We start from the raw sequence: 115,343 nt of genomic DNA on the forward strand, positions 1-115,343 counted from the left end.
GCGCAGAGCACCGGCTTGATGAGCTATCTCACCTGACTTAGAACTTCCAGTTCACCGACAGCTTGGCGTTACGGGGTTCACCGTAGTAGCCCTGGGGAGAAGTCCAATAGAAGCTGGTCAGATACTTCTCGTCGGTCAGGTTGTCGATATTGAGGGTGGCGTCAAGCCGAGGGGTAAACTCGTACTTGGCCATCAGCCCGAGCAGGGCGTAGGCATCCTGGCGGGCTACCAGACCGCTGCCGTAATCCCGGTAGCTGTCGTCCTGCCATTTGACATTGGCACCCAGTTTCAGCTGTTCCATCATGGGCAATTGATAGGTGGTGGCCAGCTTGGCGCTCTGACGCGGGGTATAGGTTTTGGTGGTGTTGCCTTCGCTGTCTTCGATATCCACGTAGCTGTAGCCGGCGCTGGCTTCCCAGCCCGGCAGCAGCTCGCCGGCCAGCTCCAGCTCCACCCCCTGGCTGGAGACACCGTCCATGGCACGGTAGGCGGTCGGGGTGGTGCCTGCGATTGGCTCGGCCAGGTTGCTCTGCTCGATCCGGAACAGGGCCAGGTTGGCGTAGAGCTTGCCATCGAGCCATTCGCCCTTGACGCCGGTCTCCATGCTGCTGCCCTCGATGGGATCCAGGCGGTTGCCGTCGATATCCGTGGCTACCTGGGGGGTGAAAATTTCGGTGTAGCTGGCATAGAGCGAGTAGTTCGGGGTCAGGTCGTACACCAGGCCGGCATAGGGCACCAGCACATTGTCGTGACGGGTGGCCTTGTCTTTGCCATAGCTGGTGCCGTGGCTGTCCCAGTTGGACAGGCGGGCGCCGGCCAGCAGGCTCAGATCGTCGGTCAGGCTAAAGCGGGTGGCAACGTAAGCGCTTTGCTGTTTGTCGGTCCAGTCGCTGCCGCCGCCGTCGCTGGTGAAGTTGGGTCTGGGATAGCTACCGTCCCAGCCATGCAGATCCGGTACCGGGCTGCCCAGGGTATCACCGTACCAGGAGTGATCCCGAGTTTTGGCCATGGACCAACTGGTGCCGGCCACCAGCTCGTGTTCCCGGCCGGCCAGCTGGAAGGGGCCGCTGGCATAGAGGTCGACCAGATCCTGGCGGGTGCTGAAGTCGTACTGGCTGGGCCAGCTGAACACACCGGTGTTGGTCCCGCGTTCCGGAGTACCATAGACGTAGAACAGCTCGGAGTCGGACTCGATTTCCAGATGGGAGTAGGCCGCCTTGGCGGTCCAGCCATTGCCCAGCTCCTGGGTCAGTTCCACAAAGCTGCGGTTGTCCTCGTTATTCCAGTAGGCCCAATCGGCGGCACTGCTGTCGGAGCGGCTGTAGTCGGTGCGGCTGCCGTCGGTATAAAACAGCGGCAGTGAGCCCCACAGTGGGCTGTCGGCGTTGTTTTGCTGATAGCTGTGGCCCAGGGTGAGCAGAGTGCTGTCGGTCAGATCCACTTCCAGTACCCCGTAGGCCAGGCCCCGTTGCTGCTCGTAGCGATCCAGATAGGAATGCTTGTCCTGGCCGGCCACCACCAGACGGGCGCGTACCCGCTCATTGAGCGCGCCGGAAATGTCGCCATCCAGCCGGCGATACTCCCAGGAGCCGATACCGGCCTTGGCCGAGGCCTGGAATTCCTCGGTGGGGCGCTTGCGCACGAAGTTGACGGTAGCCGCGGGGCTGCCGGCGCCACTCATCAGGCCGTTGGCCCCCTTGAGTACTTCCACCTTGTCGAACAAGGCGGTATCCAGGTCGCCCATGACATTGCCATAGGTGAGTGGCACGCCGATGCCGTCCACCTGGAAGTTGGTAATGTCAAAGCCACGAGCGGTGAAGTAGGTACGATCGGTTTCCACCCGCTCAACATTGACGCCGTTGGTATTTTCCAGCACGTCATTGATATCGTTGAGGGCGAAGTCATCCATTTTGGTACGGGTGGTCACCGAGACCGTCTGCGGAGTTTCCCGTGGTGACAGATTCAGTTTGGTGGCGGTGCGACTGTTCCGGGTGGTGTAACTGTCGCTGCCTTCGGTGACATCACTTTCTCGCTCAGCGGTAACGCTGACGGCATCCAGTACCAGGGGATCCTGTTGGGCGAAGGCAGGAGCCAGGGTGCCGGTGGCGAGCAGGGCGGCTATCATTCGGGATAATTGTTTCTTTTGAAACGGCATTTCTTTTTTCTCCTGATTAATATAAAGGCAAAAGCAAATGATTGTTATTTGTTATTTTTCTGGCGGCAGTGTGGAAATATCCCGAGAAGCGGGGCCGACACTGTGCGTTTTATCCCGTTGTTAACCGCCCTGTTCGGACGGGCATTCAGATGGCTTCAATCGGTCAGTCTCTGTTACACCGTCCGTTTGCGTGCCAGTAAAAAGATGAAGTAGCTGCCGCCCATGATGGAGGCAAGGGTGCCGGCGGGCAGTTGCAGGGGGTAGAGCAGCACCCGTCCCAGCCAGTCCGACAGCAGCATCAGCGCCATGCCCAGCAGCGAGGCCAGGGCCAGTTGGGCACCGGTTTGGCGCGCACCCAACAGGCTCGCCATGTGGGGAGCCAGCAGCCCGACAAAGGCCACCGGGCCCATGACTGCCGTGACCAGGGCACAGATCACCGACACCAGCACCAGCAACAGTACCCGGGTGCGTTCCAGCGCCAGCCCTCGTCCCAGTGCAATGCCGTCACCGATGGACACCAGGGTCAGGCTGCGCCGGCTGGCCAATGCCAGCAGCCATGCCAGGCCGATGCCGGCGCTCAGCCAGCCGGCCTGACCGGCATCGGCCCGGTAGGTGGAGCCGGCCAGCCAGCCCAGAATGGCGAACACATCGTCATTGCCTTTTGCCAGGGTGAACTGCAACAGGGCATCGAGAAAGGCGGCCAGGGAGATGCCTACCAGGGCCATCAGTGCCGGCGCGTAGTGATGACGACGGCCCAGCAGCAGCAAGATGAGCAACACCGTCATGCTGCCGCCAAAGGCAAGCAGGGAGCCGCCGTCGTGAATGGAGCGGCCACCAAGCAGCACGCCCAGCACCAGTGCCAGGGTGGCACCTGCCGACATGCCCATGATGTCGGGGCTGGCGAGGGGGTTGCGGATCAGTCGCTGCAGGATGACGCCGGCCACCGCCAGGCCGGCACCGGCGCAGGCGGCGGTGACCAGCCGAGGCCAGCGCAACGACCACAGCAGCTCGTTGGGCCAGGCCCAGCGCCAGCCGGTGTTGGTGGGTGCCAGGGTCAGGCTCAGCCCGACCAGCAGCAGGGTCAGCAGCCCCACGCCGAGCCAGCCGGCGCGGGACACGGCATGGCGTTCGCCGGGCAGGGTGATGGCACTCTGATCCTGGGCCTGCAGACGTTTGCGCACCAGCCACAGCAGGGCCGGCGCGCCGATCAGGGCGGCCGCGGCCCCGCTGGGCACCAGGTCGGCGGCGTAGCGGCTGAACCCCAGGGCGATGGCGTCGGTGGCCAGCAGCAGCAGGCCCCCCAGCAGGAATGACAACAGCAGTTCGCCGCGGGCGCTGCGGGCACCGAAAAAGCGGGCCAGGTTGGGGGTGAGCAGGCCGATAAAGCCGATCAGTCCCACCGCGGTAATGGCCACCGAGCCGAGCCAGAGCGCGGCCAGCAACAAGGCCAACACAACCGGCCACAGGCCGAGTCCGCGGCCACGGGCGGCATCCTCACCCAGGCGCAGCAGGGTGAGCGGGCGGGGAGCCAGCACGATCAGCAGCAGTGCCAGCGGCAGCAGCCGGGGCAACAGCCAGAGCACCCAGTGCCAGTCGGTTTGGGTTAGATCGCCGGCGCCCCAGATAAAGAGATTGCGGGTGTACTGATCGTTGAGCAATACCAGTCCCGAGGCCAGGGCGCCGAGCAGCAGGTTGACCGCCATGCCCGCCAGCACCACCGGCAGTCCGCGAATACCGTGGCGGCCGGCAATCAGCAGTACCAGGGAAGAAGACAGGGCCGCGCCCAACAGGGCTAGCCAGTGGCCATGAGTGGCCGACAGCGCCGGTGCCCAGATGGCGGCGCACACCAGCGCCAGCCAGGCGCCGGACGAGGCTCCCAGGGTCATGGGCGATACCAGGTGGTTTTGGGTGACTTGCTGCAGCAGGCTGCCCGCCAGCCCCAGGGCGCCGCCCACCAGCAGCGCCATCACCACCCGGGGTAGGGCGGTATACAGAAACAGAAAGCGCTCAAAGCTGTCGGGCGCATTTCCCCACAGCAGAGCCCACTGGGCGGAAAGTGTCAGGGTGGGCTCGATCTGCAGGTGGGCCAGGGCCAGCAAGGGCGCCAGCAGGAGCAGGGGCAGGGGCAGGAGACGGCTCATTCGGGGTCGATGCTCAGCAGGGCGTCGGTCAGGTTCTCGGCCAGGTAGCCAAGCGACATGATGCCGCCATAGGTCCAGGTGGGGCGTACCGCCGCCACTTGGCCGGCTCGCACCACGGGCAGGGCCCGCCACAGCGGCGTACCGAACAACTGGTCGGCGCCGGGAAAGGGCTCGATATAGAGCAGTGCCCCCTGGCGCAAGGCACCGAGATCGGTCAGCTTTTTCTGTACCTGACCCCACTGGCTGGCCGGCTGAGGCAGGGCAGGCGCAATGCCCAGGCGCTCCAGGGCGTATTGCGGCATGCTGTTGTCGCCGTAAACGCGGACATGGCTGCTGTCCATCAACCGCGTCACCGCCACCGGGGGCAGGTGGTCACCAAAATGCCGGTGCAGGCGCTGGCGAAGCTGCGCGAAAGTGGCATCCAGCTCGGCCAGGCGCTGCACGGCTTCGGCTTCACGGTGCAGTGCCCTGGCCAGTTGCAGAAAGCCGGCCCGGGCGGCCTCGGCGTTGTTGTGATCGCGGCTGAAGTTTTCAAAATGCAGCACGGGAGCAATCTGTTGCAGGCGGGCTACCAGATCCCCCTGCTGATCGCCGGTGATGATGAGATCGGGGTTGAGCTCGGCGATGTTTTCCAGGTTGGGCTCCTGGCGCAGGCCCACATCCCTGACCTGGTCGGGCAGGGCCGGCTGAGCCACCCACTGGCGGTAGCCGGCGGCATCGGCCACCGCCAGCGGGGTGACCCCCAGCTCTACCACCTGCTCGGTGGCGGCCCAGTTGAGGGTGATAATGCGTTGCGGCGGCCGGTCGAACTGGTGGCGGCCCAGGCTGTCGGTTACATCAACGGCGTGGGCGTGGGCGACGCCGAGCAGGAGCAGCATTAATAGCAGGTTCTTGATCATGGCTCAGGCAACAATGGCAATTTTTTCATTCTGCTCGGGGTGGTCAAGCAGGCGAATGGGAATGTCGTACAGCTCGGACAGCAACTGCTCCGACATCAGCTCGGCGGGCGCCTTGTCGAACAACAGCCGGCCCTGCTTGAGGGCGATGATGCGATCGGCAAAACGCAATGCCAGGTTGAGATCGTGCAGGATCACGATGACCCCTCGTTGCTGCTCCCGGTTGAGCCGTTTCAGCAGCAGCAGCAGATCGTGCTGATGGCTCAGATCCAGGGCCGAGGTCGGTTCGTCCAGCAACAGCAGGGGAGATTGCTGGGCCAGCAGCATGGCGACCCAGGCCCGCTGGCGTTCGCCCCCCGACAGCAGGTCGGCCTGATGATCGGCATAGTGGCCGACCCGCGTGTGGGCCATGGCTTCCTCCACCAGGGCGTGGTCCTGCGCTTGCCAGCGTCCCAGCATGCCACGCCAGGGGAACCGGCCCAGCCGCACCAGTTCGCGCACGTTGAGTCCGGCCACCTCGGGCAGGCGCTGGGGCAAGAAGGCGATGCGACGGGCAAACTCCCGCTGTGAGTAATGACCCAGTGGCTGACCGTCTAGGCGCAGTGTTCCCTCATCGGGCGGCATCTGCCGGGCCAGCAGTTTCATCAGGGTAGACTTGCCCGAGCCGTTGTGGCCGAGAATAACGGTGAAGTCATGCTGCGCCAGGGACAGCCGGTCCAGGCTCAGTATGGTTCTGTGGTCACGATGTACGCGGATCTGACGCAGTTCCAGCATGATGGCGTGCAGAGATAGTGAAGTGGGATGCACATGATAGTGAGAGTGATTGTTATTTTGCAAGAGATTGTTACCGCCAAGGTACCGGACTCCTTCGGCTTTCCGCCTTGGGTGACTTGTGCCAAAATGCGCTTTTACCGCAAGCAAGAGGCCATTCCATGTATCAGAGTCTGATCCGCAGCGAGCTGAACGAAGCCGCCGAGGTGCTGAGCCGCTTTCTGGCCGATGACGCCAACATTGCCGCCATTGAACGGGCCGCCAAGCTGCTGGCCGACCGCTTCAAGGCCGGCGGCAAGGTGCTGTCTTGCGGCAACGGCGGATCTCACTGTGACGCCATGCACTTTGCCGAGGAGCTGACCGGCCGCTACCGGGAAAACCGTCCGGGTTACCCGGCCATCGCCATTTCCGATCCCAGCCACCTTTCCTGCGTCTCCAACGATTTTGGCTACGAGTTCGTGTTTTCCCGCTACCTGGAAGCGGTGGGCCGGGAAGGGGACGTGCTGCTGGGGCTGTCCACCAGCGGCAACTCGGCCAATATTCTCAAGGCCATTGAGGTGGCCAAGGCCCGCGGCATCAGCACCATTGCGCTCACCGGCAAGGACGGCGGCAAAATGGCGGGGCTGGCGGACGTGGAAATTCGCGTGCCGCACTTTGGCTACGCCGATCGCATTCAGGAAGTGCACATCAAGATCATTCACATTCTGATCCAGCTGGTCGAAAAGGAAATGGAGCAAGAGTAACCCCCATGTGTGAATTGCTAGGGATGAGCGCCAATGTCCCCACCGATATTTGTTTCAGCTTTACCGGCCTGATGCAGCGGGGCGGCCGCACCGGTCCGCACAAGGATGGCTGGGGTATCGTGTTCTACGAGGGCAAGGGGCTGCGCACCTTCAAGGATCCCCAGCCCTCCAGCCAGTCGCGCATTGCCCAGCTGGTGCAGGAATACCCCATCAAGAGCTGCGCCGTGGTCAGCCATATTCGCCAGGCCAACCGGGGGGGCATTGCCCTGGAAAACACCCATCCCTTTACCCGGGAGCTGTGGGGCCGCTACTGGACCTTTGCCCATAACGGTCAGCTCAGCGGCTACAAAAAACTCAAGACCGGCCGCCACAAACCGGTGGGCGACACCGACAGCGAGCTGGCCTTTTGCTGGTTGCTGCATGAGCTGGAGCAAAAATACCCGCGCAAGCCCGGCAACATGGTGGCCATGTTCCGTTACGTGGCCCGGCTGTGCGATCAGCTGCGCGCCCTGGGGGTGTTCAACATGCTGCTCTCCGACGGCGAATACCTGATGACCTACTGCACCAACAACCTGCACTGGATCACCCGCCGTGCGCCCTTTGGCCCGGCCCGGCTGATCGATGAAGACGTGGAGATCGACTTTCAGCAGGAAACCACCCCCAACGACATCGTCACCGTGATCGCCACCCAGCCGCTCACCAATAACGAGCAGTGGCATAAAATGCAGCCCGGCGAATACAGTTTGTTCTGGCTGGGCGAGCAGGTCGCCGGCAACGGCACCACAGCGTAATACTTATTTGGCTAAGCTTTGTGCAGAGATTCTGCACGAGGCTGGCCATGACTGTATCTCCCCTTGAACCCCAGCGGCTTTATCGCGCCTGCGATGAGGCCCTGTTTACCTTCAGCACCACCGACGAACTCACCGACAGCGGCGCCCTGGTAGGCCAGGAGCAGTTGCTGGAGGCGCTGTCGTTCGGCACCGGCATTCGCCGCCAGGGCTTCAATATCTACATGATGGCGCCGGAAAACTGCAACCGGCACACGCTGATCCGGCGTTTTCTCGGTGGTCGCGCCGAAACCGAGCCGGTACCGGCGGACTTGTGCTACGTCCACGGCTTTGAGGAAGCGAGACAGCCTGAGCTGCTGGTGCTGCCGGCGGGCGTGGGCCGGCGCTTTCGGGCCAGCCTGGAAAAACTGGTGGAAGAGCTGCTGTTGTCGATTCCGGCGATTTTTGAAACCGAGGAATACCACAACCGGCTGGACGAGCTGAACCAGCAACTGGCCGAGCGCCAGACCGCGGCCATGAGCGAAGTCAAGGCCCTGGCGGAGGCCGAGGGCGTGGTGCTGATCAGTACCCCCACCGGCTTTACCCTGGCGCCGAAGAAGGACGGCGAGGTAATCGACGCCAAGCGCTTTCGCCAGTTGCCCGAGGCGGAGCGCGCGGCCATGGAGCAGGCCATCGAGCGGGTGGAAGTGCGGCTGCAGGAGGTGTTGCAGCAGTTTCCCCAGTGGAAGCGGGACACTCAGCTGCATATTCAGTGGCTGAACGAAGAGATGGTGATGTTTGCCGGCGGCAATCTGATCGACGAGCTGCGCAAGGAATACGCCGGTTGCGAGCCGGCGGTTCGTCATCTGGAAGCCATTCAGCAGGACTTGTCCGGCAACGTCAACCTGCTGCTGGCCCATATGCGGGAAGGGGAGCTGCCGGCCCAGCTGCTTACCCGCTACCGGCTCAACCTGCTGGTGGACAATGCCGACACGAAAGGAGCGCCGGTGATCTACGAAGACTGGCCCAACCTGGCCCGTTTGCTGGGCCGGGTAGAGCACCATGTGGAGCAGGGGGCACTGATTACCGACTTTACCCTGATCCGGCCCGGGGCCCTGCACAAGGCCAACGGCGGCTACCTGATCCTCGACGTGCAGCGGCTGCTGCAGCAGCCCATGGTGTGGGAAGTGCTCAAGCGGGCGCTCTATGCCCAGGAGATCCGCATCGAATCCCTGGAGCGTTTCTACAGCCTGGCCAGCACCGTCAGCCTGGAGCCGGAGCCGGTGCCCCTGGAGCTGAAGGTGATCCTGATCGGCGACCGAAGGCTGTATTACCTGCTGGCCGCCTACGATCCGGACTTCGGCAAGCTGTTCAAGGTGCAGGCCGACTACAACGACGATATTGAAGTGAACAAGGAAAACCTGCAGCGCTACGCCCGCTTTATCGGCTGGCTGGCGCGCCAGCAGGATCTGCGTCCACTCACCCGGTGCGGCGTGGCCCGCATGATCGAATACGCCGGCCGGCTGGCGGACGATCAGCAGCGGTTGTCGGCGCTGACCGAGGAGCTGACCGACGTGCTGCAGGAGGCCAACTACCTGACCGAGAGCGACAGCCAGGCCCACATCGATGGTCATGCCGTGGAGCGGGCGCTGAGTGCCGGACGGCGGCGGGCCGCCCGCATTCACCGGCAGATGGAAGAATCGATACTGCGGGGCAGCAAGCTCATCGACACCGAGGGCAGCGTGGTGGGCCAGGTCAATGGCCTGACGGTGCTGGATCTGGGCAACTACCGCTTTGGCCAGCCGGCGCGCATTACCGCCACCGCCCGGCTGGGCAGCGGCTCGGTACTCGATATCGAGCGCGAGGTGAAATTAAGCGGTGCCGTGCATGCCAAGGCCATGCTGATTTTATCCCGGTTTCTCAGCCATCGTTACGCCGCCGAAGGGCCCATGCCGGTGTCCGCCAGCCTGGCCTTTGAGCAGTCTTACGGCATGATCGAGGGCGACAGCGCCTCCATCGCCGAATGCTGCGCCCTGATCTCCGCCATGGGCGAAGTGCCGCTCAATCAGGCGCTGGCAGTGACTGGCTCCATCAACCAGTTTGGCCGGGTGCAGCCCATTGGCGGCGTTAACGAAAAAATCGAAGGCTTTTTCGAGGTATGCCAGGCCCGGGGTCTGGTGCCCGGCCAGGGAGTAATCATTCCCGCCGCCAATACCGATAACCTGATGCTGGGCCGGGAAGTGCGCCAGGCAGTGGCCGAAGGAGCGTTTCGAGTGTATGCGGTATCCAAGCTGGACGAGGCGCTGGCGCTGCTCACCGGCATGGCGGTGGGCGAGGCCGACGAGCAGGGCGATTACCCCCTGAACTCGGTCAACGGCCGGGTACAGCAGCGCCTTAAACGGCTGGCTGAGGTCCAGCGCAAGCTGCATCAGCACGATGACGACAACGGCGCCGAGGAGAAAACACCATGATGCAACGCCTGGTCTGGTACCTGGAGCTCAGCGCACCGGAGCTGGAGCAACTGGAAGCGATGGTGGACTTTGCCGCCGGCCAGGGCGCGAGTCTGCGTATCGTGTTTGTGGAAGATGAAGTGCTGTTGCGCTGTGGCGAACTGCCCTGCAGCCGGGAGGTGAGCCTGCTCACCGGGCGGGTCCGGCCGCTCAGCACCGAGCAGCTGGCCCGGCAACTGCGCCGGCGGCGGGAGCGGGCCGAGCAGCAACTGGCGGCGCTGGCGCGGCAACGGGCGTTGGAGTGGAGCCGGGAAGTGGCCCGGGGCCGGCGTGAGCAGCTGTTGAGCACCTCGGCGGGCGATGACATGGCGGTGCTGATGCTGGCCGAAGGCGAGCCGTTGCCGGCCTGGCTCGGCGGATTAACAAGGCCCATCCTGCTACTGGGAGCACGTTTTCACCCGCTGAACCAGGTGCTGGTGGCGCTGGATAACGTGAACGACAGCGAGTTGCTGGCTCAGGGACAGGCTCTGGCGGAGCGGGGCGGCTGGCCGCTGTGGATACTGGTGCCGGCGGCGCACAGGGAGGTGCTGGCTCCCGTGCTGGTGCAACAGGGACTGAGCGAGGCGGTGCTGCCGCTGCGCCAGTGGTCGCTGGCAGCCTGGTTGACCGCCGGCACCGACAGGGCCAGCCTGCTGCTGGCGCGGGCCAACAGTCCGGCACTGGCGGGCGCCACCAGCACTGGCATCAACGCCATGCTGGTGTTACCGGCCAGTCAGTCATCGCCATAAACCATAAAAAAGGATGCTTGCGCATCCTTTTATCCGAGTAACGAGCGACTCAGTCGCCGGCGTGGCCTTCGGGAGGCAGGAGCTGGCCGTCGAGCCAGGCCCGACCGTCTTTCATGGTCAGCCGGCCGGCGCAGAACCAGCGCACCGCCAGCGGGTAGATGGCGTGCTCCTGTACCTGCACTCGGGCCGCCACGGCGGCGGCGTCGTCTTCCGCGAATACCGGCACCCGGGCCTGCAAAATCACCGGGCCGCCATCCAGCTCCTCGGTCACGAAGTGCACACTACAGCCGTGCTCGTCGTCGCCGGCGTCAATGGCCCGCTGGTGGGTGTTCAGGCCCTGGTATTTCGGCAGCAGGGAAGGGTGAATGTTGAGCATTCGCCCTGCATAGTGACGCACGAAGTCTGGCGTCAGAATGCGCATAAAACCGGCCAGTACCACCAGATCCGGCTGGTAGCCTTCCATCAGTGTCAACAGGGCGGCGTCGTAGCTTTCCCGGTCGGCAAAGTCCCTGCCCGGCAGTACCTCGGTGGCGACATTGGCCCGCCGTGCCCGCTCCAGGCCGTAGGCATCGGCCTTGTTGCTGATCACCGCCACCACCTCGCCGCCGAGGCGGCCTTCGGCCGCCTGATCCAGCAGGGTCTGCAGGTTGCTACCGTTGCCGGAGATCAGCACCAAGATGCGTTTCATTTTATCTCGACCTGCTCGGCGCCCTCGGCGGCCTGCTCGATGTGACCGATGACCCAGGCGTTTTCGCCGGCGTCCTGCAGGAATTTAACGGCGGCGTCGGCCTGGTCGGCGGGCAGGGCGATAACCATGCCCACGCCACAGTTGAAGGTGCGGTACATTTCGCGGGTTTCCACGTTGCCGGCCTGCTGCAACCAGGTGAAGACTTCCGGCCACTGCCAGCTGGCGCCGTCGATCACCGCCTTGGCACCCTGGGGCAGCACGCGGGGAATGTTTTCCCAGAAACCGCCGCCGGTGATGTGGCTCAGGGCGTGAATGTCGAACTGCTTGATCAGGGCAAGGGCCGGCTTCACGTAGATGCGGGTGGGCGCCATCAGGGCGTCGGCCAGAGTGGCGTTGCCCAGAGGCTGGTTCAGGTCGGCCTGGCTCACTTCCAGGATCTTGCGGATCAGCGAGTAGCCGTTGGAGTGGGGGCCGCTGGACCCCAAGGCGATCAGGGCGTCGCCGGCAGCCACTTTGGAACCGTCGATAATGCCGCTTTTCTCAACCACACCCACACAAAAGCCTGCCAGATCGTAGTCGCCGGCTTCGTACATGCCGGGCATTTCCGCGGTTTCACCGCCGATCAGGGCGCAGCCGCTCAGCTCACAGCCTTCACCAATGCCGGTCACCACGTCGGCGGCGGTGTCTACGTCGAGCTTGCCGGTGGCGTAGTAGTCAAGAAAGAACAGCGGCTCGGCACCCTGCACGATCAGGTCGTTGACGCACATGGCCACCAGATCGATGCCCACGCCCTGATGACGCTGAAGGTCGATGGCCAGGCGCAGCTTGGTGCCCACGCCGTCGGTACCGGCCACCAGTACCGGCTCCTTGTAGCCGGTGGGCAGCTGGCACAGGGCGCCAAAGCCCCCGAGGCCGCCCATGACTTCCGGGCGCTGAGTGCGGCGGCTGACGCCCTTAATGCGTTCAACCAGGGCGTTGCCGGCGTCGATGTCGACACCGGCGTCTTTGTAGCTCAGGGGTTTGTTCTGCGTCACGTGTTATTACCTTGTCATTGGTGTTAAGCCCGCCCGGCGCTCTTTGGCTCCGTTGCCGGCCTGAGGGTAAGCGTTTCGCCGGCTATTCTAATTTAATGCGTGGATCAGTGCCACTGGCAGCGGTAGTCAGAAAGGGGAGTTTGCCGGCGTGAAACGGACCCGAGTCATGAGTCGCTCCGGCACCGGCGAGCTTTTGCTAAAATTAGTGCTGAAACGCTGCCGCCGTACGCTATTTTATGCTAGAGTTCCGCGGTTTTTTGTGTCCGTTATTCAGTGCGTCGGGAGAAGTGTCGATGAAAGTCGTTGAGGTCAAGCACCCTTTGGTAAAACACAAGCTGGGTCTGATGCGGGAAGCCGACATCAGCACCAAACGCTTTCGTGAACTGGCGAAGGAAGTCGGCAGCCTGCTGACCTACGAAGCCACTGCCGATTTTGAAACCGAAAAAACCACCATCGACGGTTGGACCGGCCCCACCGAAGTCGACAAGCTCAAGGGCAAGAAGGTCACCGTGGTGCCCATTCTGCGTGCCGGCCTGGGCATGATGGACGGCGTGCTGGAGCACATGCCCAGCGCCCGGGTGAGCGTGGTGGGTGTGTACCGGGACGAGGAAACCCTGCAGCCGGTGTGCTACTTCAGCAAGCTGGTCAGTCATATCGACGAGCGCCTGGCGCTGATCGTCGATCCCATGCTGGCCACCGGCGGCTCCATGATCGCCACCATCGATCTGCTCAAGCAGCACGGCTGCACCAATTTCAAGGTGATTGTGCTGGTGGCGGCCCCCGAGGGCATCAAGGCGCTGGAAGCGGCCCACCCGGATGTGGAGCTGTACTGCGCCTCGGTGGATGAGCGGCTCGACGAGCACGGCTATATCATTCCCGGGCTGGGCGATGCCGGCGACAAGATTTTTGGTACCAAGTAAGGAATGTCAAAACCGGCGCAGGCCGGTTTTTTTCTGTTTTGTTGAGGTGTTAGTCGATGAATTCCGCTGAACGCACCCAGGAGCTGGCCCCCGGCCAGCCGGCGGTGAACACTCCCCTGCGCCAGGCCCTGGCCGGCTCCCAGATGCTGTTTGTGGCCTTTGGCGCCCTGGTGCTGATGCCGCTGATCACCGGCCTGGATCCGAATGTGGCGCTGTTCACCGCCGGTCTCGGCACCCTGGTGTTCCAGCTGTGTACCAGGCGTCAGATCCCCATCTTTCTGGCATCGTCCTTTGCCTTTATTGCGCCCATTCTGTACGGCGTGCAGACCTGGGGCATTCCCGCCACCATGAGCGGCCTGATGGCGGCGGGCCTGATGTATGTGCTGCTCAGCCAGCTGGTGCGCTGGCGCGGTACCGCCCTGCTGACCCGGCTGTTGCCGCCGGTGGTGGTGGGCCCGGTGATCATGGTCATTGGCCTTGGCCTGGCGCCCATGGCGGTGAACATGGCCATCGGCAAAAGCGGCGACGGCGGTACCGTGCTGGTCGCGCATAATACCGCCCTGTGGCTGTCGCTGGCGTCGCTCATTACCACCCTGCTGGTGTCCACCCTGGCCAGGGGCGTGTTCCGGCTGGTGCCCATTACCGCCGGCATTGCCGTGGGCTACGGCATGGCCCTGGCCATGGGGGTGGTGGACTTCACTCCGGTGCGGGAAGCGCCCTGGTTCTCCCAGCCCAACTTTGTGGCGCCGGAATGGCACTGGCAGGCGGTGCTGTTCATGATACCGGTGGCCATCGCCCCGGCCATTGAACACATCGGCGACGTGCTGGCCATTGGCTCGGTGACCGGCAAGGATTACCTGAAAAAACCCGGCCTGCACCGCACCCTGCTGGGGGATGGCCTGGCCACCGGCGCCGCGTCGCTGTTTGGGGGGCCGCCCAACACCACCTATTCCGAGGTGACCGGCGCCGTGATGCTGACCAAGAACTTCAATCCGGTGATCATGACCTGGGCCGCCGGCTTTGCCATCGCCCTGGCCTTTGTAGGCAAGTTCGGCGCCCTGATGCTGAGCATTCCGGTGCCGGTGATGGGCGGCATCATGATTTTGCTGTTCGGCTCCATCGCGACCGTGGGGCTCAACAGCCTGATCAAGCATCAGGTGGACTTGTCCCAGGCCCGCAACCTGTGCATCGTGGCGGTGATCCTGGTGTTCGGCATCGGCGGCATGGCCTTTGGCATCGGCGATTTCAGCCTGCAGGGCATCAGCCTGTGCGGCATTGTCGGCATTCTGCTGAACCTGGTGTTGCCCAAAGAGCGACCCCATTGATTCTGGCATGAGTCCCGGTCAGTGGTTATCATGAGCGTCCGATGTTCGACAATGGCCCTGTGATGCTGAAACAATTGCTGCTGTCGCTGATGCTGCTGGGTTTTGCCGGCGTTTCGGCCGCCTCGGTGTTTGAGGTACAGCTCGACACCGCTCCCTACAGCCGGACCCAGGCCCGGGCGCAGGCGGTGGATCTGCTGCTGGCCCGCCTTACCGGCGAGCCGGGGGAAGGATCCTGGGTGCGCGACGAAATTCTGAACAACTGGTCCCGCTACCGCAAGGCCGAACCCGCCGGCGGTGGCTACCGGGTTGAATTTGAGCCGGCCGAGTTGTTGCCCCTGCTGGAAAGCGCCGGCCTGACTGCCTGGACCGCTCAGCGCCCCACGCTGCTGGTATGGCAAGTGAACGGCGAACGTGCCCGTGACGGAGCCGACCGCGGCTGGCGTCAGGCGTCGGCCCGTTATGGCATTCCCCTGCTGTGGCCGCTGTGGGATCTGCAGGAGCATATGCAGGTAGACAAGGGCAGTGTGCTGGCTGGTGAGGGGCTGGCGGAGGCCAGCCGTCGCTACGGCGCCGGCACCTGGCTGGCGGTGCAGCAGCAGGGGGGCCGGCTGGCCTGGCGGCTGTTCAGCAAAGGCCATGAGCAAGCCCTCACTCAGGGCGAGGCCGATACCCCGGCCGACCTGCTGGCGGCGGTGAATGCCTATTGGGTGAACCAGCCTCGGCAGGGGGCCGCGTCGCTGCCGGCCAATACGGCTCCGGCCGAGGCGCTGAGTGCGGGGGCCGATGCCCCGGGCGAGCTGAGCATAGTGGTCAGCGGCCTGACACGCTTCGCCGACATGGTCCGGCTGGAGCAACGGCTGGGCCGGCTGGACGGGGTCAAGGGGGTGCAGTTGCTCGACAGTGCCGGTGATCAGGCCCGTTTTCGGCTGATGCTGTCGTCACCGGCCGCGGCGGTGACCGCCGCGCTGCCCGCCGCCGGACTGACACGTCAGGGTGAGCGTCGTTACCGGTTAACGGAGGCTGGCCGGTGAGCCGGGATGGCGATGACGAGCAGCAACCGGCCCAGCTGGCGCTGGCGGTGCAGTTGCCCGATGATGAAACCTTTGCCAGTTTTTATCCGGGAGACAACGCCCAGCTGATCACCGCGCTCAAAAATGCCTCCCTGGGGCAGGGCGACGATGTCATCTACCTCTGGGGCCAGCCCGGCTCGGGCCGCTCCCACCTGCTGCATGCCACCTGTGCCGAGGTCAATGCCAGCGGCGAGGCGGCCACCTGCCTGCCCCTGCACGCTTACCGGCGCATGTCCCCCCGGCTGCTGGACGGCATGGAATTATTGCCCCTGGTCTGCCTCGACAACCTGGACGCCATTGCCGGGGTGGAGGAATGGGAGCGGGCGGTGTTCAACTTCTTTAATCGCCGGCGGGAGCGGGCGGCGGGAACCCTGGTGATCAGTGCCTCGGCGCCGTCCCGCAACCTGGGGCTGGGGCTGCCGGATCTGGCCTCACGGCTGGACTGGGGGGTGGCCTACCAGCTGAAAACCCTGGATGACGAAGGCAAGCTCAGCGCCCTGCAGCTCAGGGCCGAGCTGCGCGGCTTCAAGCTGCCTACCGACGTGGGCCGGTTGTTGCTGAGCCGTCTGTCCCGGGACATGAGCACCCTGCTGGCGGCGCTGGATCTGCTCGACAATGCCTCTTTCCAGGCACGGCGCAAACTGAGCCTGCCCTTTACCCGGGAAATACTGGGGCTGTAAAACCAGCCCCAGTATCCATTAATCCTTTTTCTTCTTGCGAATGCTCAGGCCCAGCTCGCGGCCGCGCAGCTTGGCGTAGTAGCTGTTGCCGATAAACATGGTGGTGGCCAGCAGCAGCTCCACCAGTGCCAGCCAGCGCTCGCCCTCATCCACCCACAGCAGGGTGAGGGAATGCAGAAAGTAGGGCATGATCAAAAACACCGCCCAGGCGTGGGTGTAGGGATTGCCCCTGAGCATGCCGGGCATGGGAATAAACAGCCAGGGCAGCCACATCGTCAGCATAAAGCCGGCGCCCAGCTCGGGATGGGGGGACAGCACACCGTGCCAGAGCGCCACCCAGGCAATCAATCCCAGGTAGCCGGTTAGCGCCAGTTTGCGGGCGAGGGCGGTGGTCATGCCAGAATATCCAGTACCTGCTCGGGCGGGCGGCCCAGGGCGGCCTTGCCGTTGCACACCACTATGGGACGCTCGATCAGTTTGGGATGCGCCACCATGGCGGCGATCAGCGCTTCCTCGTCGGTGACCTTCGCCAGCTCAAGGGCCTTGTACTCGTCTTCCTTGGTCCGCATCAGCTGCCGGGCCGAGGCCATGCCCAGCTGGGCCAGCAGGGTTTTTATTTGCGCTGCATCAGGGGGGGTGTCCAGATATTTGATAATCTCGGGCTCAAGACCCCGTTGTTCGAGCAGGGCCAGGGTTTCCCGGCTTTTGGAGCAGCGGGGATTATGGTAGATAAACAGATTCATGATTCACTCCTGTGGCGTGGCTGCGGGCATTGTATAGAAGGGGAGCCGGAATGGGCAAACTTCAGGTCTGGTTTTTGACCGCGCTGCTGTTGCTGGCGGGGTGCCGTGAGGCGGCCACCCTGTCCCTGGCCGACGGTAGCCAGCAACGGCTGCAGGATTACCGGGGCGAGTGGCTGGTGGTGAACTATTTTGCCGAGTGGTGCGCGCCCTGCCTGCGCGAGCTGCCGCTACTGAACGAGCTGGGTGAGGCCGCCGGGCCGGCGGTGCTGGCGGTGAGTTTTGATGCCATGCCGGCCCAGGCGTTACAGGCGCTGCAACAACGACTGGCGATCACGGTGCCGGTGGTGGCCAGCCTGGAGGGGCCCTGGCCCTTTGAGCTGCCCCGCGTGTTGCCCACGACGTTTGTGCTCGATCCCGACGGCAAGCTGGCCGAGCGTCATCAGGGCGAGCTCAAGGCCGAGGATATTGCGCGCTGGCAGGATACTTACTGGAAGGATTAGAGGGCTCGTAGCTACTCCCTCTTCCCTGAAGTTAGTTCCTCAGCGCGTCCCATTCCTGCTGCTGCTGGCGCAGCTGCTCCAGCCGGGCGCCGAGGCGGGCCCGTTGCATGGCATCCTGTGACAGGGTGGCAGCCAGTTCCATTTGCTGCACGGCCACGTCAAAGCGGCCTTCCAGGGCGGCCAGCTCGGCCTGGGCCCGGCGAAAGGCGGACTCGTCCCCCAGTGGGCGCAGGGCCTGGGCCAGCAGCTCCCACACCAGGGCATTGTCGCCGTAGCGGCGGGCGTGGTCGTCGAGCAGGGTGGCGGCGTCCTGGTGGCGTCCGGCCTGCAGCAGGGTATCGGCCAGGTTGATCATCACCACCCGGTTGTCGGGCAGGCGCCGGTGAGCCCCTTCCAGCCGGGAGATGGCGGCATCATGACGGCCTTCGGCATTGTCGAGATCGGTCAGGGCGTCAAGCACGAACAGGTTGTTGCCATGCCCCCTGGCCACCTGTTCCAGCAGCGGCCGGGCGGCCTCGGGCTGGTTGATGGCCATCAGCGCCAGTGCCTGACCATAGCGGGCGGCGTCCGGCAGCCAGCCGTCGTTGCCGGCGGCGGCCTGCTCAAAGTATTTGTGCAGCTCCTGGGTGCCCGCCTGCTGCAGCCGCACCATGATGCGGGCCTTGGCCAGCTGAAAGTTCAGGGATGGCGCCAGCGGACGCACCGCATATTCCGCTGCCCGGGTGCGGGCCTCGGCGATGCGGCTGGCGGGCAGGGGATGAGTCAGCAGCATCTGGGGCGGAGTGCTGGCAAACTGGTACTTGTCGGACAGCTTCTGAAAGAAACTGGCCATGGCGTTGGGATCGAAACCGGCGTTGTGCAGCAGGCGCAGGCCCAACCGGTCGGCCTCGAATTCGTTGTCCCGGGTATAGTTGATGGCCGATTGCATGCGCAGCCCCAGGGTGGTCTGCAGTGCCGCCATGCCCGCCTGGGGATTGACCACCGCCAGGGCCACCGAGCCCACCAGGCCGGCAATGGTCAGGGGGGTGCTGCGCGACTGGGACTCCAGATAACGGGCAATATGACGCTGGGTGACGTGGGTGATTTCGTGGGCCATGACCGAGGCCAGCTCGCTTTCGTTGTCTGCGTACAGGAACAGGCCGGTATGCAACTGCACCACGCCGCCGAGAAAGGCGCTGGCGTTGATGCTGTCGTCCCTGATCAACAGAAAGCGAAACGGAAAGCGCACCGAGTCGGCCTGGGACAACAGTTGCAGCCCCAGATCGCTGATGTACTCGTTGAGCACGGGATCGTCCACCACCGGCTGGTTGGCCCGGGCAAAGCGGCTGAAGGCCTCGCCAAAGCGCACTTCGCGCTCCACCGACATGGCACTGACCCCGGCGGTGCCGATATCGGGCAGGCTGTTGTCGGCCAGTGCGGGCAGGGCCAGGGTAAGGGCCAGGATCAGGGGCGCGGTGCTTAACTTCATGGATAAACCTTTTGCCGGTGCATAACGGGCAGAATAACCGTCCGTATCGGGTGGAACAAGCATTGTTTGCGGACCGCAGGCGGGGGATAATGCTTTCTTTTTTCAGGAACTGAGCCATGGATCTGCTGGATGCCAGTGCCCTGCGCTGCCCCCTGCCGCTGCTGGAGCTCAAGCTCTGGCTGAAGTCGGCCGACAGCGGGCGGCGGCTCAGGCTGGTGCTGGCCGACCCGGGTTCGCGCCAGGACATTCCCGCCTATCTCGAGCGCATCGGGCAAGGGGTTGAGGTGGTGAAGGAAGACACACACCGGCTCGAACTCATCGTAACCAAACACCCATAAGGACCCTTCGCATGTTGGATATTCTCAGGCACTGGTATCGGCAGCGCTTCTCCGACCCGGGCGCGGTCGTGCTGTTTTTGCTGCTGCTGTTCGGCTTTGTGGTGGTGTATTTCATGGGGCGCATTCTGGCGCCGTTTTTTGCCGCCGTGGTGATTGCCTACCTGCTGGAATGGCCGGTGGGCCGGCTGCGCCGGCTGGGGCTGGGCCGGGGGCCGGCGGCGGGGCTGGTGCTGCTGGTATTTGCGGTGCTGCTGGTGCTGTCACTGGTGAGTCTGGTGCCCTCCATCCTGACCCAGACTGCCAACCTGGCCCGGGAAATTCCTACCATGATCAACCGCGCTCAGGAAGTGTTGCTGACCCTGCCCGAGCAGTACCCGGAGCTGGTGGACGTGACCCTGGTACAGAACCTGCTCGACGACGTGCGCGGCCGGCTGCTGGGCTCGGCGGATGCCATACTGAGCGTGTCCATCAGCTCGCTGACCAATGTGGCGGTACTGCTGGTGTATCTGATCCTGGTGTCGGTGCTGGTGTTTTTTATGCTGAAAGACAAGCCGGCGCTGCTTAACAGCATGAGCCGCTTTTTGCCGCAGAACCGGGAGCTGATCTCCCGGGTCTGGCACGAGATGAACCTGCAAATCGCCAATTATGTACGCGGCAAGGTCATTGAAATCCTGATCGTGGGTGGCGTCAGCTACGTTACCTTTGCCCTGCTGGGGCTCAACTATGCCCTGCTGCTGGCGGTGCTGGTGGGCTTTTCGGTGCTTATTCCCTATATCGGCGCCGCCGCCGCCACCGTGCCGGTGGCCATGGTGGGGTTGTTCCAGTGGGGTTTTACCCCGCCGTTTTTCTACCTGATGGTGGCCTACGCCATTATTCAGGCGCTGGACGGCAACGTGCTGGTGCCGGTGCTGTTCTCCGAAGCGGTCAACCTGCATCCCATCGCCATTATTGTGGCGGTGCTGGTGTTTGGCGGTTTCTGGGGCTTCTGGGGGGTGTTTTTCGCCATTCCCCTGGCCACCCTGGTCAAGGCGGTGATCAACGCCTGGCCTCACCATGACACGGCACCGGCCGGGCCGGCCTGATCTTCAATCGAGCTATTGCAAGGAATACAGAGTGAGAGAACATTTCGCTTCCCGCTTCGGGTTTATCATGGCGGCCGCGGGCGCGGCAGTGGGGCTGGGCAATATCTGGGGCTTTCCCACCCAGGCCGCCAGCAACGGCGGCGGCGCCTTTCTGGTGGCCTACCTGGTGCTGGTGCTGCTGCTGGCGTTTCCCATGCTGGTGATGGAAGTGGCCATCGGCCGCCATGGTCAGGCCAACCCGGTGGACTCGGTGCGCAAGCTGGGTCACAGCCCGTGGCAAAAGCGGCTGGCGTCGCTGGTGGGCTACGCCGGCATGCTGGTGCCGAGCCTGGTGCTGTCGTTTTATGCCATCGTGGCCGGCTGGCTGCTGGCCTTTCTCGCCGCCAGCATCACCCGCATGCTGGGCTGGCAGGCGGCCACCGACTGGCTGGAGGCCTTTGGCCTGGGCCGCAACATCGTCTGGACCCTGGTGTTTTACCTGCTCACCATACTGGTGGTGCAGGCCGGGGTACGACGGGGTATTGAGCGCTGGTCGGCGCGGCTGATGCCGGCGCTGTTTGTGCTGTTTATTTTGCTGTTTGGCTACATCCTCACCCAGAGCGGCGCCATCGACGGGCTGCGTCATTACCTGATCCCCGACTTCAGCAAGGTGATGGACGGCCAGCTGCTGATCAGCGCCATGGGCCAGGCCTTTTTCTCGCTGACCATCGGCGGCTGCTCCATGCTGATGTACGGCTCCTACCTGAGCCGGCAGGAAAGCATTCCCGCCACCGCCTTTCAGGTGACCCTGATCGACACCGGCGTGGCCTTTCTGGCGGGCCTGGTGATTTTGCCGGCCATGTTTGTGGCCATGCACAACGGCGTGACCATTTACGCCGAAGACGGCAGCCTGCTGAGCAGCGATACCCTGGTCTTCCAGGTACTGCCGGCCTTGTTCGACACCATGGGGCCGGTGGGCCTGGTGATGGCGCTGGTGTTTTTCGTGCTGATGGGCATCGCCGCCCTGACTTCGTCCATCTCCATGCTGGAGGTGCCGGTGTCCTACGCCACCGAGCGTTTTCAGGCCCCCCGGCCATTGATGACCTGGCTGTTGGGCGGCGCCCTGGCGCTATTTAGTGTGGTGATCTGCCTGAACTTCGGCGCCCTGTTTGGCCTGGTGATCAGGCTCTCCACCCAGAACATTCAGCCGCTGGTGGGGCTCGGGTTCTGCGTGCTGGGCGGCTGGATGTGGGGCCGGGCCAAGTTGTTTGAAGAGCTGGTTAAAGGCACGCCGGCGCTGGCCGACAGCCTGTTCTGGCGCATCTGGCCCTGGTATGTGCGGCTGGTCTGCCCGCTGCTGGTGGTGCTGGTGATCGGCGCCAGCTGGTGAGTTAAAGCGGGGGAATGGGGATTAGGGACTGGTGAGCCGTTTTTAACTGCCCGGATTAATCCGGGCACACCAGTTGCCTGTTATATCATTTGCCAGGCTGCACCCACGGCCTCCGATATCCCTAGTCCCTAGTCCCTAGTCCCTAGTCCCTAGTCCCTGATCAATACAGCATGCTATACAGCTTGCGGCGATAGCGGGACGCCACCGGATCGGCGCCCATGCTGGTGAGCATGTCGAGCAGGTGTTTTCTGGCGTCGCCAAACGACAGATCCTTTTGCAGTATTTCGGTCAGTAACTGCAGCGCTTCCTCCTGACGGCCGGCCTGAAAATACTGCACCGCCAGCTCTTCCTTCAGACCCAGATCTTCCGGTGCGGCGGCCAGCCGTTGCTCCAGCTCGCGCAGCTCGGGGCTATCGGCGGCTTCCTGGGCCAGCTCCAGCCGGGCCAGCACATGCTGGTACTGGGCGTCCTGATCCGCCATGCCAATGGTGTCCAGTAACTGCCGGGTCTCTTCCAGCTTGTTCAGGGCCAACGCCGTTTCGGCCAGGGTCAGGCGAATGGCCGGGGTGTCATCCAGCGCCCTGGCCTGTTGCAGTAGGTCGTAGGCGGCTTGTGGGTCCAGGCCCAGCATCTGTTTGGCCTGATCCAGCAGCAGCTCGGCCTGGTTGGGCTGATAGGGCTGGAGAAACCCCTTGAGGGCGGCTTCGTCCTGGGGGCCTTCCAGTATGTCAACCGGCTGGCCGCCCTTGAATGCCACCAGGGCCGGCAGCGCCTGCAGGCCCAGCTGCACGGCCAGGCTCTGCAGTTGCGGATCCGCCACGTCCACCCGGGCCAGGTCCACATGGCCGTTGTCGGCACCAATCAGCCGCTCAAGCTGTGCGCTCATGGGCTGGCACTCGGGCACCTGATCGGCGTGGAAAAAAATCACCACCGTCTTGTCCATGGATGCCTGGATCAGCGCCTGCTGAAAATTCTCTACCGTGATATCAACGATCATTGAAAAGCCTCTTTAGGGGTTTATGGCTAAATTGGGTTGCAGACCGGTAATTTCAAGCGCCGGGGCGCAATCGCCGAGGGAGAGTCGGCGCAGCCGGCCGGCCTCGCCCGCCACCGCCAGGGTGAGGCTGGTATGGCCAAGGCCTCCCTGAAACAGTCGGTAGGGCTGGCCATTGAAGCGGGCGAGGGGCTGGCCGGGTTGCCACTCTACCCCGGCGAGGTTGTTGGCGATGCCCCCGCCATCGGCCTTGAGCACCGCCTCCTTGACGGTCCACAGCCGCTGAAAGTCATGGGCCGGCTGGCGGCTTTCGGCCAGCCATGCCTGTTCTGCATCGGCGAGGTAGCGCCGGGCCAGGCGGGTGATGCGGGGGCCGTCCAGCTGCCGGCTTTCCAGATCCACCCCCACCGGGGCGCAGGGACTGAACGCCAGCGCCAGCAGTGAGCCGCTGTGGCTCAGGTTGAACTGCCAGCCGCGGTCGGCCAGCTCCGGCTTGCCCCGGTTGTTGAGGCCAATGTCGAGGGCGGCGGGGGGCTCGCCCAGCAGTTGGCCCAGGCGCTGGCGCAACAGGTAGCGCCCCAGCAGAAACAGCCGGGCCTGAACCGCACCGGGAAGGCCCTGCAGGCGCTGGCGTTCGGCCCGGGAGAGCGATTTACAGGCATTTTGTGGCGGTTTTATCGCCATGACGTCACAAACCAGCAGTTCGACGGCAATATCGTTGTTTTCACTCATTTTTCGCTTTGCAAAACACGCAGAAATTGGACTATGCTGAGGCCCATTCTTCGGTTGCCATTGTTCCTATGATCAAACATATCATTGTTATCGGCAGTCTGCTGGTGATGGCCGGGTGCAGCAGCACACCGACACCGGAGTCAGGCAAAAGGATGACTGGCAAAAAGCCGTCCTCTTCCCTGACTTACAGCATCAGCACCGAGCCCATGAAGCCCAAGCGCAGCCAGGCCATGGTCAGTGATCTGCACCAGGTTTACCAGCGCTGGCGGGGCGTTCCCTACCGTTTTGGCGGCGCCAGCGAGCAGGGCATCGACTGCTCCGCCTTTACCCAGACCCTGTATCAGGAAGCCTTTGGCCTGGAGCTGCCGCGCAGCACCAATGAGCAGGTATTACTGGGGCGGGAAGTGGAGCGGAGCGAGCTGCGCCCCGGTGATCTGGTGTTTTTCCGCACCGGCCGCAGCACCCGCCACAACGGGGTTTACATCGGCAACGGCAAGTTTGCCCATGCTTCCTCCAGTGTGGGGGTAACCATCTCCAGCCTGGACAATGTCTACTGGCGCAGCCGCTACTGGCAGGCCCGCCGGGTACTGGACGAGATGTAAAGCCGGGATGGGGACGGGTGACCTGAGAGCAACATTCTCGGCATCCTTCCCTAATCCCTAATCCCTAATCCCTAATCCCTAATCCCTAATCCCGGTTCTTACTCATTTCCCCTGAAACCGGTTCAGCTCGTTCATCACCTGCATCAGCAGGGTCAGCTCCGGATTGCTGCCTTCCCGCTCGCGGTAATCGGCGGCATTCAGCAACTGCAAGTCACCACGGCGGTTGAACAGGGTGATGTCGTCATGCTGGTAAATGGCGTATTCCTCTTCGTCCGACGCCAGCCGCCAGCGGCCATGGCGGGCGGTAAACAGCGACTGGCCACTGGCATAGCTGCGCAGCGGGTTGCTGACGCCCAGTGCCTGCTGCAGCAGGGTGGGGGCCACGTCCAGATGGCTGGTGGGATGCTCAACGCGCTGGGGGCCCGTGCGGCCGGGCCAGGCCACCACCAGGGGCACGCGCAGCTGGGCCGGTGAATAGGCGTTGCCAAAGCCCCAGGTATTGTTACCGTTGTCGTTGAATTCCATGCCGTGACCGGAGGTCACTATGACCAGGGTGTTCCGCTCCAGGCCGCGCACCAGGCCCAGCAGGCCGCCCAGCAGCTGATCGGTGTAAAACACCGCGTTGCGATAGCGGTTGAGCAGGGCGTCGTGCTGTTCTGCCTGGTAGCTATCGGCCGGATTCAGTTGCTGCAGCGACGGCTGAAAGGGGCCGTCCATGCCCTCGGGCAAGGACAGTGAGTTGAGCGCATCAAGGTACACATAGGAGAACCAGGGCCGCTCGTCCTGCTGCTGGCTCAGCCAGCCGGCAAAGCGACCCAGCATCAGACGATCCCCCTCGGCGCCACCGGGGGCGGGCTGCAGGGCGGGGCTGCGCAGGGTGGTGAATATGGCATCCCGGTACAGGGCGGCATCGGTACCGCCGCTGGCAAAGAGGCCGATGCGATAGTCCTGGCGCTGCAATTCGTCCACCAGTACGGGGGCGGTGCCTTCCAGTTCTGCTTCCCGCCGGTAGTGGGCAGGCAGGCTGTAGAACAGGCTGAACAGCGCCGGCTCCGGGCGGTTGCCGGCACTGAGGTGGTTGTCAAAGCGCAGGTGCTGGGCGGCAAAGCGGCTCAGGTTGGGCATGGTGATGGGGTCGAGCTGATCGGCCCGCAGGCCGTCAGCCACCACCAGCAGAATATTGGGCGCCTGCTCCGGCGGTTGCACCGACAGCGGGCGCAGTGGATAGTTGAGTCGCTGCTGCGGACTGTCGGACACCTGCTCCGAGCGTTGGCGGTAGCTTTCCTCGTCGAGCCAGCCCTGGCGGATCAAAAAGCCCTTGGCGGTCATGGGGTAGGACAGGGGAAAATTGGCCTTTTGCAGGGTAATGGGGGTATAGAGGGTGGCGTCGGCCCAGATATGCACACTGTGGGTGAGGAAAAAACACACCAGCAGCGGCAGGGTCAGCGGGCGCGACAGGCTGCGCGAGCGGCGCGGGCTCCAGCGCCACAGCCAGGCCCCCAGCCACAGTTCCAGCACAAACAGCACCGGCACCAGGGCAAACAGCCAGCCCCAGCCCGGCGCTCCTTCCGCCTGGGCCTGATCCAGCAGCAGCCGCCATACCGAGGGATTGAGGTGAAAGCCGAACAGGCTGAACACCTGAGTATCCACCAGCAGCAGGGTCAGGGCACTGGTGGCAATACCGGCCCCCATAAACTGCACGGCCCTGAGCTTGGGAAACAAAAAGGTCAGGGGAAACAGGGTCAGCAGATAGGTGCCGAAGGTGAGAAAGGCAAAGTGTCCGACCCAGCTCACCAGCATATAGCCAATGCCCAGGGCGCTGTCGGGCAGACCGGCGGCAAACAGGTAACGGCTGGAGACTGCCATGGCCAGCAGGATGTTGAAGAACACAAACCAGTGGCCCCAGCCGATCAGGCGGGAGACGTTATCGCGGTAGTGGGGGCCGGTTTCAACCATGGGCGTGGTGGATCTCGGTGAATGAAAGGGCGCTTAGTGCGCCCCTTTTTGTGTATCGACGGAGGAGGTCAGCACACTGGCAAACTTGTCGGCAATGGCCTTGCGCTGACCGGGAGCCACCTGATGATTGATGATGTGCGTGGCCAGGTTGCCCAGTACCATCAGCCGCAAATCCGCCGGGGCCTGATGCTTGTCCATCACTGCCTCCAGCTCGCTCAGCAGCTGGTCGAATTGTTTGTCGTACTTGGAAATAATGGGCATGGGCGTTCAATCATTTAACTTGGTAACAGGGCGACTATAATACCCCACCCCATTCGGCAACTCTATGGCAATCTGACATGAGCCTGGACATCGAACACATCATAGTGCATTCCCTGTTTTTAAATGAGCAGGGGCAGACCGAGCTTGCCAAGCGCGACGACGAGCTGGCCACGGGCCCGGCGGTTACCCAGCTGATGAGCGAGCTGCACCATATCTATAACACCAAGGCCGGCAAGGTGTTTGGCTATTTCAGTGACGAGGACACCGGTTTTCGCGATCTGGTGCGACGCATGGAGGATCAAAGCCTGGGTTTTGCGCCGTTTTCACACCTGGCCGCCGAGCGGCTGCTGGGCGAGCTGAACCGGCTGGACATGCAGGAAGAGGGCGTGCTGCTGTGTGTACGCTATCAGTGGCTGGGCGCCCACTACCTGCTGATTGCCCTGCTCGACAACAAGGACAGCGTCACCGTCACCGACCAGCTCGACGTGAGCCGGGCCAGCTACCTGGATCTGGGGCGCATGCAACTGGCGGCGCGGCTGGATCTGACCGAGCTGCGCACCCGCCCCGAGTCAAAGCGTTACTTTTCCTTTATCAAGGGCCGGGCCGGACGCAAGGTATCGGACTTCTTTCTCAACTTCCTGTCCTGTGTCGAGGGCATGGATCCCAAGGCGCAGAGCCAGGGGCTGATGAAGGCGGTGGAGGAATACTGTGATGCCCGCCAGCTGAGCAAGGAGGAAAAGCAGGAAAGCAAGACGCTGGTCAGCAAATATTGCCGGGAACAATTAAAAGAGGGGGAAGAGCTGGAACTGCGGGAGCTGTCGGCGGAGCTGGGCACCGACGACGATCTCGATTTTTACCAGTTTGTGAGTGAAGAGTATGAACTGGAAGAGCGTTTTCCGGTGGACCGCTCCTCCCTGAAAGGGCTGACCAAGTACGTCGGCTCCGGCGGCGGCCTGACCATCAGCTTTGATCAAAAACTGCTGGGCGAGCGTATTCAATACGATGCCGCCACCGATACCCTGGTCATCCGCGGCACGCCGCCCAATCTCAAGGCGCAATTGCAAGGGAATAGGGAATAGGGAGCAGGGATTGGGGTTTTACTATTCCCCAGTCCCCAGTCCCCAGTCCCCAGTCCCCAGTCCCCAGTCCCCAGTCCCCAGTCCCGGTTTACGACCGGATCAGGTGGTCAAAGGCGCCCAGGGCGGCGGTGGCGCCGGCCCCCATAGAAATGATGATCTGCTTGTAGGGCACGGTAGTGGCATCCCCGGCGGCAAACACGCCGGCCATGGAGGTGGCGCCACGGGGGTCTATCATCACTTCGCCAAAGCGGGTCAACTCCACTTCCGAGCCCTTGAGGAACTCGGTGTTGGGCACCAGGCCAATCTGTACAAAGATGCCGGCCACGTCCAGGCGCCTGGTTTCACCGCTGACACGATCGGTGTACTGCAGGCCGTTCACCCGGCTGCCGTCGCCCAGCACTTGGGTGGTCTGGGCATTCATGATGATGTCGATGTTGCCCATGGAGCGCGCCTTGCGCTGCAGCACCTCGTCGGCGCGCAGGCTGTCGGCGAATTCCACCACGGTGACATGCTCGACGATGCCCGCCAGATCGATGGCCGCCTCAATGCCGGAGTTGCCGCCGCCGACCACTGCCACCTTCTTGCCCTTGAAGAAGGGACCGTCGCAATGGGGGCAGTAGGCCACGCCCTTGTTGCGGTATTCGGCTTCGCCGGGCACATTCAGCTCGCGCCAGCGGGCACCGGTGGCAAGGATCACCGATTTGCTTTTAAGCACGGCACCACTTTCGAGCGGCACTTCAATCAGCTCATTCTGCCGAATGCCGGCGGCACGCTGGTTGGTAACCAGTTCCACCTCATATTCCTTGACGTGCTGCTCCAGGCTGGCCGCCAGTTTGGGGCCTTCGGTGTAGGGCACGGAAATGAAGTTTTCAATGCCCACCGTGTCCATCACCTGGCCGCCAAAGCGCTCCGCTACCAGGCCGGTGCGCACCCCCTTGCGGGCGGCGTAAATGGCCGCCGCGGCCCCTGCCGGGCCGCCGCCCACCACCAGCACGTCAAAGGGTGCCTGTTCGTTCAGGGCTTCGGCCTGGCGCTCGGCGGCACCGGTGTCAAGTTTGCCGACGATCTCTTCCAGGCTCATGCGGCCCTGACCAAAGTGCTCGCCATTCAGGTACACGGCGGGCACCGCCATGACCTGGCGCTCGTTGACCTCGTCTTGGAACAGGGCACCGTCAATCATCACATGAGTAATGTTGGGGTTCAGGGTGGCCATCAGGTTCAGTGCCTGCACCACGTCCGGGCAGTTCTGGCACGACAGGGACACATAGGTTTCGAAATGAAACTCGCCCTTGAGGTTGCGAATTTGCTCCAGCAGTTCGGGCGCGGCCTTGGAGGGATGGCCGCCGGTCTGCAGCAGGGCCAGCACCAGCGAGGTGAATTCGTGGCCCATCGGAATGCCGGCAAAGGTTACCCGCGGCGCCTGGCCGGCGGCGGCAATGCTCATGCTGGGGGTGCGGGCGGCGGAGGCCTGCGCCAGGCTGATGTGGTCTGACAGCCCGCTGATCTCTTCAGCCAGCGTCAGTAATTCGTTGGATTTGGGAGAGTCGTCACCGGACACGCTGACTGCTATCGGCGAGACGATGTTCTGCAGATAGGTGTCCAATTGTTTTTTGAGATTCGCATCTAACATGGTCGTGTCCTGTGCTGAAGGTTGGGTATAAAAAACCCGGCCCGCCGCCAGGCAAGGGGCGGGCCGGGGTCACTGGCGGTAACTTAAATCTTGCCAACCAGATCCAGGGACGGGGCCAGGGTGGCGTCACCTTCCTGCCATTTGGCGGGGCACACTTCACCCGGGTGGGCGGCTACGTACTGGGCGGCCTTGATCTTGCGCACCAGGTCGGCGGCGTCGCGGCCAATGCCTTCGGCGGTGATTTCCATGGCCTGGATCACGCCCTGGGGATCGATGATAAAGGTGGCGCGGTCGGCCAGGCCCTGACCTTCACGCATCACGCCAAAGTTGTTGGTGATGGTGCCGGTCTGATCACCCAGCATGTAGTACTGGATCTTGCCGATGGTCTCGGAGCTGTCGTGCCAGGCCTTGTGGGTGAAGTGGGTGTCGGTGGACACGGAGTACACTTCCACGCCCATTTTCTGCAGCTCGGCGTAGTGGTCGGCCAGGTCGCCCAGCTCGGTGGGGCAGACGAAAGTAAAGTCGGCCGGGTAGAAGAACACCACGGACCACTTGCCCTTGAGATCGGCCTCGGTCACTTGCACGAAGTCACCCTTGTAATAAGCCTGGGCGGTAAAGGGTTTGATTTCAGTGTTGATGGAAACAGCCATTGTATAACTCCTGTTTTCGTTTCTCTGAGTGAAGGTGTGTCTCGAACGCTGCCCATACTAGAGGGAAACTTTTCTTAGTTGAAATCATTCGTTTCTATTAGATTGATTGCTTAAATCAATTGGTTGAACCAAAAAGCGGCACTGACCGATCAGGGGGGCGCCATTTTTTTCTGTCGTGTTTGCGGGAATCAAAGCGGCATTTTCTCATGCGGCGCGAATGCCGGGCCCGAAGGGGAGGTGCCGGCCGAAACTGATAAAACAACAACACGCCGTTGCCAGCATGACGGCCATCCTCTTGGAAATGAGGATTTTGCGATCGCAAAAAAAATCTTGCGCGCTTTCTTTATGGCCCCTGTCCCGCGGCTTTGGGAGCGGGACAAGCGGGTTGTTCACATGGAGGGTTGATTGTGAAACATTGGATGTTAATCCACATTTATTGATTTTTATGTTTTTAAATTACGTTATTTATTTTCTTTTTGGCTGAATCCAGCCACTGTTGCTGTATGGCTGATGTGGTTTATTTCAATGGGTTAGAGCCAGTTATGCTTTAGTCGTAGGCCAGTTGGGTTATGTGATACATGTTGTGTTTTAGTTAAATTGGATCTTGATCGAAGCCATTTTTTTGCGCAACGTAATAGCCACACCGCAACGCAGAACCAAAGCGGCAGCTGTTCGGCAAGAAGCGTTGCCGAAACAGGCCAGACAAACGGAAACGGGCTGCAAAGCTCCAATAAAAAAAACCGAAGAAGAAGTACTGCCAAGCCAGCCGAACGGCGGTGTTGCACGCTGGTTTGACAGGGATGTATCACTGTTTGAGACCCGATTGCTCAACGACAACAAGACAGGACTGGAACCATGCCATACGCCAACGAGATCGATACCCTGACCACACTGCTCAAGCAGAACCCGACCTGGGGCGCCATCAAACCCGAGCATGCCGCCCGCATGCGGGTGCAGAACCAATTCAAGACCGGCCTCGACATTGCCAAATACACCGCCAAAATCATGCGGGCAGACATGGCCGCCTATGATGCGGATCCGTCCCAGTACACTCAGTCTCTGGGCTGCTGGCATGGCTTTATCGGTCAGCAGAAGCTGATCTCCATCAAGAAGCACTTTGGCAGCACCAAGGGTCGTTACCTGTATCTGTCCGGCTGGATGGTGGCCGCGCTGCGCTCCGAGTTCGGCCCCCTGCCGGATCAGTCCATGCACGAGAAAACCTCGGTGCCGGCCCTGATTGAAGAGCTGTACACCTTCCTGCGCCAGGCCGACTCCTGGGAGCTGAATCACCTGTTCCGTGCCCTGGAAGACGCCCAGAAGGCCGGTGATGCTGCCAAAGTGAAGAACATTGAAGCCCAGATCGACAACCACCAGACTCATATCGTGCCCATTGTGGCGGACATCGACGCCGGTTTTGGTAACGCCGAGGCCACCTACCTGCTGGCCAGAAAGATGATTGAAGCCGGTGCCTGCTGTATTCAGCTGGAAAACCAGGTGTCCGACGAGAAGCAGTGCGGCCACCAGGACGGCAAGGTCACCGTGCCCCACGCCGACTTCCTGGCCAAGATCAATGCCGTGCGCCTGGCCTTCCTCGAGCTGGGCGTGGACGACGGTGTCATTGTGGCCCGTACCGACTCTTTGGGTGCCGGTCTGACCAAACAGATTGCCGTGACCAACGAGCCGGGCGATCTGGGAGATCAGTACAACAGCTTCCTGGACGGCGACTACATCAACAGCGCCGACGAAATCGCCAACGGCGACGTGGTCATCAAGGCCAACGGCAAACTGAAAAAGGTCAAGCGCCTGGCTTCCGGTCTGTTCCAGTTCAAGGCCGGCTCCGGTGAAGACCGGGTGGTACTGGACTGCATCACCAGCCTGCAGCACGGCGCCGACCTGCTGTGGATTGAAACTGAGAAGCCCCACATCGGCCAGATCAAGGGCATGGTGGACCGCATTCGCGCCGTGGTGCCTGATGCCAAGCTGGTGTACAACAACAGCCCGTCCTTTAACTGGACCCTGAACTTCCGTCAGCAGGTGTTCGATGCCTGGGCCGCCGAAGGCAAGGACGTGTCCGGCTACGATCGGGATCGCCTGATGAGCGCCGATTACGACAGCACCGAGCTGGCCCTGCTGGCCGACGAGAAGGTGCGGACCTTCCAGGCCGACGCCGCCCGGGAAGCCGGCATCTTCCACCACCTGATCACCCTGCCGACCTACCACACCGCGGCGCTGTCTACCGACAACCTGGCCAAGGGCTACTTCGGGGACGAAGGCATGCTGGCCTACGTGGCGGGCGTGCAGCGTCAGGAAATTCGTCAGGGCATTGCCACCGTCAAGCACCAGGACATGGCCGGCTCCAACATCGGTGACGATCACAAGGAGTTCTTCGCCGGTGACGCCGCCCTCAAGGCCGGCGGTAAAGACAACACCATGGGTCAGTTCGAAAACATCTGAGCCGGGTAAACCCATAACAATAATCGTTCAAGGTCCATCTCGTTTTTGGCAGCCCCATGGGCTGCCTTTTTTTCGTTTGGGCTCAAGCCGGGCTCCCTGGCAAAAGCGACTAGAATTAGCCTCGAGGTTCCAGTCTGGACTGTGAGGGCGGCATGACCAATCCCAATAACGCCACCATGACCATGGTGCACCGGGTCCGGTTTGTGGACGGCCACGGCCTGACCATTCCCACCTTTCGGCTGTTGAAGGATGACGGCCATCTCTATGCCGACGCCACCGCGCCGGATCTCGACCAGGCGCAGGCGCTGGCCATGTATCACAGCATGGTGACCACCCGGCTGCTGGATGAGCGCATGCTGGCGGCCCAGCGTCAGGGGCGGATCAGTTTTTATCTGCAAAGTCTGGGAGAAGAGGCCCAGGCGGTGGCCAGTGCCGCGGCACTGGCACCCCAGGACATGATCCTGGCCCAGTACCGGGAGCAGGGCGCCCTGCTGCACCGGGGCTTTACTCTGGAGCAGTTCATGAACCAGCTGTTTTCCAATGCCGAAGATCTGGGCAAGGGCCGGCAGATGCCGGTGCATTACGGCTGCCGCGCGCTCAATTTCATGACCATTTCCTCCCCCCTGGCCACCCAGATTCCCCAGGCCACCGGCGTGGCTTATGGGCAGCGGCTGGCGGGGGAGGACGCCATTACCCTGTGCTATTTCGGCGAAGGGGCGGCCTCGGAAGGGGACTTTCATGCCGGGCTCAACATGGCGGCGGTGCTGAAGACGCCGGTGATCTTTTTTTGCCGCAATAATGGCTATGCCATTTCCACCCCGGCCAGCGAACAGTTTGTGGGAGACGGCATTGCCAGCCGCGCCGTGGGCTACGGCATTCGCACCCTGCGGGTGGACGGCGCCGACACCCTGGCGGTGTTTGAGGCCACCCGCCAGGCCCGGAACCTGATTCTGGCTGAGCCTCAGCCCGTATTGATCGAATCCATGTCCTACCGGTTGGGCGCCCACTCCTCGTCGGACGATCCCAGCGGTTACCGTTCCCGGGCCGAGGAAGAGCGCTGGCGCAAGCGGGATCCCATCGGCCGTTACCGGCTGTGGCTGCTGCATCAGGGCTGGCTTGACGAAGACGATGACCGGCGCCGCAGCGATACCCTGCGCCGGCAGATACTGGAGGTCATGAAACAGGCCGAACAGCGCTCCCGACCGCCGTTGAACAGCCTTATTGAAGACGTCTATGCCAGCCCGCCGGCACGGCTGAAGCAACAACTGGAACAGCTGAAGCGGCAGCTGGCCGCCTACCCCGAGCACTACCCCGCCAGCCAGGGGAGGGAGCGCGAATGAAACAGATGAACCTGTTGCAGGCGGTGAACCAGGCGCTGGATGTGGCCATGGAAAGGGAAAAAGCGGTACTTTGCTTTGGCGAGGATGTGGGCCATTTTGGCGGCGTGTTTCGGGCCACCAGCGGCCTGCAGGAGAAGTACGGCGAGGCGCGCTGTTTCAATACGCCGCTCACCGAGCAGGGCATTATCGGCTTTGCCAATGGCCTGGCGGCCAAGGGGCTGAAGCCGGTGGCGGAAATTCAGTTTGCCGATTACATCTTTCCCGCCTTTGACCAGCTGGTGAACGAAACCGCCAAGTTCCGCTACCGCTCCGGCAACCAGTTCGATGTGGGCGGGCTGGTGGTGCGTACGCCCTATGGGGGCGGCATTGCCGGCGGCCACTACCACAGCCAGTCGCCGGAAGCCTATTTTGTGCATACCGCCGGGCTGCGGGTGCTGGTGCCCCGGGGGCCGGTGCAGGCCAAGGGGTTGCTGCTGGCGGCCATCGACTGCCCGGATCCGGTGATCTTTTTCGAGCCCAAGCGGCTGTACCGGGCGGCGGTGGCCGAGGTGGACGAAGGGTACTACCAATTGCCGCTGGACCAGGCCGAGGTGGTGCAGGAAGGTACCGACATCACCCTGCTGGCCTGGGGCGCCCAGATGGACTACCTGCTGAAGGCGGCTGCGCTTGCCGATAAAGAAGGCATTTCCTGCGAGGTGATCGATCTGCAGAGCCTGCTGCCCTGGGACGAAGACACCGTCGTGGCCTCGGTGCTCAAGACCGGGCGACTGCTGGTGAGCCACGAGGCGCCCCTCACCGGTGGCCTGGGCGCCGAGATCGCCGCCACCGTGCAGGAGCGCTGCTTTCTGTATCTGGAAAGCCCCGTCGCCCGGGTGTGCGGGCTCGATACCCCCTTTCCGCTGGCGCTGGAAAAGGAATACCTGCCCGATCAGTACAAGATTTTCGAGGCGATCAAGGCCACGGTGAATTTTTAGGAGCGCGCCATGAAACAGGACTTCTTTCTGCCGGATATCGGCGAGGGCATAGTGGAATGCGAGCTGGTAGACTGGCTGGTGGCCGAGGGCGACCGGGTGGAGGAAGATCAGGCCATCTGCGATGTGATGACCGACAAGGCCCTGGTGCAGATCCCGGCGGTGCACGCCGGCACCATTACTCGCCTGTATGTGAACAAGGGCGACATGGCCCGGGTGCATGCACCCCTGTTTGAAATGACGCTGGCGGGCGAAGAGACGGATGCAGCGCCGGCCGAAGCCCTCCCTGAAACGCCAACCTCATTGCCCCCTGAACCTGAGCCCAAGCCGGCGCCCGCCGCCACCCCCGCCGCCACCCACACCGAGCCGCCCGCCTCCTCCGGCAACCGGGCCGTGGCCAGCCCGGCGGTACGCCGGCTGGCCCGTGAGCACAATGTGGATCTGACCGAAGTGCCCGGCTCCGGCGACAAGGGGCGGGTTTACAAGGAAGACGTGGAGGCCTGGCTCAAGCACCAGCATGCCCCGGCGGCAACAGAGATGTCGGCCTGGCGCGAGCCGGTGACCGGGGTGCGCGCCGCCATGGCCCGGGCGATGACCGCCAGTCTCGCCATTCCCCGCTTCACCTACTGCGAGGAGTTTTGCCTCGATGAACTGCTCACGCTGAAGCGCCGGCTAGCGCCCGGGTTTGAACGGGAAGGCGTCAAGCTCACCCTGCTGCCGTTTTTTATTAAGGCACTGTCCCTGGCGCTGGCGGACTATCCGCTGCTGGGGGCCCGGCTTGACGACGACGGTCATACCCTGGTGTATGAAGACGGTCACCATGTAGGGGTGGCGGTGGATACGCCGGCCGGCCTGCTGGTGCCGGTGCTGCACCATTGTGAAGACAAGTCGGTGCTGACCCTGGCCCGTGAGCTCAGCCGTCTGTCCGAGGCGGCCCGGGCCGGCCGGCTGACTCAGGCCGAGCTCAGCGGTGCCACCATTACCCTGTCCAATATCGGTGTGCTGGGCGGCACCGTGTCTACCCCCATCGTCACCCCGCCCCAGCTGGCCATTGCCGCCCTGGGGCGGCTGCAGCGGCTGCCCCGATTTGGTGAGGGGGACAGGGTGGTGGCGCAACACATCATGGCGGTGTGCTGGTCGGCGGATCACCGGGTGATCGACGGCGCTACCCTGGCGCGCTTCAACCGCTGCTGGCAGGATTACCTGGAACAACCCGACCGCATGCTGGCCCGGCTGCACTAGGGCGGCAGGCCATGGATGCCCTGGGCAACTTTTACATTCCCGAAGAGCAGTCGGTTTATCTGCTGAGCGCCAATGACGCGCAAAAGCTGAAAGACTGGATTGCCCTGTGCGTGGCCGAGCTGGAAAAGCTCGGTTACCGCGATATCAGCCTGGCCGGCAAGGGCGTGTATGGCTTCACCTTTGCCGGCACCGGGGAGCAGGGCGAGCAGGTGGCGTTCAAGTTTTCCCGCATCGACTTGCCCGAAGCGGTGCGGGAGCGACTGGCAGACGAGGCTTACATGCTCTCCTGTGTGCAGCATCCGCTGGTGCCGACCTATCTCGCCTACGCCCTGCGCGGCCGCCAGGGCATTTTGCTGATGAGCCGGGCGCCGGGGGAAGACCTGGAGCATTACAGCCTGCGCCGGGGCCGGCTGTCGGCCCGGGAGGTGATCGATATCGCCGCCCAGCTGGCGGACATACTGCAGGCCCTGCGCCGCCATACCCAGGGCGGTGAGCCGGCGCCCGTGGTGCACGGTGATATCAAGCCGTCCAACATTGTCTATGACCCTTCGAGCGGGCGCATCAGCCTGGTGGACTGGGGATCGTCGGTGTTTGCGCAACTGGATGCCGAGGGCAACTGGGCCGGCGCCCGCGGGCTGGCGCTGCTGTCGGGGGATCTGCAGCAGTCCAATGCCCGCATGGGGGATGTGTATTTTATCGGGCCCGAGCAGCTGGCCGGGGCCCTTTCCAGCCCCCGCTTCGACGAGCAGGGGGTAGCCGGCACCCTCTATGCCCTGGCCTCGGGCCAGGCCTGCCGCTTTGGCCGCAAGGCCCTTCCCGCCACCAGCCTGGGGTTGCCGAAAGAATTTGCCCGGCTGCTGGATGCCCTGCTCGATGACGATCCCGAGCGCCGCCGCCGGGCCGGGGACTACTGGCTGAAGGCCATGCCCCGGCTGCAGCGGCTGGTGCTGCCGGCGCTGCCGCTGTTTGATGACAGCCCGCTGCTGCCGGTATGGTCCAGCCGCGGCGAACGGGAGATTGACACCGTAGTGTATTCCTCGCGCAAGTCCTTTCTGCGCGAGCGCAGCGAACGGGAAGACATTCACCAGGTAACCGATGCCCAGCTGGAGCGGTACTACAAGCAATACCTGGAAGGCATGGGCGAAACCGAAAAGGCCTTTGTGGCGGCGGTCAGCCGGCTGGGACGTTATCCGGTGATGGGCGGGCTGGCGCTGCACTGGCACGAGGGCGGGGTGGATATCGATTCCAGCCTGAACCTCTACGATGACCGCCTGCTGCCGGCCTTTGGCGTGGCGGTCAACAACGTGGTGGCGCTGGCCCGGGCCATCAGCAAAACCGGGGTGTTCAAGGCCTGCCTGTTCAATGCCCGCAACACCCTGCACCTGAGCCGCAGCGGACCGGGGAAGCCCTTTGTGCCCCCGCCGGGCATGGCCATTGCCTACCGGCTGGCGGACCGGCCCGATACCGGCGCCGATCGCCAGCCCCATTCCTATTTCGAAGACGGCCGGGATCCGGACGAGCAATTGGTGTTGCCTGCTGCCATCATGGCGGTGATCGCCAGGCTCAACCACATTCACCATACCGGCTGCATTATTTTTGAAGTGACCCCCGAGCACCTCAAACTGCACAGCTACTACCGGCTGCTGGACGCCGCCGCCGAGGCCGAGTTTGCCGCTCTGCTGGCGCAAATCGTGGCCCATATTCCACTCATTGACGATCAGGGCGTGGGCGGTTTTATGAAACTGCCCTGCAAGAACACCCGTTTCTTTACTCACCTGCCGGTACAGCCCGACTATTTTTATCCCGCCAATCCCCGGGCCTGGCGCAGAACGTAATCCTGCAGCTCGGGATAGAAGCCGAGAAAGGCCTGTTCAAATTCGCGGTAGTGACGTTCCAGCAGCGGCCGGCAGCGGGGCAGGGGAGTGGGTCGCTGAAAGCGCCGGTCGATGCGTGCCAGCGCGGTGATAATACCGTCGAACTCCCGGTAGTGCAGCAGCAAGCCGCTTTGCTCCATGCGGGTTACCAGCTGCACCATGGCCTCGGGCCAGTGCCGGTCGGGCTGAAGTCTGTCGTGGGCCTGTTCGACAAAACGCTCAAGAGGCTGCGAATGAAAACGCGGCCAGTGCCGGGCCAGAAAATGGTCAAACATCATGTCGGTGATGATGCCGCCAAAGCGGCGAAAGGGCGGTGGCAATGCCCGGACCCGGCCGAGGTGCAGCGGGTGGGCGTCGGTAAAACTGTCGATGCGTCGGTGCAGCATAATGCCGGTCTGCAGCCGCGGTGGCAGGGAAGCATCCACGGTGCCCCGGGCGTACTCTCCCAGCAGGGCACCGGCCAGGCTGGTGTGGCTGAGATCGGCCAGGTGGAGGTGTGCCAGGTAGTTCATTCAGCTGGGGGAGTCGTCCCGGTATTCAGCGCCATCGTGTCCGGCCTGCAGCTCGTCCAGCTCGCCGGCATCGAAGCCATCGTCCTGTTCGTTCAGCTGGTTGTCGAGCACCTCCAGCAGGTGAATGGCCACGGCCACAAAGTCGCTGTCGGTAACGATGCCCACCAGCCTGCCCTTGTCCACCACCGGCAGGCAGCCGTATTTGTGTTTTTGCAGATAAAGCGCCGCCTCGCGAATACCCGCATGAGGGCTGACGGTGGTCACGCCGGTTTTCATGATTTCAGCCAGGCTGTGCTGTTCGAGAAAGTGGCCGTTGCGCCCCTGCTCCAGACTGGATTCCTGGGCGGCCAGAATATCCCGCTGGCTGACCAGCCCCACCAGCTTGTCTTGCTCCATTACCGGCAGGTGACGAATATGGTGGCGCTGCATCAGGGTGCGGGCCTCTGCCAGGGTGGCCGAAGGAGGCAACCCCAGTACACGGGAGGACATGATCTCGGAAACGGTGGCGGGCATAGCGGTTCTCCTCTTTTTATATCAAGATAGCCCAACACCCTGGTCCAGTAACCTGACCAGGATCACGCTCACCGCAAAGATTGCCCCTGTCGGCCGGTGGCCGGCCCATTGTTTCAACGTCGAATTGCCTTGATCCCACCGAATGGCCTCACTAGACTAGCGCTCGTCCGATACAGAGGTAGTTATGCAGGTCCACGATTTTTCCTTTGAACTTCCCGATGAACTCATTGCCCGCCATCCTATGCCTGAACGTACCGCCAGCCGGCTGTTGCAGCTGGACGGCAATACCGGGCAGCTGGTGCATGGCCGTTTTGGCGATATTCTGGACCTGATCAACCCCGGCGATCTGCTGGTGTTCAACAACACCCGGGTGATCCCGGCCCGGCTGTTTGGCCGCAAGGCCAGCGGCGGCAAGCTGGAAGTGCTGGTGGAGCGGGTGCTGGACGACCAGCGGGTGCTGGCCCACGTGCGCTCGTCCAAGGCGCCCAAGCCCGGCTCGGCGCTGATCCTCGAGCCCGACGTCAAGGCCACCATGGTGGCCCGCCACGATGCCCTGTTTGAAATCGAATTCCACGATGAACGTACCGTGCTGGAGATCCTGGAAAGCGTGGGCCACATGCCGCTGCCGCCCTATATCGACCGGCCCGACACCGACGCCGACAAGGAACGCTACCAGACCGTCTATAACGAAAAACCCGGTGCCGTGGCCGCGCCCACCGCCGGCCTGCATTTCGACGAGCCCTTGCTGGCACGGCTAAAGGAAAAAGGCGCCGAGCTGGCCTTTATCACCCTGCACGTGGGGGCGGGCACCTTTCAGCCGGTGCGGGTCGACAACGTGCTCGAGCACAAAATGCACGCCGAATACATCGAAGTGCCGGCCGAGGTGGTGGCGCAAATCGAGGCGACCCGGGCTCAAGGCGGCCGGGTGATTGCGGTGGGCACCACCTCGGTGCGTTCCCTGGAGAGTGCGGCCCAGGCCAGTCTCGCCAACGGCGAGCCGTTGGCGCCTTTTTACGGCGACACCGACATCTTTATCTATCCCGGTTACCGCTTTCAGCTGGTGGACGCCATGGTGACCAATTTTCACCTGCCGGAGTCGACCCTGATCATGCTGGTCAGCGCCTTTGCTGGCCGGGAGCACATTATGGAAGCCTACCGGGCGGCGGTGGCCGAGCGTTACCGTTTCTTCAGTTACGGCGACGCCATGTTTATTACTCGACAGCAGGGACTCGGGACTGGGGAATAGGGACTGGTCAAGCTGTCTGTAGACCCCACTTTAGTGGGGCGAAATGGCAGTCGCCGACGGCATTGCCCGAATAAATTCGGGCCTGCAGGCGCCCATAACCAGTCCCTGCTCCCAATTCCCTAATCCCCGATATTAAAGGTCGGACTGTTTCTCCGGCCAGTGAGGTAACAATGAAATTTGAACTGGATACCACCGACGGTCGCGCCCGCCGCGGCCGGCTTGTCTTTGACCGGGGCGTGGTGGAAACCCCGGCCTTTATGCCGGTGGGCACCTACGGCACCGTCAAGGGCATGACCCCGGAAGAAGTGGCCGCTACCGGCGCCCATATTCTGCTGGGCAACACCTTTCACCTGTGGATCCGTCCGGGCCAGGAGGTGATGAAGCTGCACGGCGATCTGCACGATTTCATGAACTGGCAGGGGCCCATCCTGACCGACTCCGGCGGTTTTCAGGTGTTCAGCCTGGGCGATATTCGCAAGATCACCGAAGAAGGCGTGCATTTCCGCAACCCGGTGAACGGCGACAAGATTTTCCTCTCTCCCGAAGTGTCCATGGAAATTCAGTACGATCTGGGCTCCGACATCGTGATGATCATGGACGAGTGCACCCCGTACCCGGCCACCTGGGAAGAAGCCAAGAAGTCCATGGAAATGTCCCTGCGCTGGGCCAAACGGTCCCGGGATCATTTCGACAAGCAGGGCAACAAGAACGCCCTGTTCGGCATTATTCAGGGCTCGGTGTACGAAGATCTGCGGGACCAGTCCCTGGAAGGGCTGCTGGAGATCGGCTTTGACGGCTACGCCGTGGGCGGTTTGGCAGTGGGGGAGCCCAAGCACGAGATGCACAAGGTGCTGGAGCACACCTGCCCGAAAATTCCCGAAGACAAGCCCCGCTACCTGATGGGGGTGGGCAAGCCGGAAGATCTGGTGGAAGGGGTGCGCCGGGGTATCGACATGTTCGACTGCGTGATGCCCACCCGCAATGCCCGTAATGGCCATCTGTTCACCACCGACGGCGTGGTGAAAATTCGCAACGCCAAACACAAGACCGACACCGGCCCGCTGGATGCCGATTGCGACTGCTACACCTGTAAAAATTATTCCCGCGCCTATCTGTATCATCTCGACAAGTGCAACGAGATTTTGGGTGCGCGTTTAAACACCATTCACAACCTGCGTTATTACCAGCGGGTGATGGAAGGTTTACGCAGCGCCATTGAGCAGGGTAAATTAGATGACTTTGTGGCAGAGTTCTATCGTCGGCAGGGCAAACCCGTGCCGCCGCTGGGACAGCCAGAACCGACAAGTGAATAACGGCTTTCAACCATAACGAGGAAACTGCAAGAATGGATATTATCTCGAGTGCCTACGCCCAGGGTGGCGGCGCCGCCGGTGGCGGTATGGAAATGATCATCATGCTGGTGGTGTTCGGCCTGATCTTCTATTTCATGATCTTCCGTCCCCAGTCCAAGCGGGTAAAAGAGCACAAGAACCTGATGTCTTCCCTGAGCAAGGGTGACGAGGTGCTGACCAACGGCGGCCTGGTGGGCAAGATTGCCAAGATCTCCGCCGAAAACGACTACGTGGTACTGAGCCTGAGCGAGCAAAATCAGGTGACCATCAAGAAGGACTTCATCACTGCCGTCCTGCCCAAGGGCTCTATCCAGTCCCTCTAATTCTTTCCTGTCGAGGAGCACAGCGTGTTGAATCGATATCCGCTGTGGAAATACTTGATGGTGATCCTGGTGATCACCATCAGTTTTCTTTATGCAGCACCCAACCTGTTTGGTGAAGATCCGGCGCTTCAGGTGTCCGGCAGCCGCGGTACCCAGGTTTCTTCCGACATTCTGGTCAAGGCCCAGCAGAGCCTCAGCCAGGCCGGCATTGAGGTAAAGAGCGCCGCCCTGGAAAACGACCAGCTTCTTATTCGTTTTAGCAATACCGACGACCAGCTCAGGGGCAAGGATCTGGTTGCCGAGGTGCTGGGTGACGATTACATCACCGCCCTCAACCTGGCCCCGTCCACCCCCGCCTGGCTGGAAGCCATCGGTGCCGGCCCGCTTAAGCTGGGTCTGGATTTGCGCGGCGGCGTGCACTTCCTGATGGAAGTGGACATGGACGAGGCCTTGAACCGCGTGCAGGAGCAGACGGTACAGGACTTTCGCACCGAGCTGCGCCAGGAGCGGCTGCGCTACTCCGGCGTGCTGAGCCGGGACGGCGGTACTCAGGTGGTATTCCGTGACGCCGATACCCGCGACAAGGCCATCAGCCATTTGCGCCAGCGCTATCCCGAGCTGGTGTTTACCACTCAGGATAACGGCGACAGCTTTGGCCTGTTGGCGGTGATGAGCGAGCAGCGGCTGAAGGAAGTGAAGGAATACGCCCTGCAGCAGAACATCACCATTATTCGCAACCGGGTCAACGAGCTGGGCGTGGCCGAGCCGCTGGTACAGCGCCAGGGCGCCGACCGCATTGTGGTGCAGTTGCCGGGTATTCAGGATACCGCCCGGGCCAAGGAAATCCTCGGCGCCACCGCCACCCTGGAATTCCGCCTGGTGGACGAGCGCGCCGATGCCGCCGCCGCGGCGGCGGGCAGAGTGCCGCCGGGCAGCGAGCTGTTTACCGATCGTAACGGCCGGGCGGTGGTGCTGCAGCAGCGGGTCATCCTTACCGGTGAACACATCGTCGATGCCAACTCCGGCATGGACGAGTTCAGCCGGCCCCAGGTGAACATCAGCCTGGATGCCCCCGGTGGCAGCCGCATGGCCGACTTCACCAAGGACAACGTGGGCCGGGCCATGGCCACGGTATTTACCGAGTACAAGCCCGCCACCGAGCCCGGTGTCGATGGCAAGCCGAGTCTGCGCAAGGAGCAGGAAGTCATCAACGTGGCCACCATTCAGTCCCGGCTGGGCCGCAGTTTCCGCATCACCGGCATCGACTCCATGGCCGAGGCCCAGAACCTGGCCCTGCTGCTGCGCGCCGGTGCCCTGATTGCGCCCATTCAGATTGTGGAGGAGCGCACCATAGGCCCGAGCCTGGGGCAACAGAACGTGGAAAACGGCCTGATGGCCATGATCTATGGCCTGCTGGCGGTGGTGCTGTTTATGGCCATTTATTACCGCAAGTTCGGCCTGGTGGCCAATCTGGCGCTGCTGGCCAATCTGGTGATCATTATTGGGGTCATGTCCATGGTGCCGGGGGCGACCATGACCCTGCCGGGCATTGCCGGCATCGTGCTCACCATCGGCATGTCGGTGGATGCCAATGTGCTGATCTTCGAGCGTATCCGCGAGGAGTTGCGGGACGGGCGCAGTGTGCAGCAGGCCATTCACATGGGCTATGAAAAGGCCTTTGCCACCATTACCGATGCCAACATCACCACCTTTATCACCGCCATCATTCTGTTTGCGGTCGGCACCGGCCCCATCAAGGGCTTTGCCGTGACCCTGATGATCGGCATTCTGGCTTCCATGTTTACCGCCATTGTCGGTACCCGGGCCCTGGTCAACCTGCTCTGGGGCGGCAAACGTCTCAAGAAGCTGTCGATATGAGGAGTGTGAGCGATGTTTGAGATCCTCAAGACCAAAGAGCCGCTGCCCTTTATGCGTTTTTCAAAGGGCGCCACTGTGCTGTCTCTGGTGCTGATTGCCCTGTGCTTTTTCAGCCTGGCCACCCGGGGGCTGAACTGGGGGCTGGACTTTACCGGTGGCACCGTAGTGGAAGTGGCCTTTGAGCAGGCGGTGGAGCTGGACGCGGTGCGTGCCCGGCTGGATCAGTCCGGCCTGGCGGGCGCCACGGTGCAGCACTTTGGCACCAGCCGTGACCTGCTCATTCGCATGCCGCCCCAGGAGGGCGCTAACGTGCAGCAGCAGGGCGAGGCAGTAATTGCCGCCATGCAGCAGCTGTCGGCGAATGCCGAGATGAAGCGGCTGGAGTTTGTCGGCCCGGCCATTGGCAAGGAGCTGGCGGAGCAGGGGGGCCTGGCCATTCTGGTGGCGCTGCTGTGCATTCTGCTGTACGTAGGCATGCGTTTTGAGTGGCGGCTGGCCTCCGGCGCCGTGCTGTCCCTGGCCCACGACGTGATCATCACCCTGGGGGTGTTTTCCTGGCTGCAAATCGAGGTGGATCTCACCATAGTGGCGGCACTGCTCACCGTGGTGGGTTACTCCCTGAACGACACCATAGTGGTGTTTGACCGGGTACGGGAAAACTTTCGCCGAGTACGCGAGGCCACCACGGCCCGGGTATTTGACGAGGCCATTACCGACACCCTGAGCCGGACCCTGATCACCTCGGCCACCACCCTGGTGGTGGTGGTGGCGCTCTTCATGAAGGGCGGTGCCCTGATCCACGGTTTTGCCACGGCGCTGCTGCTGGGCATTGGCTTTGGTACCTATTCCTCCATCTATATCGCCAGCGCCTGGGCCATGCTGCTCGGGGTCAAACGGGAGCACATGCTGCCGCCGCAGGTGGAAAAAGAAGGCGCGGATCAGGAATCCCTGATGTAATCCGCCCATGCACACAAAAAAGGAGCCTGCAGGCTCCTTTTTTGTGTGCGATATCCATTGACGGCCACGCCGCCGTTTTCGCTGATCGCAGCCCCTCTGCCATGGCGTTGCCGAACGTGCTGCCCGGGCAAAACCTCGGTAAACCGACCCTTGGGCCCCTTTCTGGTGATTGATTGCATTTGCAGCATGACAAACGTCGTGCAGCTGCATAACATGGGGTCATAGAACAAGACAAGTTCGGAGCCTTCTTGAAACACAGACTTTTGCTCGGTCCGCTGGCCCTGTTGGCCATGATGCTGACCGGTTGCAGTGCGCCCAAGGTAGTCACCCCCACCCTGGTGTTACCGGTGCCGATGCAGGTGTCCTACCAAAGTGAACTGGGCATTGCCCGCCTGGGCCAGATGCTCAATGCCCCCGGCCTGACCCCGGAACAGCGGGCCGAGCTGTTTTTTCAGCGCGGTGTGGTGTTTGATCGGGTTGGCCTGCGGGCCATGGCCCGGCTCGACTTCAACCGCGCCCTGCGCGAGCAGCCGGATTTTGCCGACGCCTATAACCTCAATGGTGTCTACCTGACCCAGAACCAGGAGTTCGACGAAGCCTACGAGGCCTTTGACTCGGCACTGGAGCTGGCTCCCGACTATGTCTATGCCAACCTGAACCGGGGCATAGCGCTTTATTATGGCGGACGGCCCGAGCTGGCGGCGCGGGACCTCAAGGTGTTTCTCGATAAGGAGCCAGACGACCCTTATCGTCTGTTGTGGTGGTACCTGGCGCTGGAGCGGGTCGATGCCGATATGGCGCTGGCGCGTCTGGCCGAGCACCGTGCGCAATACGGCACCGAGGAATGGGCCTGGGATATCGTCGATGTCTACCTTGGCATGCTGACGCCCGAAGCGCTGCTCAACCGCATATCCGAACGCAGCCAGGACAATCAGGAGCTGGCGGAAATGCTGTGCGAGGCCTACTTCTATCTGGCCAAGCGGGCGCAGCACAACGGCGAGCCGGAGCAGGCCGAGGTCTACCTCAAGCTGGCGCTGGCCACCAATATCTATGACTTCGTCGAACACCGTTACGCCCTGCTGGAGTTGGATCTGATCGGCCAGCAGGCGCGCCTCAAGCGCTGAGCCGTCCTTGTCACCGGCGTGGTCTGCGGCCACGCCGGTGTGATTTTCTTTACGCACTCGCTTCCTCGCGACCGTGCGCCCCGTCGCGAACTCGGCATCATAACATCTGATTTACCAGCATGACTGTGCTAGAATCCTGCGCCTTGAGCGCAACGGAAACAAAGTCAACATGCTTGAGCAAGTACGCATCGTGCTGGTGAATACCTCCCATACCGGTAACATCGGCTCTGCCGCCCGGGCCATGAAAACCATGGGGCTGAGCGATCTCTGCCTGGTGGATCCGGTCAGCCCGCCCGACGGCCAGTCGGTCGCCCTGGCGGCCGGGGCCAGCGATATTCTCGCCAACGCCCGCACCGTGCCCACCCTGGCCGACGCGGTGGCCGATTGTGGCCTGGTAATCGGCACCAGCGCCCGCTCGCGTACCTGGTCCTGGCCCATGCTCAATGCCCGGGAAGCGGGAGAAAAGGCGATGGCAGAAGCGCCCCGGCACAAGGTGGCGCTGGTGTTCGGCCGGGAGCGTACCGGTCTGACCAATGAAGAGCTGCAGCAGTGTCATTATCATGTGGCCATTCCCGCCAACCCGGAATACAGCTCCCTCAATCTGGCGATGGCAGTACAGACCCTGAGCTACGAAGTGCGCATGGCCTGGCTGGCCGGTGCTCAGGATGAGGCAGTGACAGAAAGTTACCCGCTGGCGTCGGATCTGGAACGGTTTTACGAGCACCTGGAACAGACCTTGCTGGACACCGGCTTTATCATCAAGCCGCACCCGGGCCAGGTAATGACCAAGCTGCGCCGGCTGTTCAACCGGGCCCGGCCCGAAGATCACGAGCTCAACATACTGCGTGGCATCCTCACCTCGGTGCAGCGTCGCATCGCGCAAAAAACCACGGAATAACCGACTGGATTACTGGGGTAAATACTTGACTGAAACACTCGGGTATGACACTCTGACGCCATGTTCGAAAACGGTTTGATGACATGAGACTGACATCGAAAGGTCGCTATGCGGTGACCGCCATGCTGGACGTGGCACTGCATGCCAACGAGGGGCCGGTATCCCTGGCCGACATCTCGGAGCGGCAGGGCATTTCCCTGTCCTATCTTGAACAGCTGTTCTCCCGTCTGCGCAAGCAGGGGCTGGTGAGCAGTGTGCGCGGCCCGGGTGGCGGCTACCTGCTGGGACAGGACGCCAAGAGCATCTCGGTGGGCGCGGTGATCGCCGCCGTCGACGAATCGGTGGACGCGACCAAGTGCCAGGGCAAGGGCGACTGCCATAGCGGCAACCAGTGCCTGACCCACTCCCTGTGGTGTGCCCTGAGCGAGCGGATCAGTAACTTTCTCGATGCCATTAGCCTGGCCGAGCTGGTCAGCCAGAATGAAGTCCGACGCATATCCGGACAGCAAGACCAACATCTGAGCATGCTGAACCTGGAAGAGAAACAGGCTCGGTCTGTGAGCGTTAAAGTTCAACTTTAAAATGTCGATGACAAGACTGCCGTACAGGGCAGCGTTGGAACGGAGAATATGATGAAACTGCCCATTTATCTCGACTATGCGGCTACCTGCCCGGTAGACCCTCGCGTCGCCGAAAAAATGATGCAATACCTGACCCCGGATGGCTTTTTCGGTAACCCGGCTTCCCGCTCCCACCGTTTTGGCTGGCAGGCGGAAGAGGCGGTCGATATCGCCCGGAACCAGATTGCCGACCTGATTAACGCTGACCCGCGGGAAATCGTGTTCACCTCCGGTGCCACCGAGTCCGACAACCTGGCCATCAAGGGCATTGCCCACTTCTATGGCAAGAAGGGCAAGCATATCGTCACCGCCAAAACCGAACACAAGGCGGTGCTGGATCCCTGCCGTCAGCTGGAGCGGGAAGGCTTTGAAGTCACCTACCTCGAGCCCCAGTCCAACGGCCTGTTCACCCTGGAGCAGATTGAAGGCGCCCTGCGTGACGACACAGTGCTGGTGAGCATCATGCACGTCAACAACGAAACCGGTGTGATCCAGGACGTCAAGGCCATCGGCGAGCTGTGCCGCAGCCGCAAAATCATGTTCCACGTGGATGCCGCCCAGAGTGCCGGCAAGATCCCGGTGGACGTCAAGGACATGAACATCGACCTGCTGTCGCTGTCGGCCCACAAGATTTACGGCCCCAAGGGCATCGGCGCTCTCTATGTGTGCCGCAAGCCGCGAGTGCGGCTGGAAGCCCAGATGCACGGCGGCGGCCATGAGCGTGGCATGCGCTCCGGTACCCTGGCCACCCACCAGATCGTGGGCATGGGCGAGGCGTTCCGCATCGCCAAGGAAGAAATGCAGGCCGAGGGCGAGCGCATTCGCGTCCTGCGCGACCGCCTCTTTGAGGGCGTCAAGGACATCGAAGAAGTCTATGTCAACGGCGATCTCGAGCAGCGGGTACCCGGCATTCTCAATATCAGCTTCGCCTACGTGGAAGGCGAGTCCCTGATGATGGCGCTGAAAGATCTGGCGGTGTCCTCCGGCTCGGCCTGTACCTCCGCCAGCCTGGAGCCTTCCTACGTGCTGCGCGCCCTGGGCCTGAACGACGAACTGGCGCACAGCTCCATTCGCTTCAGCATCGGCCGCTTTACCACCGAGGAAGAAATTGACTACGCCGTGCGTCTGGTGAACGAGGCCATCGGCCGCCTGCGGGAAATGTCTCCGCTGTGGGAGATGTTCAAGGATGGCGTGGACCTGGAAAAAGTTGAGTGGGTACACCATTAAGGTGTGACGGACTGCAGAGGAATTGAATCATGGCATACAGCGAAAAAGTAATCGATCACTACGAAAACCCCCGCAACGTCGGCGGTTTCGACAAGAATGACCCCAATGTGGCCACCGGCATGGTGGGCGCTCCAGCCTGTGGCGACGTGATGAAGCTGCAATTGAAGATCAGCGAAGACGGCATCATCGAGGATGCCAAGTTCAAGACCTACGGTTGCGGCTCGGCCATCGCCTCCAGCTCGCTGATCACCGAGTGGGTGAAAGGCAAGAGCCTGGACGAGGCCGCCAGTATCAAAAACACCGACATTGCCGAAGAGCTGGCCCTGCCGCCGGTGAAAATCCACTGCTCCATTCTGGCGGAGGATGCCATCAAGGCGGCCATCGACGATTACAAGCAGAAAAAGAACCTGGCGTAAGACGGAGACATCATGGCGATCACCATTACCGACGCGGCCGCCCAGCGGGTGCAGACCTTTCTGAACAATCGGGGCAGGGGCTTAGGCCTGCGGCTGGGAGTGAAAACCTCCGGCTGCTCCGGCCTGGCCTATGTGCTGGAGTTCGTGGATGAGCTGTCCGAGGGCGACCAGGTGTTCGAGCATGGCGAGGTCAAGGTGATCGTCGACAGCAAGAGCCTGGTTTACCTGGATGGCACCGAGCTGGATTTCGTCAAGGAAGGGCTGAACGAAGGCTTCAAGTTCAACAACCCCAATATCACCGGGGAGTGCGGTTGCGGCGAAAGCTTTAACGTTTAAGGATAGCGGCATGAACTACTTTGAGCTGTTTGACCTGCCCGTCCGGTTTCAACTCGACGGTCAAGCCCTGTCCGAGGCTTACCGCCGGCTGCAAATGCAGTTCCATCCCGATAAGTTCGCCTCCCGCCCCGAGCGGGAGCGTTTGCAGGCGGTACAACAGGCCGCCCGCATCAACGACGCTTTTTCCACCCTCAAGGATCCCCTCGGCCGGGCCGAATATCTGCTGTCACTGCAGGGCGTGGATATTCGCGGCGAGCAGCAAACCCTCAAGGATCCCTCGTTCCTGATGCAGCAAATGGAGTGGCGTGAGCAGCTGGAAGAGATTCCCGCCGCCGCCGATGTGTTTGCCGCCATCATGGCCTTTGAGCGGGAGCTGAAACAGGCTTCGGGCGATTACTACGGCGAGCTGGAACACCAGCTCGACGCCGGCCGTTGGAGTGAGGCCGCCGACACGGTGCGCAAACTCAAATTCATGGCCAAGCTGCACACCGAACTTGAGCGGGTGGAAGACGCCCAGCAGGAATTCTGAATCTCATGGCATTGTTACAAATTTCCGAGCCGGGCCAGAGCGCGGCTCCGCACGAGCACAAGTGGGCCGTTGGCATTGATCTCGGCACCACCAATTCCCTGGTGGCCGTGGTGCGCAGTGGCCTGGCCGACACCCTGCCCGATGAGCGGGGCCGGGAGCTGCTGCCGTCCGTGGTGCACTATACCGCCGACGGCCTGCGGGTCGGCTTTGATGCCAAGCACGAAGCCGAATTTGATCCCCAAAACACCATCGTCTCGGTCAAGCGGCTGCTGGGCAAGGCCCTGGCCGACGTGCCCGTGAACCGGCTGCCCTACGACTTTCGCGATACCGACGCGGGCATTATCGAACTGAACACCCCTCAGGGGGTGGTGAACCCGGTGCAGGTGTCCGCCGAAATTCTTAAAACCCTGAGTGCGCGGGCCGAAGCCGCCCTGGGTAATCCCCTGGAAGGGGCGGTGATCACCGTGCCTGCCTATTTTGATGACGCCCAGCGCCAGGGCACCAAAGACGCGGCCCAACTGGCCGGCCTGAACGTGCTGCGTCTGCTCAACGAGCCGACGGCGGCGGCCATCGCCTACGGTCTGGACTCGGGCCAGGAAGGGGTGATCGCCGTTTATGATCTGGGTGGCGGTACCTTTGATATCTCCATTCTGCGCCTGCACAAAGGGGTGTTTGAAGTGCTGGCCACCGGCGGCGATTCGTCCCTCGGTGGCGACGATTTCGATCATGCCCTAGCCGACTGGATTCAGTCCCGGGCCGGCATCGTAGAGTTGACCCCGGCCCAGCAGCGCAACCTGCTGGATGCGGCCACCGCCGCCAAAATCGCACTGACCGACAGCGACAGTGTCACGGTCAGCTGGGAAGGCTGGCAGGGTGAGCTGACCCGTGAGCAGTTCGATGGGCTTATTCAACCCTGGGTCAACAAAACCCTGATGGCCTGTCGCCGCGCTCTAAAGGACGCCGGTGTGAGTCAGGACGAGGTGCAGCAGGTGGTGATGGTCGGCGGCTCCACCCGGGTGCCGCTGGTGCGCTCGCGGGTCGGCGAGTTCTTTGCCCGTGAACCGCTCACCAGCATTGATCCCGACAAGGTGGTGGCCATCGGTGCCAGCATTCAGGCCGACATTCTTATCGGCAACAAGCCCGACAGCGACATGCTGCTGCTGGACGTTATCCCCCTGTCGCTGGGGCTGGAAACCATGGGGGGTCTGGTGGAAAAGGTGATCCCCCGCAACACCACCATTCCCGTGGCCCGGGCCCAGGAATTCACCACCTTCAAGGACGGCCAGACCGCCATGGCCATTCACGTGGTGCAGGGCGAGCGCGAGCTGGTGGCCGACTGCCGCTCCCTGGCCCGGTTTGTGCTGACCGGCATTCCGCCCATGGCCGCCGGGGCCGCCCATATTCGCGTGACCTTTCAGGTGGATGCCGACGGCCTGCTGTCGGTGAGTGCCATGGAGAAATCTTCCGGCGTGCACGCCAGCATTGAGGTAAAGCCGTCCTACGGCCTGAAGGAAGAAGACATCTCCACCATGCTCAAGGCCTCCTTCGAGCATGCCCAGGAAGACATCGCCGCGCGCATGCTGGCCGAGCAGCGGGTGGAAGCCGCCCGAGTGGTGGAGAACATCATCAGTGCCCTGCATGCCGATGGCGACGCACTGCTCAGCGAACAGGAACGGGCCGACATACTGGCCTCGCTGGACGCGCTGCAACAGGTGGCTCAGGAAGAAGACCCGGACGCCATCAAGCGCGCCATTGAACTGACCGACAAACAAACCGCCGACTTTGCCGCCCGCCGAATGGACGCCTCCATTCGCAAGGCGCTGGCCGGCCAACGAGTGGACAAGGTGTAACGATGCCGAAGATTGTTTTTCTGCCCCATGCCGAGCTTTGCCCCGAGGGGGCCGCCGTTGAGGCTCAAACCGGTGAAACCGTGCTGGACGTGGCGCTGCGCAATGGGATCGACATTGAGCACGCCTGCGAGAAGTCCTGCGCCTGTACCACCTGCCACGTGATTGTACGCGAGGGCTTTGATTCGCTGGAAGAAAGCACCGAGCTGGAAGATGACATGCTGGACAAGGCCTGGGGGCTGGAGCCCGAGTCCCGCCTGGGCTGCCAGGCCCGGGTGGACGACGAGGATCTGGTGGTGGAAATTCCGCGTTATACCGTCAACATGGTGTCGGAAGGTCACTGATCGTCTCACCACAGAGAATGCCGAGGGAAGAAGTCATGAGCCTGAAATGGACCGACAGTCTGGAGATTGCCCTGGCGCTGATGGAGCAGCACCCGGAGGTGGATCCCAAAACCGTGCGCTTTACCGATCTGCACCGGTGGATCTGCGAGCTGGACGAGTTTGATGATGAGCCCGAGCACTCCAACGAACGTATTCTTGAAGCGGTGATCCTGGCCTGGATGGATGAAGTCGACTGAGCCTGCACGCGCCCAAGCATTTTCGAAGCCACAGTGATACTGTGGCTTTTTTCCGTTTTTGATAACCAAACTTATTGTCGATCACACAAGGAGTCATGATGTCCGCGACCATGAAGGTATGGCTGACCACCGACGCCGCGCCGGCCTGCTGGGGCGACAAGGCGCTGCTCAGCTTTCAGAATGACGAGGTACGGGTGCACCTGGGGGAGAACGGTGAGCCGGTACGCCGGGTGCAGCAGGCGGGGCGCAAGCTCGACGGCATGGGGATCAAAAAAGTGGCGCTGTGCGGGGACGACTGGACCCTGGAAAACAGCTGGGCCTTTGCCCAGGGCTTTTACAATGCCAAGGGCGGCCAGCAGCTTGAGCTCGGTGACATGAGCGAAGAGGAGCAGGCCGAGTTCAACGCCCGCCGAACCGCCGTGCACTGGGTACGGGAAATGATCAACGGCACACCCGAAGATGTGTATCCGGCGTCATTGGCCACCGAGGCCGGCAAGTTTATTCAGTCCCTGGCCCCCGAGGCGGTGAGCTACCGCATCTACAGCGGCGAACAGCTCAAGGATCTCGGCCACGTCGGCATTTACGAAGTGGGCCGGGGCAGCAGCCGTCCGCCCACCCTGCTGGAGCTGGACTTCAACCCCGGCGGCAACGCTGACACGCCGGTGGCCGCCTGCCTGGTGGGCAAGGGCATTACCTTTGACTCCGGCGGCTACAGCATCAAGAGCTCCGACGGCATGGCGGTGATGAAGTCCGACATGGGCGGCGCCGCCACCGTGACCGGCGCCCTGGCCCTGGCCATTCAGCGCGGCCTGAGCCAGCGGGTAAAACTGTTTTTATGTTGTGCCGAGAACCTGGTGTCGGGCCATGCCTTCAAGCTGGGGGATATTCTGACTTATCGCAACGGTCTGAGCGTGGAGATCCTCAACACCGACGCTGAGGGCCGGCTGGTGCTGGCCGACGGCCTGCTGGCGGCGACCGACACCGGCGCGCCCTTTATTCTCGATGCCGCCACCCTCACCGGCGCCGCCAAAATGGCCCTGGGCCGGGATTACAATGCCGTGTTCAGCATGAACGACGAGCTGGCGCTGCAAACGGTGCAGGCGGCGAAGGACGAAGGCGAAAAGGCCTGGCCGCTGCCCCTGGAGCCCTTCCATCAGAGCCTGCTGCCTTCTGCCTTTGCCGACATGGCCAACGTGCATGCGGGAGAAGGCCAGGCCGGGGCCTCCACCGCCGCCGCCTTCCTGTCCCGTTTCGTGCCCGACAACGGCCGCAACTGGGTACATATCGACTTGTCCGGCTCGTATCAGAAGGTCCCCAACGAGCTCTGGGCCGCCGGTGGCAAGGGCCACGGCGTGCGCACCATTGCCGCCATGCTGGCCCGGGTGTGTGCAGCCTGAGCCGCAAGAAAAATACACGCAGGCGGTGTTAACTCGCCGCCGCTTTACGTATAATCCGCGCGTTTTTACTGTCGAAAACAGAACCTGTTGATTTAAAGGATACCCCTATGGCTATCGAACGTACCTTTTCCATCGTCAAGCCCGACGCCGTTGCCAAGAACCTGATCGGTGCCATTTATGGCCGTTTTGAGTCTGCCGGCCTGAAAATCGTTGCCTCCAAAATGGTTCACCTGAGCCGTGAGCAGGCTGAAGGTTTCTATGCCGAGCACAGCGAGCGCCCCTTCTTCAAGGCCCTGGTTGACTTCATGACTTCTGGTCCGGTGATGGTGCAGGTGCTGGAAGGTGAAGATGCCATCCGTCGCAACCGCGAAATCATGGGCGCCACCAACCCGGCCGACGCCCTGGCCGGCACCCTGCGTGCCGACTACGCCGACAGCATCGATGAAAACGCCGTACACGGCTCCGATGCCCCGGCTTCCGCTGCCCGCGAAATCGCCTACTTCTTCAGCGACGAAGAAATCTGCCCGCGCACTCGTTAATTCCGAGTCACACGGCAACAAAAAGGAGCTTCGGCTCCTTTTTTTTGTGCTCGAAACAGCGCCTGGCATGGGTTTGCTGTTACTTGTGTATACACTTAATGTGAAAAATGTTTACATTTATAGCAACATAAAAGATGATATTGTCGTGGTTATGGTATACATCATTTAACATATTCAGGGAGTGATCATGAGTACAGCATCACGCGCCACCGCGGCAGGGAATCGCCCGGAAGACGAGAACCTCGGTATTGCGGCCAACATCGCCTATGGCTTTCAGCACGTACTGACCATGTACGGCGGTATTATCGCGGTGCCGCTGATCGTGGGGCAGGCCGCCGGTCTGGCCTCGGCGGAGATTGGCATGCTGATCGCCGCCTCGCTGTTCGTGGGCGGCGCCGCGACCCTGCTGCAGACCCTGGGCATTCGTTTCTTCGGTTGCCAGTTGCCCCTGGTACAGGGCGTGTCCTTTGCCAGCGTGGCCACCATAGTGGCCATCGTCACCTCCGGCGGCGGCCTGCCCTCGGTGTTCGGCGCCGTGATCGGTGCGGCGCTGATTGGCCTGCTGATCACGCCGGTGTTTTCCAGGATCATCAAGTTCTTTCCCCCCCTGGTGACCGGGGCGGTGATCACCACCATCGGTCTGACCCTGATGCCGGTGGCGGCCCGCTGGGCCATGGGAGGCAACAGCCAGGCCGAGGACTTCGGCAGCATGACCAACATCGGGCTGGCCGGGGCCACCCTGGCCATCGTGCTGGTACTGAGCAAGCTGGGCAATGCCGCCATCAGCCGGCTGTCCATTCTGCTGGCCATGGTGATCGGCACCCTGCTGGCCTGGTTCCTGGGGCTGGTGGATTTCTCCCGGGTGCTGGAAGGGCCGGTGTTTGCCTTTCCCACGCCGTTCCACTTTGGCATGCCGGTGTTTGAGCTGGCCGCCATCATTTCCATGCTGATCGTGGTGCTGGTGATCCTGGTGGAAACCTCCGCCGATATTCTGGCGGTGGGTGACATTATCGACACCAGGGTGGACTCCCGTCGTCTGGGTGACGGCCTGCGCGCCGACATGATCTCCAGCGCCATTGCGCCCATGTTCGGCTCCTTTACCCAGAGCGCCTTTGCCCAGAACGTGGGCCTGGTGGCGGTGACCGGCGTCAAGAGCCGTTATGTGGTGGCCGCGGCCGGCGGCATTCTGGTGACCCTGGGCCTGCTGCCCATCATGGGCCGCATTATCGCCACCGTGCCCACCGCCGTGCTGGGCGGCGCCGGTATCGTGCTGTTCGGCACCGTGGCCGCCAGCGGCATTCGCACCCTGGCCAAGGTGAACTACACCAACAACATGAACCTGATCATCGTGGCGACCTCCATCGGCTTTGGCATGCTGCCCATCGCGGCCCCGAGCTTCTATCATCATTTTCCGGACTGGTTCGCCACCATCTTCCATTCCGGCATCAGCTCCACCGCCATCATGGCCATTGTGCTGAACCTGTTGTTCAACCACTTCAGCCTGGGCAACTCCGACAAGCAGTCGGTGTTCGCCGCCGGCACCGAGCGAACCATTCGCCAGGAAGACATCGCCTTTCTCAACGACGGTGACTACTTTCTCGACGGCAAGCTGTACGATGCCGACGGTAACGAGGTGACCATAGCGGCAGGCAAGGGACGTTCCGGCAAGCAGCCGGCCCTGAAGCCGGTGGCCGCCAGCCACTGACCGCGGCTTTTCCACTTCTGCTCAAGGCCGCCCCGGGCGGCCTTTTTCATGGGTAGCGCATGGCACCGGTTGCGCCTGCCACTGGCAACCCAATGCTAAACTCTGTACAATTTCGCGCCCTGTGGGCTCTGGTCATAACGCGTGAGGCAACCGATGAGTGAAACCAAAATCAATCTGCTGGATCTGGATCGTGACGGCATGCGTGAACTTTTTCACGAAATGGGGGAAAAGCCCTTTCGTGCCGATCAGGTGATGAAGTGGATTTATCACTTTGGTTGTGACGACTTTGATCAGATGACCAACATCAACAAGGTACTGCGGGGCAAACTCAAGGAGCGCGCCGAAATTCGCGCCCCGGAGATCACCGTCGAGAAGAAATCCGCCGACGGCACCATCAAGTGGGCCATGCAGGTGGGCGATCAGGAAGTGGAAACCGTCTACATTCCCGACGGCGACCGCGCCACCCTGTGCGTGTCGTCCCAGGTGGGCTGTGCCCTGGACTGCAAATTCTGCTCCACCGCCCAGCAGGGCTTCAACCGCAACCTCAAGGTGTCGGAGATCATCGGCCAGGTGTGGCGTGCCGCCAGCCGGGTCGGCTTTGTGCGGGACTCCGGCCGCAAGCCGATCACCAACGTGGTGATGATGGGCATGGGCGAGCCGCTGCTCAACCTCAACAATGTGGTGCCGGCCATGCGGCTGATGCTGGAAGATTATGGCTTTGGCCTGTCCAAGCGGCGGGTGACCCTGTCTACTTCCGGCGTGGTGCCGGCGCTGGACAAGCTGGCCGACATGATAGACGTGGCCCTGGCGGTTTCGCTGCACGCGCCCAACGACCAGCTGCGTTCCGAGATCATGCCGATCAACGACAAGTACAATATTGCCGAGCTGATTGCCAGTATTCGTCGCTACCTGGCCGTCTCCAACGCCAACCACGGCAAGGTGACCATCGAATACGTGCTGCTTGATCATGTCAACGACGACATGCAGCATGCCCACGAGCTGGCCGAGCTGCTGAAGGACTTGCCCTGCAAGATCAACCTGATCCCGTTCAATCCGTTTCCGGGCAACCCCTACGGCAAGCCCAGCAACAGCCGTATTGACCGCTTCAACAAGGTGCTGATGCAGTACGGCAATACCGTGACCATTCGCAAAACCCGGGGCGATGACATCGACGCGGCCTGCGGCCAGCTGGTGGGCGACGTCATCGACCGCACCAAGCGCACCCTGAAAAAACGGATGCAGGAACAAACTATATCCGTCACAATGGTTTAACTTCAAAATCACTGGCGAGTAAGGGAATGGCAAAGGCCGTTTGGTGGCCGGCACTACTGATGGCAACTGCCCTGGCCGGCTGCGTCAGCGAAACCGTTCACCTCAGTCAGGGCCGGCAAACCGGGGAGGTGGTGTTCGCGCCTTCCCAGGCGGCCCTGACCAGAATGAACCTGGGCCTGGAATACCTGCGCCGGGGCGATACCGGTCAGGCCAAGTTCAATCTGGAACGAGCCCTGTCCCAGGATGCCAGCAATCCCGACATTCACCTGGCCCTGGCATACTTTTTTCAGACCGTGTCGGAGTACGACAAGGCCGAACAGCATTACCGCACCCTGCTGCGCCTTGCACCGCAACATGGCGATGGATTGAACAATTACGGCGCTTTTCTGTGTGATCGGGAACGATTTGAGGAGGCCGATGTCATGTTCAGGAAGGCCGTGGCGGTGTTTGGCTACGCCAAAGTGGCCGATACCCTTGAAAACGCCGCCCTTTGCGCCCTTGAAGGGGGCCGTGACGAGGCTGCAGCAGAGTATTTCCGCCGGGCGCTGGAATACAGCCCGGGCCGCTCCCGGGCCCTGCTCGGCATGGCCGGGCTGGAGCTCGAGCGGGGCGAGCCGGGGTTTGCCCAGCATTATCTTGACCGTTACCGGCAACGGCATTCACCCACTGCGCAGAGTTTATGGCTGACAGTGCGTACCGCACAGGCACGGGGACAGGGCAAGCAGGCCCGTCAGGCCGGTGCCGAGCTGGTACGTTTATTTCCGGATTCAGAACAGGCCGAGCGATTGCTGACCCATGACAATTAACGAAGAGCAGCCCCTGAACGGGGCAGAACCCGAAGCCGGTCATTCAGGCCCGGGCGCCATATTGCGCCAGGCGCGCGAAGGCCGGGGCTGGAGCCAGAATGAAGTGGCGCGCCGGCTCAATCTGAGAGTGGCGGTGATTGAGTCCATCGACAGTGATCATTACAAGGCCGGCGTGGCCATGACGTTTTTGCGTGGTTACGTCAAGGCCTATGCCCGCTTGGTGGGGGTGAGCGAGCAGCAGGCACTGGTGGCCTTTGATGGCATGGCCGGCATGGAGCAACTGCGCAGTGCCGGCCCGGCGCCGATGCAGAGCTTTTCCAAAAAGACCCGCCAGCAGGCCAGTGACAAGTGGCTGAAACGCATCAGCTGGCTGGTGCTGCTGGGGCTGCTGGTTTCCCTGGTATTCTGGTGGTGGCAAAACAGCGGCGCCGGTTACCTTGTGACCGAGCCGGCGAGCCAGCCGGGCATGTCGGCCGAGCCCGCGCCGGCTGAAGTGCCGCCGCTGACGGTGCCGGATATCGCCGCGCCGGACGCCCCCGTGGCAGAGGCGCTGATGCCGGAGGCTACCCAGCCGGTGCCGGACACCCTGCCAGAAGCCGTACCCGCCGGGGCGCCGACTTCCGAAAGCGCCCCGGCCGTTGAGGCCGCTCCGGACGCAACCGCGGTCCCGGCCGGACCCGTGGCGGCCGAGGCGGTCAGCGAGCCGGCCGCCGAAGCAGCCCCGGAGCCCGTGGCCGATCCCGGACTGCTGGTGCTGGGCTTTAGCGCCGACTGCTGGATCAAGGTCACCGATGCCGAAGGCCGGGTGTTGTCGGAAGGGGTTAAAACCGCCGCCGACCGCCTGGAGCTCAAGGGGACGCCGCCGTTCCGGCTGGTGCTGGGCGCGCCCCAGGCGGCCCGGGTGGAATACCTGAACCAGGCGGTAGACCTGACCGCCTTTCGCGCCGGCCGGGTTGCCCGCCTGACCGTTCCGCAATCCTGATGTAACGAACAAGAGCAAACCATGTCCCAACACGAATCTCCCATTATTCGCCGCAAGTCCAAGCAAATTCGTGTCGGCTCCGTGCTGGTGGGGGGGGATGCCCCCATCAGCGTGCAGACCATGACCAACACCCTGACCACCGACGTGGAAGCCACCCTGGCCCAGATTCGGGCGGTGGAAAAGGCCGGTGCCGACATAGTGCGGGTCTCCGTGCCCACCATGGAGGCGGCGGAAGCCTTCAGAGCCATTCGCGCCGGCACCGCCATGCCGCTGGTGGCCGATATTCATTTCGATTACCGCATCGCCCTGCAGGTGGCGGAATACGGTGCCGACTGCCTGCGCATCAACCCGGGCAACATCGGCCGGGAAGACAGGATCCGTGCCGTGGTGGACTGCGCCCGGGACAAGGGCATTCCCATTCGCATTGGGGTCAACGGCGGCTCATTGGAAAAGGATCTGCAGGAAAAATACGGTGAGCCCACCCCCGCCGCGCTGGTGGAATCGGCCCTGCGCCACGTCGATATCCTCGACCGGCTCAACTTCGACCAGTTCAAGGTGAGTGTGAAGGCTTCCGACGTCTTCCTGGCGGTGGGCGCCTACCGGGAGCTGGCCCGCCAGATTGAGCAGCCCCTGCACCTGGGCATTACCGAGGCCGGCGGCTTTCGCAGCGGCGCGGTCAAGTCCGCCATTGGCCTGGGCATGCTGCTGGCCGAGGGCATTGGCGACACCCTGCGCATTTCCCTCGCTGCCGATCCGGTGGAAGAGGTCAAGGTCGGTTTTGACATTCTCAAGTCCCTGCGCATTCGTGCCCGGGGCATCAACTTCATCGCCTGCCCGTCCTGCTCCCGTCAGGAGTTCGATGTCATCGGCACCGTCAATGCCCTGGAAAGCCGGCTGGAAGACATCGTCACGCCCATGGACGTGTCCATTATCGGCTGTGTGGTCAACGGCCCGGGCGAGGCCCTGGTGTCCGATCTGGGGCTGGCCGGCGCCCAGCGCAAAAGTGCCTTCTACGAGGATGGCGAGCGGGTTGACCGGCTCGACAACACCGCCCTGGTGGATGCCCTGGAAGCGCGCATTCGCGCCAAGGTTGCCATGATGGATCCCGCCGCCCGCATTCCGGTGCAGGACAAGGACTGAGCCCGCTTTTTACTTATCGATTCAGAACAGAGATTTTTTTGTGGCCAAACAAATTCAAGCAATTCGAGGAATGAACGACTGCCTGCCGGAGCAGACCCCGGCCTGGCAACAGGCGGAAGCCGTGCTGCGCAACACCATGAGCGCCTACGGTTACAGCGAAATCCGCCTGCCCATCATGGAAGTCACCGGGCTGTTTCAGCGTGCCATCGGTGAAGTCACCGACGTGGTGGAAAAGGAAATGTACACCTTTGAGGATCGCAGCGGTGACAGCCTGACCCTGCGCCCCGAAGGCACCGCCGGCTGCGTGCGTGCCGGCATTGAGCACGGCCTGCTGTACAACCAGGAACGGCGCATGTGGTACATGGGCCCCATGTTCCGTTACGAACGGCCGCAAAAGGGCCGCTACCGCCAGTTTCACCAGTTCGGGGTGGAGGTGTTCGGCCTGAATGGCCCGGACATCGACGCCGAGCTGATTATGCTCACCGCCCGCCTGTGGAAGGCCCTGGGGGTGACCGAGCACCTGACCCTGCAGCTCAACAGCCTGGGCCAGCCCGAAGAGCGGGCCGCATACCGCCAGGCCCTGGTGGACTTTTTGCAGCAGCACGAAGAGCGCCTGGACGAAGACTGCCGCCGGCGCATGCACACCAACCCGCTGCGGGTACTCGACAGCAAGAACCCTGAAGTCCAGGCGCTGCTGGCGGACGCCCCGGTGCTGTCCGACTATTTCGGCGAAGCCACCCGCGCCCACTTTGAGGGGCTGCAGGCGCTGCTGAGTGCCGCCGGCATCGCCTTTGACATCAATCCGCGACTGGTGCGCGGCCTCGACTATTACAACCTCACCGTGTTCGAGTGGGTGACCGAGAGCCTGGGCGCCCAGGGCACCGTCTGTGGCGGTGGCCGCTACGACGGCCTGGTGGAGCAGCTGGGCGGCCAGGCCACCCCGGCGGTGGGCTTTGCCATGGGCATGGAGCGGCTGGTGTTGCTGCTCGAAACCCTGAATCTGGTGCCGGACGAGCCGGCCCAGGCCGATGTGTACGTGGCCATGATGGGCGAGAGCACGCGGGTGGCGGGCTTTGCCCTGGCCGAACGGCTGCGGGACGAACTGCCGGCGCTGCGCGTCATGAGCCACTGCGGCGGCGGCAACTTCAAGAAACAACTCAAGCGGGCCGACAAAAGCGGCGCCGCCGTGGCGCTGATCATTGGCGAGGACGAAGTCGTTAATGGTCAGGTGACGGTGAAATACCTGCGTGGCCAGGGCGAGCAACAGACCCTGGCCCAAAGCGAGCTGGTCGCACTACTCAAACAGAAGGGGATTTGAGTTGGATATTTACAGCACGGAAGATCAACAGATTGAAGCCATCAAGCGCTGGTGGCAGGAATACGGCAAGGCCATCATTCTGGGCTCTGCCATCGGCCTGGCGGGCCTGTTTGGCTGGCGCTATTACCTGAGTCAGCAGCTGGAAAGCCGCGCCGCCGGCGCCGAAGCCTTTGAGCAGGTGAGCCGGGAGCTGGCCACCCGCGGCAGCGAGGCCTTTGACAGTACCGCCGCCTTTGTCAGCGCCAACCAGGGCAACAGCTATGGTGAGCTGGCCGCCCTGCTGCTGGCCGCCGAAGCGGTGAAAGCCAATGACCTGGCCCTGGCCAGCGCACAACTGGAGCAGGCGCTGGCCGGTACCGACGATGCGGTGCTGCGCAATACCATAGGGCTGCGCCTGGCCCGGGTGCTGATTGCCCGTGGTGAGTACGAGGCCGCCCAAAGCCGGCTCGACCAGGTGAGCGGTGAGGCCTTTGCCGCCCAGAAGCTGGAAGTGCAGGGCGATTTGTATCTGGCGCAGCAACAGCCTGCCGAGGCCCATGATGCCTATGAACAGGCGCGCAGTGCCGGCGGCGTGGGAGAAAATCCGGCGCTGACGCTCAAGCTCGACCACCTGGCCACGCCGGCTCGGCAGGGAGAATAAGCATGAGCAGAGTGTTGCATTCCTTACTTCCCCTGACCCTGGCACTGGGCCTTGCAGCCTGCTCCAGCCAGGCTCCGGTGGCACCGGCCAGCCCGCTGCCCGATATCGATAACGCCTTTGATCCCGATACCCGCTGGTCGGCCTCGGTGGGCAAGGGGGTGGGCGATTACTATTCCCAGCTCAGCCCGGTGGTGGACGGAGACCGCCTGTTTGCCGCGTCCCGGGACGGGGTGCTCAAGGCCTTTGACCGGACCAGCGGCGATGAGCGGTGGGAAATCGAGCTGGATGAACTGGCCATTAACAAGAACCAGCGCAGCCCGCGGATTGCCGGCGGTCTGACCGCCGCCTACGGCAACCTGTATTTCGGCTCGGAAAACGGCGTGGTGTATGCCGTGTCTCAGTCCGACGGCGCCCTGCTGTGGACCCAGAATGTACCCGGCGAAGTGCTGGCGGCGCCGGCGGTGGACGAGGGCAAGGTGGTGGTGCACACCAGTGCCGGCAACCTGGTGGCGCTGGATGCTACCAGCGGCGAGCAGCAGTGGCTGTTGCGCAACGAGCAGCCCAGCCTGACCCTGCGCAGCATGGCCACGCCCGTCACCGCCGGTGGCGCCGTGCTTTACGGCCGGGCCGACGGCCGCTTGGGCATCGCCCTGCTGGCCAACGGCCAGCCGGTGCGCGATACCCGTATCGCCAGCCCCAGAGGCGCCACCGAGCTGGAGCGGATGGTGGACGTGGCGGCCCGACCGGTGATCCTGGGCGATATTCTGTTCACGATCGCCTATAATGGCCAGCTGACCGCGCACCAGCTGATTTCCGGCCAGCAATTGTGGAAGCGCCAGTACCAGGGCTCGGAAGACTTGAGCACCGACGGCCGCCTGCTGTATATCACCGACAGCCGCAGCCACCTGTTTGCGGTGGATGCCCGCAGCGGCAGTGAAGCCTGGTCCAACACCGAGCTGGAAAACCGCAACCTGACTGCCCCCGTGGTGTTTGGCGAATACCTGGTGGTGGGCGATGCCGACGGTTACCTGTTTTGGCTGGATCGCGCCACCGGCGCCATTGTGGCGCTGGAGCGGATTGACCGCGCCGGCCTGTATGCAGCACCGGTCGTGGCCGGCAATACCCTTTATGTGCAAAGCCGCGATGGCGATTTGGTGGCGATAGGCCAGCCCTGATCCTGCTGAACACGTGGCCCACCGGCTCCTGATTCCAAGATTCAGGAGCCGTTATTGTTTTTCGGAGAATGTTTTTATGATGCCAGTAGTGGCTCTGGTGGGTCGTCCCAACGTGGGCAAATCCACTCTGTTTAACCGCCTGACCCGCACTCGTGACGCCCTGGTGGCGGACTTTCCCGGCCTGACCCGGGATCGCAAATACGGCCAGGCCCGCTTTAACGAGCTGGAATATATCGTGGTCGATACCGGCGGTATCGACGGCAGCGAGGAGGGCATCGAGCTGAAGATGGCATCCCAGTCGCTGGCGGCCATCGATGAAGCCGACGTGGTGCTGTTTATGGTGGATGCCCGTGCCGGCCTCACCTCCGCCGACCAGGCCATTGCGGCTCATCTGCGCCGCTGTCAGAAGAAAACCCTGCTGGTGGCCAACAAGACCGACGGTATCGATGCCGACTCGGCGGTGAGCGAATTCTACCAGCTGGGCCTGGGGGACATTTATCAGATTGCCGCCGCCCACGGCCGCGGCGTGCTGTCTCTGCTGGAAACCGCGCTTGCCCCTCAGCTGGCGCTGTTGACCGGCGAGACCGACGACAGTGCCGAGGCATCGGAGGAGGAAGACGAGCACGAGTTTGACGACGCCATGCTGGAAGACGCCATGGCGATGATCGACGAGCTGGCCGAGGAAGAGGCGGTACCTTTTGAAGACGCCCCCATCAAGCTGGCCATTGTCGGCCGTCCCAATGTGGGCAAGTCGACCCTGACTAACCGCATTCTCGGCGAAGAGCGGGTAGTGGTGTACGACATGCCCGGCACCACCCGGGACTCGGTCTACATTCCCATGGAGCGAGACGAGCAGGAGTACATTCTGATCGACACCGCCGGGGTGCGGCGCCGGGGCCGGGTGCACGAGACGGTGGAAAAGTTTTCGGTGATCAAGACCCTCAAGGCCATCGAGGATGCCAACGTGGTGCTGCTGGTACTGGACGCCCGGGAAGGCATTTCCGATCAGGATCTCAGCCTGCTGGGCTTTGTGCTCAATGCCGGCCGCAGCATCGTGTTGGCGGTCAACAAGTGGGACGGCCTCAGCCAGGAGGTGCGCGACGACATCAAGCGCGAGCTGGACCGGCGCCTAGGCTTTATCGACTTTGCCCGCCTGCATTTCATTTCGGCCCTGCACGGCAGTGGCGTGGGTAACCTGTTTGAGTCGGTGAAGGAGGCTTATGTCTCCGCCACCAAGCGGGTGAGTACCTCCATGTTGACCCGCATCATGCAGATGGCTCAGGACGATCACCAGCCGCCGCTGGTGCGCGGGCGCCGGGTCAAGCTCAAGTACGCCCATGCCGGCGGTTACAACCCGCCACGCATTATCGTGCACGGCAACCAGGTGAAGGATCTGCCCGATTCCTACAAGCGTTATCTGATCAACTATTTCCGCCGCTCGTTGCAGGTGGTGGGCACCCCCATTCGGGTCGAGTTCCAGGAAGGGGACAACCCCTACGCCGGTCTGAAGAACAAGCTGACCGCGAGCCAGCTGCGCAAGCGCAAGCGCCTGATGAAGCACCTCAAGAAAAAGTAAATCTCCCCAAACGCCGGCTTAGCCGGCGTTTTTTTTCGTCATTTGAGCCTCATGATTTTGCGCGGAATCTGACCCCCGCCTAGGCTTGGTGATGTATGCCCACACATTGATTCCATGGAGGACGTGTATGTACAAGTCTCTGCTGGTTGCGGTAGATGGCTCCAAGCATGGCCGTAAGGCGCTGGAGCTGGCCTGCCATCTGGCCAAGGTCGACAATGCCGAACTGCATATTCTGCATGTGCCCGAGGTGCTGCCCCATGAGGCCACGCTGATCTGGGGCATTGGCGCTGTCGCCATTGGTGACGAACTGAAGGAAATGGAGGCCCTGGGTCATCGCATTATTTCCGGCGCCGAGGCCGAGGCGCACAAACTGGGGGTGGAGCGCATCCATACCCATGTGATGAAAGGCGAGCCGGCCCGGACCATTTTAAAGCAGACCGAGGCGCTGGGGGTGGATGTGGTGGTGCTGGGATCGCGGGGGCTGGGAGATCTGGCCGGACTGGTAATGGGCAGCGTTTCCCACAAGGTCACCAACCACGCCAAGTGCGGCGTGATCACCATTCGTTGATGGGCAAGGGCTCCCTCACCCCGGTGAGGGATTACTCGAAGTTCGCCTGGGTCAGAAAATAGGTGGCGTTGCGGCGCAATATTTTGCGGCGTAGATCCTGCATCATCAGTTTGCGACGGGAGCCACAAGCGGGTTTGCGGTTTTTGAGCAGGGTGCGTTTTCTTTTCAGCATAAGGTTCTCTCATCTTCACCGGCCGCGTTCTGCGGCCTTTTCGCCTTGATATCAGCTAGTGATAGCGGCGTAAAGTGACAGTGGTATTAATATGTTGGATCTGTCGGCCGAGTCTCAAGCTGGGCGGTGGCCAGGCCACTGTCGGTGGTGGGCTTGTAGAGCCACTGCAGGCTCTGATAATACTGGCGAATGTTATTGACGAACTTTTGCGCCTCGCGACCCCGGGCATAGCCGTAGCGGGTGTGGCGGTACCATTTGGGCTGATGCAGCAGCGGCAGGTTTTCCTTTACCGCCGCCCAGGCATCGGGATCCTGCCCCCGCGACCGGGTCAGGCGGCGGGCATCCAGCAGGTGGCCCAGGCCCAGGTTGTAGGCGGCCAGGGCAAACCAGACCCGTTCTCCCTCGGGAATGCTCTCGGGCAGCCGTTCGATCAATGACGCCAGGTAGCCGGCGCCACCGCGAATGCTCTGCTCCGGATCCAGCCGGTCATCCACGCCCATCTGGCGGGCGGTGTCTTCGGTCAGCATCATCATGCCGCGCACCCCGGTGTAGGACTGGGCATCCGGTTCCCAGTGGGATTCCTGGTAGCTCACCGCCGCCACCAGCCGCCAGTCCAGCGTGCCCGCATGGCGCTCAAACAGCGGGCGGTACTGAGGCAGCAGATCCTCGGCCCGGCGCAAAAAGGTGCGGGTGTCGACGTAATCGAAGTCCTGAATGTGGCCAAAGTACTTTTCGTTGAGCCGGGCCAGGGCGCCGCTGTGCCGCTGCTCGGCAAAATAGGCCAGCATGGCCGCCAGCAGGCTGTCGTCGTCACGCCGGTCCATCACCCAGCTCACCGGCTGGGAGCTGGGCAGGCTGAAGGCGGCGTCCACATTGGGGTAGTAGCGTTGGGTGCGGGCCAGCAGGGTATCTTCCACCAGGGTGTAATCGGTGCGGCCTTCGGCCACCTGGCGCAGCAGGTCTTCCGCGTCCGTATCCCGGCGGGGCTCCCAGTTGAGGTCGGGCAGTTTGTGGGCCATGCGCTGCAGCCATTCCGCCTGACTGGAGCCCGCCAGTACCCGCAGCTCACCGTCGAGCTGTTGCAGATCCCGAGGCCGAGGCTCGCCCTTGCGGTACACCAGGGTCTGGGCCACCTCGTACAGGCTGGGGCCGAAGCGGTAGTGCTTCCGGCGCACCGGGGTGTCGGTGAGGCCGGCGGCCAGCATGTCGACCTGGCCGGCGTCGAGCAGGGCGAACAGCTCGTCCAGGCTGTAGGCGGGCACCATGGTGAGCTCCACATCAAGGTAATCGGCAAAGCCCTGGGCCAGCTCGTAATCCAGCCCTTCCTGGCGGTCGTTGCGCAGAAAGTAGTAAAGCGGATGGTAAAGGGTGCCGACCCGGAGTGAGCCTCGGGCCTGAATGTGCTGCTGCTGGCTGGTGACGACGGTATGGTTGTCGCAGCCGCTCAGGGCAAGCAGTCCCAGCAACAGGGCCGTCGGGGCGAGCTGGCGCATGGTAGGCAAGGGCAACTCCTTCTATGAAAACGTCGGCATTTTATAGCAAAAGCCGGCGCGTTAGTCAGGTTATTGCCGATATTTACGGCGTCAATGCCAGCCAGGTCTGCGGCAAATCGCCGTCGACAGGGCAGGGGTGTAAACCTATAATACCGCCAGTTCAAGAACCCCCCATACACTCACGCTTTGAGAATTAGCCACTATGGAAATACTGAGAGGCTCACCGGCCTTATCCGGTTTCAGAACCCAGGCGATCATCCGTCGTGCCCAGGAGCAGGCGCTGCCACTGTCCGCCATTGAAACCGAGTATGTGCACTTTGTCGCCCTGACCGCCGAACTCGACGAGGCGGGCCGGCAAACCCTGGTCCAGCTGCTCGACAGTCCCGCCGACGGCATCACGCCCGCCGCCGGCAGCCGCCTGGTGTTGGTGACGCCCCGTCCCGGAACCCTTTCTCCCTGGTCCTCCAAGGCCACCGATATCGCCCGCAACTGCGGCCTGTCCCAGGTCAAGCGCATTGAGCGCGGCGTCGTCTATTACCTGAGCTTTGAGCGTGAGCCCACCGAGGCCGAGCTGGCGGCGGTCAGCCACCTGCTGCACGACCGCATGACCGAGGTGACCTTTGCCAGCCTGGCCGAGGCCGAGTGCCTGTTTGCCGAGGCCGAGCCGGCACCGCTGACCTCCGTCGACATCCTTGCCGGCGGCCGCGCCGCCCTGGCCGAGGCCAACCTGCGCATGGGCCTGGCCCTGGCGGATGATGAAATCGACTACCTGTTCGACGGCTTCAGCAAGCTGGGTCGCAACCCCAACGACATCGAGCTCTACATGTTTGCCCAGGCCAACTCCGAGCACTGTCGTCACAAGATTTTCAACGCCGACTGGATCATCGACGGCGTCGAGCAGCCCAAGTCGCTGTTCAAAATGATCAAGAACACCTTTGAGCAGGTGCCCGAGCACGTGCTCTCCGCCTATAAAGACAACGCCGCCGTCATGGCCGGCTCGCCGGCGGGCCGCTTTTTCCCCAGCCCCGAGTCGGGCGAGTACCGCTACCACCAGGAAGACATTCACATCCTGATGAAGGTGGAAACCCACAACCACCCCACCGCCATCTCCCCCTACCCGGGCGCCGCCACCGGCTCCGGCGGCGAAATTCGTGACGAAGGCGCCACCGGCCGCGGCTCCAAGCCCAAGGCGGGTCTGGTGGGCTTCAGCGTGTCCAACCTGAAGATTCCCGGCTACCACCGTCCCTGGGAGCAGGACTTCGGCAAGCCCGAGCGCATCGTCAGCGCCCTCGACATCATGATCGACGGCCCCCTGGGCGGTGCGGCCTTTAACAATGAGTTCGGCCGTCCGGCCCTGCTCGGTTACTTTCGTACTTACGAGGAGCAGGTCTCCAGCTTTAACGGCGAGGAAGTGCGCGGCTACCACAAGCCCATCATGATCGCCGGCGGCCTTGGCAACATTCGCGCCGAGCACGTGGAAAAGGGCGAGATCCCGGTGGGTGCCAAGCTGGTGGTGCTGGGCGGTCCGGCCATGAACATCGGCCTGGGCGGCGGCGCGGCTTCGTCCATGGCCTCCGGCCAGTCCAGTGAAGATCTGGACTTTGCCTCTGTGCAGCGGGACAACCCCGAGATGGAGCGTCGCTGCCAGGAAGTGATTGACCGCTGCTGGGCCCTGGGCGACGACAACCCCATCGTGTTTATTCACGACGTGGGCGCCGGCGGCCTGTCCAACGCCATGCCCGAGCTGGTCAACGACGGCGATCGCGGCGGCCGCTTCAACCTGCGGGATATTCCCAACGACGAGCCGGGCATGAGCCCGCTGCAGATCTGGTGTAACGAATCCCAGGAGCGCTACGTGCTGGCGGTGGCCGAAGACCGGCTGGCCGAGTTTGAAGCCTTCTGCCGCCGGGAGCGGGCGCCCTATGCGGTGATCGGCGAAGCCACCGCCGAGCGCCACCTCAGCCTGCACGACGAGCATTTCGACAACCAGCCCATCGACATGCCGCTGGAGGTGCTGCTGGGCAAGCCGCCCAAAATGCAGCGCGACGTGGAAAGCCGGCAGCATCAGAGCCCGGCGCTGGATCTGCACGGCATCAACCTGAAGGACGCCGCCGAGCGGGTACTGACCCTGCCCACCGTGGCCGACAAGGGCTTTCTGATCACTATTGGCGATCGCACCGTCACCGGCCTGGTGGCCCGGGATCAGATGGTGGGCCCCTGGCAGGTGCCGGTGGCCGACTGTGCGGTGACCGCCGCCGCCTACGACACCTACGCCGGTGAAGCCATGTCCATGGGCGAGCGCGCCCCGGTGGCGCTGCTCGACTTCGCCGCCTCCGCCCGGCTGGCGGTGGCCGAGGCCATCACCAACATTGCCGCCACCGAAATTGGCGAGCTCAACCGCATCAAGCTGTCCGCCAACTGGATGTCTGCCGCCGGTCACCCGGGGGAAGACGCCGGTCTGTACGAGGCGGTCAAGGCCGTGGGTGAAGAGCTGTGCCCGGTGCTGGGGCTGACCATTCCGGTGGGCAAGGACTCGATGTCGATGAAGACCCGCTGGCAGCAGGATGGCGACGACAAGAGCGTCACCGCGCCGCTGTCACTGGTGATCTCCGCCTTTGGCCGGGTGACCGATGTGCGCAGCACCGTCACCCCCTGGCTGCGCACCGATCAGGGTGAGACCGATCTCATTCTGGTGGATCTGGGCAACGGCAAGAATCGCCTGGGCGCCTCGGCCCTGGCCCAGGTTTACCGTCAGCTGGGTGACAAGCCCGCGGATCTGGACGATGCCGAGCAGCTCAAGGGCTTTTTCAATGCCATGCAGGCGCTGGTGGCCGAGAAGAAGCTGCTGGCCTACCACGACCGGGGCGACGGCGGTCTGTTCGTGACCCTGGCGGAAATGGCCTTTGCCGGTAACACCGGCCTCAATGTCGAACTCGATCTGCTGGGGGCCGACCATCTGGCGGCACTGTTCAACGAAGAGCTGGGTGCCGTGCTGCAAGTGCGCCGGGAAGACAAGGAAGCGGTGCTCACCTGCCTGGCCGGCCACGGTCTGGCCGCCTGCACCCATGTGATTGGCGAGCCCAACCACGACGACACCCTGCGTCTGCTGGCCGACGGCGAAGAAATTTACGCCGAGTCCCGCACCACGCTGCGCCGGTTGTGGTCCGAGACCAGCTACCGCCTGCAGGCCCTGCGCGACAACCCCGAGTGCGCCCAGGCCGAGTTCGAGGCCAAGCTCGACGCCACCCCGGGTCTGTCGGCGTCGCTGACCTTTGATCCGAAGGAAGACATCGCCGCGCCCTTTATCGCCAAGGGTGTGCACCCGAGAATGGCCATTCTGCGCGAGCAGGGAGTGAACTCCCACATGGAAATGGCCGCCGCCTTTGACCGGGCCGGGTTCAGTGCGGTGGACGTGCACATGAGCGATTTGCAAAGCGGTCGCCTGCGTCTGGACGAATTCGCCGGCCTGGTGGCCTGTGGCGGCTTCTCCTACGGTGACGTGCTCGGCGCCGGCGGCGGCTGGGCCAAGAGCATTCTGTTCAACGAAGCCCTGCGCGCCCAGTTCGAGGCCTTCTTTCAGCGCGACGACAGCTTCGCCCTCGGCGTGTGCAACGGCTGTCAGATGCTGTCCCAATTGCGGGATCTGATCCCCGGTGCGGCCCACTGGCCGGACTTTGTGCGCAATACCTCCGAGCGTTTCGAAGCCCGCTTCAGCCTGGTGGAAGTGCAGGAGTCGCCCAGCCTGTTCCTGTCCGGCATGGCCGGCTCTCGCCTGCCCATCGCCGTGTCCCACGGTGAAGGCCGGGTACAGCCCAAGCGTGCCGACATCGCCGCGCTGGAAGCCAGCGGCACCGTGGCGCTGCGCTTTGTGGACCACCATGGCCAGGCGACCGAGCGTTATCCGTTCAACCCCAATGGCTCCGCCAACGGCATTACCGGCCTGACCAGCGAAGACGGCCGGGTCACCATCATGATGCCGCACCCGGAGCGAGTGTTCCGCACCGTGGCCAACTCCTGGCACCCGGACAACTGGGGCGAGGACGGCGGCTGGATGCGCATGTTCCGCAATGCCCGCAAGCACATCGGCTAAATTGCTTATTGCTTCTCAAAATAAAAAGCCCGCGAAAAGCGGGCTTTTTATTTGCCGTTTGAGTCTATATGATGGTCGCGCTCAAAAATAAAACATCGACCTGCTTTGCCATCAAAGCGAGGTTATCTAATCAAACAAGAGCACGACGATGGATCAAAACAACTGGTTACCAGGGCTGGCAGCGCCGGCGCCGGAAAGCGCTTCGGCGTACCGGCGGGCGCCGCCGGCCGACGCGTTGATGCTGGCCCGGCAAGTCATGCAGTACACGCGGGAAGGCATAGTGATCATGGACCCCCGGGGCCGGGTGCTGGAAGTGAATCCGGCCTTTTGCCAGCACTGCGAGCTGGATGCCGCGGCGCTCGAAGGACGCCATATTACCCACGTGAGCAAGGGGCTGCACAATGGCCGCTATTACCGTCGTATCTGGCAGCGGCTGCAATTTCAGGAGCAGTGGGAAGGGGAAGTGGAGCATGTTACCCGCCGCGGTGAGGTGGCCACCCACTGGCTGATGCTGCGGCTGATACGTGACGAGGCGGGCCGGATCACCCACATCGTCGGCATTCTCGACGACATCAGCCGGCTGCGCCAGTCGGAAGAGCGGCTCAGTTACCTGGCCCATCACGACAGCCTGACCGGCACCGCCAACCGGGAGTTTCTGCTGAGCTGGTTTGCCCGTATTCGTTTTGACCTGCAACCAAACGAGCAACTGGCGCTGTTGTTTATCGATCTGGACCGCTTCAAGCCCATCAACGACGGTTTTGGCCATGGCGTGGGAGACCGGGTGCTCAGGGCCCTGGCCGGGCGTCTGCAGCAAATGGTGGACGCCAACGAGATGGTGGCGCGTATCGGTGGCGACGAATTTGTGATGGTATGGCGCGACATCGACAGTGAACAAGCCCTGTTTGACCGGGCCGGCCGGTTGCTCGAGCGGCTGGAGGCGCCGGTGCGGGTGGAGCATCATGAACTCAGCGTGGGCGCCAGCGTCGGCATCAGCCTGTATCCTCGCCACGGGCTGGAAATAGAAACCCTGCTGCGTTACGCCGACACCGCCATGTACGAGGCCAAATCCCGCAGCCGGTCGCACATTGCGCTGTTTGACAGCAACACCTTTGCGCAACTGGAGCAGCGCAGCCGGCTGGCGCGGGATTTCCACCAGGCCCTGGCGCAGCAGCAGCTGTTTCTGGCATACCAGCCACGGCTGGAGATGGAAAGCGGCGCCCTGCCGGCGGTGGAGGCTCTGTTGCGCTGGCGCCACCCCACGCTCGGGCTGGTGTCGCCCGATGCCTTTTTGCCCGCCGCCCGGGATGCGGGCCTGCTGGGGCGGCTGGCGGAGTGGGTGTTTGCCACCGCGGCGCAGCAGCACCGGCACTGGCGGCAGCAGGGCTGGCGCGGCCGCATCAGCCTGAACATGAGCGGGCTGGAACCGGAGCTGGAGCAGCAACGCACTTTACGGCTGCTCGATATTCTGCGGGAGCAGGGCGCCAATCCGGCGGATTTCGAGCTGGAGCTGCGCAGCGACGTCATCATGCGCCGCAGCGAATCCCTGCTGCGGGTCCTGGCCGGCTTTCGCGAAGCCGGCATGGCGGTGTATCTCGACAACCTGGGCCATGGCCGGTTTCGTTTCGATCTGCTGAAAAAACTGCCGGTGGACGGCATCAAGCTGGATCGGACCCTGCTGAGGGAGCCGTTCGATATTTTTGACCAGTCGGTGGTTCAGTCGCTGCTGTTGCTGGCCCGGACCCTGGGGCTCAATACCGTGGCCTGCGGCGTGGAAAACGCCGGTCAACTGGCGTTTTTGCGCGAACACGGCTGCCGCCAGGTGCAGGGCGCCTGGCTGTCCGGGCCATTGGCACCGGAGCGGGTGCCGAGCTTTACTCCAGCCCTTCCAGGGTCAGCTGCCCCGGGCTGATCGACAGGCTCAGGGTGCCGTTTTTCAGCCGCTGTTGCAGAGGATCCTGCTCGTTCAGCCGGTAGACCGGATAGCGCGACAGGTAATCGGCCAGGCTCTGCAACAGCAGCGGCAGCATAAAACCGGCCTGGGGGCCGGCATCGCTGTTGTTGAGGTGGTAGCCAAGCAGCTCGAACTCGTCCAGATAGAGGGCACCCTCGCCGCTGTCAAAGCGGGGGCGGGCGCTGAAATCGCCGCTGATGTCCCAGTCATGTCGTACGCCGCCCTGCTCCAGGGTGACCAAGCCCCGCCCGAATACCCTGGCCTTGTCGGCTTCCTGCCGGCCCAGGGCCACCTGCACGTCCTCAATGCGCACACCGGCCTTGAGCCAGTCCCCCAGGCTGACCGGAAAGTCGCGGCCCAGCTGGGTGGCCAGCTGACGGTTGAGCTGCTGCTCGGTGAGGGTCAGGGTCTGTGCCGAGAGGGCCGTACTCACTCCAAAAAGAATCAAAAACAATATACTTTTCATGGTCCTGTGCTCATGATGCCAAGAGATGTCTGCTACAGTCTGCCCCGTTCATTCCAAAAGGAGCAAGGCGTTTTTGAACGATTACATCTATACCGTTGCCGGCTGGCTGCTGTTTGCGGCCCACACCAGCCTGGTGGTGGGTGTCACCTTTCGCGTGATCATGAAACGCCGGCCGGTGGGCGTGTCCCTGGCCTGGCTGGCGCTGATCTTTGCCATTCCGATTCTGGGGGTGGCCACCTACATTTTGTTTGGTGAGGTGCGTCTGGGTCGCAAGCGGGCCGAGCGGGCCCGGGCCATGTACCGGCCTCATGCCGACTGGATCAATGTGCTGGTCACCCGCTTTCCCGGCCAGCAGTTTGAGATCAACGATCAGGTCCGGCCCATTTACGAGCTGGTCAAGGCCCGCTTCAACATGCCCATGCTGAGCGGCAACGGCATGACCCTGCTGCAGCAGCCCGTGAATATTCTGAGTGCGATCAGAATGGACATCGAGCGGGCGCGCAGCTCCTGTTTCCTGGAGTTTTATATCTGGCATGCCGGCGGCATGGCCGACGAGGTGGCCCTGGCGTTGATGGCGGCGGCCCGGCGCGGAGTGGACTGCCGGCTGCTGCTGGACTCGGTGGGCAGCGCCGACTTCTTTCGCAGCCGCTGGCCGGCACGAATGAAAGAAGCCGGGGTCAAGGTGGTGGAAGTGCTGCCGGTGGGGGCCTTTCGCGTGCTGTTCGAGCGTCAGGATCTGCGCATGCACCGCAAGCTGGTGGTGATCGACGACGACGTCGCCTACACCGGCTCCATGAATCTGGTGGATCCCGCCTGCTTCAAGCAGGACGCCGGCGTGGGCCAGTGGGTGGACATCATGCTGCGCATTCGCGGCCCCATCGTGCCCATTATCTGGTCGCTGTTTGTGTGGGACTGGGAAATGGAAACCGGCGAGCGGCTGCTGGAGCAGCTGGAGTACCACCCCATCAGTTGCCTGGACAACCAGCTCAGGCTGCAATTGTTGCCGTCGGGCCCCTTTATGGGGGGCGACGCCATCAGCCAGAGCCTGCTCTGCGCCGTGTACCAGGCTCGGCGCCGACTGGTGCTGATCACCCCTTATTTTGTGCCCGACGATCCTCTGGTGGCGGCCCTGTGCTCCGCCGCCGACCGGGGCGTGGAGGTGCAGTTGCTGCTGCCGGCGAAAAACGACTCGCGCATGGTTAACCACGCCTGCAACGCCTTCTTTGACGAGCTGCTGCACGCCGGGGTGGAAATTCATCTTTATTCCGCCGGCCTGCTGCACACCAAGTGCGTGCTGGTGGATCACCAGTTTGGTCTGGTGGGCACGGTGAACCTGGACAGACGCAGTTTCTGGCTGAATTTCGAGATGACCCTGCTGGTGGATGACGGCCAGGTCATGGGGGAGCTGCTGCAGCTGGCGGATGGCTACCTGGCGGATGCCCGGCCGCTGTCGTGGCTGGAATGGCGCCAGCGGCCGCTGCGCAAGCGGCTGCTGGAAAACCTGTTTTATCTGCTCAGCCCGCTGCTTTAAGAGCTGGGATTGGGGAATAGGGACTGGGGATTAGTAAGTCCCTAATCCCTGATCCCCAGTCACGGGGTTATTGCTGGTAATGCTTGAGGAAGCGGGCGATGCGCTCGATGGCGTCGGTGATGTCGTCAACCCTTGGCAGGGTGACCAGACGGAAATGATCCGGTTTGGGCCAGTTGAAGCCGGTGCCCTGCACGATCAGCATTTTTTCCTGCAGCAGCAGGTCATACACCATTTTTTGATCGTCTTTGATGTTGTACACCTTGGGATCCAGCTTCGGAAACATGTAGATGGCACCCTTGGGCTTGACGCAGCTCACGCCGGGAATCTCGTTCAGCAGCTCCCAGGCCCGATCGCGCTGGCGGCGCAGCCGGCCGCCGGGCAATACCAGCTCGTTGATGCTCTGGTAACCGCCCAGGGCCGCCTGAATGCAGTGCTGCATGGGCACGTTGGCGCACAGCCGCATGGAGGAGAGCATTTCCAGTCCTTCAATATATCCCCGGGCCTGGTGCTTGGGGCCGCTCAGCATCATCCAGCCCTGGCGAAAGCCGGCGGCGCGATAGCTTTTTGACAGGCCGTTGAAGGTGGCCACCAGCACGTCGTCGCACAGGGTGCACACCGAGTGGTGGGCCACGTCGTCGTACAGAATTTTGTCGTAGATTTCGTCGGCAAAAATAATCAGCTTGTTCTGGCGGGCGATTTCGATCACTTCCAGCAGAAACTCGCTGCCATAGACGGCGCCGGTGGGATTGTTGGGGTTGATCAGCACTATGCCCTTGGTGCGCGGGCTTATCTTGGCGCGAATGTCGTCCAGATCCGGGTACCAGTCGGCCTGCTCGTCGCACATGTAGTGCACCGCCTTGCCGCCGGACAGGGTGACGGCGGCGGTCCACAGCGGGTAGTCGGGGGCCGGCACCAGGATCTCGTCGCCGTTGTTGAGCAGGGCCTGCATGGCCATCACAATCAACTCGGAGACGCCGTTGCCGATGTAGATGTCGTCCAGATCCGTGGTGCGCAGTCCCTTTTGCTGGTAGTACTGCATCACCGCCTTGCGCGCCGAGAACAGGCCCTTGGAGTCGCAATAGCCCTGGCTGGTGGGCAGGTTGAGGATGGCATCTTTCAGCAGCTCTTCCGGGGCATCAAAGCCGAACGGGGCCGGATTGCCGATGTTGAGCTTGAGAATGCGGTGGCCTTCGTCTTCAAGACGGCGGGCTTCCTTGTGAACGGGTCCGCGAATGTCGTAACAGACGTTGTCCAGCTTGTGGGATTTCTCTACGGAATGCATGGGTGTTTAGGGCCTCGGAATCATACGGCTGCCCGGCGGGAGCGACGCCCGGCGAAAGCCGGTCCGGCCCCGGTTTAATGAAAGTCCGGTCCGCTGGCGGGCAGTACCATTAAGGTAATGGTGTCCATGATGGAGCTTTGGTCGCCGAATGAAAAGAGGGAAAAGGGGGACTTGAGCGAAAAAAATTCTGAAAACGGTGATTTTTCAGCAGAGTTGGCGTGAAAGCAAGCAACCGGGGGCGACGCTGCCGCCCCCGGCCAGGCTTACTGATACAGGCCCAGATGTTCTTTGGCATGGGCTTCGAAGTCGGTGAAGCCGCCGATGTGCTGCTGGTCAAGGAAAATCTGCGGTACGGTTTCCACCGGTTTGCCGACGGTCTTTTCCAGATCGGCCTTGGAGATGCCCTCGGCGTGAATATCCACGTAGCGGTACTTGAAATCATCCCGCTCGTTGGAGAGTTGCTCCGCCAGATCCTTGGCGCGAACGCAGAAGGGGCAACCGGGACGACCAAAAATCACTGCAAACATGCTGTTCTCCTTTTCTGTTGACGGACGGCAGTATAGGCCAGGCCGGTCCTGCCGCGAAAATCGTTAATTGTTGGGGGATTGATTGGCACTGACAATGGACGCTCGCGCGGCCACACCTTCCAGCCAGTCGCGCTCAAAGCGCCGGGCCGGCCATTCCAGCTCACCGTCGGCCATGGCCTGCTCCTGCTCCGGACTCAGGGACAGGCCGTTTTGCAGCAGCACAAAGGCCTTGCGTTCGCCGTTGGCGGTGTCGATAAAACCGGCCAGGTTCTGCACATGGGCAATGGTGCCGGTTTTGGCGATCACCCTTCCCGTGAGCGCCGGGCTCAGCACGCTCTTGCGGTAGCGCAGGGTGCCGCTTTCCCCGCTGACCGGAAGCCGGGCCATCAGCCACTGGGCGCGCGGATCCCGGCTGATCACAAGCAGCACCGCCATCAGGTCTTTTGCCCGCAACAGGTTGTGGGCCGAGAGCCCGGAGCCGTCCGCCAGCCAGGCCGGTCCCAGATCGATATCGGCTTTTTCTTTAAGAATGTCGCGCACCGCCTGGGTACCGTTGCGAAAACTGCCGGGTTGGTTGAAGTGCAACCGCCCCAGCGTGCGCAGCAGGCTGTCGGCATAGAGGTTGTCGGAATGCACCAGAATGCGTTCGGCCAGCTCACTCAAGGGCGGTGAGTGATGGCGGCCCAGGGTGGGCCAGTCGGCCGTATCGAGGCGGCTGCCTTCAATGTGGCCGGAGAGGGTGATCCCGGCCTGCTGCAGTGCCCACCGGGTCAGTTGCTGGCCCCAGGCGGTGACGTCCTGAATGGCAAAGCGCAGTGGCCAGGGATCCTGGCGCGGGCCGATGCAGCCGGTGAGGTGATACCGGTTGGGCGGAGTCATTTCAAGCTCCAGCGCGCAGAAGCGCTGTTCACGCTCGGCCTTGTTCAGCACCTCCACCGCGGCGCTGACGGTGACCGGCTGGTGGGACGGTACCGTGGCCCGGGCCGGCTGGCCGGCGCGGGCATAGAGGGCACCCTGCACGCAGTTCCTGTCGAGGATCAGCGCTGCCGCCGGCGCCGTGTAGCACACCCCGAGATCGTTCCAGGACCAGCCGTTGCCCCGGTCGTAACCATCAAAATGAACCTGGTTGAGCAGCACCCGGCCACTGACATGACGAATGCCGCTGTGCCGTAGCAGCCCGGCCAGTTGCTCTCGGGTAAAGGTGGGATCACCGACAAAGTCGATGAGCAAGTCGCCGTCCAGCCGGCCCTGGTGCAGGGCGCCCCGGTAGCGAAGGTGGGTGGTATAGCGCCAGTCCGGCCCCAGGGCCAGGGCGCCGGCGAGCACGGTCACCAGTTTCTGGGTGGAGGCGGGTTTCATCAGTTGCTCGCTCTGATGACTGAGCTCCACTTCGCCGCTGGCGGCATCGGCCAGCATCCAGGCGCTTTGTCCGTGTTGTGGCGGCTCTGCCGCCTGGGCGATGGTGGCAAGCAGCAGCAGGGCGGTCGCAAACAGTTTCATAGGCACTCTTCGTTATAAGGCATGGGCGGTACGAAACCGGCCCTGGTAATCGAAAATGGTTTCCCGTACCTGCCAGCCCCGCTTAAAGGCCCGGGCAATCACAAAGTCCGGGTGGCGAAAACGGGCAGCGACGGCCAGCACCTGCTCCAGGCTGGCAAAGTCGGGCTCGGTGCCCGGCGCCGGCCAGTGCGGACGCACAAATTCCTTGTAAAAACGGCCCTTGGGGCCTTTGGCATCGAAAGCATACCATTTTTGCAACTCGGTGCCGTCCTCGTCGTGGTAGGTCACCTTGAGCGCCGGGCCATACTTGCCGCTGCCGTTTTCCAGGGTGAGGCCGGCGCAGCGCAGCACCAGGGCGTCCTTCAGCGCCAGGGCGTCTTTCAGTTTTTGATCGGGATCCACCAGCACCGCGCCGCAGTCGTGGCACTGGCGGGCGGCGATGTCGTTTTCCGCCAGGCAGTGCGGGCAGCTTTTAAAGCGAAACCGGTAGCCGCATTCTTCCCGCTCATCGTCGTGTTCAAACAGCCCCTGGCAGCGGCGGCCGAAATGCTCCAGCACCCGGCCTTCACTGTCGGTCTTGCCCCAGAAGACATTGGCAAAGCCGCAGGCGGGGCAGGGCACCTGCACCTGGGTGGTGTCGGGGTTGGGTCTGGGCTCGCCCACTTCCGGGGCGAAGATGTCCATGTTGTTGCCGGCATAATCCAGCACCAGGCAATCGGTCTTGCCCGGGCTGAGGCGAAGGCCCCGGCCGATGATCTGTTGGTACAGGGCCACCGACTGGGTGGGGCGCAAAATGGCAATCAGGTCCACATGGGGGGCGTCAAAGCCGGTGGTGAGCACCGCCACGTTGACCAGAAATTTCAGCTCCCGGGCCTTGAAGCGGGCAATGATGGCGTCCCGCTCCGGCCCCGGAGTGTCGCCGGTCACCAGGGCGGTGTGCTCGGCGGGGAGCAGGCCGGCTATTTCGGTGGCATGGCGCACGGTGGCGGCGAAGATCATCACCCCCTGGCGATCTTCGGCATAGTCCTTGATCTGCTCCACCACATGAGGCGTCACCCTGGGCTGGCGGGCCAGTTCCCGCTCCAGCGCCTGCTCGGTAAACAGTCCTTGCTCATACAGGCGGGAAAAGTCGTAATGCACCACGGGAGCGTCGACCAGCTCCGGCGGGCACAGGTAACCCTGTTTGATCATCAGCCGCAGGGGCAGTTCAAACAGGCAATGTTCAAAAAAGCGCGGGCCCCGGCTGCGCACCATGCCATGGTGATGGGTGCGGTAAATCCAGCCCAGTCCCAGCCGGTAGGGGGTGGCGGTGAGCCCCAGCACCTTGAGTGCCGAATTGCTCTGGCGCAGGTGGTGAATGACCTGGGCATACTGGCTGTTGTCGTCGTCGGACACCCGATGGCATTCGTCGATAACCACCAGATTAAAGCCGCTGAAGGCGTCCAGATTGCGGGCCACCGACTGCACCGAGCCGAACACCACCTGGCGACTGCTTTCCCGGCGCTTGAGGCCGGCGGAGAAAATATCGGCCTCAATGCCATAGGCCTGATACTTGGCGTGGTTCTGCTCCACCAGCTCGCGCACATGGGCCAGCACCAGCACCCGGCCCCGGGCCAGGCGTGCCAGCTCGGCGATCACCAGGCTTTTGCCGGCGCCGGTGGGCAGCACCAGCACCCCCGGCTCGCTGTGGCGGCGGAAATAATCAAGAGTGCGATCCACCGCCTCCTGCTGATAGGGACGTAATGTAAACATTGTTCTCACCAAAGCTCGAAGCCCGAAATCCGCACGTCGACTGTTACCTCCGCAATGCGAAGCACCAGCAGGGTTGCCTGCGCCGACACGCTGCGAGTACATCCATGTAGCGCTCGGCACATGCCATCCATGGCATGTGACGGTCGGCTACGGCAATCCCTGCTGTTGCTTCGTCAAGCAGCGGCGTTGCCTGTTGAATACCAACAGGCGGCCGAGAGCTCCATAAGGAGGGCAAAGGGTGTCTGCTTCGCCGCGCCCTTCGCGCCAAGGATGGCGCGACGGAGCCCCCAGGGAGGGGTTTACGGCGTGCCTTCGAGCTGTGCGCTTTGACCGACGCTTGGCACGGCCTGTCTGTCAGCAGATGCATCGTGAGACAAGTAGCAGGCCGATAATTCGGGCCTCACATTTGCCCCGGAATAAGGTATCTTTAGCCCCTATCGTTTGTAATAACCGAGGCAACCATTTCTATGATCATCAAACCCAAGGTTCGTGGCTTTATCTGCACCACCACCCACCCGGTCGGCTGTGAGGCGAATGTACGTGAGCAGATCGCCTACGTCAAAGGCAAGGGCAAACTGGAGCAGGGGCCGAAAAAGGTGCTGGTGATCGGCGCGTCCACCGGTTACGGCCTGGCTTCCCGCATCAACGCCGCCTTTGGCAGCGGTGCCGCCACCATCGGCGTGTTCTTTGAAAAGCCGGGCACCGACAAGAAGCCGGGCACCGCCGGCTGGTACAACGCCGCCGCCTTTGACAAGGCCGCCAAGGAGGAAGGCCTGTACGCCAAGAGCATCAATGGCGATGCCTTCTCCAACGAATGCCGTGAAAAGGTCATTGAGCTCATCAAGCAGGATCTGGGCGACATCGATCTGGTGGTGTACTCCCTGGCCTCGCCGGTGCGTAAGCTGCCCGACAGCGGCGAAGTGGTACGCTCCGCCCTGAAGCCCATCGGCGAGCCCTACAAGTCCACTGCGCTGGACACCAACAAGGACGTGCTGGTGGAAGCCGTGGTGGAGCCCGCCAACGAGCAGGAAATTGCCGACACCATTCAGGTAATGGGCGGTCAGGACTGGGAGCTGTGGATGAACGCCCTGGAAGAGGCCGGCGTGCTGGCCGAGGGCGCCAAGTCCGTGGCCTATTCCTACATCGGCACCGATCTCACCTGGCCCATCTACTGGCACGGCACTCTTGGGAAAGCCAAGGAAGATCTGGACCGCGCCGCCCACGCCATCGACAGCAAGCTGAAAGCGCGCGGCGGCAACGCCCATGTGGCGGTGCTGAAGTCGGTGGTAACCCAGGCCTCTGCCGCCATTCCGGTGATGCCGCTGTATATCTCCATGGCCTTCAAGGTGATGAAGGAGCAGGGCATTCACGAGGGCTGCATCGAGCAAATTCAGCGCCTGTTCCATGATCGCCTCTACAGCGGTCAGCCGGCTCCGGTGGACGAGCAGAACCGCCTGCGCCTGGACGACTGGGAGCTGCGCGACGAGGTGCAGAACGCCTGCCGTGAGATCTGGCAACAGGTGCAGGACGACAACATCTACCAGCTCACCGACTACCAGGGCTACAAGGACGAGTTCCTGCGCCTGTTCGGTTTCGGCCTTGACGGTGTGGACTACGACGCCGACGTGGAGACTAAGGTCGACTTCGACGTGGTCGAACTGGCCTGAGCCGCTTCACCCGCGAATGTCAAAGCCCCGTTACGGGGCTTTTTTTGTGTCCGGGTTCGACAGCTTCGATCCCATGGCATGCCGTCCGGCTTGGTCAATCCTCGAATTTCCCGATACAGTGAATAGCATCGTTAACGGCAGGAGACTTGCCATGCACAAGCGTACTTTGATTGCCTCACTGCTGCTTGCGGGGCTGGCGCTGCCGGTGCAGGCCCAACCGCCCGAGGGTCGAGGCCCGGGCCAGGCACCCGGCCGGCAGCAGGAGCAACAGTGGCAGCGGGAAGACGGTCGTCACGACAATGAGTGGCGAGAGCACCGGAACGAACGCCGGGAAGACCGGTATCAGCGGGAGCACCATTACGACCGGGAACCGCGGGTGGACGAACGGCAGTTGCGCCGGCTGTTCCGGGAGCACAGAGACTGGCTGGAGTATGATGGCGGCCGGCGCCAGCTGCCGCCGGGCATCGCCAAGAACCTGCGTCGGGGCAAGCCGCTGCCGCCGGGTATTGCCAAGCAGTTTGACCCCAGGTTTCGGGAGCGGCTGCCCTATTACGAAGGCTACGAATGGCGCCGGGTCGACAACAAGGCGGTGCTGGTGGACTTGGCCACCGAGAACGTGCGCTACATCCTGGAAGACATTCTCAACTGAGGCGGTTCAGCCGGGCTGAGTGCATACCCGGTTGCGCCCTTCCCGTTTGGCCCGGTACAGGGCCTGGTCGGCCCGTTGCAGCCAGTCCTGGGGCGAGTTGATCTCGGGGGTCAGGGAGGCCACGCCCAGGCTGATGGTATAGCCCAGTGACAGACCGTGGGTATGAACGGTGGCATTGGCAATGGCCTGGCGCAGCCGCTCGCTGATCACCTCAGCCCCCCTGGCATCGGTCTGGGGCAGGATCAGGCCAAACTCCTCACCGCCGTAGCGCCCCGCCAGATCGGCATCGCGCAGGCAGTCCCTGATGACGTCCGCGGTATGGCGGATCACCTCGTCTCCCGCCGGGTGGCCATGGGAGTCATTGATGCGCTTGAAGTGATCGATATCGAGCATCACCAGGCTGCAGGGCTGGCGGTAGCGGCGGTAGCGGGCAAACTCGGTATTGAGCAGGCTTTCCCAGCTGCCCCGGTTAAGCAGGCCGGTCAGCCGGTCGGTGCGGCTGAGGCGCGACAGCTGCTTGTTGGCCTGCTCCAGGGCCAGCTTGCTGGTGGCCACGTCGGTCACGTCATACACCATCAGACACACCCGGCGAATGCTGCCGTCCGGATCGGCCAGCGGGTGAATGGTCAGGTTCTGGAACATGTAGTCGTGGGTGCCGGTAATGGGGCGGGTGCTGCGAAAGCGAAACAGCCAGGGGCGCTGCTCCCAGCTGGTAAAGGTGCGGGTGTTGAGGGTGATCACTGTCTCCACCTTGCGCCTGAGCCACTGCTCGGGCAGCTCCGGAAACAGACTGAACAGACGCTGGCCGCGCACCCGGGTGGAGCTCAGGCCGCTGTGGTTTTCCATAAACCCATTCCACAGCTCGATATGATAATCGCCATCCAGCACCACCAGGCCGATATCGACCGATTCCAGCATGTCGACCAGCCAGTGAAAATCGCGGGGGGTCTGGGCCGTCAGGGGCATGGGTTACTCCGTCATGTAGGCCAGGTTCTGCTCCAGCCGGCGCACCGAGGTTTCGGTCAGCAGTACCAGCAGGTTGCAGTGGACCTGGTGTTGTTCCAGGGCGTAGGGGATCTCGATGCACAGCAGCTGTTCATGCTTGTTGCTGTGGTGTTCCAGCAGCGAGGTAATGGGCTGATGGCGGCCCAGCACCGTGGGTTGGCCCAGCCCCAGACGCACATCCAGCTGATCCCCCAGGCCCTTGAGAAAGGCGCCGAACAGTATGCTGGACATGTCCATCAGCACTTCCACGTCCGGCTCTGTGGTGTCGGAGGAAGGCAGGTGCAGCAGCCGGGCCATTTCCTCCATGCCGCTGTCGGAAAACAGCAGCAGCGCCTCGCCGGAAATGCCGGCGCCCACAAAGCCCTGGCAGACGGCGGAAAAACCGCCATCATCGTCGGCCGCGGAAATGGCCATGCTCAGCTCGGTACGGGCAATGTGAGCCACCCGGGGCACGGGCTGGCGCACAAACACATCCAGCAGCCGGGCCAGCAGATCCGATGCCCGCCCCATGGCGATGTTGGCCACCTCCTGCAGGTAGTCGCACAGCTCCAGGGAGGTGTCGGGGGCGGCGGGAATAATGCCGGCCTGTTGCTGCCCCGGCTGGTACAGGCCGTAGCGGCGCAGCAGCCCGGCCAGCTCGCCGGTATTGACCGGCTTGGCAATAAAGGCCATGGCGCCCAGTGCCTGCACCCGCTCCCGGGCCCTGGGCTGAATATCGGCGGACACCACCAGGGTGAGCACCTCGAGGTGCTCACGGCGAATGGCTTCCAGTACCCCAAAGCCATCCAGCACCGGCATGTTCAGATCGAGCAGCAGCAGGTCAAAGGCGTGCTGGCGCAGCATGGACAGCGCCTGGCTGCCATGCTCGGCAAAGTGCAGCTCGGTGTCCCAGTCCGGGGGCAGGGCGCGGGCCATTTGTTTGCGGGCCACGGCGGAGTCGTCGCAGATAAGGATATGAGTGGTCATGCCGGAATAAATGGTGTCCTGGTGGCAGTCCCGGTCCGTGGGACGCTGAGTGGCTAATTTAACCACAGAACCGGCCGCTAAAAAAGCGCCCGGAGCGGGACCGGGTGCAAAAAACGGACAATCTCCAAAGCCAGCGCCGGCGGGAGCCGGGGCGGTTTTGGCGGTGACAGGAAGGGCGTTTTTGTGCCGGTAGGCAGCGCGGCCAAAGGGCGCTATATTCCCGCACCGGGCCGGGGTGCGTCAGCGCCGAACCGGCTATTAACTAACCAACTGAAAACCAAGCCTTTCTATTGTGAATTAGCGCGTGCCGCGCCATATTGAAAGGCAGGGAGCGCTGCTCGCAGCAAGGGAAGAAACAATGCGGGATTTCTTTACATTGGCACGCTGGATGCCCGGCCTGGTGACCTTGCTGGGCTACCGGCGCACCTGGCTGGCGGCGGATGTGCGTGCCGGCCTGTCGGTGGCGGCGGTGGCGCTGCCGGTGGCCATTGCCTACGCCGAGCTGGCGGGGGTGAGCGCCGTGGTGGGGCTCTATTCCTGCATTCTGCCGATGATCGCCTACGCCCTGTTTGGCACCTCACGTCAGCTGATTGTGGGGCCGGATGCGGCCACCTGCGCGGTGATTGCCGCCGTGGTCACGCCGCTGGCGGCCGGCGACGCCACCCGCCACTGGCAGCTGGTGATGACCATGACCGCCATGACCGGCCTGTGGTGCCTGGTGGCCAGCTATTTTCGCCTCGGGGTGCTGGCGGACTTTCTGTCCCGGCCCATTTTGCTCGGCCTGCTCAACGGGGTGGCCATCACCATCATGGTGGGACAGCTGTCGCGGATTTTCGGCTTTACCTTTGACGAGTCCCAGCTGATCGAGCGCCTGGCAGCCACCCCGAATTATCTGGCCCTGGTGCACTGGCCCACCCTCGGGGTGAGCGCCCTGACCCTGGGCCTGATGTTGCTGTGCCGGCGCTTTCGTCCGCTCTGGCCCAGCAGCCTGCTGGCGCTGGCGGCGGCGGCGGCCCTGCTGTGGCTGTGGGGGCCGAATCAGCCGGGCATTGAAGTGGTGGGCAACCTGGCCGGTGGCCTGCCCGAATTTCAGCTGCCGGTGTTTCCTGCCGGGCTGATGCGGGATCTAGTGATGCCGGCCCTCAACCTGGCGATGGTGAGCTTTGTATCCATGATGCTCACCGCCCGCAGCTTTGCCGCCCGCAACGGCTACGACATTGACGCCGACCGGGAATTCCGTGCCCTGGGGGTGGCCAACCTGGCCTCGGCCATTTCCCAGGGCTTTGCCATCAGCGGGGCCGACTCCCGTACCGCGGTGAACGACGCCAACGGCGGCAAGAGCCAGATGGTCTCCATTGTGGCCGCCGGGGTGATCGCCCTGGTGACCTTTTTCCTGACCGCGCCGCTGCAGTACATTCCTTCGGCGGCCCTGGGGGTGGTGCTGGTGATGGCGTCCTGGTCGCTGATCAACCTGCGCGGCCAGTGGGGGCTGCGCAAGTCCGACATGGCGGCCTTCTGGCTGGCCTGGATCACCTTTGTCAGCGTGCTGTTCATGGGGGTGATTCCGGGCATTACCCTGGCGGTGCTGCTGGGGCTGTTCCAGTTTTTGCGCAATGTGATGCGGCCCACGGATCAGCTGATGGGCATGAACGAGGAAGGCGTGGTGCACACCCTGGGACGTAACGAGGAGGTCAAGGCCATCGCCGGGGTGCTGATCTACCGTTTCAACTCGCCGCTCACCTATTTCAACGCCTCCTATTTCAAGCGCCGGGTGCTGTCGTTGATCGGCCACGAGCAGGCCCAGCCCAATTGCCTGATCATCGACGCCGTGTCCTGTTTTACCCACCAGGACATCAGCGTGATGAGCGTGGTGGGGGAGCTGCACAAGGAGCTGAAACGCCGCGGCATTCACATGGTGATGGCGGGCCGGCGCGGCCAGATGACCCACTGGCTGCAGCAGGCGGGTATTCGCGTGGGGGAAGATGGCGTGCTGGTGTATCCGGATCTGTACGAGGCGTTGCGCATGACCCGCTGTTATCTCACTCCCTCAGCGCCGGAAGACGGCGACGCGGCCGAGATCAGTAACGCGGTAAGGCGAGAGGCATGAACCGGGCGCGGTGGTTGCTGTGGCTGCCGCCCCCGGCGGTGGCGGCGCTGGTGGCCTTGTTGATGTGGCTGCTGCCTGAATGGGCGGCGTTCTGGCCGCGCTGGCTGGCCGTGGTCCCCTTGCTGGCAGGGGGCTGCCTGATGCTGCTGGCGGCTCGTACCCTGCACCGTGCCGACACCACCTTGTTGCCCTTTGCCCCGGAACGGGCCAGCCGGCTGGTCACCTCTGGGGTGTTTGCCCGTTCCCGCAATCCCATTTATCTCGGTGACTCGCTGCTGTTGCTGGCCTTTGCCCTCTGGCTGCAAAGCTGGCCGGCCCTGCTGGGGCCGGTGTTGTTCGTGCTCTACATGAACCGGGTGCAGATCGCCGCCGAGGAACGCGCCCTGGCCCTGCGCTTTGGCAAGGCCTATGCCGACTATTGCGCTCGGGTGCGGCGCTGGCTTTAACACTTTGCCTGTAAGCCTGTGCACCCTCGTCGGACAAAGCGCACTATTTCGCCGGCACGCCGTAAACCCTTCCCTGGGGGCTCCGTTGCGCCATCCATGGCGCAAAGGGCACGGCGAAGCAGACACGCTTTGCCCTCCAGGGCCAGACACAGAGTCGTCTTTCGAGATACTGTCAGACAGCGCCCAAATTTCACGAAGCAACAGCGGGGATTGCCGTAACCGACCGTCACATGCCATGGAAGGCATGTGCCGAGCGTCCCATGGATGGGCTTGAAGCGTGTCGGTGGAGTGCAACCGCGCTGTTGCTTCGCGTGACGAGTCTTTCAACAACGCCGACCCTTGCGGGGTGGGGGGCTGAGCCTTACACTGGCGCGGTTTAGCCAGGCCCGCTTTGATTCGCCCTTGCCCGGCTGTGTTTAATAAACCGGGAAGGAGCTTCCATGACGGCAACCAATCTTGATACTCGCCTGAATAAATTCATCAGTGAAACCGGCATTTGTTCCCGCCGGGAGGCGGACCGCCTGATTGAGCAGGGGCTGGTGACGGTAAACGGCGAGGTGGCCGGCATGGGCGTGCGAGTCACGGACGCCGACGAGATCACCGTGCGTGGCAAGCCGCTGCGGGCCAAGCCCAAGGCGGTGTATCTGGTGTACAACAAGCCCATCGGCATTACCTGCACCACCGACCGCGCCATTCCCGGCAACATTGTGGACGCGGTGAACTACCATGCCCGCATCTTTCCCATCGGCCGGCTCGACAAACCGTCCTGTGGGCTGATTCTGCTCACCAACGACGGCGACATCGTCAACAAGATACTGCGCGCCGGCAATGCCCACGAAAAAGAATATATCGTGTCCATGGACAAGCCCATCACCGAGGACTTTGTGGCAAAAATGTCGGCGGGAGTGCCCATTCTCGATACCGTGACCAAGCCCTGCAAGGTGCGCAAAATCGGCCCCAAAACCATCAATATCATTCTTACCCAGGGGCTGAATCGCCAGATCCGGCGCATGGCGGAATACCTGGACTACAGAGTCACCAGCCTGAAGCGGGTGCGCATCATGAACATTCAGCTTGGCAACCTCAAGCCGGGCCAGTGGCGTTATGTCAGCGAGGACGAGCTGGCCCTGATCAACCGCATGATTGCGGGCTCCAGCAAAACCGAGGAAGCCTCGGTGCTGGAACAGCCCAGAGCGGCCCGCAACGCAGCGGGCAAGTCACCTGACCAGGAGCACCGCCCGGCCCGCAATGAGCGGCGCAGTGCACCGCGGGCCGGCAAGGAGCGGAGTGGTTCCCGCCAAGCGCACCGGCAAGCCCCCGGCGACAAGCCGTCTGGCCGCTCCCGCATTCAGCGTTGGAAAGCACCCACATCGGGCCGGAGCAAGTAAGCCTGAGGCCGTTGCGGCGACGCATCCATCACCCCTTGTTCGGGTGGCGGTAAACCCAATGCCCGATCCGGCGTGCAAAAACCTGAGTGCGCCCAAGACGGTTCAATGGCACAACCGCAGCAGGTGGAACTGCTTTTTGCCCCGGCGCAGGATCACATAGCGGCCGTGCAGCAGGGGCTGGGCGTTGGTGTCGGCGGTGGCCGGCACGCCATTGACCGAGACGGCGCCGGCGCTGATAAGCTCCCGGGCCTGGCGCAAAGAGCTGGCCAGACCGGCCTGTTTCAGCAGCTCGCTTAGCGCCGGTGGCGTACTGTCTGCGGCGAGCTCCAATGGGGTCATGGGCATGCCATCCAGCTCCAGCTGTGCCAATTCCTCTTCACTCAGTGTGCTGAATTCCCCGCTGAACAGCGCTTGGCTGATGCGCTCTGCCGCGGCCAGGGCCTGCTCGCCATGCACCAGCCGGGTCAGCTCCCGGGCCAGCACCTGCTGGGCTTCGGGTCGGCCGCCCCGTTGCCGGTCGCTGGCTTCCAGCGCGGTGATCTCGTTCAGCTCAAGAAAGCTGTAGTAACGCAGAAAACGGTATACGTCCTCATCACTGGTGTTCAGCCAGAACTGGTAAAAGGCATAGGGCGAGGTTCGGGCCGCATCCAGCCAGACGGTGCCGCTTTCTGTCTTGCCGAACTTGGTGCCGTCCGCCTTGGTGATCAGCGGCAGGGTCAGGCCAAACACCGCTTGCCCGTTGAGGCGGCGGGTGAGATCGATGCCACTGGTGATATTGCCCCACTGATCGTTGCCGCCTATCTGCAGGGTGCAGTCATATTGCCGGTTGAGCATCACATAGTCATAGGACTGCAGCAGTGAGTAGGAAAACTCGGTAAAGGAAATCCCCTGCTCGGGCCGGGCCAGCCGCTGGCGCACCGACTCCCGGGCAATCATGGCATTGACCGAAAAATGCTTGCCGATATCCCGCAGAAAGGTCAGCACCGCCATGCCATTCATCCAGTCGGCGTTGTTCACAAGCCTGCTTTCGGCATGCGGGTCTGTGTGCAGCAAGCGGCGTATCTGGGCGCTCAGCTCGCCCACCCATGTTTCCACCGTGCCGGCTTCATTGAGTGCGCGTTCACCGGCCTTGAAGCTGGGATCGCCAATCATGCCGGTGGCGCCGCCCACCAGCGCCACCACCCGGTGGCCGGCTTGCTGAAACCGGCGCAGCATCAGTAATGGCACCAGATGACCGATATGCAGACTGCCGGCGGTGGGATCGAAGCCGCAATACAGGGTGCGCGGCTGTTCATCAAGGTGCACCGCCAGGGCGGCAGCATCGGACGACTGGGCGATCAGGCCGCGCCGGTGCAGTTCGTCAAGTAGGGACAGGGATTGGCTCATGCAGGGCTCCGTTGGCAAAAATCCGATACTGACCGGAACCCCGTCATTCAGATATGTCCTTTATGGGATAGTTTGCAATAATCATCTTCTTTCATTGCAGAAAGGGCAGGTGATGACAGAGCCGAATAACACACTGCTGGCCAGAGTGATTGATGCCCTGGGCAGCCCGGCCTTTCCCCGCCTGTTGGCGCAATTGCTGCAGGCCGGCCTTGGCTGTGACTGTCTGCTGATGGTGAGTTATCGTCGTGGCGGTCCGGCGGTGTATTTGTTTGATAATCTGCGCCACCGGCGCGAGCTGTTGTTTCAGCGCTATCTCAACGGCCTGTATGCGGAAGATCCCTTTTGCCGGGCACTGAGCCGTGGCCTGAAAGACGGCGTTTATTCCCTGCGTGCCCTGGCCATGGCGCAGGGCATGCCGCCCCAGTATTCTGCGGCCTTTTATCAGGACACCGGCTGGCGTGAAGAGCTGGGGCTGGTTATTCGGCTGACCGAAGAACAATGGCTGATGATTTTTTTCGGGCGGCTGCAGGCCAGGCCCTTTGCGCCGGCGGAGCAGGCGGCGCTGCGGGAGCAGTTGCCGCTGGTCAGGGCCCTGTGCCGCCGGCACTGGCCGGCAGGGACCGGCCCGCTGGCGCAGTCGCCGCCGGCACCGGCCCGAATGGATGCCCGGGTAAAGGCGGCCCTGGCCAGCTTTGGCCGGGGGCGGCTGACCCGGCGTGAAGCTCAGGTGGCTGCCCTGCTGGTGCAGGGGATGGACAACGAGGCCATTGCCGCCAGTCTGGGCATAGGCGCGGGCACGGTCAGAAACCACCGCAAGCACCTTTATGCCAAGCTGAATGCCGGCTCTCAAGGAGCCTTGTTTGCCCGCTTTCTCAATCATCTGATCACCGAAGACGAAGGCCAGGGTGAATAACCGGGCAGTCCGGACGTCTTTCGGTACTCGCCCAACGTTGGCGCCGGTGTATAATGACCGCCACTTCGGGCGTAATCGACAAGGACAAAGGGGACGCAGGTCATGATCCCAAGGTTAGCGCTGCAGCAGCAGACAACCCCCACCTATTATTCATTTCTTGAGGCGCTGGCCGACAGCGGGTTTCGCGGCGACATCGAGCGCAGCTATGCCAGCCGGCTGGCGGTAGCCACCGACAACAGCGTGTATCAGTGCCTGCCTCAGGCGGTGGTGTTTCCCCGTTCATCCCAGGATCTGGTGGTGATGCTGAGCCTGGCCGCGAAAGACGCCTACCGGGACATTCGCTTTTCGCCCCGGGGCGGCGGCACCGGCACCAATGGTCAGTCTCTCAACGACAACATAGTGGTGGACCTGTCCCGGCACATGACCCAGCTGCTGACCCTGGACGCCGACGGCCGCCGGGTGCGCATTCAGACCGGCATGGTCAAGGACAGGCTCAACCAGCTGGTGGCGCCCCACGATCTGTTCTTCTCGCCGGACTTGTCTACCAGCAACCGGGCCACCGTGGGCGGCATGATCAATACCGATGCCTCCGGTCAGGGCTCGCTGGTTTACGGCAAAACCTCGGATCACGTGCTCGGCGTGACCGCCGTGCTGGTGGACGGCACCCTGATTGAAACCGGCCCGGTCTCCGGCGAGGCGCTGAACCAGAAGCTGGAGGAAGACAGCCGGGAAGGGGAGCTGTACCGCTGCGTGTATCACAGCGTGACCGGCAACGCCGGGGAAATTGAGCGGCGCTTTCCCAAACTGAACCGCTTTCTCACCGGTTACGATCTGAAACACGTTTACGACAAGGCCAGCCATACCCTGGATCTGACCCGCATTCTGTGCGGCTCCGAAGGGTCGCTTGCCTTCATTACCGAAGCCTGGCTGGATCTTACCCCCATTCCCAACTACCGCACCCTGGTCAACGTCAAGTACGACAGCTTTGAATCGGCCCTGCGCAATGCGCCGCTGATGGTGGAAGCCAAGGCGCTGTCGGTGGAAACCGTGGACTCCAAAGTGCTCAACCTGGCCCGGCAAGACATCGTCTGGCACTCGGTGAGCGATCTCATTCAGGACGTGCCCGGCAAAGTGATGGATGGTCTCAACATGGTGGAATACGCCGACCAGGACGAGACCGCCCAGCGGGAAAAAGTGGACGCGCTGTGCAAACGGCTCGACGGCCTGATGGAGCGGGGCGAGGCCGGGGTGATCGGCTATCAGGTGTGCGATGACCTGGCGTCCATCAACCGCATCTACGGCATGCGCAAAAAGGCGGTGGGCCTGCTGGGTAATACCCAGGGCCGCAAAAAGCCGGTGGCCTTTGTGGAAGACACCGCCGTGCCCCCGGAGCACCTGGCCGATTACATCATGGAGTTCCGCCAGCTGCTGGACGATCACGGCCTGCAATACGGCATGTTCGGCCATGTGGATGCCGGCGTGCTGCACGTGCGGCCGGCCCTGGACATGGTCGATCCCGAGCAGGAAGTCATGCTGCGGCGCATCTCCGACCAGGTGAATGCGCTCACCGCCAAATACGGCGGCCTGATGTGGGGCGAGCACGGCAAGGGCTTTCGTTCCGAATACAGCCCCACCTTCTTTGGCGAGGTGCTGTTTACCGAGTTGCGCCGCATCAAGTCGGCCTTTGACCCCTTCAACCGGCTGAACCCGGGCAAGATCTGCACGCCGCTGGACAGCCTGGAGCAGCTGGTGTCGGTGGACGCCACCAAACGCGGCTATTTCGACCGGCAGATCCCGGTGCATGTGCGTGACGGCTTTACCCAGGCCATGGACTGCAACGGCAACGGCCTGTGCTTTGACTTCGACGTGCGCTCGCCCATGTGCCCGTCCATGAAGCTCTCCGCCGACCGCCGGCATTCGCCCAAGGGCCGGGCCGGCCTGGTGCGGGAGTGGCTGCGCCAGCTGTCGGCCCAGGGCTTTGATCCCATGGCCGGCGAGGCGGCCGCCATGAGCCGGAGCACCAGCGTCAAGAACATGGTGCTGCGCATCAAGCACACCCTCGACAAGCGCCGGGGCGAATACGACTTCTCCCATGAGGTGAAAGAGGCGATGGACGGCTGCCTGGCATGCAAGGCCTGCTCCAGCCAGTGCCCGATCAAGGTGGACGTGCCCACCTTCCGTGCCCGTTTTCTGCAGCTCTACTACCAGCGCTACCAGCGTCCGCCAAGGGATTATCTGGTGTCCTGGGTGGAAACATATACCCCCTGGATGGCAAAAGCCCCGGGCCTGTTCAACCCCATCATGAACCACAAGTGGCTGCAGGGCGGTACCGCCTCATTGCTTGGCATGGTGGACATGCCGGCGCTGAGCCAGCCCAGCCTGAAAAAGCGCCTGGGCAAGGGCCCGGCGGCCCAGTTCAGCCTGGAACAACTGCAGGCCATGAGCGAGGAAGAGCGCGCCCGGACTCTGCTGGTGGTACAGGATCCCTTTACCTCCTTCTACGACGCCGGCGTGGTGCACGATCTGGTACGCCTGGCCACGGCGCTGGGCTTCAATCCGGTGGTGTTGCCGTTCAAACCCAACGGCAAGCCGGCTCACGTAAAGGGCTTTTTGCGCCGTTTTGCCGGCATGGCTGCCGACAGCGCCCAGTTCCTCAACCGGCTGGCCCGGCTCAATATTCCCATGGTGGGCGTGGATCCGTCTTTGGTGCTCTGTTACCGGGATGAATACGCCAAGGTGCTGGGCCCGGCCCGGGGCGACTTTGAAGTCTTGCTGCCCCAGGAGTGGCTGCTTAAAGTGCTGGAGCACATACCGGCCCGTGAAAGTACGGGCGAGCCCTGGCACCTGTTTGCCCACTGCACCGAGAAAACCGCCAAGCCCACCACCCACCAGGACTGGAGCCGTATCTTCAGTCATCTGGGGGCAAAGCTTAACGCCGTGCCCGTGGGGTGCTGCGGCATGGCCGGCACCTATGGTCACGAGCGGGAGCACGCCGAGGGCTCCCGTACCCTGTTTGCCATGAGCTGGGCCGAGCCCCTGAGCCAGCTGCCCAGAGATCGCTGCCTGGCCACCGGCTTTTCCTGCCGCAGTCAGGTCAAGCGCATCGAGGGAGAGGGCCTTCGCCATCCGGTGCAGGCCTTGCTAAGCTTGTTGGCGTAAACCAACAAGGAGAAACGTATGGGTCTGCTTTGGGGATTGATCATCGGTGGTCTGGCCGGCTGGATAGCCGGCAATCTGACCAGGGGCGGCGGCTTTGGCCTGCTCGGCAATATTGTGGTTGGCCTGGTGGGCGGCTTTCTCGGCGGTGTGCTGTTCCGGCTGCTGGGGCTGGCGGCCACCGGCATTATCGGATCCTTGGTGATGTCGGTAGTCGGCGCCCTGCTGCTGATTTTTATTGTGGGCAAAATCAAAAAAAGATGAGGGATTAGGGATTAGGGATTAGGGATTGGGGATCAGGGATTAGCGATCCCAGTCCCTATTCCCTAATCCCCAGTCCCTGAAGTTAAATATGTGGAAACGTGAATTTACACTGGACAGTTTGAACCAACTGTCGGAGAATACGCTCGCAGCCCAGTTGGGCATGACCTTTTGTGAAGTGGGTCACGATTATCTGCGCGGCACCATGCCGGTAGACTACCGTACTCATCAGCCTCTTGGCATGTTACATGGCGGCGCGAGTGTCGCGTTTGCCGAGACCCTGGGTTCAGTAGCTGCCAATATGTGCGTTGAAGCGGGTTTTTATTGCGTTGGTCAGGGAGTTAACGCAAATCACGTCCGCGCCAAACGAAGCGGCCTGGTAACAGGAACCGCACGTCCCCTCCACTTGGGCGCGACGACACAAGTCTGGCAGATCGACATCCATGACGAGCGCAATCGCCTGGTGTGTACCAGTAGATTGACCATGGCGGTGTTGAGACAAAAACGGCCAGATTAGCCTTGTGTATTCATGTGTGACACCTTGCGTGTGAAGGAAAGCCCTCACTTCAAGTGAGCCGGGCTGTCCTCGGCCTTTTACTGTATCAGTCCGCCGACATTTTATTTTTTCGGAACTGTTAAATGACAAATACCTCTGTAGTACCCGCTTTTGCTGATCTCGGGCTGGCGCCTGCCGTTCTTCAAGCTCTGACCGACGCCGGTTATGAGCAGCCTTCTGCCATTCAGGCCGCCGCCATTCCGACTCTGCTGACCGGGCGCGACGTACTGGGCCTGGCCCAGACCGGTACCGGCAAGACCGCCGCCTTTGCCCTGCCGATGCTGAGCCGCATCAGCGGCGGCAACGCCTACCCCCAGGTGCTGGTGCTGGCCCCGACCCGGGAGCTGGCCATTCAGGTGGCCGAGTCCTTTGAAAACTACGCCAAATATCAGAAAGACATTCGCATCGTCTCCATCTACGGTGGCCAGGCTTACGACAGCCAGATCCGTGCGCTGAAGCGCGGTGTCGACATCGTTGTGGGCACCCCGGGCCGAGTGATGGACCACATGCGCCGCGGTACCCTCAAGCTGGACAGCCTGCAGGCGCTGGTGCTGGACGAAGCCGACGAAATGCTGCGCATGGGCTTTATTGACGACGTGGAATGGATCCTGGAGCACACCCCGGACACCCGTCAGATTGCCCTGTTCTCCGCCACCATGCCGCCGGCCATTCAGCGAGTGGCCCAGAAGTACCTGAAAGATCCTCAGGAAGTGCGCATCGCCAACAAGACCCGTACCAACGCCAGCATTCGCCAGCGTTACTGGTTTGTGCGCGGCATGCCCAAGCAGGAAGCCCTGTGCCGCTTGGTGGAAACCGAGAACATGGACGCCTGCCTGGTGTTTGTGCGCACCCGTAAAGACGCCGAAGAGCTGGCCGAGCTGATGAGCCGGGAAGGCCACGCCTGTGAGGCCCTGCACGGTGATATTCCCCAGAAGCTGCGGGAAAAAGTGGTTGATCGTCTGAAAAATGGCCGCCTGAACGTGCTGGTGGCCACCGACGTGGTTGCCCGTGGTCTGGACGTGGAGCGCATCAGCCACGTGATCAACTACGACATGCCCCATGACAACGAGTCTTACGTGCACCGTATCGGCCGTACCGGCCGTGCCGGCCGCGAAGGCGATGCCATCCTGTTTGTGACCGGCCGTGAAAAGCGCAGCCTGTACAACCTGGAGCGCCACACTCGTCAGCCCATTGAAGAGATGAGCATGCCCAGCGCCGACGACATCAACAAGATCCGTGCCGAGCGCTTCAAGGCCCGCATTCGCACCAGCGTTGAAGCCGACGAAAAGGCCCTGGCGCCCTTCGTGGAAATGGTGAACGAGCTGCAGGCCGATGGTATGGATACCGCCGCCCTGGCCGCCGGCCTGGCCCGTCTGCTGCAAGGCGAGCGCCCGTTGTTTGTGGAAGACAAACCGATGGCGGCCCGTCGTCCGGATGTGCGTGAAAGCCGCGAGCGCTTTGAACGCAGCGACCGCCCCGAGCGCGGCGAGCGCCCGCGTCGTGGTGGCAAGGACGAGGTGTCCGGTGTGACCATGGAAACCTTCCGCGTTGACGTGGGCCGGGTGCACGGCGTCAAGCCGGGCCACCTGGTGGGCGCCATCGCCAACGAGGCGGATCTGGAGTCCCGTTATATCGGCCAGATCCAGATCCATGATGACTTCTCCACCGTGGATCTGCCCGAGGGCATTCCCGCCGAGCTGCAGCAGGTACTGCAAAAGGTACGGGTCTGTCAGCGTCCGCTGAACCTGGCCAAGTACGAAGGTGGTCCGCTGCCCCGTCGCCAGTTCCGTAGCAAGGACGAGCGCGGTGGCGACCGTGGTGGCGAGCGCGGCAAGTTTCGCCCCCGTCGCAACGACAAGCGCCTGAACGGCTAACCGCCGTGTCACGCTGACTAAAAAGCCCGCCGGCAACCCCGGCGGGCTTTTTGTTTTGTCCGCACTGGGGCAATAAACCGCCCATACAAAAAGCCCGGCTCAATGGCCGGGCGGTTGGTGCCGGGGGAGGGGTCAGTGTCGGTAGAGACTCTGGACCAGCTGCTCCAGGGCGTGGTGATCCTCGTCTGCGGTCAGACAAAAACCGCTGACCCCGGCGGCATTGAGTGCTTCGCCCAGACGGGGCAGGGCAGCGGCGTCGCCGCTCAGCCGGCTCACCAGGGGCAGGTGGGTCTGGCTGCTCAGCGCGAGCAGGCGCGTCAGGGGCAGGGCCTGGGTGTCCAGCAGCGCCAGTTGCTGGTTGCCCTGCTGCAGAATGTGCTGGGCCAGGCTCAGGCTTTGCTCGGGCTCGCCGGCCAGCTCCAGCAGCAGCGGTCGGGTGCAGCGGCCGGCGGCATTCACCAGCTCTTCATTGCCGGCGGCATCGGCGCCCAGCAGCAGCAGATCCACCGATTCGGCGGCTCGCTGCACCTGCTCGACACTGCTCACCCGAGTCATGGCGGCCAGATCAAAGCGGGCGGCGGTGGCGCGCAGCTGCTGCAGCCGTGCCAGTCCCTGCTCCATGTTCACGCCGGTAAAGCAGTCCAGTGCCAGCACCTGGCCTCCCTGCTCCTTAATGCTGCGGGCCAGTTCACACCGCCGGGCTTCGCTGGGCCAGGCCGTCAGCTCGGCAATCAGCAGCGGCTCCTCGCCACCCAGGGTGAAGGGACCTACCTGCACCCGGGTGTTGTCCGCCTTGTAATGGCGGCTGTAGCGCACCGGCTCGGCCCGCTCAGCGGGCTGGGCCTGGTTCAGCAGCCGCGGCGGAATGCGGGTGGGTGCCACCTCGGCGCTGGGGTAGCAGCCCAGCACCTTGATAAAGCGGGTAATGCGGCCGAGCTCCTTCATGGCGCTTTGCATGGCGTCGCTGTTGACGTTGGCGGCCACGTCCACGTAGAACATCTCTTCCCAGGGGTTGCCGATAATGGGGCGTGACTCCAGCTTGGTCATGGTGATGCCATGATTGCGCAGCACCAGCAGGGCTTCCACCAGGGCACCGCTCTGCTGACCGGTCGACATGATAAAGCTGGTCTTGGCGGGGATCTGCTCCGCCACCTCGATGGGCTTGCGCGCCACCACGATAAAACGGGTCATGTTCTGCTTCTGGTTGGCCAGGCCTTCCACCAGCGGCTTGAGGCCGTGCAGCTCACCGCCGTCGGTGCTGCCGAGCGCCGCCACGTCGGGCCGCTTGAGCTTGGCCACCTGCTCCATGGCGTTGGAGGACGCGGCGCAGAACTTCAGCTCCAGCTCGCCCAGGCGGCTCAGGTACTGGGAGCACTGCTGGTAGGGCTGGGAGTGAGTGTAGAGGGTTTTGATTTGTTCCACTGTGGTATCGGTGGCCACCAGCAGGCAGTGTTCAATGGGCTGGGTCAGCTCGCCGACGATGGACAGGCTGGTGTGCTGCATCAGATCGAACACATCGTTGATGGAGCCGGAGCTGGTGTTTTCAATGGGCAGAATACCGTACTGGGCCTGGCCCGACTCCACGGTCTCAAAGATCTGCTGAAAGGTCTCGCAGTTGTGCTCCACCAAGGGCGCCTGAAAGCGGGACAGGTATTTGCGTGCCGCCATGTTGGAGTAGGATCCCTTGAGCCCGAGAAAGGCCACGCTGATGGCGGGTACTTGATCCTGGGGATTGAGCAAATCCTGCAGCAGGGCCTGCTGGGACAGCACCGAATCCTCAATAATGGTGTGAAAGATGCGGGTGACAAAATGGGCATCCAGACCGAGCTGGCGGCCCTGATTAACCAGCTCCACCAGCAGCGCCTGCTCCCGCTCCTGATCGCGAATGGGACGCGGGGTTTCCAGTTTGGAGCGGGCCACGTCCAGGCTCAGGGCCTTACGCTGGGCCAGCAGGCCGAGCAGCTCCTGGTCCAGGCGGGTGATCTTGCTTCTTATCTCGTCCAGGTTCATGAATAGGGCTTCCTTCCTCGCCAGACTGCGCGTAAATAAAAAAAGCCTCCCGGTGGGAGGCTTGGCTGTTCGTCTTTCGCTTGTTTCTCGTAAGACCTTGCCTCCCGGGTCAGGATGCAAAAAAGAAGCGAAAGAAAAACAGGTGCACGGACATACTTCAGGACTCTTGATTAACGCAACCCATAGAAATACTGAAAAGCGGCGGAGCTGGCAAGCCTTTTCCCGGTTTTTTGTCCCATTGATACCAAAAAGCGGCGAAACCGCCGCTTTTAAGCCATGAGGAGGGCAGGGGGGATTACTCTTCTTCTTCCACCGCCGGCTGAACGGCCTGGGTGCGCTGGGCCAGGGGCTTTTCTGCGTAGCGGGTCAGCTGACGCTCTAGCTTGTGGCCCAGCTCATTGATGGCGGCATACAGGTTTTCATCTTCAGCCTGGGCAAACAAGGTCTCACCGGGCAGGCCGGCACTGGCTTCCACCTGGTAGTTCAGGCCTTCCTTCTGGATCACCACATGGGGGTTAATGAGCGCAATCTGGCGCCGGTCGAGCTTCTCGAAGCGACTTTCAATCCGTTCACGAATGGCGGGAGTGATGTCGATAACATGGCTGGTAATGGCAACGGACATAAAAGACCCCCTGGTTACTGTCTGATTTTCTGCGTCTGATTGACGGTTTCAGATTACCCCCTTTGCAAATTCCTGTCGTGAGCTGGATCAAGTAACGATGGCAAGGGCAGGAGGAAGGCGATAATTGTGATCACGGCTGAATTTCGGTGCTTAACGACTCCACTTGTCCTGTACATCAAAAGAATTTTCCGTCTGCCATTGGCAGCCCTGTCGCCATTTCTTACGATAGCCTTAATTATATCGTTGCGGGAGAGATCAGCGTGTTCAAACGGCTAGGGGTGGGAGTGTTGTTACTGAGTCTGGGGCTGGCGGCCCAGGCATCGCCGCAGCGGGAGCAGTACCGCCAGGCAGAGCAGGCCCTGGCCCAGGGCAAAACCGGTGAATACCGCCAGTTGCGGCAAGGGCTCGACGGCTATCCGCTGGTTCCCTATCTGGACTACCGCTACCTGGCCGACCGGCTGAAAGACATCGGTACCGGCGATGTCCGTGGCTTTATGTCCCGTTATTCCGACTCCCTGCTGGCCGACCGGCTGGAGCGACAGTACCTGTTTCGCCTGGCCCGGGAGCAGCGCTGGCAGGAGTTTCTCGCCCTTTACCCCGAGCTGCCCAACAGCATTGAGCTGCAATGCGCCCATTACCGGGCCAAATGGGCCACCGGCGACCTGGCCGAAGCGATGAAAGGCGCCGAGCGGCTGTGGCGTTATGGCGGCTCCCGGCCCGATGCTTGCGATCCCCTGTTTGATACCTGGAAGGCGCGGGGCGGCCTGAACGATGAGCAGGTATGGCAGCGTATGCTGCTGGCCTACGAGTCCGGCCAGAGCAGCCTGCTCACGTATCTGTCCGGTTTGCTGGGCGGCTCCGCCCGGGCCAGTGGCGAGCTGCTGCTGGCCCTGGATCGCAATCCCGCCCTGCTCGCCGACAGCGAGCGCTTCGGCTCCTCCAACCCCCGCCATCAGGCGGCCATGGCGGTAGCGCTGGCGCGGCTGGCGGACCGGGATCCGGGCCTTGCCATGACCCTTTATCCGCGCTACCAGCGTGCCCCCGGGCTGACCTCACTGCAGGTGGCCGAGGTGGAGCGCAGCCTGGCCCGGCGGCTGATGTACAACCGCACTCACGAATACCGCAGCTGGCTCGACCAGCGTCTGCCCGAGATCGGCAGCGACGCCCTGTTCGAGCTGCGGGCCCGGCTGGCCATCTGGGAGCAGGACTGGCGTCATCTGGTGGACTGGATAGACCGGCTGCCGGCGGATGAACAAAACAGCAGCCGCTGGCAATACTGGCGGGGCCGGGCACTGGCCAGCCAGGGCAAGGCGAAGGAGGCGGATGCGGCCTGGGCCAAGGCCGCATCCGAGCGGGATTATTACGGCTTTCTGGCGGCCCAGCGCAGTCAGCGACCCTATGCACTCAACCGGGCTGCACCGCCCGCAGCGCCCGACTGGCAGCAGGCGGTCGAGCGCTGGCCGGCGCTGGCCCGGGTAGCGGAATGGCTGGCGCTGGGCAACAAGGCGGCGGCCCGCAGCGAGTGGTATCACCTGCTGGGCCGGGTGAGTGAAGCCGATCAGCTGGCCCTGGGCGCCCTGGCCTTGAAGCGGGGCTGGCATGACAAGTCGATCCTGGCCAGCATTCAAGCCCGGGCCTGGGATCAGCTGGAGCTGCGTTTTCCCGTGGTGTATCGGGATGTGTTTCGTGGCCAGGCCAACAAACTGGATCTGAACGAATCCACACTGTTTGCCATCGCCCGTCAGGAGAGCGCGTTTTACGAGCAGGCCCGCTCGCCGGTGGGCGCCGCTGGCCTGATGCAGCTGATGCCGGCCACCGCCCGGGAAACCGCGCGCAAGCATAGCATCAGCGATTATCGCAGGGCCACCGACGTATACCGCCCGGAGGTCAATGTGCAGCTGGGATCCAGTTACTTCAAGGAGCTGCTACAGCGTTACCAGGGCAACCGTATTCCGGCCATTGCCGCCTACAATGCCGGTCCTGGCCGTATCAACCGCTGGCTGGAACAAAGCGCCAGCCGCCCACTGGACGTGTGGGTGGAAAACATTCCCTATCGTGAAACTCGGGGCTATGTGCAGAACGTGCTGGCATATTCGGTGATTTACCAGGATATGCTGGGTCAGGAAAAGACCTTCATCACCTCTCGGGAGCTGGACTATGTCTACTGAGCGCAGCCTGGCCATACTCGGGCTGGGCTGGCTGGGCGAGCCGCTCGGGCATACCCTGCTTGAGCAGGGCTGGCGCGTAAGCGGGACCAGCCGTGATGCCGGCAAGGCGGCCCGGCTGACCGCAGCCGGCATCCACACCCAGGTGTGGGATTTCGACGCGCCCTTGCCCCTGCACTGGCCCGAACGGCTGCGTGCCCACACCCTGTTGCTGTGTGTGCCGCCGGGTAAGCTGATCGATTACCCGGACATCCTGGGCCGGCTGGCCCGGCTGGCGGTAGCCGGGGGCGTTCAGCGGGTGATCTTTACCAGTGCTACCTCGGTTTACGCCGGGGTGGGAGTCAAGACCGAGGCGGATGCGGCGCCCGATGGCCCCCGGGGAGCGCGCATGCTGGCGGCCGAACGGGCGGTGCAGGCTTGCGGCGCCGGGCGGGTGCTGATATTGCGGCTGTCGGGGCTGGTGGGCGGCAACCGGGAGCCGGGCCGGTTTCTTTCGGGAAAACGCTTTGATGGCGGCGATGAGCCGGTCAATCTGGTGGCGCTGGAGGATCTGCTGCGTATGATCCCCGCCATCCTTGGGCGCAACGACTGGCCCGCCGTGCTGAACATCAGCGCCCCCCATCACCCCAGTCGGTGCGATTTTTACAGTGAGGCGGCCCGGCTGCAGGGGCTGCCTCCGCCGGAATTTGGCGGTGGCGGCGCGGGCAAAATCATCGACGGCAGTGCCTTGTGTCGCTGGCTGAACATGGATTACGCAGTCACTGACTGGTTCGACTGGCTGGCGGCCCGCCGGCCTGAGCGGTGATTGCGGGGGCAAACAAGGCGGACTATGATGCCCGCTTTCAGTTCGACACAAGAGTATGAAACATGAGCGAATCACAAAATCCCCGGGGTGATCTGCTGCTGCGCACCATGGCCATGCCGGCCGATACCAATGCCAATGGCGATATTTTCGGCGGCTGGATCATGTCGCAGATGGATCTGGGCGGCAGCCTGCTAGCCAATGAAATCGCCCTTGGCCGGGTGTGTACCGTGGCGGTGGATAAAATGGTGTTCGCCCGTCCGGTGCAGGTGGGGGATGTCATTTGCTGCTACGGCGAGCTGGTCAGGGTGGGCCGAAGCTCCATTACCATCAAGGTGGAAGTCTGGGTCAAGCCGGTACTAACGCCGGAAAGCGGGCCGCGCTACCCGGTGGCTGGTGCCGAGTTTGTGTACGTGGCCATCGACGCCAATGGCCGCCCCCGGGCGGTGGCCGGGCGCGATAAGGCAACGGGGCAATAAAAAACAAAAATAAAAAACAAAAAGGGAGCCGAAAAGGCTCCCTTTTGCATGGAACGTTCACGACATCAGCCGGAATTGGCGGCCACGATCAGCTGCTGACCGGCGCGCAGCATGTGCTGGTTGCTAAGCCGGTTCCAGCGCAGCAGATCGGCGATGCTGACGCTGAAACGGCTGGCGATCACCGACAGCGAATCGCCGGCCTGCACCTGGTAGGTGCTGCTTTCCGTGCTGGTATGGGCCGGTGCCGGTGCGGCGGAAGCGGGCACCAGCAGGGTCTGACCAATGCGAATGGTGTTGCCGCTCAGGTTGTTGGCCTGCCTCAGGGCGGTAATATGAGTGCCGTAACGGCGGGCGATCACGCCCAGGCTGTCGCCGCCCTTGACCCGGTAGCGCTGGTACTGTTGGCGCTCTGCCGCAGGCAGGTCTGCCATGGCCAGTTCAAAGCTTTCGGCGTGACGCACCGGCACCAGGATCTGGGTATCGATCTGCGGCGAGGTGGTGGTGTGCTTGAACGCCGGGTTCAGCTCCTTGAGCTGACTGCGGCTGACCCCGGCCAGATCGGCGGCCATGTTCAGATCCACCTGACCTTCCACCGCCACCGCCGTCACCTGGGGGCGGTTCGGCAGCGCGGGCACGTCCATGCCGTAATGATCGGGCTGCTTGAGAATGTCGGCCAGGGCCATCAGTTTGGGCACATAGTTCTGGGTTTCCTTGGGCAGCGACAATGACCAGTAGTCGGTCGGCTTGCCGTGGCGACGGTTGGCGCGAATGGCGCGCTGCACCCGGCCTTCCCCCGAGTTGTAGGCGGCCAGAGCGTGAGTCCAGTTGCCATCAAAGAACTTGTGCAGGTACTCCAGGTAGTCGAGGGCTGCCCGGGTCGAGGCCATGATGTCGTAACGGCCGTCGTACCAGCTGTCGTAATGCAGGCCAAAGTTCTTGCCGGTGCTCTGCAGCATCTGCCACAGGCCGGCGGCATGGCCGTGGGAATAGGCCTTGGGATCAAAGGTACTCTCTACCACCGGCAGCAGGGCCAGCTCCATCGGCATGTCCCGCTTTTCTATCTCTTCCTTGATGAGATAGAGAAACGGTCTGGCCCGTTCGGAGACGGCCTGCATATAGCCCGGCTGTTTCAGGTACCACTTGCGCTGGGCCACCACCCGAGGGTGGTCGGCAGGAATATCCAGCGTCATGTCGTCGGCGATGGCCTGCCACAGATCCTGCTGGCGGGCTTCGCCCCGGTGCGCTTGCGGGCCTTCATCGGAAGAATGACGGCTGTCGCGACCGGCAGCCTTGAGCGCGGTGTAGTTGCCTGATTTGGGGTACAGCGGCCGGCTGTTTTGCTCTTCGGTGCGGTTCTGGTGACCATGGGTCTGGCGCGCCGAATCGGTCGATACCGCCTGGCAGCCAGCCAGGAGCAAGGCACCGGATAAAATGCAAAGTCTTATCATCGTGTCTGCTTCTCAAAAAAACGGCGGCCAGTGTATGCTTTGTGAGCAACTTAATCAAGTTCGTTAAAAATGGTCCTTCCAGCGCCGAAGTGCAGCGAACACCTCGTGCTCTTCATTTAACTCCCTCATTGCCTGCTGCTCGGCGGCGGCCCGGACGGCCGGCTCGGCGGTTCTCAGAAAGACGTTGACGGCCTTTTCACGGCCCAGGGTGGAGGGCAGGGTGGGTACGTCTTGCTGGCGCAATTTGGCCACCTCCTTCATGTAATTCAGCAGCGCCGGGTTGTCGGGCTCCACCGCATGGCAAAAGGCCAGATTGGATTGGGTGTATTCGTGGGCGCAATACACTTGAGTGTCGTCGGGCAGGGCGGCCAGCCGGGCAAGCGACTGGTGCATCTGCTCGGGGGTGCCTTCAAACAGCCGGCCGCAGCCGCCTGAAAACAGGGTGTCGCCGCAAAACAGCAGGCGATTGCCGTAATAGGCGATGTGACCGCGGGTGTGGCCTGGCACGGACAGAACGCGCAGCTCCAGGCCCAGCGCCGGCAGCGCCACCGGATCGCCGTCGTGCAGGGCAATGGCGCCGGGGGCGGGCAGCCGCTCGTCGGCCGGTGCGTAGAGGGCGGCATCGGGCCAGTCGGCCAGCAGCGCCGGCACGCCGCCGGTGTGATCCTGATGATGATGGGTAATCAGGATGGCCACCAGCTCAAGGCCGCGCTCGGCAAGCAGGGCCTGGACCGGGGCGGCGTCGCCCGGATCGACCACGGCGGCCTGGCGGCCATTGCCAATCAGCCAGATATAGTTATCGTTAAAGGCACGAATCGAAATCACGTTCATCGTTGAGTGCATCCTTGGCATGAGCAGAATGCCAAAGCTTACCAGAGGGATCATGAACACAGCCAGCAAGATGCCGCCGCCAGCGCCCGAGCGCTGGGACTGTCTGCCCAGGGGCAACCATATTGCCGCGCAGTTGCAGCAGCGCCTGGACGCCTGGGCACCGGGCCTGTTCGGCTTTACTCTGCTCAAGGTGGACGCCCTGAGTGCGGCGTTGTCCCTGGATGGCAGCCGGTTGCGCCAGGGCGTGGTCATGGCCCAGCGGGAGCAGGAAGGCATGGACCTGCTCGGCGATGCCACCGCCATGCCCTTCGCGCCGGGCAGCCTCGACGCCTGCCTGTTGGCCCATGTGCTCGATTACAGCGAGCACCCTCACGCCATTTTGCGGGAAACCGAAGCTGTGCTGCGGGATGACGGCTGGCTGGTGCTGACTGGCTTTAACCCCTACGGCAGCGCCGGCTGGGCCAGTTTGCTGCCGGGCTGGCGCACGGGCTTGCCCGGCTGGCGCCGCATGCTGGCACCGGCCCGGGTGGAAGACTGGCTGAAACTGCTGGGATTTGAAGTGATTGAGCGGGATTACATCGGTTTTACCAACCTGATGCCCTGGCTGGATCGCTGGCAGCGCCAGCGCTGCCCTCATTTTTGTCCGTCACCGGCGGCGGTCTATATCATGCTGGCGCGCAAGCGGCGCTTTCCGCTGACACCGGTGCGCGAGCGCCAGCGGGTGACGGCCCCGGCGGCCCGGCCGGAAATGGCCCGTCAGCGGGAGTAGCCCTCATCTTCCTGAACGGCGTGGTGCATGGCCGCTTCCCGGGCCAGATCGTCGCAGCGCTCGTTCTCCGGGTGGCCGGTATGGCCACGAACCCAGTGCCACTGCACGGTGTGGCGCTGACAGAGATCGTCCAGCTGTTGCCACAAATCGGCGTTTTTCACCGCCGTTTTGGCGGCGGTGCGCCAGTTGTTGCGTTTCCAGCCCTTGATCCACTGGGTAATGCCCTGGCGTACGTACTGGCTGTCGGTGGTCAGCTCTACCGCGCAGTCGTGGCTGAGGATTTCCAGCCCCTTGATGGCGGCCATCAGCTCCATGCGGTTGTTGGTGGTCAGCCGGTAGCCGCCGCTGAGCTCCTTGCGATGCTGCTTGTAGATAAGCACGGCGCCGTAGCCACCGGGGCCCGGGTTGCCGAGGCAGGAGCCGTCGGTAAATAGCTGAACCTGTTTCATGGTGTTGCCTGTTGGGTGAATGCGGTGAAGGGGCGCAGTCTGCCACAGGAAAAGGGGCAGGAGCCAGCCCGACAGCCCTTATCATGTCCCCGCGCAGACGATATACTGGCCTCCGAATTTGCGGAGGAAAAGACACTGTGATCACCGAATCTGGCTATCAGCGGCAGGTGGTGCTCGATACCGAGACCACGGGCATGAACATGGACTCCGGTCCGCACTATCTCGGCCACAGGGTGATCGAGATCGGTTGTGTGGAAGTGGTCAACCGTCGCCTCACCGGCCGGCATCTGCACCTTTACCTCAAGCCGGACCGAAAAGTGGACGAGGAAGCCATTCGCGTTCACGGCATTACCGACGATTTTCTTGCCGACAAGCCAGTCTTTTCCACCAAGGTCGACGAGTTTATCGACTTTATTCGCGGCGCCGAAATGGTCGCCCACAACGCCCCCTTTGACGTCGGCTTTCTCGATTACGAAATGGAGCTGATGGGCCGGCCCGAACGCATGGCCGAATTGTGCAAAATCACCGATACTCTGGCCCTGGCCCGCCGGCTGTATCCGGGCAAGCGCAACAACCTGGACGTGCTCTGCGACCGTTACGGCATCGACAACAGCCACCGCACCCTGCACGGGGCCTTGCTCGATGCGGAAATTCTGGCCGATGTTTACCTGCTGATGACCGGCGGCCAGACCAGGCTCAACCTGCAGACCGACGGCGGCCAGCAAAGCGGCAATGGCGGGGAGCTGCGCCGGCTGGCGGCCGGAAGACCGCCGCTGCGGGTGATCCGGGCTCAGGGCGCCGAGCTGGAAGCCCATGAAAGCCGGCTGGATCTGATCCAGAAAAAAGGCGGTAGCTGTCTGTGGCGACCCTGATGCGGCCTGTGTTGCTGCTGCTGGCGCTGCTGCCGGCCGTGTCCACGTTTGCCGAAGAGCAGCGTGCCCGCTGGCTGGGCAATACCTTTCGCATCGATCCCTCCATTCGGGAAGTGACCCTGTTCATCGAGCGGGAAACGCCTTCCACCCCGGTGGTGCTGATAAGGCCCGATGGCAGCAAGTATTATTACCAGCGCCATCCCGACACCGTCAGCTGGGCTTCCACTCCCACCCGGGACGTGATCACCCTGTGGCAGCCGGAGCCGGGTCCCTGGCAGGCCACCGGCAAAATTGCCGGTGAGCACGGCATTACCCTGCTCAGCGTGTTTCGGCTGGAGCTTGACGCGCTGCCGGAAAAGCTCTACCAGAACGAGGTAATTCGGCTGCACGGGCAGTTGCGGCACGGCAATACCACCCTGGATGCCAATTATTACCTAGATGGCCTGCGGCTGACGGCCCAGCTGTATTCCCACGCCGATGCCCAGCAGGAAGATCCCTTTAACCGGGCGCCGCTGCCTTTGGGGGAGTTTGTGGATGATGGCACCGGACTGGATCCGCACCCGGGAGACGGCGCCATGACGGCGGAAATGGTGTTCAATGCTCTGCCCGGCAGTTATCTGTTTCAGGCCGAGGTCTCGAACGGCGTGCTGGCCCGTTATGCCGAGCGCGAACTCACCCTGTATCCCATGCCGGTACGCGCCCGCTTTACCACCCCCGACACTCAGCGCCACTGGCGTATTGAGCTCGACGCCGACAGCGACATCGTTGCCGACAGCCTGACGGTGGTGGGCACCCTGATCAACCCCCTGGAGCAGGCCCTGACCATTTCCGGGCAGGGGCGCCATATCGAGCTGCCGCCGGCGCGTCAGCCGGGCAATTATCACTGGCAGGGGCGGGCCTACGCCACCACGGCGGATGGCCGGGAAATTCAGTTGCAGCTGGACGAACAGGTGGTGCGGGTGGTGCCGCCCTTGCCCGCGGTAAACACGGCACCGGTACCGGCCACGGCCAGTCGCTGGCAGGGCTGGCCGCTGTGGGCGGGCCTGGCCGGCCTGGTGCTGCTGCCTGCCGGCGGTGGGCTGTGGTGGTGGCGCCGGCGGCGCGGCTGAACGAAAAATCGTCTTTTTGAAACCTTGAGAACAAAAAATAACCGAAAGGGATAAAAAGAGATATTTTCAGCTTGACGACCCGATTCGCCGGCCCTATTATCCGCCTCGCTTGAAGCAAAAGCCAAGCACCGGAGCGGTAGTTCAGTTGGTTAGAATACCGGCCTGTCACGCCGGGGGTCGCGGGTTCGAGTCCCGTCCGCTCCGCCAAATTTAAAAATCCCTTAGCTAGTTGATAGCTAAGGGATTTTTGCTTTTCTGTCTTCAGTAAAATCACACACCTGCATTCTGTCAAATTCCCCCTCGTGACCACACCGTGACCATTTCGTGACCCGGACCCTGTTTTGACCGGTGTTCAAACCACACCACCTGCGCTGTCCATATGCTGATAAAGCTTCAGGTCGAAATACTGAGCCTGCTTTTTGAATTTGACTACAACGTACTTCTTAAATTCGTGGAGTCATGAGTTTTTCGTATTCCTCTGTGTGAAAGTGTCACTGGTGCTTTATCCGCTCTTTGGTTCTGATAACCCCTGGCTTGTTAGTTACAGGTATGGAGAGGAATTAATGACAGCGAAGCAGCGGCAATACCGTATTGAAGAAGACTTGATAGGGGAGCTCGAAGTACCGGCACAGGCACTTTTCGGGGTGCAAACGCAAAGGGCCATCAACTTGTATCCGCTGAATGGCGAAAAGCCCTTGTCGGCCTACCCGGAGCTGTTGCGCGGGCTGCTGCTGGTCAAAAAACTGGCGGCCCAGACCAATATCGATATTGGGGAAATTGAGCCCGAGATTGGCCAGGCCATCGTATCGGCAGTGGATCTGCTGCTTGAGGAGATGCCAGCCGAGGCGTTTCTGGTGCATGCCTTTCATGGTGGCGGAGGGATCTCCAGCAACATGAATGTTAATGAGGTGGTGGCCAATCTGGCCAACCGCAATGCCTTTGATCGCCCCCTGGGAAGCTACCACCCGGTGCATCCCAATGATCACGTCAACCTGAACAACTCGACCAGTGATGTGTTAAACACGGCCTGCCACTTAGCGGTGATCGACAGGATAAAGCAACTGGATAGCGAGCTGGCGGCACTGGTCGGCACCTTCAATGAGCAGGGGCAACGGTGGCAGCATGTGCTGAAGATTTCCCGAACCTGTCTGCAGGATGCGGTCGAAATCAGTTTTGCCGATCTGTTTTGGGGCTATTCATCACAGCTTGCACGCCACCGTCAACGACTGGATACAGACACCGGTGAGCTGTACCGGGTTAACCTGGGCGGCAATATTATCGGACGCAGAGGAGACTGCTCCGAGGCCTTCTTCAACAGAGTTATCGATGGGCTGAACCGGATGATGGGGGAAACAGGGTTTGTGCACAGCGACAACCTGTTTGATGCTTCTCAGAGTCATGATGATCTGGCCAGGGTGGCTGCCGGGCTGGACCAGCTGGCGAGGGCTCTGCTGCGCATTGCCAAGGATTTTCGCCTGATGGCCTCGGGCCCGGCAACGGGCTTGGGGGAAATTCGTCTTCCCGCGGTGCAACCCGGCTCCTCGGCCATGCCGGGCAAGGTCAACCCGACCATTCCGGAATACCTGATCCAGTGCTGTATGCAGGCCTGCGGGCGCTGTTACTCGGTGCAGATGACCCAGGATCATGGTGAGCTCGACTATACCCCCTGGCAGTCTGTGGTGATCAGCAATTTGCTCGACGCCATCTCGGTTTTGACCAGCGGCATGGAGGCCTTCCGGCAACATTGCCTTGCCGGTATGGAGCCGGATCTGGCGCGTAACGCCCATAACGTTAATACCTTGATTCCCACATTGATTCGGCTTAAGCAGCAATGCGGCTATTCGTTCGCTGCCCGTGTTTACAAGGAAAGCGGCGGTGACCTGGAGCAAATCCGGCGTTACCTGGAGGAATAAGAACTTGGGAAGAAGGATGAGTTTTTTGCAGGGCGCCATACCCTAATGTCAATTGTGCTCGAATAGCCATCCTTCTACTCTCGTTGAGAACCACTACAGCACTCGTCCTCACAGGATGTAAACTTCGTCGCAATAGAAATGGAGTATCAAATGGATTCTGTAAAAAACATCCCCCTGTCCTGGGCCTACGATTGGCTTCAGCAACCCAAGCGGCAGTATATCGATGGCCAATGGGTAGACGGCGCCGGCCAGGACAAGTGGGTAGTGACCAACCCGGCTAACCGCGAAGCCCTGTGCGAGTTTGTAATGGCCGATGCGGAGCAGGTGGAATACGCTGCTCAAGTTGCCAACCAGCAACATGAATCCGGCGCCTGGTCCAAGGTCAGCCGCACTCAGCGGGCAGAGATGCTGCGCCAGGTTGCCCGTCTGATCCGCGAGCATACCGAAGAGCTGGCGGTGCTCGAATCCCTGCCCAATGGCAAGTTGTTTGCCGAGTCCATGGCCGATGATATTCCCACTTGCGCCGATATTTTTGAGTACTATGCTGGCTGGACCGATAAGTTCTATGGCGAAACGTCGCCGGTAGAAGACGGTTTTCTGAACTACACGCTCAAGGAGCCGATTGGTGTCTGCGCGCTGATCGCGCCCTGGAACTTTCCCCTGTACCAGACCAGCCTCAAGGTAGCGGCGGCACTGGCCATGGGCAATACCGTGATCATCAAACCGTCGGAATACACGCCGCTGACCACCATCTACCTGATGGAGCTGATCGACCGTGAGCTCGAGTTTCCGAAGGGCGTGATCAACATGCTGTTGACCAACGGCGAGATGGCTAACCAACTGACCCTGAGCAACAACGTACACAAGGTGTCCTTTACCGGCAGCACCGGGGTAGGGCGCAAAATAGTGCAAAACGCTGGCCTGTCCAACCTCAAGGCGGCCACCCTGGAGCTGGGCGGCAAGTCACCCTGCATCTTCTTTGAAGACACACCGGATCTGGACGGTGCCATCGATCGGGCCTTTACCGTGATGTTTTCGCACAAGGGTGAGAAGTGCTCGGAACCGACCCGCTTCCTGATCCACGACAGCATCTATGATCAGGTGCTCGAAAAGCTGATCGCCAAGGCCAATGCGGTGAAGTGCGGTAATCCGTTCGATGAAAATGTCGACCAGGGACCCCAGTGCAACGAGGCCCAGTTCAACAAGATCCTGGAGTACATTGAAATTGGCAAGGGCGAGGCCAAACTGGTGGCTGGCGGCTGTGCCGATACCGAGGGTGACAATGCCAACGGCTATTTCATTCGCCCCACCATCTTCTCCGAGGTGGACCTGAATGCCCGCATCGCCCAGGAAGAGATTTTTGGTCCCGTGCTGTGCTGCACTCGTTTCCACACCTCCGAAGAAGCCGTGCAAATGGCCAATGCCACTGCCTACGGCCTGGCGGCCGGCATTTATACCGCAGACGTATCCCGTGCCCATCGAGTAGCGGAACAAATCGACGCCGGCATGCTGTTTATCAACCGCTACGGTTGCTACGGCCTGGCCGCTCCCTTCGGCGGTTTCCGCCAGAGTGGCTGGGGAAAGGAGATGGCGATTCACTCCCTGTCTTCCTACACCAAGACCAAGGGTGTATGGGTGTATTACGGCGACGCCTGATAACCGCTTTTGCACATTCGACGGGCGAGTCCGTTTATTAACAGTAGTCGGCCAGCAGGCCGACTACTGCTTGCGTATGTCCGTTTTTCGCCCGTTCCGTCGTGTGTCAGACAAACCGCGATGACAACTGTCTTGCCGCCTGGATCAGGAACTTGGAATAATTCCTGGAATCCTGTGCACTGAGTGTCGCACCGTCGATACAGGCGCTGATGGCGGCAACCGGTTCATTTCTCAGATTCAGCACCGGCGCGGCAATACAGCTGAGATGGTGCTCTATTTCGCCCTGGCTGACCGCATAGCCAAGCCGGTGTGCCCGGGACAATTCTTCTTCCAGCACTGTCACTCTATCATCCGCCAACGGAGCCACTTTTTTCTCGCCTTCCATGTAGCTTTTCCTGAAGTTGGCCGACTGCATCGACAGAATGGCCTTGCCGGCGGCTGAGCGGTGCATTGGCATGGTCTGGCCGATAAAGAGGTTAAGTGACGTATTCAGCGATGGTTCCACCTTGGACACCACCACCACCTTGTTACCTACCGGTACGGCGAGGAAAATCAGCTTGTGGATCTCGTTCTTGAGAATTTCGGCAATCGGAAAGAAGTAGGGAATCAGGCTTTGTTTGTTGTACACGGTCGAGGCGATTTGAAAGATGCGTGAGCCGATGCAGTATGCTTTTTTGCGGCTTGGATCCATGGCAATCAATTGATGCCTGAGCAGGGTCTGAGCAATACGGTGGCCGCTGGCCACCGGAATTCCCGTCTGCTCGCAGATCTCCGTTAAGGTCAGCGGATAGGAGGCGGCGGCCAACAGATCCAGGATCAGTACGGAGGCGTCGACGGCCGGCGCCTTTGATTTTTCGACGTGTTCGTTCACTGTTTCACTCTCTTCTATATATGGAAAAAGTGGTGGGTTTCTCGCCGGGATGGCCAGCCAACTATCCACTTCCTTCTGTTAACCCAACAGAAAGAAAAAATATCAAATACGTAACCTTTTGAAAAAGCAGGTAGTACCAAGCCTTGCGGTCTGACTGTCAGGTTTTTGGTGCGCTTTGCTTGTTCCTCGGCATCGCGCATGTCCTTGTTATAAAAATACTTTTATTTCTAGCTGCAGACATTCATTAATATTCTTCCATATTTGGAAATAAAATTCTATATAAGAATTAAATTTGACAGCAGAAAGGCCTGTCCATAGGATTGTTACCAAATTTAACAATGGGCGTTTTTCCATGAAAATGTATAACAATTTCATCCATAACGAATTTGTCGAAAGGGCAGAAGCCACGAAGATCCCGGTTTACAACCCGGCAACTGAAGAGATCATTGGGCAGGTCAGTGCCGCCAGTGCAGAAGATGCCAAGGAAGCGGTCGAGATTGCGGCGGCGGCCCAGAAGGGCTGGCGCAAGCTGACCAGCATTCAACGGGGAGATTACCTGCGCAGACTGGCTGATGCCCTGGTGGCCCGCAAGGATGATATCGGTCGGGCACTGGCGCTGGAGTCCGGCAAGGCGCTGGATGAAGCAACCAGTGAAGCCGTGTATGCGGCGGATATCACCCGCTATCACGCCGAGTGGGCGCGCCGGATCGAAGGCGAGATTATTCCCAGTGACAGTCCGTCTGAAAACCTGTTGCTGCAGCGTGAGCCCATCGGTGTGGTGGCCTGCCTGATCCCGTTCAATTACCCGGTCTATACCCTGATGCGCAAGATTGCCCCGGCCTTGATCACCGGCAATACCGTGGTGGTGCGCCCGAGTAACAACACGCCCTGTTCGGCGTTTGAAATTGCCCGCGCGGTTCAGGAAGCCGGCTTGCCGCCCGGTGTGGTTAATGTGCTGGCGATGGATCACAGCACTGCCGAAATTGTCTGCACCCATCCCAGAGTTGGCATGATCACCCTGACCGGCAGCGTGGGAGCGGGGCGCAAGGTGCTGGAATACTCTCAGGTCAATATCGCCAAGTCGTCACTGGAGTTGGGCGGTAAAACGCCGGCCATCGTCGAGGCCGATGCCGATCTGGAAAAGGCGGCCAGCCAGATTGTCGCCTCCAAAACTACCCACTGCGGACAACTTTGTACCGCGGTCGAGCGGGTCTATGTGCATGAGGCCGTCTATGACCGTTTCGTCGGCCTGCTGCGTGACCTATTCAAACAGCGCGAGTTTGGTGATCGTTCGAAGAGTCCGGGGGTTATGGGGCCGCTTATTAACGAGAACACGCGCCTCGGTATTCATCAGATGGTACAGCGGGCCATCGACGACGGTGCCACGCTGGAAGTCGGCGGTTATATTCCAGAAGGAAAGGGTCATTTCTATCCGCCGACCCTGCTGACCAACTGCCGCCAGGATATGGAAATTGTTCAGGAAGAAATCTTCGGTCCTGTCTTGCCGGTGCTCAAGTATCGCGATGCCGAGGAAGCACTGATGCTGGCCAACGATCACCAGTTTGGTCTGGCTTCGGTGATCTACACCGAGAATTACCGTACGGCCATGATGGTGGCCAACGAGATTGAGGCTGGCGAGATTTATATCAACCGCACACCGGCCGATCCCTATCAAGGCTACCACGCTGGCTGGAAGCGCTCGGGACTGGGGGGGGACGACGGCAAGCATGGCATGCTCGAGTTTACCCAGACCCGACTGGTCGTGCTCAGTTACTAAGCCCCTGCAATGGGCTCCGTACATTCCGTTGTCGATGAGCCCTCGACGATTTACGAGGTATTCAGATGAAAGTAGCTTCCTGTCAGACTCATGTTGTTGCCGTACCGCCCCCTCATGTGGGGGGCATGTACTGGATTTTTGTGACCCTGCGGACCGAATGCGGCATTGAAGGGGTGGGAGAGGTCTATGCGTCCACCTTTCACCCCAGGGTTATGGTCCCGGCCATCGAGGACGTATTTGATAGATATCTAAAGGGAGAAGACCCTCATCATATCGAGCGCTTCTTCCGGCAGGCTTACTCGAGCGGCTTTACCCAACGGCCCGATCTGACCATGATGGGCATTATCAGCGGTCTGGAGATGGCCTGCTGGGACATCATCGGCAAGGCGGCGGGCAAACCGGTGTATGAGCTGATCGGAGGGCGGGTACACGACAAGCTGCGCTCCTATACCTACCTGTACCCGGTCAACCGAGCCGGCGAGTATGACTACGACAACGTTGAACTGGCGGTCGAGTGCGCCCTGGAAAACATGGAAAAGGGCTTTACTGCACTGAAGTTCGATCCTGCCGGTCCCTATACCGCTTATTCCGGGCATCAACTGGCGCTGGAAGATATCGACAAGAGCGCGACCTTCTGCCGCCGTATTCGCGAGGCGGTAGGTAATAAGTGTGACCTGCTGTTTGGAACGCATGGCCAGATGGTACCGTCAGCCGCCATCCGACTGGCCAAGCGGCTCGAGCCCTATGATCCGCTCTGGTTCGAAGAGCCGGTCCCTCCGGGGCAGGCCGAAGCCATGGGAAGGGTTGCGGCAAACACCTCGATTCCGGTGGCGGCAGGAGAACGGTTGACTACCAAGTACGAGTTCCATGATCTGCTGACCCACAAGGCGGCGTCGATCCTGCAGATGAACCTGGGCCGTGTTGGCGGCATTCTGGAAGCGAAGAAAATCGCCGGCATGGCCGAGGCTTTCTATGCCCAGATAGCCCCGCACTTGTACAACGGCCCCGTGGGTGCCGCCGCCAGCATTCAACTGGCCACCGCAACACCGAACTTCCTGATCCAGGAAAGTATTCGCACCTGGGACGGATTCCATGCCGAGGTGCTGCAGGAGAAGATCGAGTGGCGTGATGGCTACATCATTCCCTCGACCAAGCCAGGGCTGGGCGTGGAGCTGAACATGGAAGTGGTCAAGGCCCATTCACCCTACAGCGGCAAACGCCTACACCTGCTGATGGATCCCAA

At 62.2% G+C, this 115,343-nt stretch carries 101 protein-coding genes, 1 tRNA gene, 1 pseudogene and 1 other annotated feature (1 of these 104 cut by a window edge); of the genes and pseudogenes, 70 read left to right on the top strand and 33 right to left on the bottom strand.

The features are described 5' to 3' along the window. Window positions 1-37: 37 nt before the first annotated feature. From GU3_RS06580 to GU3_RS06595, 4 genes are all read right to left on the bottom strand, one after another. Window positions 38-2,125 carry a TonB-dependent siderophore receptor gene (locus GU3_RS06580; RefSeq protein ID WP_014291742.1) on the bottom strand — a complete coding sequence of 696 codons (2,088 nt, stop codon included), beginning with the start codon at window positions 2,123-2,125 and terminating at the stop codon, window positions 38-40. A 203-nt stretch (window positions 2,126-2,328) separates the two neighbouring features. Continuing rightward, entirely contained in the window at window positions 2,329-4,296 is a 1,968-nt protein-coding gene (fhuB, locus tag GU3_RS06585) for a Fe(3+)-hydroxamate ABC transporter permease FhuB (protein ID WP_014291743.1), read from the bottom strand. After that, entirely contained in the window at window positions 4,293-5,174 is an 882-nt protein-coding gene (locus GU3_RS06590; RefSeq protein WP_014291744.1) for an iron-siderophore ABC transporter substrate-binding protein, read from the bottom strand. The genes fhuB and GU3_RS06590 overlap by 4 nt, the downstream gene beginning before the upstream one ends. A gap of 24 nt (window positions 5,175-5,198) precedes the next feature. Then, the gene (locus GU3_RS06595; RefSeq protein WP_014291745.1) at window positions 5,199-5,966 is read right to left on the bottom strand and encodes an ABC transporter ATP-binding protein; all 768 of its coding nucleotides are present in this window, start codon (window positions 5,964-5,966) and stop codon (window positions 5,199-5,201) included. 158 nt (window positions 5,967-6,124) lie between these two features. On the opposite strand from GU3_RS06595, the gene lpcA reads away from it, so the two are divergent. From lpcA to GU3_RS06615, 4 genes are read left to right on the top strand one after another with little or no spacing between them, the layout of a single operon-like run. After that, entirely contained in the window at window positions 6,125-6,706 is a 582-nt protein-coding gene (gene lpcA / locus GU3_RS06600; RefSeq protein ID WP_014291746.1) for a D-sedoheptulose 7-phosphate isomerase, read from the top strand. 5 nt (window positions 6,707-6,711) lie between these two features. After that, complete coding sequence (locus tag GU3_RS06605; protein WP_014291747.1) at window positions 6,712-7,497, top strand: class II glutamine amidotransferase; 786 nt, start codon at window positions 6,712-6,714, stop codon at window positions 7,495-7,497. A gap of 47 nt (window positions 7,498-7,544) precedes the next feature. After that, entirely contained in the window at window positions 7,545-9,944 is a 2,400-nt protein-coding gene (locus GU3_RS06610) for a Lon protease family protein (RefSeq protein ID WP_014291748.1), read from the top strand. Next, window positions 9,941-10,711: a hypothetical protein gene (locus GU3_RS06615; RefSeq protein ID WP_014291749.1), complete on the top strand. Its 771-nt coding sequence runs from the start codon at window positions 9,941-9,943 to the stop codon at window positions 10,709-10,711. Before GU3_RS06610 ends, GU3_RS06615 begins: the two co-directional genes overlap by 4 nt. Before the next feature lie 49 nt (window positions 10,712-10,760). Here the strand turns inward: GU3_RS06615 and purN are convergent, their stop codons facing one another. Both purN and purM read right to left on the bottom strand, forming a co-directional pair. After that, on the bottom strand, window positions 10,761-11,399 hold the full coding sequence (gene purN / locus GU3_RS06620; RefSeq protein ID WP_014291750.1) for a phosphoribosylglycinamide formyltransferase: 639 nt from the start codon (window positions 11,397-11,399) through the stop codon (window positions 10,761-10,763). Then, window positions 11,396-12,433, bottom strand: coding sequence for a phosphoribosylformylglycinamidine cyclo-ligase (purM, locus tag GU3_RS06625; protein ID WP_014291751.1), 1,038 nt, complete (start codon window positions 12,431-12,433; stop codon window positions 11,396-11,398). The genes purN and purM overlap by 4 nt, the downstream gene beginning before the upstream one ends. Window positions 12,434-12,726: 293 nt before the next feature. Here purM and upp point away from each other — a divergent pair, with 293 nt between their 5' ends. Genes upp through hda form a run of 4 tightly spaced genes read left to right on the top strand, consistent with a single transcriptional unit; the run spans window position 12,727 to window position 16,428 of the window. After that, the gene (gene upp / locus GU3_RS06630) at window positions 12,727-13,353 is read left to right on the top strand and encodes a uracil phosphoribosyltransferase (protein WP_014291752.1); all 627 of its coding nucleotides are present in this window, start codon (window positions 12,727-12,729) and stop codon (window positions 13,351-13,353) included. 56 nt (window positions 13,354-13,409) lie between these two features. Continuing rightward, on the top strand, window positions 13,410-14,678 hold the full coding sequence (locus tag GU3_RS06635; RefSeq protein WP_014291753.1) for a uracil-xanthine permease family protein: 1,269 nt from the start codon (window positions 13,410-13,412) through the stop codon (window positions 14,676-14,678). 41 nt (window positions 14,679-14,719) lie between these two features. Further along, entirely contained in the window at window positions 14,720-15,709 is a 990-nt protein-coding gene (locus GU3_RS06640) for a DUF2066 domain-containing protein (RefSeq protein WP_014291754.1), read from the top strand. Beyond that, complete coding sequence (gene hda, locus GU3_RS06645) at window positions 15,706-16,428, top strand: DnaA inactivator Hda (RefSeq protein WP_014291755.1); 723 nt, start codon at window positions 15,706-15,708, stop codon at window positions 16,426-16,428. Before GU3_RS06640 ends, hda begins: the two co-directional genes overlap by 4 nt. An 18-nt stretch (window positions 16,429-16,446) precedes the next feature. On the opposite strand, the gene GU3_RS06650 is transcribed toward hda, so the two are convergent. Together GU3_RS06650 and arsC are read right to left on the bottom strand one after the other, a co-directional pair. Continuing rightward, window positions 16,447-16,824, bottom strand: a complete 378-nt coding sequence (locus tag GU3_RS06650) for a DUF2069 domain-containing protein (protein ID WP_014291756.1) — start codon at window positions 16,822-16,824, stop codon at window positions 16,447-16,449. Continuing rightward, window positions 16,821-17,171 (bottom strand): arsenate reductase (glutaredoxin), encoded by a 351-nt coding sequence (gene arsC, locus GU3_RS06655; protein ID WP_014291757.1) that lies wholly within the window; start codon window positions 17,169-17,171, stop codon window positions 16,821-16,823. The genes GU3_RS06650 and arsC overlap by 4 nt, the downstream gene beginning before the upstream one ends. Window positions 17,172-17,221: 50 nt before the next feature. Here arsC and GU3_RS06660 point away from each other — a divergent pair, with 50 nt between their 5' ends. Further along, window positions 17,222-17,671 (top strand): TlpA disulfide reductase family protein, encoded by a 450-nt coding sequence (locus tag GU3_RS06660; protein ID WP_014291758.1) that lies wholly within the window; start codon window positions 17,222-17,224, stop codon window positions 17,669-17,671. A gap of 31 nt (window positions 17,672-17,702) precedes the next feature. On the opposite strand, the gene GU3_RS06665 is transcribed toward GU3_RS06660, so the two are convergent. Then, window positions 17,703-19,139 (bottom strand): M48 family metalloprotease, encoded by a 1,437-nt coding sequence (locus GU3_RS06665; RefSeq protein WP_014291759.1) that lies wholly within the window; start codon window positions 19,137-19,139, stop codon window positions 17,703-17,705. Between the two features lie 116 nt (window positions 19,140-19,255). On the opposite strand from GU3_RS06665, the gene GU3_RS06670 reads away from it, so the two are divergent. Genes GU3_RS06670 through GU3_RS06680 form a run of 3 tightly spaced genes read left to right on the top strand, consistent with a single transcriptional unit; the run spans window position 19,256 to window position 21,928 of the window. After that, window positions 19,256-19,477: a sulfurtransferase TusA family protein gene (locus GU3_RS06670; protein WP_014291760.1), complete on the top strand. Its 222-nt coding sequence runs from the start codon at window positions 19,256-19,258 to the stop codon at window positions 19,475-19,477. A gap of 11 nt (window positions 19,478-19,488) precedes the next feature. Continuing rightward, window positions 19,489-20,559 (top strand): AI-2E family transporter, encoded by a 1,071-nt coding sequence (locus GU3_RS06675; protein ID WP_014291761.1) that lies wholly within the window; start codon window positions 19,489-19,491, stop codon window positions 20,557-20,559. A 31-nt stretch (window positions 20,560-20,590) separates the two neighbouring features. Then, window positions 20,591-21,928 (top strand): sodium-dependent transporter, encoded by a 1,338-nt coding sequence (locus GU3_RS06680; protein WP_014291762.1) that lies wholly within the window; start codon window positions 20,591-20,593, stop codon window positions 21,926-21,928. A 160-nt stretch (window positions 21,929-22,088) separates the two neighbouring features. Here the strand turns inward: GU3_RS06680 and GU3_RS06685 are convergent, their stop codons facing one another. Further along, entirely contained in the window at window positions 22,089-22,925 is an 837-nt protein-coding gene (locus GU3_RS06685) for a tetratricopeptide repeat protein (protein ID WP_014291763.1), read from the bottom strand. Window positions 22,926-22,937: 12 nt separating this feature from the next. After that, window positions 22,938-23,654 carry a 4'-phosphopantetheinyl transferase superfamily protein gene (locus tag GU3_RS06690; RefSeq protein ID WP_014291764.1) on the bottom strand — a complete coding sequence of 239 codons (717 nt, stop codon included), beginning with the start codon at window positions 23,652-23,654 and terminating at the stop codon, window positions 22,938-22,940. Window positions 23,655-23,806: 152 nt separating this feature from the next. On the opposite strand from GU3_RS06690, the gene GU3_RS06695 reads away from it, so the two are divergent. Continuing rightward, complete coding sequence (locus GU3_RS06695; RefSeq protein ID WP_014291765.1) at window positions 23,807-24,256, top strand: NlpC/P60 family protein; 450 nt, start codon at window positions 23,807-23,809, stop codon at window positions 24,254-24,256. Between the two features lie 102 nt (window positions 24,257-24,358). Here GU3_RS06695 and GU3_RS06700 read toward each other — a convergent pair whose 3' ends face one another. Further along, complete coding sequence (locus tag GU3_RS06700; protein WP_014291766.1) at window positions 24,359-26,212, bottom strand: DUF3413 domain-containing protein; 1,854 nt, start codon at window positions 26,210-26,212, stop codon at window positions 24,359-24,361. Window positions 26,213-26,245: 33 nt separating this feature from the next. Continuing rightward, on the bottom strand, window positions 26,246-26,473 hold the full coding sequence (locus GU3_RS06705) for a YejL family protein (RefSeq protein ID WP_014291767.1): 228 nt from the start codon (window positions 26,471-26,473) through the stop codon (window positions 26,246-26,248). A gap of 77 nt (window positions 26,474-26,550) precedes the next feature. Here GU3_RS06705 and yejK point away from each other — a divergent pair, with 77 nt between their 5' ends. Beyond that, window positions 26,551-27,552 (top strand): nucleoid-associated protein YejK, encoded by a 1,002-nt coding sequence (yejK, locus tag GU3_RS06710; protein WP_014291768.1) that lies wholly within the window; start codon window positions 26,551-26,553, stop codon window positions 27,550-27,552. A gap of 88 nt (window positions 27,553-27,640) precedes the next feature. Here yejK and ahpF read toward each other — a convergent pair whose 3' ends face one another. Both ahpF and ahpC read right to left on the bottom strand, forming a co-directional pair. Then, complete coding sequence (gene ahpF, locus GU3_RS06715; protein WP_014291769.1) at window positions 27,641-29,182, bottom strand: alkyl hydroperoxide reductase subunit F; 1,542 nt, start codon at window positions 29,180-29,182, stop codon at window positions 27,641-27,643. Window positions 29,183-29,265: 83 nt separating this feature from the next. Then, a complete protein-coding gene (gene ahpC / locus GU3_RS06720; protein ID WP_014291770.1) occupies window positions 29,266-29,832 on the bottom strand; it encodes an alkyl hydroperoxide reductase subunit C in 567 nt (188 codons plus the stop codon). An 855-nt stretch (window positions 29,833-30,687) separates the two neighbouring features. Between ahpC and GU3_RS06725 the strand changes: the two genes are divergently transcribed. The 5 genes from GU3_RS06725 to GU3_RS06745 all read left to right on the top strand — a co-directional run bounded on the left by GU3_RS06725 (window position 30,688) and on the right by GU3_RS06745 (window position 37,674). Then, entirely contained in the window at window positions 30,688-32,286 is a 1,599-nt protein-coding gene (locus tag GU3_RS06725) for an isocitrate lyase (RefSeq protein ID WP_014291771.1), read from the top strand. Window positions 32,287-32,438: 152 nt separating this feature from the next. Continuing rightward, complete coding sequence (locus tag GU3_RS06730; RefSeq protein WP_014291772.1) at window positions 32,439-33,626, top strand: thiamine pyrophosphate-dependent dehydrogenase E1 component subunit alpha; 1,188 nt, start codon at window positions 32,439-32,441, stop codon at window positions 33,624-33,626. Further along, a complete protein-coding gene (locus GU3_RS06735; RefSeq protein ID WP_014291773.1) occupies window positions 33,623-34,600 on the top strand; it encodes an alpha-ketoacid dehydrogenase subunit beta in 978 nt (325 codons plus the stop codon). The genes GU3_RS06730 and GU3_RS06735 overlap by 4 nt, the downstream gene beginning before the upstream one ends. 9 nt (window positions 34,601-34,609) lie before the next feature. Continuing rightward, window positions 34,610-35,839: a 2-oxo acid dehydrogenase subunit E2 gene (locus GU3_RS06740; protein ID WP_014291774.1), complete on the top strand. Its 1,230-nt coding sequence runs from the start codon at window positions 34,610-34,612 to the stop codon at window positions 35,837-35,839. A gap of 11 nt (window positions 35,840-35,850) precedes the next feature. Further along, entirely contained in the window at window positions 35,851-37,674 is a 1,824-nt protein-coding gene (locus GU3_RS06745; protein ID WP_014291775.1) for a protein kinase, read from the top strand. On the opposite strand, the gene GU3_RS06750 is transcribed toward GU3_RS06745, so the two are convergent. Further along, entirely contained in the window at window positions 37,638-38,225 is a 588-nt protein-coding gene (locus GU3_RS06750; protein ID WP_014291776.1) for an ACP phosphodiesterase, read from the bottom strand. The two genes, GU3_RS06745 and GU3_RS06750, sit on opposite strands and share 37 nt — an antisense overlap. Next, window positions 38,226-38,738: a CBS domain-containing protein gene (locus GU3_RS06755; RefSeq protein ID WP_014291777.1), complete on the bottom strand. Its 513-nt coding sequence runs from the start codon at window positions 38,736-38,738 to the stop codon at window positions 38,226-38,228. It abuts the gene before it with no gap. 184 nt (window positions 38,739-38,922) lie between these two features. On the opposite strand from GU3_RS06755, the gene queA reads away from it, so the two are divergent. The 27 genes from queA to GU3_RS06890 all read left to right on the top strand — a co-directional run bounded on the left by queA (window position 38,923) and on the right by GU3_RS06890 (window position 65,189). After that, the gene (queA, locus tag GU3_RS06760) at window positions 38,923-39,984 is read left to right on the top strand and encodes a tRNA preQ1(34) S-adenosylmethionine ribosyltransferase-isomerase QueA (protein WP_014291778.1); all 1,062 of its coding nucleotides are present in this window, start codon (window positions 38,923-38,925) and stop codon (window positions 39,982-39,984) included. Between the two features lie 170 nt (window positions 39,985-40,154). Continuing rightward, the gene (gene tgt, locus GU3_RS06765) at window positions 40,155-41,297 is read left to right on the top strand and encodes a tRNA guanosine(34) transglycosylase Tgt (protein WP_014291779.1); all 1,143 of its coding nucleotides are present in this window, start codon (window positions 40,155-40,157) and stop codon (window positions 41,295-41,297) included. Window positions 41,298-41,329: 32 nt separating this feature from the next. Continuing rightward, a complete protein-coding gene (yajC, locus tag GU3_RS06770) occupies window positions 41,330-41,659 on the top strand; it encodes a preprotein translocase subunit YajC (RefSeq protein ID WP_014291780.1) in 330 nt (109 codons plus the stop codon). 24 nt (window positions 41,660-41,683) lie between these two features. Beyond that, window positions 41,684-43,537: a protein translocase subunit SecD gene (secD, locus tag GU3_RS06775; RefSeq protein WP_014291781.1), complete on the top strand. Its 1,854-nt coding sequence runs from the start codon at window positions 41,684-41,686 to the stop codon at window positions 43,535-43,537. Window positions 43,538-43,549: 12 nt separating this feature from the next. Further along, on the top strand, window positions 43,550-44,494 hold the full coding sequence (gene secF, locus GU3_RS06780; RefSeq protein WP_014291782.1) for a protein translocase subunit SecF: 945 nt from the start codon (window positions 43,550-43,552) through the stop codon (window positions 44,492-44,494). A gap of 248 nt (window positions 44,495-44,742) precedes the next feature. After that, window positions 44,743-45,618 carry a lipoprotein NlpI gene (gene nlpI / locus GU3_RS06785; RefSeq protein ID WP_148265862.1) on the top strand — a complete coding sequence of 292 codons (876 nt, stop codon included), beginning with the start codon at window positions 44,743-44,745 and terminating at the stop codon, window positions 45,616-45,618. Between the two features lie 169 nt (window positions 45,619-45,787). Beyond that, entirely contained in the window at window positions 45,788-46,516 is a 729-nt protein-coding gene (trmJ, locus tag GU3_RS06790) for a tRNA (cytosine(32)/uridine(32)-2'-O)-methyltransferase TrmJ (RefSeq protein ID WP_014291784.1), read from the top strand. A gap of 83 nt (window positions 46,517-46,599) precedes the next feature. After that, window positions 46,600-47,097: a Fe-S cluster assembly transcriptional regulator IscR gene (gene iscR, locus GU3_RS06795; protein ID WP_014291785.1), complete on the top strand. Its 498-nt coding sequence runs from the start codon at window positions 46,600-46,602 to the stop codon at window positions 47,095-47,097. A 51-nt stretch (window positions 47,098-47,148) separates the two neighbouring features. Further along, window positions 47,149-48,363, top strand: coding sequence for an IscS subfamily cysteine desulfurase (locus GU3_RS06800; RefSeq protein ID WP_014291786.1), 1,215 nt, complete (start codon window positions 47,149-47,151; stop codon window positions 48,361-48,363). 29 nt (window positions 48,364-48,392) lie between these two features. After that, window positions 48,393-48,779 carry a Fe-S cluster assembly scaffold IscU gene (gene iscU / locus GU3_RS06805; protein WP_014291787.1) on the top strand — a complete coding sequence of 129 codons (387 nt, stop codon included), beginning with the start codon at window positions 48,393-48,395 and terminating at the stop codon, window positions 48,777-48,779. Between the two features lie 12 nt (window positions 48,780-48,791). Beyond that, entirely contained in the window at window positions 48,792-49,115 is a 324-nt protein-coding gene (gene iscA, locus GU3_RS06810; RefSeq protein ID WP_014291788.1) for an iron-sulfur cluster assembly protein IscA, read from the top strand. 10 nt (window positions 49,116-49,125) lie between these two features. Next, window positions 49,126-49,644, top strand: coding sequence for a co-chaperone HscB (gene hscB / locus GU3_RS06815; protein WP_014291789.1), 519 nt, complete (start codon window positions 49,126-49,128; stop codon window positions 49,642-49,644). 5 nt (window positions 49,645-49,649) lie between these two features. Continuing rightward, window positions 49,650-51,494 (top strand): Fe-S protein assembly chaperone HscA, encoded by a 1,845-nt coding sequence (gene hscA, locus GU3_RS06820; RefSeq protein ID WP_014291790.1) that lies wholly within the window; start codon window positions 49,650-49,652, stop codon window positions 51,492-51,494. A 2-nt stretch (window positions 51,495-51,496) separates the two neighbouring features. Next, window positions 51,497-51,835 carry an ISC system 2Fe-2S type ferredoxin gene (gene fdx / locus GU3_RS06825; RefSeq protein WP_014291791.1) on the top strand — a complete coding sequence of 113 codons (339 nt, stop codon included), beginning with the start codon at window positions 51,497-51,499 and terminating at the stop codon, window positions 51,833-51,835. A 35-nt stretch (window positions 51,836-51,870) separates the two neighbouring features. After that, window positions 51,871-52,071 carry a Fe-S cluster assembly protein IscX gene (gene iscX / locus GU3_RS06830; protein WP_014291792.1) on the top strand — a complete coding sequence of 67 codons (201 nt, stop codon included), beginning with the start codon at window positions 51,871-51,873 and terminating at the stop codon, window positions 52,069-52,071. Window positions 52,072-52,169: 98 nt separating this feature from the next. Next, window positions 52,170-53,468, top strand: a complete 1,299-nt coding sequence (gene pepB / locus GU3_RS06835) for an aminopeptidase PepB (protein ID WP_041543001.1) — start codon at window positions 52,170-52,172, stop codon at window positions 53,466-53,468. Between the two features lie 107 nt (window positions 53,469-53,575). Further along, window positions 53,576-54,007: a nucleoside-diphosphate kinase gene (gene ndk, locus GU3_RS06840; protein WP_014291794.1), complete on the top strand. Its 432-nt coding sequence runs from the start codon at window positions 53,576-53,578 to the stop codon at window positions 54,005-54,007. Window positions 54,008-54,194: 187 nt separating this feature from the next. Next, window positions 54,195-55,712 (top strand): nucleobase:cation symporter-2 family protein, encoded by a 1,518-nt coding sequence (locus tag GU3_RS06845; RefSeq protein WP_014291795.1) that lies wholly within the window; start codon window positions 54,195-54,197, stop codon window positions 55,710-55,712. A 153-nt stretch (window positions 55,713-55,865) separates the two neighbouring features. After that, window positions 55,866-56,984 (top strand): bifunctional tRNA (adenosine(37)-C2)-methyltransferase TrmG/ribosomal RNA large subunit methyltransferase RlmN, encoded by a 1,119-nt coding sequence (locus GU3_RS06850; protein WP_014291796.1) that lies wholly within the window; start codon window positions 55,866-55,868, stop codon window positions 56,982-56,984. A gap of 26 nt (window positions 56,985-57,010) precedes the next feature. Next, window positions 57,011-57,790: a type IV pilus biogenesis/stability protein PilW gene (gene pilW / locus GU3_RS06855; protein ID WP_148265863.1), complete on the top strand. Its 780-nt coding sequence runs from the start codon at window positions 57,011-57,013 to the stop codon at window positions 57,788-57,790. Further along, window positions 57,780-58,772 (top strand): cytoskeleton protein RodZ, encoded by a 993-nt coding sequence (gene rodZ / locus GU3_RS06860; protein WP_014291798.1) that lies wholly within the window; start codon window positions 57,780-57,782, stop codon window positions 58,770-58,772. Before pilW ends, rodZ begins: the two co-directional genes overlap by 11 nt. 21 nt (window positions 58,773-58,793) lie before the next feature. Beyond that, the gene (gene ispG, locus GU3_RS06865; RefSeq protein WP_014291799.1) at window positions 58,794-59,912 is read left to right on the top strand and encodes a flavodoxin-dependent (E)-4-hydroxy-3-methylbut-2-enyl-diphosphate synthase; all 1,119 of its coding nucleotides are present in this window, start codon (window positions 58,794-58,796) and stop codon (window positions 59,910-59,912) included. A 40-nt stretch (window positions 59,913-59,952) separates the two neighbouring features. Then, entirely contained in the window at window positions 59,953-61,230 is a 1,278-nt protein-coding gene (gene hisS, locus GU3_RS06870) for a histidine--tRNA ligase (protein ID WP_014291800.1), read from the top strand. A 1-nt stretch (window position 61,231) separates the two neighbouring features. Further along, entirely contained in the window at window positions 61,232-61,870 is a 639-nt protein-coding gene (locus tag GU3_RS06875) for a tetratricopeptide repeat protein (RefSeq protein WP_014291801.1), read from the top strand. 2 nt (window positions 61,871-61,872) lie between these two features. Beyond that, window positions 61,873-63,045, top strand: coding sequence for an outer membrane protein assembly factor BamB (bamB, locus tag GU3_RS06880; protein WP_014291802.1), 1,173 nt, complete (start codon window positions 61,873-61,875; stop codon window positions 63,043-63,045). 76 nt (window positions 63,046-63,121) lie between these two features. Further along, window positions 63,122-64,621, top strand: coding sequence for a ribosome biogenesis GTPase Der (gene der, locus GU3_RS06885; RefSeq protein WP_014291803.1), 1,500 nt, complete (start codon window positions 63,122-63,124; stop codon window positions 64,619-64,621). A 127-nt stretch (window positions 64,622-64,748) separates the two neighbouring features. Next, window positions 64,749-65,189: a universal stress protein gene (locus tag GU3_RS06890; RefSeq protein ID WP_014291804.1), complete on the top strand. Its 441-nt coding sequence runs from the start codon at window positions 64,749-64,751 to the stop codon at window positions 65,187-65,189. A 31-nt stretch (window positions 65,190-65,220) separates the two neighbouring features. Here GU3_RS06890 and GU3_RS17215 read toward each other — a convergent pair whose 3' ends face one another. Further along, entirely contained in the window at window positions 65,221-65,361 is a 141-nt protein-coding gene (locus GU3_RS17215) for a hypothetical protein (RefSeq protein ID WP_158308462.1), read from the bottom strand. A gap of 86 nt (window positions 65,362-65,447) precedes the next feature. Continuing rightward, a complete protein-coding gene (gene mltF / locus GU3_RS06895; RefSeq protein WP_014291805.1) occupies window positions 65,448-66,854 on the bottom strand; it encodes a membrane-bound lytic murein transglycosylase MltF in 1,407 nt (468 codons plus the stop codon). Between the two features lie 202 nt (window positions 66,855-67,056). Here mltF and purL point away from each other — a divergent pair, with 202 nt between their 5' ends. Continuing rightward, window positions 67,057-70,944: a phosphoribosylformylglycinamidine synthase gene (purL, locus tag GU3_RS06900; protein WP_014291806.1), complete on the top strand. Its 3,888-nt coding sequence runs from the start codon at window positions 67,057-67,059 to the stop codon at window positions 70,942-70,944. A 148-nt stretch (window positions 70,945-71,092) separates the two neighbouring features. Then, on the top strand, window positions 71,093-72,853 hold the full coding sequence (locus GU3_RS06905; RefSeq protein ID WP_014291807.1) for a bifunctional diguanylate cyclase/phosphodiesterase: 1,761 nt from the start codon (window positions 71,093-71,095) through the stop codon (window positions 72,851-72,853). Here the strand turns inward: GU3_RS06905 and GU3_RS06910 are convergent. Next, window positions 72,816-73,328: a DUF1439 domain-containing protein gene (locus GU3_RS06910; protein WP_237711171.1), complete on the bottom strand. Its 513-nt coding sequence runs from the start codon at window positions 73,326-73,328 to the stop codon at window positions 72,816-72,818. The genes GU3_RS06905 and GU3_RS06910 overlap by 38 nt on opposite strands. Window positions 73,329-73,434: 106 nt before the next feature. On the opposite strand from GU3_RS06910, the gene cls reads away from it, so the two are divergent. Next, entirely contained in the window at window positions 73,435-74,892 is a 1,458-nt protein-coding gene (gene cls, locus GU3_RS06915) for a cardiolipin synthase (RefSeq protein WP_014291809.1), read from the top strand. 67 nt (window positions 74,893-74,959) lie between these two features. Here the strand turns inward: cls and GU3_RS06920 are convergent, their stop codons facing one another. The 4 genes from GU3_RS06920 to GU3_RS06935 all read right to left on the bottom strand — a co-directional run bounded on the left by GU3_RS06920 (window position 74,960) and on the right by GU3_RS06935 (window position 79,953). Then, window positions 74,960-76,174: a pyridoxal phosphate-dependent aminotransferase gene (locus GU3_RS06920; protein WP_014291810.1), complete on the bottom strand. Its 1,215-nt coding sequence runs from the start codon at window positions 76,172-76,174 to the stop codon at window positions 74,960-74,962. Window positions 76,175-76,437: 263 nt separating this feature from the next. Continuing rightward, entirely contained in the window at window positions 76,438-76,701 is a 264-nt protein-coding gene (locus tag GU3_RS06925) for a GrxA family glutaredoxin (RefSeq protein ID WP_014291811.1), read from the bottom strand. Window positions 76,702-76,764: 63 nt separating this feature from the next. After that, window positions 76,765-78,201, bottom strand: coding sequence for a D-alanyl-D-alanine carboxypeptidase/D-alanyl-D-alanine-endopeptidase (gene dacB / locus GU3_RS06930; protein WP_014291812.1), 1,437 nt, complete (start codon window positions 78,199-78,201; stop codon window positions 76,765-76,767). 12 nt (window positions 78,202-78,213) lie between these two features. Beyond that, window positions 78,214-79,953 (bottom strand): DEAD/DEAH box helicase, encoded by a 1,740-nt coding sequence (locus tag GU3_RS06935; protein ID WP_014291813.1) that lies wholly within the window; start codon window positions 79,951-79,953, stop codon window positions 78,214-78,216. Between the two features lie 467 nt (window positions 79,954-80,420). Between GU3_RS06935 and fabV the strand changes: the two genes are divergently transcribed. Together fabV and GU3_RS06945 are read left to right on the top strand one after the other, a co-directional pair. After that, complete coding sequence (fabV, locus tag GU3_RS06940) at window positions 80,421-81,620, top strand: enoyl-ACP reductase FabV (RefSeq protein WP_014291814.1); 1,200 nt, start codon at window positions 80,421-80,423, stop codon at window positions 81,618-81,620. Window positions 81,621-81,771: 151 nt separating this feature from the next. Then, window positions 81,772-82,269: an anti-virulence regulator CigR family protein gene (locus tag GU3_RS06945; protein WP_014291815.1), complete on the top strand. Its 498-nt coding sequence runs from the start codon at window positions 81,772-81,774 to the stop codon at window positions 82,267-82,269. 6 nt (window positions 82,270-82,275) lie between these two features. Here the strand turns inward: GU3_RS06945 and GU3_RS06950 are convergent, their stop codons facing one another. Continuing rightward, a complete protein-coding gene (locus tag GU3_RS06950; RefSeq protein ID WP_014291816.1) occupies window positions 82,276-83,235 on the bottom strand; it encodes a sensor domain-containing diguanylate cyclase in 960 nt (319 codons plus the stop codon). 3 nt (window positions 83,236-83,238) lie between these two features. Beyond that, a complete protein-coding gene (locus GU3_RS06955; RefSeq protein ID WP_237711172.1) occupies window positions 83,239-84,306 on the bottom strand; it encodes a response regulator in 1,068 nt (355 codons plus the stop codon). Between the two features lie 292 nt (window positions 84,307-84,598). On the opposite strand from GU3_RS06955, the gene GU3_RS06960 reads away from it, so the two are divergent. The 3 genes from GU3_RS06960 (at window position 84,599) to rluF (ending at window position 88,181) form a co-directional block, all read left to right on the top strand. Beyond that, window positions 84,599-86,347 carry a SulP family inorganic anion transporter gene (locus GU3_RS06960; protein ID WP_014291818.1) on the top strand — a complete coding sequence of 583 codons (1,749 nt, stop codon included), beginning with the start codon at window positions 84,599-84,601 and terminating at the stop codon, window positions 86,345-86,347. Continuing rightward, window positions 86,344-86,793 carry an isoprenylcysteine carboxylmethyltransferase family protein gene (locus GU3_RS06965; protein ID WP_014291819.1) on the top strand — a complete coding sequence of 150 codons (450 nt, stop codon included), beginning with the start codon at window positions 86,344-86,346 and terminating at the stop codon, window positions 86,791-86,793. Before GU3_RS06960 ends, GU3_RS06965 begins: the two co-directional genes overlap by 4 nt. A 440-nt stretch (window positions 86,794-87,233) precedes the next feature. Further along, window positions 87,234-88,181: a 23S rRNA pseudouridine(2604) synthase RluF gene (gene rluF / locus GU3_RS06970; RefSeq protein ID WP_014291820.1), complete on the top strand. Its 948-nt coding sequence runs from the start codon at window positions 87,234-87,236 to the stop codon at window positions 88,179-88,181. Between the two features lie 102 nt (window positions 88,182-88,283). Here the strand turns inward: rluF and tyrS are convergent, their stop codons facing one another. Further along, a complete protein-coding gene (gene tyrS / locus GU3_RS06975) occupies window positions 88,284-89,567 on the bottom strand; it encodes a tyrosine--tRNA ligase (protein ID WP_014291821.1) in 1,284 nt (427 codons plus the stop codon). A gap of 112 nt (window positions 89,568-89,679) precedes the next feature. Here tyrS and GU3_RS06980 point away from each other — a divergent pair, with 112 nt between their 5' ends. The 5 genes from GU3_RS06980 to GU3_RS07000 all read left to right on the top strand — a co-directional run bounded on the left by GU3_RS06980 (window position 89,680) and on the right by GU3_RS07000 (window position 96,327). Continuing rightward, window positions 89,680-90,480, top strand: coding sequence for a helix-turn-helix transcriptional regulator (locus GU3_RS06980; RefSeq protein ID WP_014291822.1), 801 nt, complete (start codon window positions 89,680-89,682; stop codon window positions 90,478-90,480). Window positions 90,481-90,582: 102 nt separating this feature from the next. Beyond that, window positions 90,583-93,639 (top strand): FAD-binding and (Fe-S)-binding domain-containing protein, encoded by a 3,057-nt coding sequence (locus tag GU3_RS06985; protein ID WP_014291823.1) that lies wholly within the window; start codon window positions 90,583-90,585, stop codon window positions 93,637-93,639. 18 nt (window positions 93,640-93,657) lie between these two features. Then, window positions 93,658-93,900, top strand: a complete 243-nt coding sequence (locus tag GU3_RS06990; RefSeq protein ID WP_014291824.1) for a GlsB/YeaQ/YmgE family stress response membrane protein — start codon at window positions 93,658-93,660, stop codon at window positions 93,898-93,900. A gap of 88 nt (window positions 93,901-93,988) precedes the next feature. Continuing rightward, complete coding sequence (locus tag GU3_RS06995) at window positions 93,989-94,414, top strand: hotdog fold thioesterase (protein ID WP_014291825.1); 426 nt, start codon at window positions 93,989-93,991, stop codon at window positions 94,412-94,414. A gap of 122 nt (window positions 94,415-94,536) precedes the next feature. Continuing rightward, a complete protein-coding gene (locus GU3_RS07000; RefSeq protein ID WP_014291826.1) occupies window positions 94,537-96,327 on the top strand; it encodes a DEAD/DEAH box helicase in 1,791 nt (596 codons plus the stop codon). A gap of 849 nt (window positions 96,328-97,176) precedes the next feature. On the opposite strand, the pseudogene pheA reads toward GU3_RS07000, so the two are convergent. Both pheA and hpf read right to left on the bottom strand, forming a co-directional pair. After that, window positions 97,177-98,337, bottom strand: a pseudogene (gene pheA / locus GU3_RS17315) (bifunctional chorismate mutase/prephenate dehydratase); the annotation flags it as partial. Window positions 98,338-98,372: 35 nt separating this feature from the next. Then, window positions 98,373-98,492 (bottom strand) — a sequence feature (Phe leader region). Window positions 98,493-98,632: 140 nt separating this feature from the next. After that, entirely contained in the window at window positions 98,633-98,959 is a 327-nt protein-coding gene (gene hpf, locus GU3_RS07010) for a ribosome hibernation-promoting factor, HPF/YfiA family (RefSeq protein WP_014291828.1), read from the bottom strand. A 260-nt stretch (window positions 98,960-99,219) separates the two neighbouring features. Here hpf and GU3_RS07015 point away from each other — a divergent pair, with 260 nt between their 5' ends. The 3 genes from GU3_RS07015 to yciA all read left to right on the top strand — a co-directional run bounded on the left by GU3_RS07015 (window position 99,220) and on the right by yciA (window position 102,405). After that, the gene (locus tag GU3_RS07015) at window positions 99,220-101,127 is read left to right on the top strand and encodes a transglycosylase SLT domain-containing protein (RefSeq protein ID WP_041543007.1); all 1,908 of its coding nucleotides are present in this window, start codon (window positions 99,220-99,222) and stop codon (window positions 101,125-101,127) included. Then, on the top strand, window positions 101,117-101,929 hold the full coding sequence (locus GU3_RS07020; protein WP_014291830.1) for an NAD dependent epimerase/dehydratase: 813 nt from the start codon (window positions 101,117-101,119) through the stop codon (window positions 101,927-101,929). The genes GU3_RS07015 and GU3_RS07020 overlap by 11 nt, the downstream gene beginning before the upstream one ends. 62 nt (window positions 101,930-101,991) lie before the next feature. Beyond that, window positions 101,992-102,405 (top strand): acyl-CoA thioester hydrolase YciA, encoded by a 414-nt coding sequence (gene yciA, locus GU3_RS07025; protein ID WP_014291831.1) that lies wholly within the window; start codon window positions 101,992-101,994, stop codon window positions 102,403-102,405. Between the two features lie 65 nt (window positions 102,406-102,470). Here yciA and GU3_RS07030 read toward each other — a convergent pair whose 3' ends face one another. Both GU3_RS07030 and gloB read right to left on the bottom strand, forming a co-directional pair. Next, a complete protein-coding gene (locus tag GU3_RS07030; protein WP_014291832.1) occupies window positions 102,471-103,853 on the bottom strand; it encodes a LysM peptidoglycan-binding domain-containing protein in 1,383 nt (460 codons plus the stop codon). A gap of 63 nt (window positions 103,854-103,916) precedes the next feature. Beyond that, on the bottom strand, window positions 103,917-104,684 hold the full coding sequence (gene gloB, locus GU3_RS07035; RefSeq protein ID WP_014291833.1) for a hydroxyacylglutathione hydrolase: 768 nt from the start codon (window positions 104,682-104,684) through the stop codon (window positions 103,917-103,919). A gap of 52 nt (window positions 104,685-104,736) precedes the next feature. Between gloB and GU3_RS07040 the strand changes: the two genes are divergently transcribed. Continuing rightward, on the top strand, window positions 104,737-105,453 hold the full coding sequence (locus GU3_RS07040; protein WP_014291834.1) for a class I SAM-dependent methyltransferase: 717 nt from the start codon (window positions 104,737-104,739) through the stop codon (window positions 105,451-105,453). Here GU3_RS07040 and rnhA read toward each other — a convergent pair. Then, window positions 105,441-105,902 (bottom strand): ribonuclease HI, encoded by a 462-nt coding sequence (gene rnhA, locus GU3_RS07045; RefSeq protein ID WP_014291835.1) that lies wholly within the window; start codon window positions 105,900-105,902, stop codon window positions 105,441-105,443. The genes GU3_RS07040 and rnhA overlap by 13 nt on opposite strands. Before the next feature lie 137 nt (window positions 105,903-106,039). Here rnhA and dnaQ point away from each other — a divergent pair, with 137 nt between their 5' ends. From dnaQ to GU3_RS07070, 5 genes are all read left to right on the top strand, one after another. Continuing rightward, entirely contained in the window at window positions 106,040-106,774 is a 735-nt protein-coding gene (dnaQ, locus tag GU3_RS07050) for a DNA polymerase III subunit epsilon (protein WP_014291836.1), read from the top strand. After that, window positions 106,762-107,883 (top strand): hypothetical protein, encoded by a 1,122-nt coding sequence (locus tag GU3_RS07055; RefSeq protein ID WP_014291837.1) that lies wholly within the window; start codon window positions 106,762-106,764, stop codon window positions 107,881-107,883. The genes dnaQ and GU3_RS07055 overlap by 13 nt, the downstream gene beginning before the upstream one ends. Window positions 107,884-108,013: 130 nt before the next feature. After that, window positions 108,014-108,090: transfer RNA gene (locus GU3_RS07060), tRNA-Asp, on the top strand. Window positions 108,091-108,380: 290 nt separating this feature from the next. Next, window positions 108,381-109,796 (top strand): lyase family protein, encoded by a 1,416-nt coding sequence (locus GU3_RS07065; protein WP_148265865.1) that lies wholly within the window; start codon window positions 108,381-108,383, stop codon window positions 109,794-109,796. A gap of 150 nt (window positions 109,797-109,946) precedes the next feature. Next, window positions 109,947-111,452 (top strand): aldehyde dehydrogenase, encoded by a 1,506-nt coding sequence (locus tag GU3_RS07070; protein ID WP_014291839.1) that lies wholly within the window; start codon window positions 109,947-109,949, stop codon window positions 111,450-111,452. 106 nt (window positions 111,453-111,558) lie between these two features. Here GU3_RS07070 and GU3_RS07075 read toward each other — a convergent pair whose 3' ends face one another. Continuing rightward, a complete protein-coding gene (locus GU3_RS07075; protein WP_014291840.1) occupies window positions 111,559-112,323 on the bottom strand; it encodes an IclR family transcriptional regulator in 765 nt (254 codons plus the stop codon). Between the two features lie 352 nt (window positions 112,324-112,675). On the opposite strand from GU3_RS07075, the gene aldA reads away from it, so the two are divergent. Further along, window positions 112,676-114,100 (top strand): aldehyde dehydrogenase, encoded by a 1,425-nt coding sequence (aldA, locus tag GU3_RS07080; protein ID WP_014291841.1) that lies wholly within the window; start codon window positions 112,676-112,678, stop codon window positions 114,098-114,100. Between the two features lie 125 nt (window positions 114,101-114,225). After that, window positions 114,226-115,343: the 5' portion of a mandelate racemase/muconate lactonizing enzyme family protein gene (locus GU3_RS07085; protein WP_014291842.1), read on the top strand. Its footprint extends 64 nt past the window's final position; only the first 1,118 of its 1,182 coding nucleotides appear in the window; its start codon is at window positions 114,226-114,228; its stop codon lies beyond the right edge, outside the window.

The organism is Oceanimonas sp. GK1, assembly GCF_000243075.1.
Taxonomy (GTDB): Bacteria; Pseudomonadota; Gammaproteobacteria; order Enterobacterales; family Aeromonadaceae; genus Oceanimonas.

Coding starts and splice junctions, on each gene's coding strand:
- GU3_RS06580 (WP_014291742.1), bottom strand. CDS start 2,125: ATGATAGCCGCCCTGCTCGCCACCGGCACCCTGGCTCCTGCCTTCGCC.
- fhuB (WP_014291743.1), bottom strand. CDS start 4,296: ATGAGCCGTCTCCTGCCCCTGCCCCTGCTCCTGCTGGCGCCCTTGCTG.
- GU3_RS06590 (WP_014291744.1), bottom strand. CDS start 5,174: ATGCTGCTCCTGCTCGGCGTCGCCCACGCCCACGCCGTTGATGTAACC.
- GU3_RS06595 (WP_014291745.1), bottom strand. CDS start 5,966: ATGCTGGAACTGCGTCAGATCCGCGTACATCGTGACCACAGAACCATA.
- lpcA (WP_014291746.1), top strand. CDS start 6,125: ATGTATCAGAGTCTGATCCGCAGCGAGCTGAACGAAGCCGCCGAGGTG.
- GU3_RS06605 (WP_014291747.1), top strand. CDS start 6,712: ATGTGTGAATTGCTAGGGATGAGCGCCAATGTCCCCACCGATATTTGT.
- GU3_RS06610 (WP_014291748.1), top strand. CDS start 7,545: ATGACTGTATCTCCCCTTGAACCCCAGCGGCTTTATCGCGCCTGCGAT.
- GU3_RS06615 (WP_014291749.1), top strand. CDS start 9,941: ATGATGCAACGCCTGGTCTGGTACCTGGAGCTCAGCGCACCGGAGCTG.
- purN (WP_014291750.1), bottom strand. CDS start 11,399: ATGAAACGCATCTTGGTGCTGATCTCCGGCAACGGTAGCAACCTGCAG.
- upp (WP_014291752.1), top strand. CDS start 12,727: ATGAAAGTCGTTGAGGTCAAGCACCCTTTGGTAAAACACAAGCTGGGT.
- GU3_RS06635 (WP_014291753.1), top strand. CDS start 13,410: ATGAATTCCGCTGAACGCACCCAGGAGCTGGCCCCCGGCCAGCCGGCG.
- GU3_RS06640 (WP_014291754.1), top strand. CDS start 14,720: ATGTTCGACAATGGCCCTGTGATGCTGAAACAATTGCTGCTGTCGCTG.
- GU3_RS06650 (WP_014291756.1), bottom strand. CDS start 16,824: ATGACCACCGCCCTCGCCCGCAAACTGGCGCTAACCGGCTACCTGGGA.
- arsC (WP_014291757.1), bottom strand. CDS start 17,171: ATGAATCTGTTTATCTACCATAATCCCCGCTGCTCCAAAAGCCGGGAA.
- GU3_RS06660 (WP_014291758.1), top strand. CDS start 17,222: ATGGGCAAACTTCAGGTCTGGTTTTTGACCGCGCTGCTGTTGCTGGCG.
- GU3_RS06665 (WP_014291759.1), bottom strand. CDS start 19,139: ATGAAGTTAAGCACCGCGCCCCTGATCCTGGCCCTTACCCTGGCCCTG.
- GU3_RS06670 (WP_014291760.1), top strand. CDS start 19,256: ATGGATCTGCTGGATGCCAGTGCCCTGCGCTGCCCCCTGCCGCTGCTG.
- GU3_RS06675 (WP_014291761.1), top strand. CDS start 19,489: ATGTTGGATATTCTCAGGCACTGGTATCGGCAGCGCTTCTCCGACCCG.
- GU3_RS06685 (WP_014291763.1), bottom strand. CDS start 22,925: ATGATCGTTGATATCACGGTAGAGAATTTTCAGCAGGCGCTGATCCAG.
- GU3_RS06690 (WP_014291764.1), bottom strand. CDS start 23,654: ATGAGTGAAAACAACGATATTGCCGTCGAACTGCTGGTTTGTGACGTC.
- GU3_RS06695 (WP_014291765.1), top strand. CDS start 23,807: ATGACTGGCAAAAAGCCGTCCTCTTCCCTGACTTACAGCATCAGCACC.
- GU3_RS06700 (WP_014291766.1), bottom strand. CDS start 26,212: ATGGTTGAAACCGGCCCCCACTACCGCGATAACGTCTCCCGCCTGATC.
- GU3_RS06705 (WP_014291767.1), bottom strand. CDS start 26,473: ATGCCCATTATTTCCAAGTACGACAAACAATTCGACCAGCTGCTGAGC.
- yejK (WP_014291768.1), top strand. CDS start 26,551: ATGAGCCTGGACATCGAACACATCATAGTGCATTCCCTGTTTTTAAAT.
- ahpF (WP_014291769.1), bottom strand. CDS start 29,182: ATGTTAGATGCGAATCTCAAAAAACAATTGGACACCTATCTGCAGAAC.
- ahpC (WP_014291770.1), bottom strand. CDS start 29,832: ATGGCTGTTTCCATCAACACTGAAATCAAACCCTTTACCGCCCAGGCT.
- GU3_RS06725 (WP_014291771.1), top strand. CDS start 30,688: ATGCCATACGCCAACGAGATCGATACCCTGACCACACTGCTCAAGCAG.
- GU3_RS06730 (WP_014291772.1), top strand. CDS start 32,439: ATGACCAATCCCAATAACGCCACCATGACCATGGTGCACCGGGTCCGG.
- GU3_RS06735 (WP_014291773.1), top strand. CDS start 33,623: ATGAAACAGATGAACCTGTTGCAGGCGGTGAACCAGGCGCTGGATGTG.
- GU3_RS06740 (WP_014291774.1), top strand. CDS start 34,610: ATGAAACAGGACTTCTTTCTGCCGGATATCGGCGAGGGCATAGTGGAA.
- GU3_RS06745 (WP_014291775.1), top strand. CDS start 35,851: ATGGATGCCCTGGGCAACTTTTACATTCCCGAAGAGCAGTCGGTTTAT.
- GU3_RS06750 (WP_014291776.1), bottom strand. CDS start 38,225: ATGAACTACCTGGCACACCTCCACCTGGCCGATCTCAGCCACACCAGC.
- GU3_RS06755 (WP_014291777.1), bottom strand. CDS start 38,738: ATGCCCGCCACCGTTTCCGAGATCATGTCCTCCCGTGTACTGGGGTTG.
- queA (WP_014291778.1), top strand. CDS start 38,923: ATGCAGGTCCACGATTTTTCCTTTGAACTTCCCGATGAACTCATTGCC.
- tgt (WP_014291779.1), top strand. CDS start 40,155: ATGAAATTTGAACTGGATACCACCGACGGTCGCGCCCGCCGCGGCCGG.
- yajC (WP_014291780.1), top strand. CDS start 41,330: ATGGATATTATCTCGAGTGCCTACGCCCAGGGTGGCGGCGCCGCCGGT.
- secF (WP_014291782.1), top strand. CDS start 43,550: ATGTTTGAGATCCTCAAGACCAAAGAGCCGCTGCCCTTTATGCGTTTT.
- trmJ (WP_014291784.1), top strand. CDS start 45,788: ATGCTTGAGCAAGTACGCATCGTGCTGGTGAATACCTCCCATACCGGT.
- iscR (WP_014291785.1), top strand. CDS start 46,600: ATGAGACTGACATCGAAAGGTCGCTATGCGGTGACCGCCATGCTGGAC.
- GU3_RS06800 (WP_014291786.1), top strand. CDS start 47,149: ATGAAACTGCCCATTTATCTCGACTATGCGGCTACCTGCCCGGTAGAC.
- iscU (WP_014291787.1), top strand. CDS start 48,393: ATGGCATACAGCGAAAAAGTAATCGATCACTACGAAAACCCCCGCAAC.
- iscA (WP_014291788.1), top strand. CDS start 48,792: ATGGCGATCACCATTACCGACGCGGCCGCCCAGCGGGTGCAGACCTTT.
- hscB (WP_014291789.1), top strand. CDS start 49,126: ATGAACTACTTTGAGCTGTTTGACCTGCCCGTCCGGTTTCAACTCGAC.
- hscA (WP_014291790.1), top strand. CDS start 49,650: ATGGCATTGTTACAAATTTCCGAGCCGGGCCAGAGCGCGGCTCCGCAC.
- fdx (WP_014291791.1), top strand. CDS start 51,497: ATGCCGAAGATTGTTTTTCTGCCCCATGCCGAGCTTTGCCCCGAGGGG.
- iscX (WP_014291792.1), top strand. CDS start 51,871: ATGAGCCTGAAATGGACCGACAGTCTGGAGATTGCCCTGGCGCTGATG.
- pepB (WP_041543001.1), top strand. CDS start 52,170: ATGTCCGCGACCATGAAGGTATGGCTGACCACCGACGCCGCGCCGGCC.
- ndk (WP_014291794.1), top strand. CDS start 53,576: ATGGCTATCGAACGTACCTTTTCCATCGTCAAGCCCGACGCCGTTGCC.
- GU3_RS06845 (WP_014291795.1), top strand. CDS start 54,195: ATGAGTACAGCATCACGCGCCACCGCGGCAGGGAATCGCCCGGAAGAC.
- GU3_RS06850 (WP_014291796.1), top strand. CDS start 55,866: ATGAGTGAAACCAAAATCAATCTGCTGGATCTGGATCGTGACGGCATG.
- pilW (WP_148265863.1), top strand. CDS start 57,011: ATGGCAAAGGCCGTTTGGTGGCCGGCACTACTGATGGCAACTGCCCTG.
- rodZ (WP_014291798.1), top strand. CDS start 57,780: ATGACAATTAACGAAGAGCAGCCCCTGAACGGGGCAGAACCCGAAGCC.
- ispG (WP_014291799.1), top strand. CDS start 58,794: ATGTCCCAACACGAATCTCCCATTATTCGCCGCAAGTCCAAGCAAATT.
- bamB (WP_014291802.1), top strand. CDS start 61,873: ATGAGCAGAGTGTTGCATTCCTTACTTCCCCTGACCCTGGCACTGGGC.
- der (WP_014291803.1), top strand. CDS start 63,122: ATGATGCCAGTAGTGGCTCTGGTGGGTCGTCCCAACGTGGGCAAATCC.
- GU3_RS06890 (WP_014291804.1), top strand. CDS start 64,749: ATGTACAAGTCTCTGCTGGTTGCGGTAGATGGCTCCAAGCATGGCCGT.
- GU3_RS17215 (WP_158308462.1), bottom strand. CDS start 65,361: ATGCTGAAAAGAAAACGCACCCTGCTCAAAAACCGCAAACCCGCTTGT.
- mltF (WP_014291805.1), bottom strand. CDS start 66,854: ATGCGCCAGCTCGCCCCGACGGCCCTGTTGCTGGGACTGCTTGCCCTG.
- purL (WP_014291806.1), top strand. CDS start 67,057: ATGGAAATACTGAGAGGCTCACCGGCCTTATCCGGTTTCAGAACCCAG.
- GU3_RS06905 (WP_014291807.1), top strand. CDS start 71,093: ATGGATCAAAACAACTGGTTACCAGGGCTGGCAGCGCCGGCGCCGGAA.
- GU3_RS06920 (WP_014291810.1), bottom strand. CDS start 76,174: ATGCATTCCGTAGAGAAATCCCACAAGCTGGACAACGTCTGTTACGAC.
- GU3_RS06925 (WP_014291811.1), bottom strand. CDS start 76,701: ATGTTTGCAGTGATTTTTGGTCGTCCCGGTTGCCCCTTCTGCGTTCGC.
- dacB (WP_014291812.1), bottom strand. CDS start 78,201: ATGAAACTGTTTGCGACCGCCCTGCTGCTGCTTGCCACCATCGCCCAG.
- GU3_RS06935 (WP_014291813.1), bottom strand. CDS start 79,953: ATGTTTACATTACGTCCCTATCAGCAGGAGGCGGTGGATCGCACTCTT.
- fabV (WP_014291814.1), top strand. CDS start 80,421: ATGATCATCAAACCCAAGGTTCGTGGCTTTATCTGCACCACCACCCAC.
- GU3_RS06945 (WP_014291815.1), top strand. CDS start 81,772: ATGCACAAGCGTACTTTGATTGCCTCACTGCTGCTTGCGGGGCTGGCG.
- GU3_RS06950 (WP_014291816.1), bottom strand. CDS start 83,235: ATGCCCCTGACGGCCCAGACCCCCCGCGATTTTCACTGGCTGGTCGAC.
- GU3_RS06960 (WP_014291818.1), top strand. CDS start 84,599: ATGCGGGATTTCTTTACATTGGCACGCTGGATGCCCGGCCTGGTGACC.
- GU3_RS06965 (WP_014291819.1), top strand. CDS start 86,344: ATGAACCGGGCGCGGTGGTTGCTGTGGCTGCCGCCCCCGGCGGTGGCG.
- rluF (WP_014291820.1), top strand. CDS start 87,234: ATGACGGCAACCAATCTTGATACTCGCCTGAATAAATTCATCAGTGAA.
- tyrS (WP_014291821.1), bottom strand. CDS start 89,567: ATGAGCCAATCCCTGTCCCTACTTGACGAACTGCACCGGCGCGGCCTG.
- GU3_RS06980 (WP_014291822.1), top strand. CDS start 89,680: ATGACAGAGCCGAATAACACACTGCTGGCCAGAGTGATTGATGCCCTG.
- GU3_RS06985 (WP_014291823.1), top strand. CDS start 90,583: ATGATCCCAAGGTTAGCGCTGCAGCAGCAGACAACCCCCACCTATTAT.
- GU3_RS06990 (WP_014291824.1), top strand. CDS start 93,658: ATGGGTCTGCTTTGGGGATTGATCATCGGTGGTCTGGCCGGCTGGATA.
- GU3_RS06995 (WP_014291825.1), top strand. CDS start 93,989: ATGTGGAAACGTGAATTTACACTGGACAGTTTGAACCAACTGTCGGAG.
- GU3_RS07000 (WP_014291826.1), top strand. CDS start 94,537: ATGACAAATACCTCTGTAGTACCCGCTTTTGCTGATCTCGGGCTGGCG.
- hpf (WP_014291828.1), bottom strand. CDS start 98,959: ATGTCCGTTGCCATTACCAGCCATGTTATCGACATCACTCCCGCCATT.
- GU3_RS07020 (WP_014291830.1), top strand. CDS start 101,117: ATGTCTACTGAGCGCAGCCTGGCCATACTCGGGCTGGGCTGGCTGGGC.
- yciA (WP_014291831.1), top strand. CDS start 101,992: ATGAGCGAATCACAAAATCCCCGGGGTGATCTGCTGCTGCGCACCATG.
- GU3_RS07030 (WP_014291832.1), bottom strand. CDS start 103,853: ATGATAAGACTTTGCATTTTATCCGGTGCCTTGCTCCTGGCTGGCTGC.
- gloB (WP_014291833.1), bottom strand. CDS start 104,684: ATGAACGTGATTTCGATTCGTGCCTTTAACGATAACTATATCTGGCTG.
- GU3_RS07040 (WP_014291834.1), top strand. CDS start 104,737: ATGAACACAGCCAGCAAGATGCCGCCGCCAGCGCCCGAGCGCTGGGAC.
- rnhA (WP_014291835.1), bottom strand. CDS start 105,902: ATGAAACAGGTTCAGCTATTTACCGACGGCTCCTGCCTCGGCAACCCG.
- GU3_RS07070 (WP_014291839.1), top strand. CDS start 109,947: ATGGATTCTGTAAAAAACATCCCCCTGTCCTGGGCCTACGATTGGCTT.
- aldA (WP_014291841.1), top strand. CDS start 112,676: ATGAAAATGTATAACAATTTCATCCATAACGAATTTGTCGAAAGGGCA.